This window comes from Hydrogenophaga borbori, assembly GCF_003417535.1.
GTDB classification, from domain to species: domain Bacteria; phylum Pseudomonadota; class Gammaproteobacteria; order Burkholderiales; family Burkholderiaceae_C; genus Hydrogenophaga; species Hydrogenophaga borbori.
On the sequence record NZ_QVLS01000005.1, the window covers coordinates 63,838 to 174,214 of the forward strand.

Consider the following 110,377-nt stretch of genomic DNA (forward strand, 5'->3'; position numbering starts at 1 on the left):
CTTCGAGATGGAGTCCTGCGGCCAGTGCACCCCCTGCCGCGCGGGCACCGGCCAGCTGGTGCGCCTGATGCAGGCGCCGCGCTGGGACGCCGAGCGCATGGACGAACTCTCGGCCGTGATGCGCGAGGCCAGCATCTGCGGCCTGGGCCAGGCCGCGCCCAACCCGGTGGACAGCGTGCGCCGGTTCTTCGCGAAGGAGGTGGGCCTGTGAGCACCCGCGATCTGCCGCCCGCCGCGGCGCCCATTGCCTTCACGCTCGACGGCCGCGCGGTGGAAGCCGCGCCCGGCGAGAGCCTGCTGGACGCCGCCGAGCGCGCCGGCGTGGTACTGCCCCGCCTGTGCGCCAGCGAGGGCCTGCGCCCGGCCGGCAACTGCCGCGCCTGCGTGGTCGAGATCGACGGCGAGCGCGTGCTGGCGCCCTCGTGCTGCCGCGCGCCCACGGCCGGCATGGTGGTCAGGAGCGACACGCCGCGCGCCGCCAACGCGCGCCGCACCGTGCTCGAGCTGCTGCAGGCCGACGCGCCGGCCACCACCGCGCTCAAGCACGACAGCGAACTCGCGCACTGGGCGCGCGAGAGCGGCGCGCGCGCCGGCCGCTTCGCGCCGCGCGAGGCCGTCGGCCAGGACCTCAGCCACCCGGCCATGGCGGTGAACCGCGACGCTTGCATCCAGTGCACGCGCTGCATCCGCGCCTGCCGCGAGACCCAGGGCAACGACGTGCTGGGCCTGGCCTTCCGCGGCGGCCACGCGCAAATCGTGTTCGACCAGAACGACCCCATGGGCGCCAGCACCTGCGTGGCATGCGGTGAGTGCGTGCAGGCCTGCCCCACGGGCGCCCTCGCGCCGGCCAACGGCGCCTTCGCCCAGCCCTCGCTCAAGCGGGTGGACTCGGTCTGTCCCTTCTGCGGCGTGGGTTGCCAGCTGCGCTACCACGTCGATGAGAACGATCGCATCGCGCACGTCGAAGGCATCGCGGGCCCGGCCAACGAGGGCCGCCTGTGCGTCAAGGGCCGCTTCGGCTTTGACTACGCGCACAGCCCCGAGCGCCTCACGCGCCCGCTGATCCGCCGCGCCGACGCGCCCAAGGACCCCACGGCCATCGAACGGCGCCAGACCGCGCAGGAGGTGCGCGAACTGTTCCGCGAAGCCAGCTGGGACGAGGCCCTGGATGCCGCGGCCGCGGGCTTTCGCGCCGCGCTGGGCGCCACCGCCGCGCGCGGCCGCGCCAGCCCGGTGGCCGGCTTCGGCTCGGCCAAGGGCACGAACGAAGAGGCTTACCTGTTCCAGAAACTGGTGCGCACGGCCTTCGGTACGCACAACGTCGACCACTGCACGCGCCTGTGCCACGCCTCCAGCGTGGCCGCGCTCATGGAAGGCCTGGGCTCGGGCGTGGTGAGCAACCCGCTGCGCGACGTCGAACACGCCGAGCTGGTGCTGCTGATCGGCGCCAACCCGGCGCAGAACCACCCGGTGGGCGCGACCTGGATCAAGAACGCCATCCGCCGCGGCACGCGGCTGGTGCTGGCCGATCCGCGGCGCACCGAGCTGGCGCGCCACGCCTGGCGCTACCTGGGCTTCTCGCCCGGCAGCGACGTGGCCCTGCTCAACGCCATGCTGCACGTGATCGTGGCCGAGGGCCTCACCGACCCCGCCTACATCGCCGCGCACACGCGCGACTTCGACGCCATCCAGGCCCACGTCGCGGCCTTCACGCCCGAGGCCATGGCGCCGGTCTGCGGTATCGCCCCCGAGGCGATCCGCGAGGTCGCGCGCGCCTTCGCCAGCGCCAAGAGCGCCATGATCCTCTGGGGCATGGGCGTGAGCCAGCACGCGCACGGCACCGAGAACGCGCGCGCGCTGATCGCGCTCTCGCTGATCACGGGCCAGATCGGCCGGCCCGGCACCGGCCTGCACCCCTTGCGCGGCCAGAACAACGTGCAGGGCGCGAGCGACGCCGGCCTCATTCCCATGGTGCTGCCCGACTACGCGCGCGTGAACGACGCCTCGGCGCGCGAGCGCGCCGAGGCCCTGTGGCGCCTGGCGCCCGGCACCCTGGGCGCCGAGCCCGGGCTCACGGTGGTCGAGATCATCGAGGCCGCCTACCGCGGCGACATCAGCGCCATGCTGGTCCAGGGCGAGAACCCGGCCATGAGCGACCCCGACGCCGCGCACGCGCGCGCAGCGCTCGCGGGGCTGAAGCACCTCGTGGTGCAGGACATCTTTCTGACCGAGACCGCCGCGCTGGCCGACGTGGTGCTGCCCGCCACCGCCTGGCCCGAGAAGACCGGCAGCGTGACCAACACCGATCGCTGCGTGCAGCTGGGCCGCAAGGCCGTGGCCTCGCCCGGCGAGGCGCGCGCCGACGCCTGGATCACCGAGCAGCTGGCCCGCCGCCTGGGCCTGGGCTGGGGCTATGGCATCGCGCCCGACGGCTCGGGCACCGGCGACGGCGCGCAAGGCATCGGCGCCGTGTACGAGGAGATGCGCGCGCTCATGCCCAGCATCGCCGGGCTGTCGTGGCCCCGCCTGTGGCGCGATGGCGCGGTGACCTACCCGGTGAGCGACGAGCAGGACCCGGGCCAGCCCGTGGTCTTCACAGAGGGCTTCCCCATGCCCGAAGGCCGCGCGCGCCTGGTGCCCGCCGCGCTGGTGCCGCCGGCCGAGCGGCCCGACGGCGAGTACCCGTTGGTGCTCATCACCGGCCGCCAGCTGGAGCACTGGCACACCGGCAGCATGACGCGGCGCAGCGCGGTGCTCGACGCGATCGAGCCCAGCCCGGTGGTGAGCCTGAACCCCGCCACCGCCGAGCGCTTGGGCCTGCGCGCGGGCGCGCTGGCGCGCGTGCGCTCGCGGCGCGGCGCCATCGCCCTGCCGGTGCGCGTGGACGAAGCGATGCCGCCCGACACGGCCTTCATCCCCTTCGCCTACGCCGAGGCGGCGGCCAACCTGCTGACCAATCCCGTGCTCGATCCGCTGGGCAAGATCGCCGAACTCAAGTACTGTGCGGTGGACGTGCGGCCCGAGACGCACGAGGCGGCGTCGGCCTGACCTGCCTCAAGCCCCGGGCCGCGACCCTGGCCCCTCATGGGCCATCGACCCGCGACCACAGGAGACCCGCATGTTCAAGAAGATCCTCGTTCCCACCGACGGCTCCGAGGTGGGGCACCAAGCCGCCGCCACGGCGGCCCAGATGGCCAGCGAGTCGGGTGGGCAGGTGGTGGGCGTCTACGTCATCGACCCCTTCCCCTACATTGGCATCGGCGACGCCTCGGCCGTGGGCCTGCAGGCCTACCTGAGCGATGCCAAGCGCGTGGCCGGCGACGCGCTGGACAGCGTGGCCAACGCCTGCCGCGCGAAGAACGTGCCGTTCGCGGGCGACACCATCGAGCGCAACCTGGTGTGGGAGGGCATCCTGGAAACCGCCAAGGCCGAGGGCTGCGACCTGATCGTGATGGGCTCGCACGGCCGCCAGGGGGTCAAGGCCCTGATCCTGGGCAGCGTCGCGCAGAAGGTCCTGACGCACGCGCACATCCCGGTGCTGATCGTCAAGGGCTGAGCCGCGGGGAGCGGCGCCCGGCTCAGCGCCGGAAGCGCCCGCTGCCGTCGATGATGGACAGGTCGGCGAAGTCCAGCCCGGCGCGGCGCAGGCCTTCCACCACCACCTTGGCGCCCGCGAAGCCTTCCATCATGGCGGGCGCCGCTTCGCACTGGTAGGTGGCGCGCACATTGAACACCCAGGGGTTGACCGGCCGGTGCAGCACCATGGCCCCGGTGCCGGGCGCCACCAGCGGCACCTTGTGTTCGGCCAGCAGCGGCAGCAGCGCCTCGGCGTGCGGTGTGCCCCGGTTGAGGAACAGGGCCAGCACGCCGCGCTGGCGGGTCAGCTCGCGCGCGAACTGCACCGTCACCTTGGGGTCGAACCTGTCGTCGACCGAGATCAGTTCGACCTTCTCGCCGTGTACCCCGCCGCGGGCGTTCACGGGGTCGAAGTACAACCATTTGTAATGGCGCGCGAGTCTGCGCAGAGGCTCCCCCGGAAGGACAGTGTGGAAATGACGTAGGGCGCGGCAGCGGTCGCGGGCGGTCCCTAGAATCTTCCGCTTCCCGCTCAGGAGCCCTGCATGTCCGACGATCGCCGCCCCGACCTCTCCACCCCGGCCGAACCCGATGAACGGGCGGCCGACGGGGGCGGCGCCGAGGGCCTGATCCGCATCCGCGGCGCGCGCCAGCACAACCTCAAGGGCCTGGACCTGGACATCCGCACCGGCGAACTGACGGTGGTGACCGGACCCAGTGGCTCGGGCAAATCCAGCCTGGTGTTCGACACCCTGTTCGCCGAGGGCCAGCGCCGCTACGTCGAGACCTTCAGCGCCTACGCGCGGCAGTTCCTGGACCGCATGGACAAGCCGGCGGTGGACCGCGTGGAGGGCGTGCCGCCCGCGATCGCCATCGACCAGACCAACCCGGTGCGGTCCTCGCGCTCGACCGTGGGCACCATGACCGAGCTCAACGACCACCTCAAGCTGCTGTTCGCGCGCGGCGCCGAGCTGTTCGACCGCGAGACCGCGCTGCCGGTGCGGCACGACTCGCCCGAGACCATCGCGGCCGAACTGCGGCGGCGCGCCGAAGCGCAGGGGGATCCCCGGCTGGTGCTGACCTTCCCGGTGGAATTGCCCGCCAACACCACGCCCGAGGAAATCGAACAGTGGCTCTCGGCCAGCGGCTACACCCGCGTGCAGGCCGAGCGCACGGTGCAGCGCGAGGCGAAGGAAGAGGCGCCCGCCGCCAAGGGGGCGAAGAAGGCCAAGCCGGTGATCGAGGCCGTGAAGCTGCTCGACGTGGTGGCCGACCGCTTCCGCGTGGCCAGCGCCGAGCCCGCGCGCGTGATGGAGGCCATCGAGACCGGCCTCAAGCGCGGCGGCGGCCGGCTCACGGTGTACGCCTTGAAGGAAGCGGGTGAGCCCGAGATCTGGAAGTTTTCGACCGGCCTGCACTGCCCCGAGAGCGACATCCGCTACAGCGAGCCCGCGCCGTCCATGTTCTCGTTCAACTCGCCGGTGGGCGCCTGCGACAGCTGCCGCGGCTTCGGCCGCGTGATCGGCGTCGACTACGGCCTGGTGATCCCGAACGACAGGCTCACGCTGCGCAACGGCGCCATCAAGGTGTTCCAGACGCCGGCCTGGAAGGAGTGCCAGGACGACCTGATGCGCCACGCCGAGGCGGCGGGCATCCCGCGCGACACGCCCTGGGCCAAGCTCACGCCCGAGCAGCAGGCCTGGGTGAAGAACGGCTCGCCGCAGTGGAACGGCAAGTGGAACCAGCAGTGGTACGGCGTGGGCCGCTTCTTCGAGTACCTGGAGAGCAAGGCCTACAAGATGCACATCCGCGTGCTCTTGTCCAAGTACCGCAGCTACACCGAGTGCCCGGTGTGCCGCGGCGCGCGCCTCAAGACCGACAGCCTGCTCTGGCGCGTGGGCACGGCGGCGCAGGCCGACGCGGTGCTGGCGCCGTCGCAGCGCTACCTGCCCGCGGGCGTGGCCTGGTCGCGCGCGCAGCTGGAGGCGCTGCCCGGCCTGTGCCTGCACGACCTGATGCTCATGCCGCTGACGGATTTGCGGCGCTTCTTCGATTCCATCGTGCCTGCGCAGGCGGGCAGCACCGGCGAGCAGCAGGCGCTCAAGCTGCTGCTGGAAGAAATCAACACCCGCATCCGCTACCTCTGCGAGGTCGGCATCGGCTACCTCACGCTGGACCGGCAAAGCCGCACGCTCAGCGGCGGCGAGGTGCAGCGCATCAACCTCACCACCGCGCTCGGCACCTCGCTGGTCAATACGCTGTTCGTGCTCGACGAGCCCAGCATCGGCCTGCACCCGCGCGACATGGCGCGCATCGTCGACGCCATGAAGCGCCTGCGCGACGCCGGCAACACCCTGGTGGTGGTGGAGCACGACCCGGCCGTCATGCTCGCGGCCGACCGCCTGATCGACATGGGCCCGGGCCCGGGTGAGCGCGGCGGGCGCATCGTGTTCGACGGCACGCCGGCGCAGATCCGCTCGGCCGATACGCTCACCGGCGCCTACCTGGGCGCGCGCAAGACCATCGGCATGGGTTTCAAGCGCGCCGTCACCGACAGCACGCCGCGCCTCATCCTGGAAGGCGCGAGCGAGCACAACCTGAAGAACGTGTCGGTGGAGTTCCCCCTGCAGCGCCTGGTGGTGATCACCGGTGTGTCGGGCTCGGGCAAGTCCACGCTGATCCAGGACGTGCTGGCGCCCGCGCTCATGCGCCATTTCGGCCAGAGCACCGAATCGCCCGGCGCGCACGACCGCCTGCTCGGCGCCGAGCAGCTGGCCGACGTGGTCTTCGTCGACCAGTCGCCCATCGGCAAGACCGCGCGCTCCAACCCGGTGAGCTACGTCGGCGCCTGGGACGCCATCCGCGCGCTGTTCGCCGACGCGCCGCTGGCGCGCCAGCGCAGCTACACGCCGGCCAAGTTCAGCTTCAACAGCGGCGACGGCCGCTGCCCCACCTGCGGCGGCTCGGGCTTCGAGCACGTGGAGATGCAGTTCCTCTCCGACGTCTACCTGCGCTGCCCCGATTGCGACGGCAAGCGCTACCGGCCCGAAATCCTGGAAGTGAAGATCGATCGGGGCGGCCGGATGCTGAGCGTGGCCGACACGCTGGAGCTCACGGTGAACGAAGCGGCCCAGCTGTTCGCGCACGACCGCGAGGTGATCCGCGCGCTGCAACCCATCGTGGACGTGGGCCTGGAGTACGTGAAGCTGGGACAGCCCGTTCCCACGCTCTCGGGCGGCGAGGCGCAGCGCCTCAAGCTCGCGGGCTTCCTGGCCGAGGCCGCCAAGTCCGCGAGCGCCAGCCGCCAGGCCGTGTCGCGCAAGGGCACGCTGTTCCTGTTCGACGAGCCCACCACCGGCCTGCACTTCGACGACATCGCCAAGCTCATGCGCTCGCTGCGCAAGCTGCTGGACGCCGGCCATTCGCTGGTGGTGATCGAGCACAACCTGGACGTGATCCGCGCCGCCGACTGGCTGGTCGACCTCGGCCCCGAGGGCGGCGCCGGCGGCGGTGCCGTGGTGGCCGAGGGCCCGCCCGAGCAGGTGCGCGAGCACCCCACGAGCCACACCGCGCGGGCGCTGCGCGAGTACGCGGCGGCCATGGACCAGGTGCACGCGGTGGGCGAGGCGCCGGCGCCCTACCGTGCGCGCGCCGCCGCGCGCCGCGCGCCGCGCGACGAAGCCATCCGCATCGTCAACGCCAAGGAGCACAACCTCAAGCAGCTCAGCGTGGACATCCCGCGCGGCAAGTTCAACGTCATCTCGGGCGTGAGCGGTTCGGGCAAGAGCACGCTGGCCTTCGACATCCTGTTCAACGAAGGCCAGCGCCGCTACCTGGAAAGCCTCAACGCCTACGCGCGCAGCATCGTGCAGCCGGCGGGCCGGCCCGAGGTGGACGCGGTCTACGGCATCCCGCCCACCGTGGCCATCGAGCAGCGCCTGTCGCGCGGCGGGCGCAAGAGCACGGTGGGCACCACCACCGAGGTCTGGCATTTCCTGCGCCTGCTCTACGTGAAGCTGGGCACCCAGCACTGCGTGCACGACGGCGCGGCCGTGAAACCGCAGAGCGCCGACAGCATCGCGGCCGCCATCCTGCGCAAGCACGCGGGTCGGCATGTGGGCCTGCTGGCGCCGCTGGTGGTCAACCGCAAGGGCGTGTACACCGAACTGGCCGACTGGGCGCGCCCGCGCGGCTTCAGCCACCTGCGCGTGGACGGCGACTTCCTGCCCACCACCGGCTTCCCGCGCATCGACCGCTTCAAGGAACACACCATCGAATTGCCGGTGGCGGATTTCGTGGTGAACCCGGCCGACGAGGCGCAGCTGCGCCGCGAACTGGCGAAGGCGCTGGAGCACGGCAAGGGCATCCTGCACCTGTTGCACCCGCTCGACGGACTGAAAGAAGCCATCGCCGAGGGCCGACCCACGCGCGACATCGGCGCCGTGGAGGTGTTCAGCACCGCGCGCGCCTGCCCGGTGTGCAGCACCAGCTACCCCGAGCTGGACCCGCGCCTGTTCTCCTACAACAGCAAGCACGGCTGGTGCCCGGACTGCGTGGGCACAGGGGTGAAGCTCTCGCGCGAGCAGCGCAAGGCGCTCGACGACTCGGTGCGCGACGCCGACGAAAAAGGCCGCGAGCAGAGCTTCGCCGAGCCCGAAGTGGAGGGCGTGGGCGACGAGGCCTGCCCCACGTGCGAAGGCTCGCGCCTCAATGCGCAGGCGCGCGCCGTGCGGTTCGGTGGTGTGGCCATCACCGACATCGCGCGCCTGTCGGTGAGCGAGGTCCGGTCCTGGGTGCGCCGTCTCATGGACGGCCAAGACCTCAGCGGCCGCGAAGCCGACATCGCGCGCGACCTGCTGCCCGAGATCGAGAGCCGCCTGGCCTTCCTCGAGCAGGTGGGTCTGAACTACCTCACCCTGGACCGTGGCGCGCCCACGCTCAGCGGCGGCGAGGCGCAGCGCATCCGCCTGGCGGCCCAGCTCGGCAGCCATTTGCAGGGCGTGTGCTACGTGCTCGACGAGCCCACCATCGGCCTGCACCCGCGCGACAACCAGATCCTGCTCGACGCGCTGCACCAGCTCGGCCACCAGGGCAACACCCTGGTGGTGGTGGAGCACGACGAAGACACCATCCGCCGAGCCGACCACGTCATCGACATCGGCCCCAGCGCCGGCAAGCGCGGCGGGCGGGTGGTGGCGCAGGGCTCGGTGGCGGACCTGTCGGCCAACCCCGAATCGGTGACGGGCCGTTACCTGCTGCACGCCATGAAGCACCCGCTGCAGGCGCGCCGCGCCATGCCGGCGGACATGGAGGCGCTCGACCTGCGCGGTGCCGCGCTGCACAACCTGCAGGCACTCGACGTGAAGGTGCCGCTCAAGCGCCTGGTGGTGGTCACCGGCGTGAGCGGTTCCGGCAAGAGCACGCTCGCGCGCGACGTGCTGCTCACCAACGTCGCGGCGGCGGTGTCCCTGCGCGCCACGGCGGCTGGCAAGAAGGCCTGGGACAAGGGCGAGCGGCCCGCCTGGTCGGGCTGCGAACGCCTGATCGGCAGCGAGGCGGTGGACCGCGTGCTCGAGGTGGACCAGACGCCCATCGGCAAGACGCCACGTTCCTGCCCGGCCACCTACATCGGTTTCTGGGACACGGTGCGCAAGCTCTTCGCCGACACCCTGGAGGCCAAGGCGCGCGGCTACGGCCCGGGCCGCTTCAGCTTCAACACCGGCGAAGGCCGCTGCCCCAGCTGCGAAGGTCAGGGCGTGCGCACCATCGAGATGAGCTTCCTGCCCGACGTGAAGGTGCCCTGCGAAACCTGCCACGGCGCGCGCTTCAACCCCGAGACGCTGACCGTCACCTGGAAAGGCAAGAGCATCGGCGACGTGCTGCAGATGGAGGTGGACGAGGCGGTCGAGTTCTTCGCCTCCATGCCCGCCATCGCCCACCCGCTGCAGCTGCTCAAGGACGTGGGCCTGGGCTACCTCACGCTGGGCCAGCCGTCGCCCACCCTGTCGGGCGGCGAGGCGCAGCGCATCAAGCTCGTCACCGAACTGAGCAAGGTGCGCGACGAAGTGGGCCGGCGCGGGCAGAAGGCGCCGCACACGCTCTACGTGCTGGACGAGCCCACGGTGGGCCTGCACATGGCCGACGTGGAGAAGCTGATCCGCGTGCTGCACCGCCTGGTGGACGGTGGCCACAGCGTGGTGGTGATCGAGCACGACCTGGACGTGATGGCCGAAGCGGACTGGATCATCGACCTGGGCCCCGAAGGGGGATCGGGCGGCGGCCGCGTGGTGGCCGCGGCAGCGCCCGAGGCGGTGGTGGCGGCGGGCACGCACACCGGGCGTGTGCTGGCGCCGGTGCTGGCGAGGAGCTGACCCGCGTCAGCGCTGCTCGCAGGTGGGCGCGCCGCAGGCGCTCTGGCAGGCCTGCCGAACCCGCTCGAAGCGCTCGACGGCGTTGCAGGCGTAGGTCTGGGCGAAGTCGATCATCGCGGCGCGGCATTGCGGCGTGCGGTAGCGCAGGGGCACGCTGCCTTGCACCCCCGACGGGCAGGTGAAGCGGTGGTTCTCGGTCTGGAATGCCGGGCCGGTGGGCGCCTGGGCCACGGCGCGTGGCGCCGTCTGTTGTTGCGCTTGCGCGATGCCGCCGGCGCGGCCATCGCTGAGGACATCGGCCACGCCACCGCCCACGATCCGGGCAAGCTGTCCCGGGTCGGCGCCCGAGCCGGCGGCGATGCCTCCCACGGTGGCCAGGCCGGCGATGGCCATGGCCCGGCCGAAGAAGCCGCTGTCCGATTCGCTGGACGCGGCGGTGCGTTGCGCCTGCCGCTGTTCCCGCTGGGCCAGCAGTTGGGCATATTCCTGTTGAGTGCGCTCGGATTGCCCGGTCATCTGCTGCGGCAGCTCGCCCGCGCTGTTGCGTGCCGTCGGGTCCGCACCGGCCTCGAGCAGGTAGTCGATCAGGGCCTGATTGACGGTGCCGTTCTGGCCCAGGTAGGCGTTGTGCAGCGGCGTGGTGTCGTGCCGCGCGAACTCGCGCCCCGCGCTGAGCACGCGCGTGGCGCGGGCGTTGACATCGGCGCCCGCGGCCACCAGCAGGCGTGCGCTGGCCACCGCCTGGGCGCCGTCGCGTTCGCGCGCGGGGTTGCCGGGCGAGGTGTCGCGCAGGCCCAGGATGTGCAGCATGGTGTAGTCGACCTGGTAGGCGTAGTAGGGCACGTCCTTGGTGCGGGACAGGCGCCAATCGGGGTCGGAACTGAAGCGCGCGTTCGGGTCCAGGCCGAGGCGCAGGGCGGCCTGGAGCATGGCAGGCTCGGCGAAGGCGGCGATCATGCGCGGCAGCGGTTCGGACAGGGGGCGTGGCCGCAGGCGGATGCGCGCGCCCATGGCCACCAGGCGGTCGGCCAGGGCCGGGTCCTGACCCACGATCAGCGCCGCGTACAGGGACTCGTCCAGTGCGTCCTGGTCCGCGAACTTCAAGCCATGCTCGAGCAGCAGGTTCAGCGCCGCGAGGTTGCGCGCGAACAGGTGGGTCGGGACCACCCGGCGCTGGCTGAGGTCTTCACGGAGCGTGGGAGGCGGCAGGAAGAGGGCGTCGGCCAGGCGCGTCGGGCTGGGACCGTCGCCGGCGGGCCGCAACTGGGCCAGTTGCTGGTAGGGCAGCACGCGGCGCGGACCGGCACCGGCCGCCAGCGCGGCGCGCGCGAGGTCGAGCCGCTGGTCCCACAGGCCGACGGCCAGGGCGTTGTCGCGCAAGTCGGCGCTGTCGCTGGTGCGAAGCCGTTCGATGACCTGCGCGTCGTTGGTGTTGGACCGGAGGGCGCGCAGGCTGTCGCGATTGACGGTGGGGGTGGTTTCGCAGCCGGCGAGCCAGGCGGTGGCGAGCAGGAGGGTGAAGGTCAGGAGCGGTCGCATCGGCCCATGATAGGAGTCGCCTGGCGAACGGAGCCATCGCGGATGGGACCAGCGGCCACAGCACGCGGCTCGGCGTGCCCGCGCGGGACAGGAAGCCAGCGACCGTTGCCCTGTGACGCACCCGACCATCCACGTCCCCGCCGCGGCGCCGGCCAGGCCCGCGCTGGGCCTTCGCCACGCCGCCAGCGCCTCAACCGCGCGGCAGCGGCAGCGCGGTCTTGTAGCGCACCTGCTTGAGCGCGAAGCCCGAGCGGATCTTTTCCACCTCGGGCATGGGCGAAAGGCGTTCGAGGATGAAGCGCTCCAGCGCGCCGATGTCGGGCACCACCACGCGCAGCAGGTAGTCGGAGTCGCCCGTCATCAGGTAGCACTCCATCACCTCGTCGAGGTCGGCGATGCGTTGCTCGAAACGCGCCAGGGCTTCCTTGCTTTGCGTGGTCAGGCTGATGCTGATGAACACGTTGAGCCCCAGGCCCAGGCGCGCGGCGTCGGCCAGGGCCACGTACTGGCGGATCACGCCCGACTGCTCCAGCGCCTTCACGCGCGCCAGACAAGGCGAGGGCGAGAGGCCCACGCGCTGGGCCAGGGCCACGTTGGACAGGGAGCCGTCGCGCTGCAGCTCGTCAAGGATCCGGCGATCAAGGGCGTCCATGGTGGTTTGTGCTGTCAATTTCTGAAATGACGGCATTGTCTGCTGCTCCGGTGGCTTCTGGCGAGCGTTTCGGCAGCACATGCCGGGGCCGCGGGGCTAGAGTGCCCCGCCATGAACCCCCACGACCTCATCTCCCAGGACCCGGACCCGCAGGAAACCGCCGAATGGCAGGAGGCCTTCCTGTCGCTGCTGCAGTCGCAGGGGCCCGCGCGCGCGCGCCAGATGCTCGATGGCCTGGTGGCGCTGGCGCGGCGCGAGCGCGTGGGCTGGCGGCCGCGGCTGAACACGCCCTACGTGAACACCATCGCGGCCGAGCAGCAGCCCCCGTTCCCGGGCGACCTCGCCATCGAGGAGCGCCTGGCTTCGCTCATGCGCTGGAACGCCCTGGCCATGGTGGTGCGCGCCAACCAGGCCCATGGCGAGCTGGGCGGGCACATCGCCAGCTACGCCAGCGCGGCCGACCTGTTCGAGACCGGCTTCAACCACTTCTTTCACGCGCGCAGCGAATCGCACGGCGGCGACCTGGTGTTCTTCCAGCCGCACAGCGCGCCCGGCGTGTACGCGCGCGCCTTTCTCGACGGGCGCCTGAGCGAGCGCGACCTGATGCACTACCGCCAGGAGATCGTCGCGCCCGGGCAGGGTGCGCGGGGCCTGTCCAGCTACCCGCACCCCTGGCTCATGCCCGACTTCTGGCAGTTCCCCACGGGCTCCATGGGCATCGGCCCCATCAGCTCGATCTACCAAGCGCGCTTCATGCGCTACCTCCAGCACCGAGGCCTGCTGGACACCGGCGGGCGCACCGTGTGGGGCGTGTTCGGCGACGGCGAGATGGACGAGCCCGAGAGCATGAGCGCGCTCACCCTGGCCGCGCGCGAGAAGCTCGACAACCTGGTGTGGGTGGTCAACTGCAACCTGCAGCGGCTCGATGGCCCGGTGCGCGGCAACGATCGCATCATCGACGAGCTGGAGCGCCTGTTCGCGGGCGCGGGCTGGAACGTCATCAAGCTGCTGTGGGGCAGCGACTGGGACGGTCTGTTCGCGCGCGATCCCGGCGGCGCGCTGGCGCAGGCCCTGGGCGACACGGTGGATGGCCAGATGCAGACCTTCGCCGCCAAGGACGGCCGCTTCAACCGCGAGAACTTCTTCGGGCAGAACCCGGCGCTGGCCGCGCTGGTGCAGGGCCTGAGCGACGAGCAGATCGATCGCCTCAAGCGCGGCGGGCACGACCTGGTGAAGATCCACGCCGCCTACGCCGCCGCCGTGGCGCACCGCGGACAGCCCACGGTGATCCTGGCGCACACCAAGAAGGGCTACGGCATGGGCGCCGCCGGCCAGGGCCGCATGACCACGCACAGCCAGAAGAAACTCGACGCCGACGACCTGCTGGCCTTTCGCGACCGCTTCGCGCTGCCGCTGAGCGACGAGCAGGCCACGGGCCTGGCCTTCTACAAGCCGGCCGAGGACAGCGCCGAGCTGCGCTACCTGCGCGAACGCCGCGCCGCCCTGGGCGGCGCCCTGCCGCGGCGCGAGACCGCGTGCGAGCCGGTGCCCGTGCCCGCCGCCGAGGCCTACGCGGGCTTCGCGCTGAACGCCGGCGGCAAGGAGATGAGCACCACCATGGCCTTCGTGCGCCTGCTGGGCAACCTGCTCAAGGACGGCGCGCTGGGTCCGCGCATCGTGCCCATCGTGGCCGACGAGGCGCGCACCTTCGGCATGGCCAACCTGTTCAAGCAGGTCGGCATCTACAGCAGCGTGGGCCAGCGCTACGCGCCGGAGGACATCGGCTCGGTGCTGAGCTACCGCGAGGCGCTGGACGGGCAGATCCTGGAGGAGGGCATCAGCGAGGCCGGCGCCATCGCCAGCTGGACGGCCGCGGCCACCAGCTACAGCGTGCACGGCCTGGCCATGCTGCCCTTCTACATCTACTACTCGATGTTCGGTTTTCAGCGCGTGGGCGACGCCATCTGGGCCGCGGCCGACCAGCGCGCGCGCGGCTTCCTGCTGGGCGCCACCTCGGGCCGCACCACGCTGGGCGGCGAGGGCCTGCAGCACCAGGACGGCAGCAGCCACCTGGTGGCCGCGACCATTCCCAACTGCAAGGCCTACGACCCGGCCTTCGCGGGCGAGCTGGCGCTCATCGTCGACGCCGGCCTGCGCGAGATGCTGGTGGAGCAGCGCGACGTTTTCTACTACCTCACGTTGATGAACCAGAACTATGCCCAGCCCGACCTGCCAGCCTCGGCGCGCGAAGGCGTGCTGAAGGGCGGCTACGTCTTCGGCCGCTTCGGGCCGGTGGACGGCGCGCCGCTCACGCTGCTGGGCTCGGGCGCCATCCTCACCGAGGTGCGCGGCGCGGCCGAGCGGCTGGCGCAGCAGGGGTTTTGCGTGCACGTGTGCAGCATCACGAGCTGGAGCGAACTCGCGCGCGAGGCGCAGGCCGCTGAAGCCGAGGGGCGCGACTCTTGGTTGGGCCAGGTGCTGGCCGGCACCGCCGGGCCGGTGCTGGCCGCGAGCGACTATGTGCGCGCCGTGCCCGAGGCGCTGCGCGCCTGGCTGCCGCCGGGCCGCGCCTACCGCACCCTGGGCACCGACGGCTTCGGCCGCAGCGACACGCGCGCGGCGCTGCGCGCGTTCTTCCAGGTGGACGCGGCCAGCATCGCCGAGGCGGCGCGGCGCGCAGGGCCGGCGCGCTGAGCGCCTTGGATCTTCACCGGACGGGCAGGCTGCTGCACAGCGCGTCGAGGCGCTGGCGGAGTTCCGCTGTCACGGTGATGGGCTTGTCGGCCTTGGTTTGCGTGTTGACATGCTGGATGAGGCCAAGCGCGGGCCACCAGGCGGGGTCCTTGTCGTCAACCTGGTGCTGGCGGGCCAAAAAATGCAGGGTGTCGGCGAAGTCGCGCTCCAGATCCCGGTTCAATGCGCGCTCCTCATCGGCGAGCGCATCGTCCGGGCGGCGGGCCCCCGCGTACACCCATGGATCGCTGGCGTCGTTGTTGCCGTACTGCAGGAGCACGCTGCCCACGGGCAGCCGGTTCACGTGGTCGCGCAGCGCCGACAGGGCGGTGCTCGCCAGCACGTGTTCCCCTTGCGGGTTCAGCCGGCCGATCCTGATCTCGGGCAGGGGTCGGGTCACGGGACCGCCGGGCGCTGAAGCGGCATTCAAGGCCGCGCAGAGCCTCAGGGAGGCCTGGCGCAGTGCGGCGGTATTGACCACGCCCTTCTTCTGTTGATCCAGAAGATTCAACACGTTCTTGGCGGCCTCGGCGACGTCGGGTCGTCCTTCGTCCCGGCTCAGGGTGGCATACATGGCAGCGACGCGCGCGCGTGTCTGCCGATGGGCCTGGGTGTAGCTGACCGGCTTGAACACGTCCCGCAGGGACTGGTACGCGGACCAGGCATTGGTGGCAAAGTACTCGAGGCCGCCCTTCTTGTGTCGGTGGATGTAGATGTAGTTGTTGCGGACCCCATGCTGGAGCACCGCGTTGAAGGACGTGGCGGCGGCGCCTGCGGCCCGCAGTTCGTTCTGGCTGGGCGCCAGGTTTTCTGGCGGGGGGGTGATGGGCTGGGCCGCGGTGCATTTGTGGTGCCAGCGGTCGGCAGAAGACATTCGGTGCATGGTCGGGACGGGCGTGGTGCCGGGCAGTCAGGAGGTGCGGACTGAGTGCGCGGCTCCGTGGCCGGGTTCCGGGCCTGGCCGAATGGCCGTTCGGCGCGGGTGGCCTGCCGGCCTTTCGGCGATCGCCCACGGTGGACAGCCCCGAACAGGCGCGATGATGCGGGGCCAGCGCCGCTGGCCGGCGTCCCCGCCCCCGCATGCCCCTGCAAACCATCCACATCCACCCCGCCGCGCCGGCCAAGCCCGCGCTGGGCGCGCCTTGCAATGGCTGCGGCGTGTGCTGCCTGGCCGAGCCCTGCCCCCTGGGTCGCGTGATATCGCGCCGTCGCCGGGGCGCTTGCGACGCCCTGCGCTGGGACGACGCGGCGGGTCTCTACCGCTGCGGCGCGATCAGCGACGCGCCAGGGGTGTTGGGTCCGCGCTGGGCCTGGGCGGCGCCGCTGCTGCGGCGCCTGGCGCGGCGCTGGATCGCCGCCGGCGTGGGCTGCGATGCGGCGATCGAGGTGGATCGGCCGGCGGCCAATGGGCCTGTGGCCTAGCGGTCACTTGAAGTACTTGCTCAGCTCATGGTCGAGGCGCTCGTCGGGGGAGACGGTGGTTCGGGCGCGTGTGGGGACCGGGGTGCGTGGGGGCTCGGGTTCGACCGTGGACGTGTCCGAATCGCTGGTGGTGCGGAGGTCGTTGTCGATCGTGAAAGCGGTATCGGTGCTTGGCTCGCCGGCCTCTTCCGCCAGGGCCTGTTTCAGTGCCTTCACGCATTGGCACAGTGCCGCGCTGTGTTGGAGCTTGTGGACGGCCCCGAGATGGGCCAGGTCGAAGAGGTTTCGGGCCGCTTGCTGAACCTGTGGTGAGTGCGGGGTGTGGAGGCCGTCCAAGCCCAAGGCATAGATGTAGCCGACGAAGTTTTGCCGCTGCTGTTTGCTTTTCCAGAGGGACCGAGTGGTCGATAGCCAATGCGTGCCTTGGCTGTTTTTCTTCAGATACAGCGTCTTGTTGGTGGGCAAGCCGTTTTTGCTTTGCGCGCCGAGGAAGGCGTCGAGCGCCGAGACCTTGGCCAGCGTGAGCGAGCCGCCCGCGCCGGGGTCCTGTATCGGGTGGTTCGCCACCGCGGCGTACTTGGGCTTGGCTGGGGCGTCGGCAGGCAGCTTGTGGTAAGGGGCGCGTGTGGTCTTGATCATGGCGGTTCGAAGGGTGGTGCGGGGGCGTCAGGCCACGGGCGTGCCTTGCGCTGCTGCAGCTTGTGGCTGTCTCTGCGTGGCGCGGCGCGAGGCCCGGGTTCCGCGATGGGCCGGATGGCGGAGGCCGCTGTCGCCGGCGCGGAACCGTGCCGCTGCGAGCGCTCACGGCATGGGTGAGCGTTCCCTTCGGTTTTTTCCAGCGGCCCAGGGGCCGAGGCGCGGGTGGGCCGCGCGCTTCAGCGCGCCAGCAGCACCGCCACGCCGATGGCCAGCAGCACCGCCGCTGCGATCAGCAACCGCGTGCGCACGCGCAGCAACTGCACCGCTTCCACCAGGCGCGCGTTCTGCTCGGCCAGCTCGCTGAGGGTCTGGGCCATCTGCTGCTGGGCGGTGGCCTGCTGGTCGATGAGCTGGCGCGCCTCGATGAGGTGCTGGCGCAGCTCGCCCAGGTTGGGTGTTTCGGCGGCCGGGTCCAGGGGCGTGCCCACGGGCGTGGGGGCGCTGGGCGCTTTCTGTTTGTCGAGCAGTTTGCGCGCGGCCGCGAGCACCTTGGGTGCGTGTTCGATCACGTCGCCCCAGGGGATGATTTTCAAGGCGGCGATCCAGGGGATGGGCATGGGGCTCCTTTCGGCCGGGCGGGCGTGGGGCCCGGCCGGCGGCCTCAAGGATCGCATGGGGGCTTGTCACCATGCGGCAAGCGGGCTCACTGCTCGTTGAACAGCGTCTCGGGCGGGTTGGTCGTGGGGGGCGACGCCGGATCCACCGGTGGCGCCGCTGGGGTGGCTGGCGGTGTGGGCGTCTGCCTGGACCGAAGGCTGGGCCGTGGCACGCGCTGCGGCTTCAACGGGCCTCGAGGGCTGGTCGGCGGAGGCTGGTCGGGCGGCGTGGGGCTGGTGGGCGTCGACTGGGACTTGCTGGTCCGCAGGCTTTCCTCCGGGATGGGTTCGACGTTGGACCTGGGCCGATCCGACTGGGCGCCTGGTGGGGCGGGTTCCTCGGACGGCTCCAGGGTCGATGGCCGGTCCCGGCCCACAGGCAAGAGTGGCAGTTGCAGGGTAGGGGCGCCAACTTGGGTATGGGGCGATGCGAGGGACTTTTCCGGGGGAAACATCAGGTCTTGAAGGTCAAGCAGCGCCTGCTCCCGCTTCTGCTTTTGCTTCAGCTTCTGTTGGTCCAGGTAGGTCTGTCTGATCGGGTTCAGATTCTGTCGGGCGACCTGCTTGACCGGCAGCCGGGCCACCCTGCTGGTTTTGACCTTTCTGGGCGTGCCGCCCGAGTTGGGGGGCGAGCTCTCCTCGCTCAGCGAGACCGTCGTTTGCGACGCGGTGCTGCTCTCGTCTTCATCCGTCGGCGGGTGCCGTGGCGATCTGTCCGTGTTCGACCGGGGCGTGTGCGCGCTCGGCTGCCGTGGCGTCGACGCCGTTGAGCGCGGCGCGACCTGGGCGCTTTCCATCCGCTTGAGTTGCTGCAGCAGTTCGGGGGTGCAGGGCAGGCCGAACACCTGGGTGCTGTCGCTCGCGCACAGCCTGCCGAGATCCTGGGCCGCTCGCTGGGCTTCGCGCGGCGCTGAAGGCAGCTTGAGCCAGGAGGTGGTCAGGCCCTTCAGCTGCGCGGTGGCGCCCTGGTGCTGGGTCTGCTTGAGCTTGCGCGGCTGCGTGGCGCGGGTCTGCGGGTCTTCGTGCCGAGAGTCGAACTTGGTGGTGATGTAAGGCTGCGCGGTCCGATCGGACGAGGGGGCGGTGGTCTTCAGGTAGAGCACCCGGGGCTGCTGGTCTTTCTCGGTCTTGTTCACCGCGGCCTCGACCACCTGGCGCAGGGGCGTCGCCTGGGCCTGGCCGGGCAGCGCGGCATCGAGCTTGTATTGTTTGGGGCTGGAGCGGGAGATCATGGAGAGGGCGCGCGTGGCGCTGCGGAGTGGAAAACCCCTCTCGGTGGCAGCCGCCGCGGCGCGAAATCCTCAAGGACGCCTATCCGAGAGCGGCACCGCCCGGCCGCTTCCTGCTATCGAAGCGCGAGCTCAGGCCGGCTGGCGCCGCAGCAGGAACACCCCCAGCAGCGCCACGCCGACCAGCAGCGCCGGGAAGCCCAGCGTGGGCGACCACTGCAGCGCCGCCGCGCCCAGCGCGGGCGCCAGCACGCCGCCGAGCGTGTAGCTCATCACCAGCACGGCGGTGCTGTTCACCAGGGTGATGCCTTGCTCGCGCGAGCCGATGTCGATCATCGCCAGCGTGTAGAGGCAGCCGCCCGCGCCGCCCCACACGAAGGCCACGGGCGCGGCCAGCCAGGGCGTGTTCGCGACGAAGGGGATCAGCAGCGTGCCGAGCAGCGTGATCCAGGCGCAGCCGCGCATGAGCAGCAGGCGCGCGGCGCGCTCGTCGCCCCAGCGCTGGCGCGGGTGGTGCGCCAGGCGGTCGGACAGCACGCCAGCGGGCAGCATCATCAGCGCACTGCCCAGCCCGCTGGCCGAGACCAGCAGGGCCGAGACCACCGCGCCCAGGCCCAGGGCCAGGCCATACAGCGGCAGGATGGACGTGAGCCCGCTTTCGAAGAAGCCACCGACGAAGCCCACCGTCATGATCAGCGGGTGCGCGGCCAGCGCGTGCCACACGCCGCCCAGGCCCACGCGGGCCTCGTGCGCGTCGGCCGCGGGCGGCACGCGGGGGATCAGCAGGCTCCAGGCCAGGCCGATGGCCATGCAGCCGAAGGCGAGCCAGATCGCGGTGTCGCTCTGCGGCCCCACCCAGGCCAGCATCAGCGGGCCGAGCACGAAGGTGACGCCGACCAGGGTTTCGAAGATGCCCACGTAGCGGCCGCGCTGGCCGGGCGGCGCGAACTCGGCCACGATGGCCTCGGCCAGCACCCAGCGCAGGCCCGAGGCCATGCCGGCGATGAGCTTGAGCCCGAACCACAGCGGCAGCCAGGACGAGAGCGCGAAGCCCATGGTGGCCAGCGTGGGGATGAGCGCCGACAGCCACAGCGTGGGCCGCCTTCCCAGCGCGCGCGTGACGGACGAGGCGAAAGGCACCATGAGGAAGATGCCGAACCAGCCGCTGGCCGCGAACACGCCGGCCAGGGCGGTGGACTCGCCGCCGTCCTTCAGGCGCAGCAGCAGCAGGGGCGTGAGCATGAAGTAGCCCACGAGCTCGAAGAAGGTGGCGCCAAAGATGGCGACCAGGCCCAGGCGGGCGTGGGCCGGCGGCGCGGCGGGCGCTCGGCCGCCGGCGGGCAGCGGGTGTTCGCTCATGCCTGGCCTCTGGCCGCCAGCACCGCCTCGGCCACGTCGGCGAAGCCCTGGCCCCGTTCGCGCGGGGCCACGTAGCGGGGGTGGTGCGCGAGCTGCGCCCAGAAGCGCGCGATGTTGGCCACGCCCACGCTGTGCGGGAAGCGCGCGAACATGGCGGCGTCGTTGGTGGAGTCGCCCACGTAGACCCAGTGATCGATCTCGGCGTCGAGGTCGCGCCCCAGGCGCTCGCGCAGGATCCAGCGCGCGCCGCTGAGCTTGTCGTGCGCGCCGATCCAGCCGTTGACGTGGATGGAACTCACGGTGGCGGTGAGGCCTTCGTCGCGCAGGATGCCGAGTGCGCGCGCGATGTCGGCCTCGCCCAGGTGGGCGTGCTCGCTGTGGTCGATGGCGATGTCGGTTTCGCGGCCCGCGCTGTCGGTGGCCAGGCGCGCCTGAGGCAGCTCGCGCAGTACACGCGCGGCGGCGGCCCGCAGGCGGGTGAGGTTCGCGGCGCGGGTGGCCGCGTCCTGCGCGTAGGCCTTGCGCAGGCGCCCGCCGTCGTTCCACAGCGCCACGGCGCCGTTCTCGGCCACGATGGCGTCGACCGGCCAGCTCAGCGCGAAGGGTTTGCTCCAGCCGGCCGGGCGGCCGGTGACGGCGAACACCGGCAGGCCGGCCGCGCGCAGGCGGAGCAGTGCCGCGCCCGCCTCGGGCGCCAGCGCCCCCTCGGCCGTGAGGGTGTCGTCGATGTCGGTGAGCACGCCATGGATGCGCGCGCGCTCGTGCGGGGGCCAGTCGGCCAGCGGGGTGGGTTGCATGGAGGGGCGGCAGTTTCTCACAGGGGCCGCACCGGCGTGGTGCCACTGGGAGGGGATATCCCCACGCCAGAAAGGAGGCCGAGTAGAATGCCGGCCCATCCGAGGAGCGTTGCAGCGCCCCACCCGCACCGAGCGGGCCGCGGGCGTGAGGCTCGGACCCTTCAACCGGCAACCACGCTCATCCACTGCACGTGCGATGGGTTCCCTCGTCTCCCTTCCCGCGCGGTGGCTTTCAACGTTTTGGAGCGCCACATGAATGCACGAATCAACCCCACCGCCGACTGCGTGATCGCCGACATCGGCCTGGCCGACTGGGGCCGCAAAGAGATCAAGATCGCCGAGACCGAGATGCCCGGCCTGATGGCCATCCGCGAAGAGTACGCGGCCAAGCAGCCGCTGAAAGGCGCGCGCATCACCGGTTCGCTGCACATGACCATCCAGACCGCGGTGCTCATCGAGACGCTGCAGGCCCTGGGCGCGCAGGTGCGCTGGGCCTCGTGCAACATCTTCTCCACCCAGGACCACGCGGCCGCCGCCATCGCCGCCGCCGGCACGCCGGTCTTCGCCGTCAAGGGCGAGACCCTGGTCGACTACTGGGACTACACGCACCGCATCTTCGACTTCGGCGCCAAGGGCACGGAAGGCGAAGGCCCCAACATGATCCTCGACGACGGCGGCGATGCCACGCTGCTCATGCACCTGGGCAAGCAGGCCGAGAAGGACCCCTCCGTGCTGGCCAAGCCCGGCAGCGAGGAAGAGCGCATCCTGTTCGCGGCCATCAAGGCAAAGCTGGCCGAGGACGCCACCTGGTACAGCCGCAAGAGCGCGCAGATCATTGGCGTGACCGAGGAGACCACCACCGGCGTGCACCGCCTGAAGGAAATGTCGGTCAAGGGCTCGCTGATGTTCCGCGCCATCAACGTCAACGACTCGGTCACCAAGAGCAAGTTCGACAACCTCTATGGCTGCCGCGAGTCGCTGGTCGACGGCATCAAGCGCGCGACCGATGTGATGATCGCCGGCAAGGTGGCCGTGGTGGCCGGCTACGGCGACGTGGGCAAGGGCTCGGCCCAGGCGCTGCGCGCGCTGAGCGCACAGGTGTGGGTGACCGAGATCGACCCCATCAACGCCCTGCAGGCCGCGATGGAAGGCTACCGCGTGGTGACCATGGAGTACGCCGCCGACAAGGCCGACATCTTCGTCACCACCACCGGCAACCGCGACGTCATCACCTTCGAGCACATGGCCGCCATGAAGGACCAGGCGATCGTCTGCAACATCGGCCACTTCGACAACGAGATCCAGGTTGCCAGGCTGGAAGAGAAGTGCCAGTGGGAAGAGATCAAGCCCCAGGTGGACCACGTGATCTTCCCGGACGGCAAGAAGATCATCCTGCTCGCCAAGGGCCGGCTGGTGAACCTGGGCTGCGGCACCGGTCACCCCAGCTTCGTGATGTCCTCCAGCTTCGCGAACCAGACCATCGCGCAGATCGAGCTGTTCACGCACCCCGAGGGCTACGACGTGGGCAAGGTTTACGTGCTGCCCAAGCACCTGGACGAAAAGGTGGCGCGCCTGCACCTGAAGAAGGTCGGTGCCCAGCTGACCGAGCTGAGCGACGAGCAGGCCGCCTACATCGGCGTGCCCAAGCAAGGCCCGTACAAGCCGGACACCTACCGCTACTGATCGCCGCCGTGCGCGCCGACCAGTTGCTCGTCGAGCGTGGTCTGGCGGCGTCGCGCTCGCAGGCCCAGCGGCTGATCGCGGCCGGCGTGCGCTGGCGCGCCGGTGGCGGCTGGCGGCCCGTGGCCAAGAACGGCGACGAGCTGCCCGCCGGCGCCGAGCTGGAGCTGCTGGACGCGGCCGAGGCGCGCTACGTCTCGCGCGGCGGCCTGAAGCTGGAGGGTGCGCTGGCGCACACCGGCGTCGATCCGCGCGGCCTGCACGCGCTCGACGTGGGCCAGAGCACCGGCGGCTTCACCGATTGCCTGCTGCAGCGCGGCGCGGCCCAGGTGGTGGGCGTGGACGTGGGCAGCGGCCAGCTCAACGCGCGCCTGCGCGGGGATGCGCGGGTGATCGTCATCGAGCATTGCAACGCGCGCGATTTGACGGCTCAGCGCCTGCGCGAGGCCGGGGCCGAGCCGCCTTTTGACCTGATCGTCGGCGACCTGTCCTTCATCTCGCAGACCCTGGTGTGGCCCGCGCTGGCGCCGCTGCTCAAGCCCGGCGGCCACGGCCTGGTGCTCGTCAAGCCGCAGTTCGAGCTGCAGCCCGAAGACATCGGCAAGGGTGGCCTGGTGAAGGACGCCGCCTCGTACGCGCGGGTGCGCGAGCGCATCACGACCGCGCTGCAAGGCCTGGGCCTTGAGCCGCTCGACTATTTCGACAGCCCCATCGCCGGTGGCGATGGCAACCGCGAGTTCTTCGTCTTCATTCGGAAACCGGCATGAACCTGCCCATCAGCTTCGAATTCTTCCCGCCCAAGACGCCCGAAGGCGCGCAGAAGCTGCGCGCCGTGCGCCAGCAGCTCTACGCGCGCGCGCCGCTGTTCTGCTCCGTCACCTACGGCGCCGGCGGCTCCACGCAGGAGGGCACCTTCGGCACCGTGCGCGAGATCCTCGCCGAGGGCGTGGACGCGGCCTCGCACTTCTCGTGCATCGGCGCCACGCGCGCCGGCGTGCGCGAGCAGCTGGCGCAGCTCAAGGCCATGGGCGTCAAGCGCCTGGTGGCGCTGCGCGGCGACCTGCCCAGCGGCTATGGCCTGGGCGGCGAGTTCCACTACGCGAGCGACCTCGTGGCCTTCATCCGCGCCGAGACCGGCGAGGACTTCCACCTGGAGGTGGCGGCCTATCCCGAGGTGCACCCGCAGGCCCGCTCGCCCGAGGCCGACCTCAAGGCGTATGTGACCAAGGTCCGGGCCGGCGCGCATTCGGCGATCACGCAGTACTTCTACAGCGCCGATGCCTACTTCCGCTTCGTCGACGAGGCGCGCGCCCTGGGCGCCGACATTCCGGTGGTGCCCGGCATCATGCCCATCACCAGTTCCACGCAGCTCATGCGCTTCTCCGATGCGTGCGGGGCCGAGATCCCGCGCTGGATCCGGCTGCGCCTGCAGGCCTACGGCGACGACACGGCCTCGATCAAGTCCTTCGGCCTCGACGTCGTCACGTCCTTGTGTGAGCAATTGCTTCGCGGCGGGGTGCCGGGCCTGCACTTCTATACGATGAACCAGAGCGCGGCGACGCTGGAGATCCTGCGCCGCCTCGACGCCCGCTGATGGCCCCCTGCCCCGCATGACGCCCACCCGCCTCGCCGCCCTGGCCGTGCTCGCCGTCGCCCTCGTGGGCTGCGCGAGCCGCGGCGGGCCGCCGGGCGAGGACTGGGGCGCGGACGGGCCGGCCGCGCACGAGGCGCGCGAGATCGGGCGCGGCAACGCCTCGTGGTACGGCGAGCCGCACCATGGCCGGCGCACCGCGAACGGCGAGGTCTTCGACATGAACGAACTCACCGCTGCGCACAAGACCCTGCCATTCGGCACGCGCGTGCGCGTGGAGAACCCGGCCACGGGGCAGGCGGTGGTGGTGCGCATCAACGACCGCGGGCCGTTCGCGCCGGGGCGCGTGATCGACCTCAGCCGCGCGGCGGCCGAGCGCATCGGCCTCATCCGCGCGGGCGTGGCGCCCGTGGTGCTCTACACCGATTGAGCGGGCCGCCGGTGGCCGCTCAGCGCTCGTCGTAGCTGACGACGACCCGGTCGGTGGTGGGGCGGGCCTGGCAGCTCAGCACGAAGCCCTGTTCGGTTTCCCAGGGCTCCAGCGTGAAGTTCTTCTCCATCTCCACCTGGCCTTCCATGACCTTGGCGCGGCAGGTGCAGCACACGCCGCCGCGGCAGGACCAGGGCAGGTCCAGGCCGGCCTCCAGCGCCACGTCGAGCACGCGCTGGTCGCGGCCCATGCGCAGTTCGTGCGGTTTGCCGTCGAGCACCACGGTCAGGGCCACCTCGCCCTCGGCCTGGGGCGCGCGGCCCAGCTGCACGCGCTCGCGCTCGCCGCGCGGCAGGGCCTCCAGCGTCGGCGAGGTGAAGCGCTCGGTGTGGATGCGCTCGGGCTTCACGCCGGCGCCCAGCAGGGCCTGCTCGGTGGCCTCGATCATGGCCTCGGGGCCGCAGACGAAGACCTCGTCCATGCTGGGCACGGGCAGCAGGGCGGCGATGAGGGCGCGCACCTTGTCGCCGTCGATGCGGCCTTCCAGCAGCGGCACCTCCTGCGCCTGGCGCGAGAGGATGTGGATCAGCGTGAGGCGGTCGCGGTAGCGGTCCTTCAGGTCTTGCAGGGCCTCGTTGAACATCACGCTGGCCATGCGCCGGTTGCCATAGACCAGGGTGAACTTGGCGGTGGGCGATTCCTCCAGTGTGCTGGTCATGATGGACAGGATGGGCGTGATGCCCGAGCCCGCCGCGAAACCCACCCGGTGCAGGGCGCGCGGGCGGTGCACGGTGAAGCGGCCGTCGGGCGGCATCGCCTGCAGCGTGTCGCCGGCCTTCAACCGCGTGGCGGCCCAGTTGCTGAACACGCCGCCGTCGACCGGGCGGATGCCCAGCGTGAGCTCGCCCTTGCTGGTGTACAGGCTGCGTGGGCTGCTGATGGAGTAGCTGCGCCGCACGTCCTGGCCGTCGATGAGCGCGCGCACCGTGAGGAACTGGCCGGGCTCGAAGGCGAAGGCGCCGCGCCGCTCAGCGGGCACGGCCAGGGTGACGGCCACCGAGCCCGCGGCCTCGGGGCTCACGCGTGCAATGGGCAGCTCGACGAATCCGCGGGGGCTGGTGCTCATGGTCAGTAGGGCTTGAAGAGGTCGAAGGGTTCGAGGCAGTCCAGGCAGCGGTAGAGCGCCTTGCACGCGGTCGAGCCGAAGGGCGAGGTTTGTGTGGTGTGGGTGGAGCCGCAGCGCGGACAGGGCACGGGCTGGCCGGCGGCGCGGCGCGCGAAGCCCACCACCTGGGCGCCGGCCTGCGCGGCGCGGCCATTGGGCGGCGCGATGCCGTAGGCGCGCAGCTTCTCGCGCGCGGCGGGCGCCATCCAGTCGGTGGTCCAGGCGGGCGAGAGCTGCGTCACCACGCGTGCGGCGATGCCGCTGTCGCGCAGCGCGGCGCGGATGTCGTCCTCGATTTGCCCCATGGCCGGGCAGCCGCTGTAGGTGGGCGTGATGACCACCTCGGCCACGCCGTCCCCGCCCCGGCGCACCTCGCGCAGGATGCCCAGCTCGGCCAGGCTCACCACGGGGATCTCGGGGTCGCTCAGGTGCGCGATGGCCGCGCGCACGGCGTCCAGCGAAGGGGGGTCGCGCAGCGCCGCGTCCATGGCCTCACCACACGGCCTGGGGGTGTTCGCGGGCCAGGCTCTGCATTTCGGCGAGCAGGAAGCCCATGTGTTCGGAGTGCAGGCCGCGCTTGCCCTGCGTCACGTAGCCGCCGTCGGCGGGGCGTCGCAGCGTGGCCTCGGCCAGCACCTCGTCCAGCAGCGCATCCCAGGCGGGCTTGAGTTCGGCGAGGGCCACGCCAGTGCCGTTGGCCACGGCGGCGGACTCGGCCTCGTCGCCGGTCCAGAACTCCTGGGTGTGCGGCATGAGGTGGTCCAGCGCGGCCTGCGCGCGGGCGCGGCTCTCATCGGTGCCGTCGCCCAGGCGCACCAGCCAGTCGCCGGCGTGGCTCAGGTGGTAGCGCACCTCTTTGAGCGACTTGGCCGCGATGGCGGCGAGCTGCGGATCGGCGCTGGCCTGCAGGCGCTCCCACCACAGGTTCATGAGCGCGGCGTAGAGCACGTTGCGCACGGTGGTGGTGGCGAAGTCGCGGTCGGCGCGCGCGGGGCCGGCGAGCGGGCCGTGGTGCGGCAACTCCAGCAGCGTGAAGTTGCGGAACTCGTGCGTGGCGCGGAAGTAGGCCAGGCTGTCTTCGGTCAGGGCGCCGTCGGCGCGCGCGCCTTGCAGGTGGGCGAAGCGCTGGGCCTGCGCGGGCTCGGCGTTGATGCACCGGGCCGCGTGCTGGTAGAGCAGGCGCGCCTGGCCCAGGTGGTCGAGCGCGTGGTTGGCCAGGGCCAGATCCTCTTCCAGGATGGGCCCGTGGCCGCACCACTCGGCGTTGCGCTGGCCGAGCACGAGGGCGTTGTCGGCCAGGTGCAGCAGGTAGTCGACGGGAGCGGAGTCGCCTGCCCCCACGCGGCCCACGTCGTGTGGTGCGCTGCCCCCCGAGGGGGTGCCGGCTGGCTTGGAGCGGTCCTGCGCGGCGCCCATCACATGTGCCCCACTTTGTCCGGGATGTCGTAGAAGGTCGGGTGGCGGTAGACCTTGTCGGCGGCGGGATCGAAGAAGGCGTCCTTCGAATCCGGTTCGCTCGCGGCGATGCTGGCCGAGGGCACGACCCAGATGCTCACGCCTTCCTGGCGGCGCGTGTACACGTCGCGCGCCATCTGCAGGGCGTGGCGCGCGTCGCTGGCGTGCAGGCTGCCGCAGTGCTTGTGCTCCAGGCCCTGCTTGCTGCGGACGAAAACCTCCCACAGAGGCCATTCCTTGAGGGCTTTGGCGTCGCTCATTGGTAGACCTCCGCGCGGCGCGCTGCGGTGCGAGCCCCTTCGGGCGGTCGTGCGGTGCTCATGCGGCCTCCTTCATGGTGCGTTGTGCTTGCTTGCGCGCGTGGGCCAGGGCGGCCTCGCGCACCCAGGCCCCGTCTTCCCAGGCCTTCACGCGGGTGGCCAGGCGCTCCTTGTTGCAGGGGCCGTTGCCATTCACCACCTGCCAGAACTCGTCCCAGTCGATGGCGCCGAAGTCGTGCTGGCCGCGCTCGGCGTTCCACTTCAGCTCGGGGTCGGGCAGGGTGACGCCCAGCACCTCGGCCTGCGGCACGGTGGCGTCGACGAATTTCTGGCGCAGCGCGTCGTTGCTGATGCGCTTGATGCCCCAGCGCATGCCCTGCACGCTGTTGGGGCTGTTGTCGTCGGGCGGGCCGAACATGGCCAGGCACTTCCACCACCAGCGGTTCACCGCGTCCTGCACCATGGCCTTCTGCTCGTCCGTGCCCTGCATCATGGTCAGGAGCGATTCGTAGCCTTGGCGCTGGTGGAAGCTCTCTTCCTTGCAGACGCGGATCATGGCGCGCGCATAGGGGCCGTAGCTGCAGCGGCACAGGGGAATCTGGTTCATGATCGCCGCGCCGTCGACCAGCCAGCCGATCACGCCCACGTCGGCCCAGGTGAGGGTGGGGTAGTTGAAGATGGAGCTGTACTTGGCGCGTCCGCTGTGCAGCGCCTCGACCATCTGGTCGCGGCTGGTGCCCAGGGTCTCGGCTGCGCTGTAGAGGTACAGGCCGTGACCGCCCTCGTCCTGCACCTTGGCCAGCAGGATGGCCTTGCGCTTGAGGCTGGGCGCGCGGCTGATCCAGTTGCCCTCGGGCAGCATGCCCACGATCTCGCTGTGCGCGTGCTGGCTGATCTGGCGCACCAGGGTCTTGCGGTAGGCCTCGGGCATCCAGTCGCGCGGCTCGATCTTGCCGTCGGCGTCGATCACGGCATCGAAGTGGGCCTGCAGGGCGGGGTCGGCGGCGGCCGGCACGGCCTGGGGGCCGGGGGCGGTGCCGTCGGGCACGTTGAAGGATTGCGTGTACATGCGCGGTCTCCTCGGCGGGTGGGGCTCTGGCTGCGCAGTGTACCAAGTTAGCCGACCGGCCGGTCGGTTAATTTTTTTGCCGCGATGGAGGGGCCTGTGGCCCGTCCGCGCCGGGCCGCGCGGCTCAGCCCGAGTGTTCCAGCGTGTGGCCCTGGCCGCGCCCGCGGCCCAGCGCTTCCACCAGCAGCGGCAGGGCCTCGGCCAGCCCGGCGTGCAGGGTGTGCGGCGGGTTGATCACGAACACGCCGCTGGCCGTCAGGCCCGGGCGCTCGTCCGGGCCCAGGGGCGGGTGGCCCACGGCCAGCGTGGCGTGCAGCCAGGGGCGGCCGGCGCGCTGGGCGTGGCCGCGCAGCTTGCGCGGCAGGTCGTGGGCCTCGGCGCGCGGGATCACCGGGTACCAGACCAGGTAGGTGCCGGTGGCGAAGCGCTTCAGCGAATCCTGTATGCAGGCGCTCACTTTGGCGTAATCGCTCTTGATCTCGTAGCTGGGATCGATCAGCACCATCGCCCGGCGCGAGCCCTTGGCGTCGGCGGGCGGGGGCAGCAGGGGCTTGAGGCCCTCGAAGCCGTCCTCGCGCTTGACCACCACCGCGCGGCCGGCGTCGAGCTGGGCGATGTTGGCCGACAGGGTTTTGCCGTCGGTCGGGTGCAGCTCGAACAGCTTGAGCCGGTCGCGCGATTCGGCGCGCATGAGGCGCTCAATCACGAAAGGCGAGCCGGGGTAGACCCGCAGCGAACCCGAGGGATTGAAGCCCGCCACGAGGTCGAGGTAGTCGTCGATCAGCGGGGTGGTCTGCACGGCCGGCGCGCCCGTGGCCGGCCGACAGGCGGCAAACAGCCGCACCACGCCGTTCACCGCCTCGCCCCCCTTGTCGGCGAAATCGCCGTCCAGCCGGTACAGGCCCGCGCCAGCGTGGGTGTCGATCAGGGTGATGGCCGGTTCCTTGAGCTGCAGGTGGCGCAGGGTGGCGATCAGCAGCAGGTGCTTGAGCACGTCGGCGTGGTTGCCGGCGTGGAAGGCGTGGCGGTAGGAGAACATGGGCCGGCGATGGTAGCGCCGGATTTGCCGCCCCGGCGCCGATTTCGTACAATGGCGGGCTTCGCAGCGTTTTCCTGTGGCCCCGCGGCGAAGTGCAAACCTCCACCTAAGAGGGTTCCACCAGAGAACCGCCGACCGTGGAAAAGGGCCGCCAAACCCTCGCTATCAGGTTCAACATGACCAAAACGTTCAGCGCCAAGCCCGCTGACGTGAAGCACGAGTGGTTTGTGATTGACGCGACCGACAAGGTCCTCGGACGAGTTGCCAGTGAAGTGGCTCTCCGACTGCGCGGCAAGCACAAGGCCATTTACACGCCTCACGTCGACACGGGTGACTACATCGTCATCATCAACGCAGCCAAGCTGCGCGTGACCGGCACCAAGTCCACCGACAAGATGTACTACCGCCACTCGGGCTTCCCGGGCGGTATCTACGCGACCAACTTCCGCGACATGCAGGCCAAGCACCCCGGCCGCGCGCTCGAGAAGGCCGTCAAGGGCATGCTGCCCAAGGGTCCTCTGGGCTACGCCATGATCAAGAAGCTCAAGGTCTACGGCGGCGCGGAGCACCCGCACACCGCTCAGCAGCCGCAAACGCTGGACATCTAAGGAGCCCTGAATGATTGGTGAATGGAACAACGGCACCGGCCGTCGCAAATCCAGCGTCGCCCGCGTGTTCCTCAAGAAGGGCAGCGGCAAGATCACGGTCAACGGCAAGGAGATCCAGCAGTTCTTCGGCCGCGAGACCTCGATCATGATCGCCAAGCAGCCGCTCGTGCTGACCGACAACGTCGAGACCTTCGACATCCAGGTCAACGTGCACGGCGGCGGTGAGTCGGGCCAGGCCGGCGCTGTGCGCCACGGCATCACCCGCGCGCTGATCGATTACGACGCGAGCCTCAAGCCCGCGCTGTCGCAAGCCGGCTTCGTGACCCGCGACGCCCGCGAGGTGGAACGCAAGAAGGTCGGCCTGCGCTCTGCGCGGCGCCGCAAGCAGTTCAGCAAGCGCTGATCGCCTTCGCGAAACGCCCCCCAGAAACCGCCTGCAAGTCCGCTTGGGGCGGTTTCTGCTTTCTGGGGGCTGTTTTCTTTTGCTTGCAGTTGAGAGGTTTGCATGCGATTGCGCTTCGGACGTAGACGCTGGTCGGCAGGCGCCCCGCGCATGTCGATCCGCAGTGCCCTGCCCTGGCCACTGCGCTGGCTTGGGGCTGCCGTCATGCTGGGCCTGTGTGCGGCGCTGGCGCTGTGGGCCTTCGAGTTCGGCAAGGACATCGCCGGCCTGGACCGCCACGCGCGCGACGAGCTGGAGCGCCTGCGCTCCGAGGTGGTGGGCCTGCGCGAAGAACTGGCGTCGCGCAGCGCGGTCGACCACACCGCCGAGAGCCGCCTGACCATCGAGCGCGCCCTGCAGGACCAGCTGCGCGTGCAGATCCGCCAGCTGGAGGCGGACAACCAGAGCCTGCGCAACGACCTCGGTTTCTTCGAGCGCCTCATCCCCGCGGGTGGCGACGCGCTCGCCATCCGCGGCCTGCAGGCCGAACGCCTGTCGGCCACACAGTGGCGTTGGCAGGTTCTGATGATCCAGGCCGCGCGCAAGGCGCCAGACTTCAAGGGTGCGCTCGAGATCGTCTTCACCGGCACGCTGGCCGGCAAGCCCTGGTCCGCGAAGCACGCCCCCGCACCGCAACCGGTGCTCGTCAAAGGCTACCTGCGGCAGGAAGGCGTTGTTGATCTGCCCGCGCAGGCCGTTGTAAAAACCGTGACCGCCAAGCTCCTCCAGGGCAGCGCGGTGCGGTCGGTTCAGACCTTCGATCCCTGATCGAGGGCCGTCGACAGGAGATCACGCATGTTCGCCAAACCCAAGCAGCCCCCGATCAAGAGCCTGATCGCGCAGGGCACCCGCATCCAGGGCGACCTGCTGTTCGCCGAAGGGCTTCGTATCGACGGCGAGGTCGTGGGCAACGTGCGGGCGGCGGTGGACGGCGCCAGCCTGCTGATCGTGAGCGAGGTGGCCTCGGTGCAGGGCTCGATCGAGGCCGACCACGTCATCATCAATGGCCACGTCAAGGGCCCGGTGCTGGCGCGCCAGCTGCTGGAGCTGCAGCCCAAGGCGCGCATCGAGGGGGATGTGTCCTACCGTGCGATCGAGATGCACCAGGGCGCCACCATCGAAGGCCAGCTGCGCCCCATGGCCGGCGACGGCGCCGAGGAAAAGCCCACACTGAAACTGGCGGCAAACCACCGCTGACGGGCCTACCCGAGCGGCGTACCGTACCATTCGTGGTATTCGCGGGTTCCCAGCCCGCCCCTTACGAGAGGAATCCCCATGAGTGCCGTGGCCGAGAACATCCAGACCGACATGCCCGCGCCGCTGGTCTTCACCGACAGCGCCGCCGCCAAGGTGGCCGAACTGGTGGCCGAAGAGGGCAATCCCGACCTCAAGCTGCGCGTTTTCGTGCAAGGCGGCGGCTGCTCGGGCTTCCAGTACGGCTTCACCTTCGACGAGGTCGTCAACGAAGACGACACCTCCATGAGCAAGAACGGTGTGACCCTGCTGATCGACGCCATGAGCTACCAGTACCTGGTGGGTGCCGAGATCGACTACAAGGAAGACCTGCAAGGTGCCCAGTTCGTGATCAAGAACCCCAACGCCACCACCACCTGCGGCTGTGGCTCGAGTTTCAGCGTCTGAGACCCGCTGTTTGCCGGCCATGAAAAAAGGGAGCCACTGGCTCCCTTTTGTTTTGGGCGGGGCCTTGCGGCTCCCGCGGGGCTCATCGGCCTGAGTCGGTGCTGGCCAGGGCCTGCTGCAGGCGGCCGGCGGCGGCGAGCTCCTGCTGCTGGGCCTGGGCGACCTGGTTGAAGGCGCTGCGCAGGTTCTCGGGCAGCTTGATGGCCTCGCTTTGGCGAGCGATCACCAGCGGGTCGCGGTGCTCGCCGTTGTCGCGGAACTCGAAGTGCAGGTGCGGTCCGGTGGACATGCCGGTGGTGCCGACGTTGCCGATGAACTCGCCCTGGCTCACGCGCTGGCCGGTGCGCACGCCGATGCGGCTCAGGTGCGCGAAGACCGTCACCTGGTTGTTGCGGTGGCGCACGTAGATGACGTTGCCGTAGCCGCGCTGCACCCCGGCGAACTCGATCACGCCGTCGGCCACCGTGCGCACCGGCGTGCCGGTGGGGGCGGCGTAGTCCACGCCCAGGTGGGCGCGCTGGCGGCCGAGCACCGGGTGGAAGCGCATGCCGTAGCCGCTGCTGACGCGCGAAAACTCCAGTGGCGAGGACAGGAAGTAGCGGCGCTTGCTGTCGCCGTTGAAGCCGTAGTAGCCGCCCTTGACGCCGGGCGCCTCGAACCACACCGCCTCGTGCGGGCGGCCGTCGTTGACGAACACCGCCGACAGGATGCGGCCGGTCTTCATCGGCTCGCCTTCGGCGCTCAGGGTTTCATAGACGACCTGGAAACGGTCGCCCTTGCGCAGGTCGCGGCGGAAGTCGATGTCGCTGGCGAACATCTCGGCGAGCTGCACGGCCACCGCGTCGGGGATGCCCGCGGCGTCGGTGGAGGCGAACAGGGAACTGCGGATTTCGCCGCTGGCCAGGCGCGAGGCGGCCTCCAGGGTGCCGGGTTCGAGCCGGGCGCTCAGGCCGTTGGCGCCCCGCTCGACCACCAGGCGCAGAAAGCCGCGATCGTTCTTCGGATCGGGCCAGCGGGCGGTGAGGCGCTGCAGCACCTGCTGCGGGGTGGCCTCGGCGTGCACCAGGCGGCTCTGGCGCGAGGCCAGCAGCTGGCGCGCCAAGGGGTTGCGGGCCAGAAAGGCCTGGGCCTCACCGTCGTTCACGCCCAGGCGCAACAGCAGCGACTGGGGGGTGTCGTCGTTGCGCGTGGTGTCGCTGCGGTACAGGGTCCAGGGCTGGGGGCTGGCGAGCACCGGACGGGCCTCGGGGGGCAGGTCGGCGCTGGCGGGAATGGCGGCGTACAGGGGAGTGGCGGTCACCGGCAGGGCTTCCACCACCTGGCGCACCGGCAGGTCGGCGGCGTCGGGCGCCAGCGGCGCGATACCGAAGGCGGTGACCCCGGTGCCGAGGAGGAGGACGCCGATGCCCCCCATGACGCGACGGGGGTGCTGGGCAATCGATTCAGCGATCTGTTGGCCCCATTGGGCCGCGGCGTTCAAGGTCTGGCGTATCAAGGTCGGTCATCCATGAAAGGGCCGGTGGGGGCACAGGGCCTCACACCGGCATCCAGGGAGTGAGCGGGCAGCGACGCGAGAAGTTCACGCCACGGGCCGGGCTTTACGTGGGTGCGGGAGCGTGTGCAAAAAGCACGCCAACTAAAATCCGGCGATAGCCGGCAAGTGTAGCGGGCTGGCGATCCGTCCCTATCGGAAAAAACACGTATGAATAACGGCTTATCTATTCCCACCTTGCCGGACAGCCCCACCAGCGGCGGCGAGGCCCTGACGGACGGCGTGCGACACGCCCTGGCGGTCACCCGCCGGGGCTGCGAAGAATTGATCCCCGAGGCGGACTGGGCGCAAAAATTGTCACGTGCCGAGCGCACCGGCACGCCGCTGCGCATCAAGCTCGGCCTGGACCCGACGGCGCCCGACATCCACATCGGCCACACCGTGGTGCTCAACAAGATGCGCCAGCTCCAGGACCTGGGGCATACAGTCATTTTTCTTATTGGCGACTTCACCAGCCTGATCGGCGATCCCTCGGGCCGCAACAGCACGCGCCCGCCGCTCACGCCCGAGCAGATCAAGGCCAACGCCGAGACCTACTACAAGCAGGCCAGCCTGGTGCTGGACCCGGCGAAGACCGAGATCCGCTACAACAGCGAATGGAGCCTGCCGCTGGGCTCCATGGGCATGATCCAGCTCGCGGCCAAGTACACCGTGGCGCGCATGATGGAGCGCAACGACTTCCACCAGCGCTTCACCGCCGGCACGCCGATCAGCGTGCACGAGTTCCTCTACCCGCTGATGCAGGGCTACGACTCGGTGGCGCTCAAGAGCGACCTCGAGCTCGGTGGCACCGACCAGAAGTTCAATCTGCTCATGGGCCGCCACCTGCAGGCCGAGTACGGCCAGGAGCCGCAGTGCATCCTGACCATGCCGCTGCTGGAGGGATTGGACGGCGTGGACAAGATGTCCAAGAGCAAGAACAACTACATCGGCATCACCGAGGACGCCAACACCATGTTCGCCAAGGTGCTGAGCATCTCCGACGAGCTGATGTGGCGCTGGTACACGCTGCTGTCCTTCCAGTCGATGGGGGCGATCGAGGCGCTCCAGCGCGAGGTGGCGGGCGGCCGCAACCCCAAGGACGCGAAGGTGATGCTGGCCAAGGAGATCACGGCGCGCTTCCACAGCGCGGCGGCGGCCGAGGCGGCCGAGCAGGACTTCATCAACCGCTCCAAGGGCGGCGTGCCGGTCGAGATTCCCGAGGTGTCGCTGACGGGCGCGCCGCTGGGCATCGCGGCCCTGCTCAAGTCGGCCGGCCTGGCGCCGTCGAGCAGCGAGGCCAACCGCCTCATCGATGGCGGCGGCGTGCGCGTGGACGGCTCGGTGCTGAGCGACAAGGGCCTGAAGCTCTCCGCCGGCACCTACGTGGTGCAGGTCGGCAAGCGCAAGTTCGCGCGCGTGACGCTGGGCTGAGCCGATCCGGCGCCGGGCCGCCCCAAGCCGGATCAGCGCCCTTGGGGCGGCGACCCGCGCCGCGGCGCAGCGTGGGGGGTGGACGTCAGCGAGCGCCGGCCTTTTCCAGCATCGCGACCATGGCCGCGTAGCCGCGTGAGCGGGCCAGCGCCAGCGGCGTGTGGCCGCTGCGGTCGGCCAGTTGCAGCTTGGCGCCTGCATCGATCAGGGCCTGCAGCGTGGCCTGGTGGCGCGGGCCGCCGTCGCCCAGCACGACGGATTCGATGGCGGCCGTCCAGTGCAGGTTGTTCACGTGGTCCAGCGGCGCACCGGCCGCGATGAGCTGGCGCACCACGCCTTCATGGCCCAGGTGCGCCGCCGCGATCAGCGCGGTGCCGTCGTAGCGGCTGGTCACCAGCTTCGCGCTCGCGCCGCCGGCCAGCAGCAGGCGCAAGGTGTCTTCGTCGTCGGCCACGGCGGCGATGGTGACGGCGTCGTAGCGCCCGTGCTCCAGGGCAGCGTGGTTGGCGCCGGCCTGCAGCAGCGCCCGCACCGCCTCGCGCTGGCGCGCGAAGGTGGCCACGTGCAGCGGCGTGCGGCCAGCCCCGTCGGTGGCGTCGATGGCCGCGCCAGACTTCAGCAGCCGCGCGATGGCGGCCACATCGCCGCGCTGCGCCGCGGCGTGCAGGCCCTGGTAGGCCGCGACCTCGCCGGGCGAGGGCGGCACCTGGGCCCGCGCGGCGCCCGCGGCCGCGGTGGCCAGCGCCAGCGACAGCAGCGCGCGCCGCTTCATTGCAGGGCCGCTTTCACCTGCTCCAGCGCGGCCATGGCGCACTGCTCGTCCAGGTGGCCGCCGGGCGCGCCGCCCACGCCCACGGCGCCGATCACGTCGTTGCCCGCGCGCACCGGCACGCCGCCGCCGAGCAGCAGGTAGCCGGGGATGTCCTTCAGGTTGGCCGCGGCGGGGTTCTTCTGCGAGGCCTCCATCATGGCCAGCGTGGTGTTGCGCGCGGAGGCCGAGGTGTAGGCCTTCAGGCGGCTGGCCTCCAGGGTGTGCGGGCCGGCGTTGTCGGCGCGCTGAACGGCGCGCACGTTGCCGGCGCGGTCCACCACGGTGGCGGTGACGGCATAGCCGCTGGCGCTGCAGGCGGCCACGGTGGCGCTGGCGATCTGGTTGGCCAGCGCCAGCGAGACGTTGCGCTCGCTGAGGACGGCGCCGCTCTGGGCCTGGGCGAGGGCGCTGGCACCGATCAGAGCGAGGGCCAGGGCGGTGCGGATGGGGGTGTTCATGAAGCGGGTCTCCGTGAAGGCGTTGCGGTTCGATCAACCGTGCCCGCACTGTAGGAAGCGCCCGCCGCGCGCACCATTCGCGCGGCTACGGGCGCGGCTGCGTAGAACTACGCAGCGCCCGTCTCGTTCACCAGGGCCGCGTAGCCGCGCACCAGCTGGGCGAGCGAGTCCACGCCCAGCTTCTCGAACACATGGGCGCGGTGCGTTTCCACCGTGCGCGGCGACAGGTCGAGCGCGCGCGCGATGGCCTTGTTGCTCAGGCCTTCGACGATGAGCGCGAGCACCTCGCGTTCGCGCGGCGAGAGCTGCTGCCAGCGCTCGCGCGCGGCGCGGTCGGTCTGCGCGCGCTGGCGCAGCTGAACGTGCTGGCGCACGGCCTGCTGCAGGGCCTCGATCAGGGCCTCGTCGTCCACCGGCTTTTCCAGGAACTCGGCCGCGCCGGCCTTGAAGGCGCGCCGGCACATGTCCACCGTGCCGTGGCCGGTGAGCATGATCACGGGTTGGTCCACGCCCTGGGCCACCAGCGTGTCGAGCACGCCCAGGCCGCTGATGCCGGGCATGCGCACATCGAGCACGATGGCGCCGATGCCGTCGCGCTCGAAGCCGGCGAGGAAGGCGCGCGGATCGGCCCAGGCCACCACGCGCAGGCCCACGGTGCCGATCAGCAGCGCGAGGCTGTCGCGCACCGCCTCGTCGTCGTCGATCAGGTGCACGGTGGGGGAGAGCGCGTCGCTGGCGGTGTTCATGGCGGGGTTTCGGTGTCGAGCGGCAGGTGCAGCGAGAACAGCGCGCCACCGCCGGGCGCGGCGCCCGCGCCCAGGCGGCCGCCCTGCGCCTGCGCGAGCGATTCGCTCAGCGTCAGGCCCAGGCCCAGGCCGCCCTCGCGGGTGCTGAAGAAGGGCTCGAACAGGCGCGGCAGCACCTCGGGCGGCAGGCCCGGGCCGGTGTCGGCCACGTCGAGCACGGCCTGCCCGCCCTCGCGCCGCACGGCCAGGCGCAGTTCGCGCGGGCCTTCGGCCTGGCGGTCCATGGCCTGCAGGGCGTTGGCGATCAGGTTGTGCACGATCTGATCGATGGCGATCGGATCGGCCCGCACCACCGCGGGGTCGCTGGCCAGCCAGCGCACGGCCACGCCGCGCCGGTCGATCTCGGGCTGCAGCAGGTGCAGGGCCTCGCGCACGCAGGCGCCCAGGTCCAGCGCGCGCTGTTCGGCCGCGCCAGCCGGCGGCTGCAGGCCGCGCCGCAGCCGGGCCAGCACCTCGGCCGCGCGGCGCGCCTGCGCGCCGGCGCGGCCCATGGCCTCGCGCGCGGTGTCCAGCGCGGGCGGTTCGTCGGCCAGCAGGCGCTGCGCGGCCTGCGTGCTGGCCAGCACGGCGGTCAGGGGCTGGTTCAGCTCGTGCGCCAGGCCGGCCGCGAATTCGCCCATGGCGTTGAGCCGGCCGAGCTGGCCCAGGCGCAGCAGGGCCTCGGCGCGCTGGCGGGCCTCGCGCAGGCGCAGCGCGTGCGCCAGGGCGGCCAGCCCCGCCAGCACGGTGAGCGCCCAGGCGCCCATGCCAAGCCAGGGCAGTTCGCCCCAGCCGACCCAGCGCGTGGCCACGGCGTGGAACGGCTGGCTCTCGGCCGCCACCACCTTGTCGAAGTCGAAGCGCCAGCCCTGGGTGAGCGGCAGGCCGGCCTGCAGGGTATGCGCCTGGCCGTTCCAGCGCAGCGCCACCCGGACCGGGCTGCGCGCGCGGTCCATGGGCCAGTCGGCCTCGGGCACCAGGCCGTCGAGCGCGATGACCAGCGCGTAGGCGCCACCGCCCGCGGCGCCCAGCACCAGCGTGTAGCGGCCCGTGCCCAGGTCGCCATCGGCCATGGCCCCGCGGCCGCCGGTGCGCGAGGCCGCCTCGGCGCGCGCCAGCGCCGGCTGCCGCCAGGCCTCGTCCGGCGCGCGCGCGATCACGCTCAGCAGGCGGGGGTAGATCGCGCTCAGGCGCGGCAAGGCCTCGGCCCGTTCGGGCTCCAGCAGGGCCAGGGTGGCGAGCACCGCGTCGTGCTGCACCACCTGCTGGCTCAGCAGCCGATGCACGATGCGCGCGTCGGTCTCGAAGGCGGCGCGCTGCGCCTCCAGGCCGCGCTGGGCGATGAACCACGCCCCCAGCAGCGACAGGGCCAGACCTGCCGCGATCCAGTTCAGCCGGGACATCCACGCGCGTCGCATGGCGGCGATTCTGCAACGTCCGCTGAACCAGGGTTCGGCGGGCCTGGGCCACAATGCCGCGCGTGATCACCCCGCTGCTCGACCGACTCACGCCGCGCCGCCTGCTGCAGGCCTCGATCGCCGTGGCCCTGCTCACCATCGCGCTGAAGACGGCGGCCTGGTGGCTCACCGGCTCGGTCGGCCTGCTGTCCGACGCGCTCGAGTCCCTGGTCAACCTGGCGGGCGCGAGCTTCGGCCTGCTCATGGTCACCATCGCCGCGCGCCCGGCCGACGCCGAGCATCCCTACGGCCACCACAAGGCCGAGTACTTTTCTTCCGGCTTCGAGGGGGTGCTCATCATCGCGGCGGCCGCCGGCATCGTCTGGGCCGCGGTGGGGCGCCTGCTGCAGCCGCAGCCGCTGGAGCAGCTGGGCCTGGGCCTGTGGCTGTCGGTCATCAGTTCGGTGTTCAACGGCGTGCTGGCCTGGGTGATGCTGCGCGCCTCGCGCGTGCACCGCTCGGTCGCGCTCGAAGGCGACGCGCGCCACCTGTTCACGGACGTCTGGACCTCGGTCGGCGTGGTGCTGGGCATCGGCCTGGTCGCCGTCACCGGCTGGCTCTGGCTCGACCCCGTGCTGGCCATCCTGGTGGCGCTCAACATCCTGCGCGAGGGCCTGCACCTCATCAAGGACGCCTCGCAGGGCCTCATGGACGAAGCGCTCGACCCCGAGCTGCAGTCCAGCATCGAGCGCGTGCTGGCGGGCTTTGCCCAGAAGCAACCACTGGTGCGCTTCGACCACGTCACCACGCGCAAGGCCGGCCAGCGCCGCTTCGCCGACCTGCACATGCACCTGCCCGCCGCCTGGCCGCTGGGCCGCGCGGCGGCGCTGCGCGGCGAGGTGGAGCAGGCGCTGATGCAGGCCGTGCCCGGCCTGCGCGCCAGCATCCAGCTGCTGCCCACCGGCGTGGAAGCGCTGGCCGTCAAGGAACCCGAGGAGACCCTCCAGTGATTGCCCTGCTGCAACGCGTGAGCCAGGCCCGTGTCGACATCGCCGGCCAGACCGTGGGCGCCATCGGGCCCGGCCTGCTGGCGCTGGTCTGCGCCGAGCCCGCCGATACGCCGGCCGTGGGCCTGAAGCTGCTCAACAAGGTGCTCAAGCTGCGCGTCTTTGCCGACGGCGCCGGCAAGATGAACCTCAGCCTGCAGGACGTGGGCGGCGGCCTGCTCATCGTCAGCCAGTTCACCCTGGCGGCCGACACCTCGGGTGGCAACCGCCCGGGCTTTACCCACGCCGCGCCGCCCGCGCTCGGCGAATCGCTCTACGATGCCTTCGTGGCCGCCGCGCGCGCCGCGCATCCCCAGGTGGCCACCGGCCGCTTCGGTGCCGACATGCAGGTGCACCTGGTGAACGACGGGCCGGTGACGATCCCGATGCGCCTGACGGCCTGAGCCCGCGCCGGTGCCCGGGCGCTTTCAGGAGGACCGCTTGCACACCCCCGCCGCCCCCGCATCCGAGGCCCGCGCCCACCTGCTGGTGGGGGCCTTGCAGGCCGCTCTGGCCTACGCCCTCTACGAGACCGCGCGCCGCGGCGCCTGGCCGGCCACCGAGGCCGTGGCCTTCATGCCGCTGTTCCTGCTGATGGCGCTGGCGCCGCTGGGCTTCTACCTCGCCAGCGCGGCCCCGCTGCAGCGCCGCGTGGCCATCGCACTCGGCGTGGGCGCGCTGGCCCTGGCCATCGGGGCCTACCACGGGCTGACCGTGGGCGGGCTGGCCGAGCGCGCGCGCGAGCAGGCGCCTTTCCGCGAGGAAGACTACCTGCGGCCCACCTTCGTGCTGGGCCTGGCGCTCATGGTCGCCGTGCCCGCCGCCGCCGTGGCGCGCGAGGGCCGCGTGCGCTACGAGTCCTGGTTCGACGCCTTGCTGCACAACACCCTGCTGCTGGCGCAGGGCGGGCTGGTCACCGGCCTGTTCTGGCTGGTGATGTTCAGCGCGGCGGCGCTGTTTCGCCTGGTGCGCCTGCCCTTCCTGGGCGAGCTCATCGAACGCGGCGCGTTCTGGATTCCCGCCACCACGCTGGTGTTTTCCTATGGCGTGTCGCTGGCGGTCACGCAGCGCACCGTGGCGCGCTTCCTGTTCGAGCGGCTCACGCAGCTGTGCGGCTGGATCTACCCGCTGGCGGGCGCATTGGGCGTGGCCTTCGTGGCGAGCTGGCTGGTGCAGGGTGTCGAGCCCTTGTTGCAGACGCGGCGCGCGGCCTTCCTGCTGCTGTGGTTCGCGGTGCTGTGCGTGCTGCTGGTCAACGCCAGTTCGCGCGGCGGGCTGGACGCGCCGCGCTACCCGCGCTGGCTGCGCCGCGCCCTGTCGACCGGCCTTCTGGTGCTGCTGCCCATGGTGGCGGTGGCGCTGTACGCGCTGGGCCTGCGCATCGGCCAGTACGGCTGGACGGTGGACCGTCTCTGGGGCCTGTTCGTGGCGGTCGTGGTGGCGGTGTTCGCGCTGGGCTACACGCTCAACGCCATGGCCGAGTGGCTGGGCCGTGCCGAACGCTGCCTGGTGCCCGCCACCAACGCCGTGGCCGCGGCGGTGGTGGTGCTGGGCATCCTGGCGTTGCTGGGCGGCGCCATCGACCCGCGCCGCGTGAGCGTGAACGACCAGCTGCAGCGCCTGGCGCGGGGCACCAGCGACGAGCAGGACCCGATCCGCTACCTCGCGCGCGAGGGCGGCGTGTTCGGCCGGCGCGCCCTGCAGGCCCTGGCCGCCGACGACCCGGTGTTCGGCGGCGTGCCTGCCGCGCGCCAGGCGCTGGCGCGCGACGCCCTGAGCGACCCGACGACGCGGCGCGAGCGCCTGGCCGAACGGTTGCGCGCCCTGCCGGTGTTCCCGCCGGGCGCCACGGCGCCGCCGGCGCTGCTGGAGGCCCTGGCGCGCGACGGCGGCCTGCCGGGCGCCTGCGAGGCCCAGACCTGCCTCATCTGGCGCCTGCCGCCCGAGGTGTTGGGCGATGGGGCCTATGCGCTGCTCGCGCGCCAGGCGCCGGGCGCGCGCGAGGCGGGCGGCGCGCGCATCTGGCGGGCCGACGGGCGCGGGCAGTGGGCCGTGCGCGGCCACCTGCCCGACCAGGGCCTGGACACGAACTGCGCGCCGCAGGCCGGCCACCAGGCCCTGTTCGACGCCGTGCGCGAGGGCCGGGTGGACCTGCTGGTGCCACCCGGGCGCGACCTGGGCGCCGGCGGCCTGCGCTTTCCGGTGCAGCGCTGGGACGGCGCGCGCGACTGCGGTTGAGCCACCGTCGCGCGCCCGTCGCGTGGGATCAGGGCTCGCGCACGTCCTTGCTGGGGCCGTTGGTCTTCACCGAGTCGATGCCGTTCTGGCGCGCGGCCTCGGAGGCGTACATCTGGCTGGTGCCGATGACCTGGCCGTTCGAGGCCTTCAGGTTGAAGTAGGGGCTGCCGTCGCTGGCCGTCTTGAGCTCGTAGCGCTCGCTCAGCGGCGAGTTTTTCTGCACCGACTCGATGCCGCCCTGGGCCGAGGGCTTGGCCTCGTACTGCTCGCTGCGCAGGATCACCTGCGCGTTGCCCGCCTTGAGCACGAAGGAATACTGACCTTTGCCGTTCTTCGTGAGTTCGTACCAGCCTGCCATGGACGCTCCTCGGTTGGGGTGGATGACCAGCCCATGCTAGCGAGCGGGCGGGGCGGCCGGCCGCCGTGCCCCGGCGTTTTGCTGGGGATTTACCCGGGCTTGCGGGGGCGGCGCGATCGGGCGTAGGGATCGGGCTGGCCCAGCGCGGCCAGCACCTCGGTCTCGCGCGCCTCCATGGCCTCGGCGTCGGCCTCGCTGGTTTCGTGGTCCCAGCCCTGGGCGTGTAGCGCGCCGTGCACCAGCAGGTGCGCGTAGTGCTCGGCCAGGGGCTTCTTCATCTGTTTCGCTTCGGCCGCCACCACCGGCGCGCACAGCACCAGGTCGGCCATCACCAGGGGCTCCTGGGCGTAGTCGAAGGTGAGCACGTTGGTGGCGTAGTCGCGGCCGCGGTAGTCGCGGTTGAGGGCCTGGCCCTCCTCAGCGTCGACGATGCGCACGGTGAGTTCGGCGTCGCCATCGAGCGCGCGGCGCAGGCAGCGCGCCACGAAGGCGCGCGGCAGCGCGGCGCGGTGTTCGGTCACGCCGTCGAAGCGCGCGAACTGCAGCGAAAGGGTGAGCGCGGGCAGGGCCATCAGCTGGCCGCCTTGCCGGCGTTGAGGGAGGGGATCGAGCGGCAGTTGGCCAGCAGCGTGCGCTCCTGTGCCGTGTGGTCGGCCGCCAGGAAGCTCAGGAAGCCTTCCTCGCCCTTGGTGTTCCAGCGCAGGCTGTGCTGTTCGTCCAGCGCGATGTAGCGCACACCCGAAGCGCTGGGCCGGCTCTTGAGCAGCGCCGTGCGGCCCTGGTGGTGCAGCGCCGCGAAGCTGTCGCCATGGCCGAACTCCAGGTAGGCCACCTCGATTTCGGCGCCGCCCTCGCAGCGGTAGCGCACGGTCTCGCTGCTGTAGCCCGGGCCCTGAATGCTGCCCTGGGTGGCGGGCGCCGACGGGTGCTGGTGCAGCGCGCAGCCGCCGGCCAGCAGGGCGGCGGCGAGCGGGGCGGCGAGGGTGAGCGGTCTGATCGGTGGCATGCGGGTCCTCCCTGGGGGTTGGCGCGGGTCAGCCGGCGCGTCGGCGGGCCGGTTCGGCCTCTTCGCGCGACGGGCTGCGGGCCTCGTAGGCGTCGACGATGCGCGCCACCAGCGGGTGGCGCACCACGTCGGCGCTGGTCAGGCGCGTGAAGCCGATGCCCGGCACGCGCTTGAGCACGCGCTCGGCGTCGATCAGGCCGCTGAGCTGGGTGCGCGGCAGGTCGATCTGGCTCACGTCGCCGGTGACCACGGCCTTGCTGCCGAAGCCGATGCGGGTGAGGAACATCTTCATCTGCTCGGGCGTGGTGTTCTGCGCCTCGTCCAGGATGACGAAGGCGTGGTTGAGCGTGCGACCGCGCATGAACGCCAGCGGCGCGATCTCGATCTGCTGGCGCTCGAAGGCCTTTTGCACGCGGTCGAAGCCCATCAGGTCGTACAGGGCGTCGTACAGCGGGCGCAGGTAGGGGTCCACCTTCTGGCCCAGGTCGCCGGGCAGGAAGCCCAGCTTCTCGCCCGCTTCCACGGCCGGGCGGGTGAGCACGATGCGCTGCACCGCGCTGCGCTCCAGCGCGTCCACCGCGCAGGCCACCGCCAGGTAGGTCTTGCCGGTGCCCGCGGGGCCGATGCCGAAGGTGATGTCGTGCGCGGCCATGTTCTCCAGGTAGCCCACCTGGTTGGGCGTGCGCCCGCGCACCTCGCCGCGGCGCGTCTGCATGCTCAGCGCGCCCTCGCCGGGGTGTTCCAGCGCGGTGTTGCCGTTGAGCATGAGCTGCACCTGCTCGGCCGGGATCGGGCCGCGCGCCATCTCGTACAGGGCCTGCAGCACTTCCATGGCGCGCTGCGCCTTGGCCTTGGGGCCTTCGACGCGGAACTGCTCGAAGCGGTGCGCCACCTTGACCTGCAGCGCGGACTCGATGGCGCGGATGTGGGCGTCGAGCGGCCCGCACAGGTGGGCCATGCGGGTGTTGTCCGGTGGGCTGAAGGTATGTCTGAGAATCAAGCCGATAATCCCGAAGAAAAAGAGGGCCCCCAACCCTGGCTTCGCCAGGCCCCTGCGAGGGGCGCGGTCGTTCCTGGGGCGACCCGGCGAACGACCAAAAGGACACCGATGATAGGCAAGTTGAGCGGCACGCTGCTGGAGAAGAACCCGCCCCAGATCCTGCTGGACTGCCATGGCGTGGGCTACGAGGTGGACGTGCCCATGAGCACCTTCTACCACCTGCCCGCCAGCGGCGAGCGGGTCTCGCTGCTGACGCACTTCGTGGTGCGCGAGGACGCGCAGATCCTCTACGGCTTCGCCACCGCGCCCGAGCGCGACGCCTTTCGCCAGCTCATCAAGATCAGTGGCGTGGGCCCGCGCACCGCGCTGGCGGTGCTCTCGGGCCTGTCGGTGAACGACCTGGCCCAGGCCGTGAGCACGCAGGAGACCGGGCGCATCGTCAAGGTGCCCGGCATCGGCAAGAAGACGGCCGAGCGGCTGCTGCTGGAGCTCAAGGGCAAGCTCGGCGTGGACCTGGGCCTTCCCGCGGGCGCTGCGCGCAGCGATGCCCAGGCCGATATCCAGCAGGCCCTCATGGCCCTGGGCTACAACGAGAAAGACGCCACCGCCGCGCTCAAGGCCCTGCCGGCCGAGGTGGGCGTGGCCGAGGGCATCAAGCTGGCGCTGAAGGCGCTGGCCAAATAAATGAGCATCCAGACCGACGACTTCGCCCCCGCGCCGCGCGTGATCTCGCCGCTGGCGGGTTCGCCCAAGGAAGAGGCGATCGAGCGCGCGCTGCGGCCCAAGCTGCTCGACGAGTACGTGGGCCAGATGAAGGTGCGCGAGCAGCTGGAGATCTTCATCGGCGCCGCCAAGAAGCGCGCCGAGGCGCTGGACCATGTGCTGCTGTTCGGCCCGCCCGGCCTGGGCAAGACCACGCTGTCGCACATCATTGCCCAGGAACTCGGCGTGAACCTGCGCCAGACCAGCGGCCCCGTGCTCGAAAAACCCAAGGACCTGGCGGCGCTGCTGACCAACCTCGAGCCCAACGACGTGCTCTTCATCGACGAGATCCACCGCCTCTCGCCGGTGGTGGAGGAGATCCTCTACCCCGCGCTGGAGGACTACCAGATCGACATCATGATCGGCGAGGGCCCGGCCGCGCGCAGCATCAAGCTCGACCTGCAGCCCTTCACGCTGGTGGGCGCCACCACGCGCGCGGGCATGCTCACCAACCCGCTGCGCGACCGCTTCGGCATCGTCGCGCGGCTGGAGTTCTACTCGGCCGAGGAACTCGCGCGCATCGTGCGGCGCAGCGCCGGGCTGCTCAACGCGCCCATCGATGAGGACGGTGCCTTCGAGATCGCGCGCCGCTCGCGCGGCACGCCGCGCATCGCCAACCGCCTGCTGCGCCGCGTGCGCGACTACGCCGACGTGAAGGGCAGCGGCCGCATCAGCAAGGACATCGCCGAGCGCGCCCTGGCCATGCTCGACGTCGACCCGCAGGGCTTCGACCTGATGGACCGCAAGCTGCTGGAGGCCGTGATCCACCGCTTCGACGGCGGGCCCGTGGGCCTGGACAACATCGCCGCCAGCATCGGCGAGGAGCGCGACACCATCGAGGACGTGATCGAGCCCTACCTGATCCAGCAAGGCTACCTGCAGCGCACGCCGCGCGGACGCACGGCCACACTGGCGGCCTACCGCCACCTGGGCGTGAACCCGCCGCGCACCGAGGGCGGCCTGTTCGGCGCCGCCGACTGAGCCGCCCAACCCGCCATGTCCAACGCGCCGACCCCCGCTCCCCCGGACACCGCGGCGCTGGCCAGCGCCACCGAGGCGCTGTACCGCGCGGCGCTGGGCCCGGGCCGCACGGCCGACTACCTGCCGGTGTTTGCGCGCTTCGACGAGCGCGGCCTGGCGGGCACGCACTGGAACCACGCGGCGGCCTGGCTGAACCTGAACTGGCTGCTGTACCGGCGGCTGTGGCGCCAGGCCCTGCTGTACGCCCTGGCCCTGGCCGCCGCGCTGGGGCTGTGTTGGTGGGCGCGGGGTTTCATGGCGGCCTGGCCGGCGGGCGTGCGCTGGGGCCTGCTGGCCTCGATCGGCGTGCTGGCGGTGGTGGTGCCCGGCTGGTGGGGCACGGCCTGGCTGCACGCCGACGTGCGCCAGCGCATGACCCAGGCCGTGCGCCGCGCGCGAACGGTGCAGGAGGCCTGCGGCCTGTTGCAGCGCGGCGGGCCGGGGCGCTGGGTCTGGGTGCTGGCGTTGCTGGCCCAGGTGGCGTTGCTGGGCACGCTGGGGCTGCGCACGGGTGGTGGCCCCGTGGCGGCCGCGCCCGAGCCGGTGCTGGCGCCGCAGGGGGTGGCCGGGGCGCCGGCGGCCTCCCCGCCCGTACCCGCGGCCGCGCCCGCGCCGCCGCCGTCCACCGAGGGCGTGATCGAGCCCGTGTCGCCGGTGTCCCCCGCTGTCCCCCCCGGTGGGGCGGTGGTGGTGGGCACGGTGACCTCGGCGGCGCCCACGCCGGCCCCGGCCCTGGCGACGCCCGCAGCGGCGGCGCCTGCTGCCGCGCCGCCGGCCCCCGGCGCGAGCGGCGACAGCGCCGGCCCCACCGACGCGCCGCGCCCCCGCTGGCACGGCCACGGCGTCAACGTGGGCATCTTTGGCGACCCGGCCAACGCCGAGCGCGCGGCCACGCGGCTGCGCCAGGCCGGCCTGCCGGTGCGCAGCGACCCGGTGGAGTCGGCGCGCGGCCCGCTCACGCGCGTGCGCGTCGGCCCGTTCGAGACGCGCGAGCAGGCCGAGACCGCGGCCGAGACCGTGCGCAACCTGGGCCTGGAGGCCCGCGTGTTCGGCCCCTGAGGGCGCGCCGGCCGCTCAGTCCAGCGCGCCGCGCGCGTCCACCCGCAGCACGCGCTCCACGCGGCCCGTGAGCAGGCCGCCGCGCACGCCGATCAGGTGGTCGTGCAGGTTCACGGTGGGGTCGCAGTGGCCCGGCACCAGCCAGACCGTTTCGCCCAGCGCGGGCAGGGCCGGGCCATGCAGCACGCCGTGCTCGTCGCCGCCGTTGGCGAACGCCAGGCCCTCGGGCAGCCAGACGCGCGGCAGGCCGCTGTCGATGGCATGGCTCTTGTGGCCGGCGTCGACCACGGCGCGTCCCTCGGGCCGGCTCATCACCTGCGCCTTGACGAACAGCGCGTGCTCGAAGCCTGGCGCGTTCTCATCGGCGGTGTTGGCGGCGTAGTCGGCGTCCATGAAGAGGTAGGAGCCGGCCTGCAGCTCGCCCCACTGGCCGCTGGCCGCCTCGTGCACGAAGGTGCCGGTGCCCGCGCCCGTGACCAGCGGCACCGCCAGGCCCGCGCCTTCGATGAGCGCGCGCGTGCGCGCCACGGCCTCGGCGGCGCGGGCCACGGTGGCGCGGCGCTGCTCGGGCGTGCGCTGGTGCTGTGCCGCGCCGTGGTAGGCCTGCAGGCCGGCGAAGCGCAGCGCGGCGTGCGAGGCGACGGCCCGCGCCAGCGCCACGGCCGGCTCGCCCGGCGCCGCGCCGCAGCGGCCATGGCCCACGTCGATTTCCACCAGCACGTCGATCGCGCCCGGCGCCCGCACGCCGGCTTCGGCCAGGGCGTGCGCGAGCCGCTCGATGCCGAGGGCGCTGTCCACCGCCAGGGCGAAGCGCGTGCCGCCCGCGCGCACGGCGCGCGCCAGGCGCGCCAGCTTGGTCGGGTCCACCACCTCGTTGGTGATGGTGATGTCGGTGACGCCGGCGGCGGCCAGCGCGAGCGCCTCGCCGGTCTTCTGCACGCACACGCCCACGGCGCCATGCGCCATCTGCAGCTTCGCCAGCTCGGCGCACTTGTGCATCTTGGCGTGCGGGCGCAGCCGCAGGCCGCGCGCCCGGCACCAGTCGGCCAGCCGATGCAGGTTGCGCTCCATGGCGTCCAGGTCGATCACCAGCGCGGGCGTGTCGATGGCGGCCACGCCCTGGCCGACCAGGCCGAGGAAACGCTCAGGCGCTGCGCTCATCCAGCACCCCCTGGTCGTCGCTCACCTGCAGGTGGCCCACATCGCCCCAGCCCACCAGGGCCAGGCCTTCGGGCGACCACAGCAGGCGGTTGATGGCGCAGTTGGCGAGCTGCCAGCTGCGCGGGGCCTGCAGCTCCAGCCGGGTGGCGGCGCGGTAGAGCACGTCCAGCACGCCGCCGTGCGCGACCAGCAGGATCTGCTCGCCCGGATGGCGCGCGGCCAGCTCCAGGGCCGCGCCCACCACGCGCTCGCGCAGCTCCAGCAGGGTTTCGCCACCGGGCGGCGCGAAGTCGGGCATGCGCTTGCGCCAGGCCAGGGTTTCGGTGGGGTAGCGCAGCTCCAGCTCGTCCCAGGTGTGGCCTTCGAAGCGTCCGAAGCCGCGCTCGCGCAGGCCGATGTGCGCGTGCACCGGCAAGGTGCGCGTCTCGGCCACCGCCTGGGCGGTGTCGCGCGCGCGCTTGAGGTCGCTGCTGTAGATGGCGGCGATGGGCTCGTCGCGCAGGGCCTCGGCCAGGCGACCGGCCTGCCAGCGGCCGTGGTCGTTGAGGTCGATGTCGGTGTGGCCCTGGATGCGCGTGTCGCGGTTCCAGGCGGTCTCACCGTGGCGCACGGCCAGGAGGCGGGTGACTTGCAAGGGGCGTCCGTGGGGTGGGTCGATCTGGATGAAATGTACCGGTCCTTGCGAGACAATGCCGCGCATGGCCACGCCCGATGGCGACTTCTCATCGCTGTTCAACTTCCTGCCGATCGGCGCCTACCGCAGCGCCCCCGACGGCCGGATGATCCGGGCCAACGAGGCCCTGGTGCGCTTCAACGGCCACGACAGCGAGACCGCGCTGATCGCCGGCGTCGGCGACATCGCCTCCGAGTGGTACGTGGACCCGCGCCGGCGCGACGAATTCCGCCACCTGCTCGAACGCGACGGCTTCGTGCGCGGCTTCGTGTCGGAGGTCTACCGCCACAAGACGCGCGAGCGCGCCTGGGTCAGCGAGAACGCGCACGCCGTGCGCGACGGGGCAGGCCAGGTGTTGCACTACGAAGGCACGGTGGAAGACATCACCGAGCGCGTGCAGCAGCAGCGCTTCCTCCGGGAACAGCAGGAGCGCATGCAGGCGCTGGCGGACCAGATTCCCGGCGTGGTGTTTTCCATCGTCGTGCGCCACGACGGCACGCGCCGCTACCGCTACGTGAGCTCGGGCGCACGCGAGTTGCTGGGCGTCGAGCCCGAGGCCCTGGTGGACGACCCCACGCTGATCTCGCGCCTTCTGCACCCGGACGAAGGCCTGCGCCTGGCGGCCGAAACGCAGGCGCTGCTGGATGGCAAGGCGGTGCTCTCGGGCGAGTTTCGCGTCGTCACTCCCGATGGCGTCCTCAAGTGGGTGCACAACCGCTCCTGCGAGGTCTACCGCGACGAGGAGGGCGTGCACCGCGTAGGCGTTCTGCTCGACATCACCGAACCCAAGCGCATGGAAGAGGCGCTGCACCGCAGCGAGGCGCTCTGGAAGATGGCGCTGGAGAGCGCGGGCGACGGCGTGTGGGACTGGAACCTGGTCACGGGCGAGGAATACCTGTCCGACAGCCTGCTGTCGATGTACGGCTATTCGCGCGAGGACTTTCGTGGCTTCGCCGCCGACCTGGACGAGCGCACGCACCCGGACGACCTGGCCGCCATGCTCGTCGCGCGCCAGGCGCATTTCGAGGGGCGCATAGCCGCCTACCGCAACGAGCACCGGGTTCGCACGCGCGATGGTCGTTGGATATGGGTGCTCACGCGCGGCGCCGCGGTGGAGCGCGACGCCCAGGGCCGCCCGACGCGCCTGGTCGGCACGCACACCGACATCACCGAGATCAAACAGGCGGAGGAGCAGCAGCGCCAGTTCGAGGCGCAGTTGCGCGAGCGCCAGAAGATGGAGGCCATTGGCACCCTGGCCGGCGGCGTGGCGCACGATTTCAACAACCTGCTGGCGGCCATCCTGGGCAACCTGGTGCTGGCCCGCGAGGACGTCGGACCCGAGCATCCCGCGCAGGAAAGCCTGGCCGAGATCAATCGTGCGGCCATCCGCGCCCGCCAGCTCGTGCAGCAGATCCTCACCTTCAGCCGCCGCCAGGCCCAGACCATGGAGCGGCAAGCCCTATTGCCCCTGGTGGACGAAGCGCTGCGCCTGATGCGCACGCTGCTGCCGGCGGGCGTGCGCCTGGACACGCGCTTGTCGCCGGCACCGCTGTATGTCATGGCCGACGGCACCCAGGTGCAGCAGGTGCTGATGAACCTGTGCAGCAACGCCTGGCAGGCTTTCTCGGGCCGTGCCGGCGAGATCACCGTGGCCCTGGGCCCCGAATCCGTGGACGCCGCGCGGGCGCTGCGCCTGGGCGGCATGGGCCCCGGTGACTATGCCTGCCTGAGCGTGGCCGACAACGGGCCCGGCATGGACGCCGATACGCGGCGGCGCGTGTTCGAACCCTTCTTTACCACCAAGCCGCCCGGCGAAGGCACGGGACTGGGGCTCGCGGTGGTGCACGGCATCGTGAAAGCGCACAAGGGCACCATCACCCTGGACAGCACCCCGGGGCAGGGCACCCGGTTCGATGTCTACCTGCCGCTGGCGGCGGGGGACGGCGCCCCGGTCGCGCCCTTGCCCGCAGCGCGCACCGACCCGGCGCCGCTGCACGCCCTGAGCGGACGGCATGTGCTGTACGTGGACGACTACGAGGCGCTGGTGGGGCTGGTGCAGCGCCTGCTCGGCCGCCACGGCGTGCGGGTGACGCCGTTCGCTTCGGGCGAGACGGCCCTCGACTGGCTCAAGGCCCACCCCGATGAGCCCGCGGATCTGCTGGTGACGGACCAGAACATGCCAGGCCTGTCGGGCCTGGACGTGGCGCGCGCCGTGCGGCTGCTGCGCCCGGCCTTGCGCGTCGCCATCGTGTCGGGGCAGGTGAACGAGTGGCTGGTGAGCGAGGCCGCCGCCGCCGGGGTGCACGAGGTGCTGTCCAAGCAGGACAGCATGGACGCGCTGGCGCTGGCGATCCGGGAACTGTTGGCCGCCGCGCCGGCCTGAGGCGCCTCAGCGTGGCACTTCGATGTTGACCTGCCGCAGGCCCGCGGGCGGCGCCGGGAAGCCCTGCAGCGCGGCGTCGAGCATGGCCGTCCACAGCGCGGGTGTGCTGTTCCAGCGACCATCGTGCGCGGCGCGCGTTTCGTACACCACGCGCCCGCTGGCGGCGTCGCGGATCACCAGCGACACCGCGCGCTGGTAGTAGGGGGTCTCGAAGCGCGGGGCCATCATGGGAAAGAAGACCACCTGGCCGGTGCCCGTGACCACGTAGTCGCGCCCGGGCATGGCGAAAGGCGATCCGAAGGGGCCCCAGCCCCAGGTGTCCCAGGGGTCTTCCCAGGGCGCGCGCGGTAGGCGCACGTTGCTGGCGCCCACCTGAACCGCCCAGGGGGCCGACACGTTGGCGGCGGCGCGCGTCCAGCCCAGCTTGGCCAGCGCGGCCTCGGCGTAGCGCTCCAGCTCGTCCTGGCCGCGCGCGGCGCGCTGGTCCTGTTGCTGCGAGGGCAGGCGCTCGAAGCGGTAGACCTGCGGCGGCGTGGGCACCGCCGCATGGGCCGCGCGGTCCTGCCAGCGCGGAAAGCTCTCCACCTGGTTGTCGACCAGGATGACGGACGCGCAGCCCGACAGCAGCAGCGCGGCCAGGGCAAGGACGAAAAGGCGGATCGAGGGCATGGACGTCTCCTGCGTTGAGGGGCCCTTCGTGGCTGGCGTGGTGCGGATGCGCCTCAGCTGGCTTCGGTGGCGATGGGTATGACCGCGCGCGGCGCGGCCGGGTTCCCCTGCGGCGCGGGCGCGGCGCAGGGCTGCGCGGCCGGCGCGGCCACGGGCTCGTCGTCGAAGGCCTTGTCGCCGCTGTCGTCCGGCACGCCGGTGGCGCGCAGCGTTTCAAACGGAAACAGCGCGCGGTCCATCAGGTGGCTGGGCACCACGTTCTGCAGCGCGCTGGCCATGTTCTCCACCCGGCCGGGGTACTTCTTCTCCCACTCGCGCAGCAGGTTGCCCACCTGCTTGCGCTGCAGGTTTTCCTGGCTGCCGCACAGGGTGCAGGGAATGATGGGGAACTGGCGCAGCTCGGCCCAGCGCACCAGGTCTTTCTCGGGCACGTAGGCCAGGGGCCGGATCACCACGTGCTTGCCGTCGTCGCTCACCAGCTTGGCCGGCATGCCCTTGAGCTTGGCGCCGAAGAACAGGTTGAGCAGCAGGGTCTGCAGGATGTCGTCGCGGTGGTGGCCGAGCGCGATCTTGGTGGCGCCGAGTTCGTCGGCCACGCGGTAGAGGATGCCGCGGCGCAGCCGGCTGCACAGGCTGCACAGGGTCTTGCCCTCGGGGATCACGCGCTTGACGATGGAATAGGTGTCCTGGTTCTCGATGTGGAACCTCACGCCCAGCTTCGTCAGGTACTCGGGCAGCACGTGCTCGGGGAAGCCGGGCTGCTTCTGGTCGAGGTTGACCGCGATCAGTTCGAACTTCACCGGCGCGCGCTGCTGCAGCTTCAGCAGGATGTCGAGCAGGCCATAGCTGTCCTTGCCGCCCGAGAGGCAGACCATGACGCGGTCGCCTTCCTCGATCATGTTGTAGTCGACGATGGCGCGCCCGACCTCGCGGCACAGCCGCTTCTCGAGCTTGTGGTTTTCCAGTTCAATGTTCATGGCCATTCCTTGGCGAGCGCCAGCCCGCATAACCCGGCGATGCCACGGAGCCGGCTTCGCCGGGCCGTCGGCATCGCCCCCCTGGAGGGGGGAGGCGCGCAGCGCCGCAGGGGGTGTCTCTGTTCACCACTGCCCGCTTTCCATGCGGATGGCGACCTCGCAGTCCTCGAAGATTTCCAGCTTGGCGATCTTCACGCGCACGCCGATCACGCCGGGCAACTGCATGAGCCGGCGCGTGAGCTTGCCGATCAGGCTCTCCAGCAGGTTCACGTGCTCGGCGGTGCACTCGTCGATGATGATCTGGCGCACCTTGCGGTAATCGAGCACGTGGGTGATGTCGTCGTCCTTGGGCAGCAGGGGCTGCGTGCCCTGGTTGAGCTCGGCGTCCACCTGTATGGGCTGCGGCGCGTGTTTTTCGCGGTCGAGGATGCCCAGGTTGGCGTCGAAGCGCAGGCCGGTGAGGGTGAGGATCTGGGTGGCGGCGGTCGTGGGGATCATGCGGTCCTCACATGAGGGAGAAGTCGCGCTCGAAGCGCATCAGGTGCTGGCCGCCGTCCACCAGCAGCGTGGTGCCGGTGATGGAGCCGTTGTCCAGCGCGAAGGCCACGGCGGCGGCCACGTCGGCCGCGGTGGAGGAGCGGCCCAGCGGCGACTGGCGGTGCAGCTGCTCGAAGCGCTCGTCGCTGAGCAGGTGGCTGGTGAGCGTGAGCCCGGGTGCCACGCCCACCACCCGCACGCGCGGGGCCAGGGCCAGGGCCAGCATGGTGTTGGCCGCCTCCAGCGCCGCCTTGGACAGGGTGTAGCTGAAGAAGTCGGGGTTCATGTTCCACAGTTTCTGGTCCAGCAGGTTGACCACCGCGCCGCGCGCGTCGCGCTCGGCCAGGTGGGCGTGCAGGGCCTGGGCCAGCAGCACGGGCGCGCCGGTGTTGGCGCGCAGGTGGGCTTCCATGGTGGCGAAGTCGAAACTGCCGGCGCTGTCGTGCTCGAAGGTGGAGGCGCTGTTGACCACCGCGTCCACGGCGCCGAAGCGCGCGGCCACGGCGGGCAGCAGGGCGCGCGCGCCGGCCTCGTCCGACAGGTCGGCGAAGAAGGTGTGGGCGCTGCCGGCGCGGCCGCTCGCGGCCTCGCAGTCGGCCGCCGTCTGGCGGGCCTCGTCGAGCGAGTGGCGGTGGTGCACGGCCACGTTCCAGCCGGCGCGCGCCAGGGTGAGGGCGATCTCCCGGCCCAGGCGCCGGCCGGCGCCGGTGACCAGCGCGGTGCGGGGCGGATGAGGGGAGGGCATGGGTGACAATCGGCGCGTGAACGCCCCATTCGTGAACCAGCCCGGGAGTGTAGCCAGCGCCCTGTCGGCGCGCATCGGCACGGCCATCGACGCGGCCGGTGGCCACATCCCCTTCGAGCGCTTCATGAGCATGGCGCTGTACGAGCCGGGCTTGGGCTACTACGCCACGGCCACGCCCAAATTCGGCCATTTCCCGGCCCAGGGCAGCGATTTCGTCACCGCACCCGAGCTCACGCCGCTGTTCGCCCGCGCGCTGGCCCGCCAGGTGGCGCAGGCCCTGCAGGCCACGGGCACGCGCGAGGTGTGGGAGTTCGGCGCCGGCAGCGGGGCGTTGGCGGCCGGGCTGATCGCGGCGCTGGACGCGGCGGGCGAGCGCCTGGAGCGCTACACCATCGTCGACCTGCCGGGCGAGCTGCGCCAGCGCCAGCGCGAGCGCCTCGCGGCCTTCGGCGACTGCGTGCGCTGGGTCGAGGTGCTGCCCGAGCGCTTCGAGGGCGTGCTGGTGGGCAACGAAATCCTCGACGCCATTCCCGTGACGCCGCTGGCGCGCCTCGGCGGGGTCTGGCACGAGCGGGTGGTCGTGCGCGCCGGCGAGGGCTTTGCCTGGGCGGACCGGCCCACCGCCCTGCGCCCGCCGCTGGCGGTGCCCGGCGAGCACGACTACACCACCGAGGTGCACCCGCAGGTCGAGGCCTTCGTGCGCACCATCGCCGACCGGCTCGCGCGCGGCGCGGCCCTGTTCATCGACTACGGCTTCCCCGAGGCCGAGTACTACCACCCGCAGCGCCACATGGGCACGCTGGTGGCGCACCGCGCCCACCGCAGCGACGACGCCGTGCTCGATCACCCGGGCGAGAAGGACATCACCGCGCACGTGAACTTCACCGGCGTGGCGCTGGCGGCGCAGGACGCGGGGCTGGACGTCATCGGCTACACCAGCCAGGGGCGCTTCCTCATCAACCTGGGCCTGGTCGAACTCGCCCAGGGCGCCGACCCGCGCGAGCGCTCGCGCATGCAGATGCTGGTGCTTGAGCACGAGATGGGCGAGCTGTTCAAGGTCATCGCGCTGGCGCCGCCCGCCAGCGCCGGGGGCTGGACGCCGATCGGCTTCGCGCAGGGCGACCGCACCCACCGGCTCTGAGCATGATCCGCTGGATGATCGTCATCTTCCTGGCGCTGCTGCTCATCAGCTGGGCCACGCCGCTGCTGCGCCGCCTGGGCCTGGGTCGGCTGCCGGGCGATCTGCGTTTCCGCGCCTTTGGCCGCGACTGGTTCCTGCCTTTCGCCAGCACCGTGCTGCTGAGCTTCATCGCCAGCCTCATCGGCTACCTGGTCTGAGCCCGCGGGCTTGCAATCGGCGCGCCGGCCTTCATCTGGGGGCCATGAACGCCCCCGCCGCCCCCCTGCACCTCGTCTGCCCGCACTGTGGCACCACCAACCGGCTCGCGCCCGACGCGCTGGACCGCGCGCCGGATTGCGGCCGCTGCCACGCCCCGCTGTTCACGGGCGCGCCGGTGGCGCTGGACGAGGCCGGCCTGCGCAAGACCATCGAACGCTCCAGCCTGCCGGTGCTGGTGGACTTCTGGGCGCCCTGGTGCGGCCCCTGCCGTGCGATGGCCCCGCAGTTCGAGGCGGCGGCGCGCGAACTCGAGCCGCGCGTGCGGCTGGTGAAGCTCAACACCGAAGAGGCGCCCGGGCTGTCGGCGGCCATGAACATCCGCAGCATTCCCACGCTGGCGCTGTTCTCGGGCGGCCGCGAGATCGCGCGCCAGCCCGGCGCCATGGGCGCGGCCGACATCGTGCGTTGGGTGCGCGCCCACCTGCCCCGCTGAGTGGGCGCGGCCTATCATCGGCCGCCATGAGCCAGCGCATCCCCAGCCCCGGTGGCCGGCTGCTCGCCGACATCGGCGGCACGAACGCCCGTTTCGCCTTCCAGTCCGCGCCCGGTGAGCCCTTGAGCGATGTGCGCGTGCTGCCCGTGGCCCGCTACCCGGGTGTGCAGGACGCCCTGCGCGAGTACCTGGGTGGGCTGGGCCCGCGCCGCGTGCGCGCCGCGGCCATCGCCATCGCCAACCCGGTCACGGGCGACGCGGTGCGCATGACCAACCACGACTGGGCCTTCTCGCAGCGCGCGCTGCGGGCCGAGATGGGCTGGGAGCGGCTGCGCGTGCTCAACGACTTCACCGCCCTGGCCCTGGCGCTGCCGGTGCTGCCGGCGAGCGATCTGCGCCAACTGGGCGGCGGCGATGCCGTGCCGCGCGCCGCGCGCGCTCTGCTGGGCCCTGGCACGGGGCTGGGCGTGTCGGGTCTGCTGCCCTGCGGCGCCGACGGCTGGGTGCCGCTGGAGGGCGAGGGCGGCCACGTCACGCTGCCGGCCGCCACGCCGCGCGAGCGCTTGCTGATGGACGCGCTGGCGGCGCGCCACGGCCGGGCCTCGGCCGAGCGCGTGTGCTCGGGCGCGGGCCTGCTCGACAGCTTCCGGGTGCTCTGCGAAGCCGACGGCGTGGCCGTGCGGGGCGTGCAGCGCGCGGCCGACGTGACCGAGGCCGCGCTCCAGCACGGCCAGCCGCAGGCGCTGGAGGCGCTGAACCTGTTCTGCGCGCTGCTGGGTTCGGTGGCCGGCAACCTCGCGCTCACGCTGGGCGCGCGCGGCGGGGTGTACCTGGGTGGCGGCATCGTGCCGCGCCTGGGCGCCTGGTTCGACACCTCGCCCTTTCGCGCGCGCTTCGAGGACAAGGGCCGCTTCAACGGCTACCTGCGCGCCATTCCGGTGTGGGTGATCACCGCGCGCGAATCGCCCGCGCTGCTGGGCGCGGCGCGCGGCCTGGACGGCTTGGACTGAGCCGCGCCTTGCGCTAACCTGGGCCCTCGCCCGCCGCGCCACCAGGAGACCCCATGACCACCCCGCTCAGAACCGTGCTCGTCTTCACCCCCGAGGACCAGGCCTGGCTGCGGCGCATGCAGCTGGTGGTGCCCGACTACTGGCGCGGCCACGGCGCCGCGCCCATACCGGGCGACGTGTTCCGCGTCGGCGGCCGCCAGTTCACCATCCAGGGCCGCCTGTGGGAGCACGACCTGCAGGGCCCGATGCTGCGTGTCTTCGTGGGCTCGGCCCACGCGGAGAGCGATTCGGTGTTCGCGGGCATGTGAAGGCGGCGGCGGAGGCGCGCGACGGCGCGCGCTAGCTATCGTCCACGTCCCACTCGAACGCGCAGCGCTTGCAGCACACCGGCACCAGGCGCGCCGCGCCGTCCTCGCCGCCGCGCACCGGCCGCTCCGACAGGCTCAGCTGCCCGTAGGCGTGGCAGCGCGGGCAGTTGGCTTGGTTGGCCACTTCCTCGGCGTGCATCAGCAGGTAGGTGTAGCGCTGCAGCGCCCACAGCGTGATGCCGGCGGTGAGCACCACGAAGGCGGTGTTCATCAGCTTCTCGCCCGCGCTGGCGCCATCGAAGGCCTCGAAGCTCGCCAGCATGGCCACGGCGGCCAGCACCGCCAGGGCCATGTGCGCGTGGCTGGAGAGCAGCTCGCGCTCGTACCACTTGCGAAACCCCAGGCGCCGGATGCCTTCGGCGAGTGGTGGGTTGAGCGGGTTGCTTGAGGGCATGGCGGCCTCCGGCGGTAGGAGGAGCCATGGTGGCACCGGGTCGCCCGCGGGGCCAAGGCCGTCCGGAAATCCTGCCTGCCGCGCTCGGGCAATCGCACCACGGCGGGGCGCCGGCCCGGGGCCTCAGCGCGCGGCCGCCGCGGCGGCGGCCTCGCGCAGGCTGGCGGCGTTGGCGGCCTCGGCGTCGGCGTGCACCGTGAGGTTGGGGTAGGGCAGGCGGATGCCGCGCGCGACGAACGCGCCTTTGAGCCGGCGCAGGAACTCGCGGCGGATGCCCCACTGCTCGATGGGCAGGGTGCGGAAGCGGCAGCGGATCACCACCGAGGCGTTGTCCCAGCGCTCCACGCCCGCCACTTCCAGGTCGGCCAGGATGCGTTCGCCGAAGGCCTCGTCGGCCCGCAGCCCGGCGGCGACCTCGCGGATGACCCGGACCACGGCGTCCACGTCCTCGTGCACCGAGACGGCGATGTCGCAGACCGCCTGGCTGAAGCCGCGCGTCATGTTGATGACCGTGGTGATGGTGCCGTTGGGCACGTAGTGCACATTGCCGTCGTAGTCGCGCAGCTGCACGTAGCGCAGCGTGACCTCCTCGACCACGCCGGAGTGGCTGCCCAGCTGCACCACGTCGCCCTGGCGGATCTGGTTCTCCAGCAGCAGGAAGAAGCCGGTGAAGTAGTCTTTCACCAGGCTCTGCGCGCCAAAACCCACGGCCAGGCCGACCACGCCCGCGGCGCCGAGGATGGGCGCCACCGATACGCCCAGCTCGCCCAGCACCAGCATGCCCGCGATCAGGCTGACCACCACCACCACCAGGTAGCGGAACACGCGGCTGAGCGTCTCCGCGCGCTTGATCGCCTCGCGGTCGTCGTCGAGCCGGCCGGCCACGCGGTTGCGCAGCAGGCGGATGGCGCGCTGGGCGACGCCGACCACGACCCAGGCCAGGATCAGGATGAGCACGATGCGCAGCCCGCTGGTGGCCAGGCTGCCCAGTCCCTGCCACCAGCCGGTGGCGACGTCGATGAGGTTCTCGTTCATGGTTCTTTCTCCGGTTCTTGTGTGTCGCGCAAGGCGCGCAGGAAGTTTTCGCGCCACCAGTGCACGTCCTGCGCGCGGATGCGTTGCAGCAGCGCCGCGTGGCGCTGCTGGCGCTCGGCCAGCGGCATCTGCAGCGCGCGCTGAATGGTTTCGGCCGTGCGCGCCGTGTCGTAGGGGTTGACCTGCAGGGCCTCGCTCAATTGTTCGGCCGCGCCCGCGAAGCGCGAGAGCACGAGCACGCCGGGGTCGGCCGGGTCCTGCGCGGCCACGAATTCCTTGGCCACCAGGTTCATGCCGTCGCGCAGCGGCGTGACCAGGGCCACGGCGGCCGCGCGGTACAGGCCGGGCAGGCGCTTGCGTGCCACGTTGCGGTGGATGTAGCGCAGCGGCATCCAGTCGAGTTCGCCGTGCTCGCCGTTGATGGCGCCCGACAGGCTCTCCAGTTCGGCGCGCAGCGCGGCGTAGGCGTCCACCGATTCGCGGCTGGGCGAGGCGATTTGGATCAGCGTGGCGCTGCCCTGGTTCTCGGGGTAGTTCTGCAGCAGGGTGCGAAAGGCCTTGAGGCGCTGCGGCAGGCCCTTGGAGTAGTCCATGCGCTCCACGCCCACCAGCAGGCGGCGGCGCGCGTAGTCGCTGCGCAATTGCTCGAACATCTCGCGCGCGTCCTTGCCTTCGCCCAGGGCCTGGAACTCGTCCACGTCGATGCCGATGGGGAAGGCGCGCACCTGAAGGGTCTTGCCGAAGGCGTGCCAGCCGTGCTGGCCCACCCACTGCGCGCGCAGTTCGTCGCTGGCGTAGCGCTCGAAGTGCGTCACGTCGGTCTGGCTCTGGAAACCCACGAGGTCGTAGGCGAAGAGCGAGCGCATCAGCCAGTCGTGTTCGGGCAGCGCGGCCAGCATCAGCGGTGGCGGCAAGGGCACGTGCAGGAAGAAGCCGATGCGCTGCTCGCAGCCCATGGCGCGCAGCTCGGCCGCCAGCGGGATCAGGTGGTAGTCGTGCACCCAGATGATGTCGTCGGGCCGCAGCAGGGCCTTGAGTTTCTGCGCGAAGAGCTGGTTCACGCGCCGGTAGCCCGCGATGCCGCCGCTGTCGAAGTCGGCCAGATCGAGGCGGTAGTGCAGCACCGGCCACAGCACGCCACTGCTGTAGTTCAGGTAGTAGCTGTCGTGGTCCTCGCGGCTGAGGTCCAGGGTGACGAGCTGCACCGCGCCGGCCTGCTGGCGGTTGACCTCGCCCTGGCCGGGCGCGCCGTTCTCGGCGATGCGCCCGCTCCAGCCGAACCACAGGCCGCCGCTGGCCTCCAGTGCCTGGCCCAGGGCCACGGCCAGGCCGCCGGCCGCGGTCTTGCGCGGATCGGCGATGCGGTTGGAGACGACGACGAGGCGGCTCATACCACCGAATCCCAGTGCGCCGACAGGCGAACGGCGGCGTTGATCAGTCCCACCATCGAATAGGTCTGCGGGAAGTTGCCCCACATTTCGCCGGTGGTGGCGTGCGTGTCCTCGGACAGCAGGCCCAGCGGGTTGCGCACCGCGAGCATGGCCTCGAAGACCTCGCGCGCCTCGCGCACGCGCCCGGTGCGCGCCAGCGCGTCGATGCGCCAGAAGGTGCAGATGTTGAAGGCCACTTCGGGCTTGCCGAAGTCGTCGGCGGCCTCGTAGCGGCGCATGTAGGGGCCGTCGCACAGGTGGGCTTCCAGCGCGTGCAGCGTGGAAAGGAAGCGCGGGTCCTTGGGGTCGATGAAGCCGACCTCGGCCATCAACAGCACGCTGGCGTCCAGGTCGTGGTCGCCGAAGGCCGCGGCGAAGGCCTGGCGCTGCTCGCTCCAGGACTCGGCCAGGATGCGCTCGCGCATGGCCTGCGCGTGGCCAGCCCAATAGGCGGCGCGATCGGGCAGGTGCAGGGTGCGCGCGATCTTGGCCAGCCGGTCGCAGGCGGCCCAGTTCATCAGCGCCGAGGAGGTGTGCACGCGCGCGCGGGTGCGCAGCTCCCACATGCCGGCGTCGGGCTGGTCGAAGACGCGCCGCGCATGCTCGCCCACGGCCTCCAGCCGCTCGAACTCGGCGCGCCCCGGCGGGTGCAGCAGCCGGCGGTCGTGGAAGGCCTGCGAGGACGCGAGAACGATGTTGCCGTACACGTCGTGCTGGAAGTGTTCGTGCGCCTGGTTGCCCGCGCGCACCGGGCCCATGCCGCGGTAGCCCGGCAGGGTGTCGACGACGCGCTCCGGCAAATGGCGCTCCAGCCCCACGCCGAAGAGCGGCTGCACATGGCCGCCGCTGTCCAGGCGCGCGCTGCCCACCACCACGTCGGACAGCCAGCGCAGGTAGTCCTCCATGGTGCCGATCTCGGACAGGCTGTTGAGCGCGCGCACCACGAAGAAGGCGTCGCGCAGCCAGCAGTAGCGGTAGTCCCAGTTGCGCTGGCTGTTCGGCGCCTCGGGGATGCTGGTGGTCATGGCCGCGACGATGGCGCCGGTGTCTTCGAACAGCGAGAGCTTGAGCGTGATGGCCGCGCGGATCACCGCCTCCTGCCACTCCAGCGGCAGCGCCAGGCGCTGGCTCCAGGTGCGCCAGTAGGCGCGCGTTTCCTGTTCGAAGTGGCGCGCCACGTCGCTCACGCTGCCGGCCACGGTTTCGTCGGGGCCGAGCAGGAAGTTGTGCTCATGCACCAGCAGGAAGGGCTCGCTGGAGAGCACGTGGCTGATGGGTGCGTCGGTGTAGAGGCGCAGGGTGAGGTCCTCGCCCACGTAGCGCACGTGGTTGCTGCCCGAGGTGATGCGCGGCGCCTGAGAGCCCCAATGGAAGCGCGGCGCCAGACGCACGCGGATGCGCGGCGTGCCCTTGAGCGCGCGCACGCGCCGCACGATCTGCATGGGCCGGAAGAAGCGCCCGCGCGCGGCAAAGCGCGGCGCGAAATCGACCACCTGCAGGCCCTGGCCGTGCCGGTCCCACAGCTCGGTCACGAGCACGGCGGTGTTGGGTTCGTAGCGCTGGCGCGTCTCGGCCAGGTCCTCGATCTCGATGGCCCAGGAGCCGGACTCGCCGTCGGAGCCGCCCAGCAGCGAGCAGAACACGGGGTCGCCGTCGAAGCGTGGCAGGCAGCTCCAGACGATGCGCGCGCGCGAGTCGACCAGCGCACCGATGGTGCAATTGCCGATCACGCCCAGGTGCAGCGAGGCGGCTTCTGGCGAGGCAAATCCACTCGCTGGGGTCATGGCGAAACCTCGTACGTTTGTTGTCGCAACCAGTCGCGCAGGGCCTGGGGGCTGTCGCAGCGCAGGCGCGCCGCGCTCGGCCCCTGGCCCACCTTGATGCCGTCGCCGCCGTGCGACTGGACCACCGCGAAGCCGTCCTCGTCCGTCACGTCGTCGCCCGCGAACACCGGCCGGCGGCCGGCAAAGGGCGGCTCGCGCAGGAAGCCGGCGATGGCGGCGCCCTTGCTGGTGTGCGCGGCCTTCACCTCCACCACGGCCTTGCCCTGCAGCAGGCGCAGATCGGGGTGGTTGGCGATGGCCTGGAACAGCGCCTCCACGCAGGCCGGCCCCAGTTCGGGCGCGGCGCGGTAGTGCAGGGCCAGGGCGGTCTGCTTCACCTCCAGCAGCAGTGCCGGGTGGCGGGCGGCGAAGGCCTGCGCCGCCACCACCACGGGGCCCAGCTCGGGCGTCACGGCCAGTCGGTCGACGCCATCGGCGCCCACGCGCAGCGCGCCGTGTTCGAAGGCGCCGGGCCAGCGCTGCACCGGCAGCCAGCGCTGCAGGTCGATGCGGGCGCGGCCGGTGACCAGCGCGAGCGCGCCCCCCAGCCGCTCGTGCAGGGCATCGAGCAGGCTCGGCAAATCGGGAGGGATCCGCACCGCATCGGGTCGGCTGGCCAGTTCGGCCAGGGTGCCGTCGAAGTCCAGAAACAGTGCCGACCCATGGGTCGACAGCGTGGGCAGCGTCGTCATCAGCCCGCCACCGTACCGTGGCCCCGCCCCTGGGGCAAGCCGCGGCGGCTTTGTCCGAGCCCTTGGGTGAGAGACTGCGCCGGCGCTTGACGCGCGCGGCTTCAGTCGTTCCAGATGCCGCGTTGCAGCAAATATTGGAGGCGAGCGGTGTGTAGGCGCTCACCTATCTGCTCCCCCGTGGCGCCATCGGCCTGGGCCTGGCGCACGGCGGCGGCGCTGTCGAAGCTCAGCAGGGCCTGCAGCGCCCGGTCCAGGCGGCGGATGCTGCGCCGCACCGTGTCGCCACCGTCGGGATCCGCCAGGGCCAGGCCCTCGATCACCCGCAGCAGTTCGCGGCAGCGCTCGGGTTTGCGCAGGGCGTCGCAGCGCAGCAGGCGCCGCAGCGCCTCGGTGGCGTCCAGGGCCTCGGGCGCGGGCCAGTCGGCGCGCTCGCGCTGCGCCATCTGCGCCAGCGCCTGCAGGGCATTGGGCACGCGCCAGTGCGCGCCCAGGGCCTGCTGGGCGGCCGCGTCGAGCGGCGCCACCAGCCAGGCCCAGCGAACGGCCAGCGACGCGCCGGTGAACAGCGGGTGGCCGTCGGCCTCGCCGGGCAGCGCCGTGGGCAGCCGGCCCGCCTGCGCTCGCGCGGCCGGCGGCAACAGCCGGGGCAGGGCGCCGCAGTCGCGCAGGGTGTCGAGCAGCCGGCCGGGCCGGGCCTCCATCAGGCCGCGCGACACCTCCTGCCACACGCGCTCGGCCACCAGGTGGTCGGCCTCGCCGCGCTCGACCATGGCGCGCATCAGCGCGGCGGTTTCGGGCGCGGCGTCGAAGCCGGGCCAGCGCGCCCGAAAACGCGCCAGCCGCAGGATGCGTACCGGGTCCTCGGCGAAGGCCTCGGTGACGTGGCGCAGCGTGCGCGCGCGCAGGTCGGCCAGGCCGCCCCAGGGGTCGATCAGCGGGGCGCTGTCGGGGTGCTCGGCGTCCTGCGCCGCCACGGCCATGGCGTTGATGGTGAGGTCGCGGCGCGCCAGGTCTTGTTCGAGCGTGACGTCGGGCTCGGCGTGGAAGGCGAAGCCGTGGTAGCCGGGGGCCGTCTTGCGCTCGGTGCGCGCGAGCGCGTATTCCTCGTGGGTGCGGGGGTGCAGGAAGACGGGAAAGTCGCGCCCCACGGGCTCGTAGCCCTCGGCCACCATGGCCTGGGGCGTGGCGCCGACGACGACCCAGTCGCGGTCGGCCTGCGCGGGTGCCGGCAGCCCGAGTTCGCGCGCCATGAGCGCGTCGCGCACCGCGCCGCCCACCAGATAGATCTGCATGGGCGCGAGTGTAGGTGGCCGGTTCGGGCCGGTCCCGCGCGGGGCCCGGCCGTGGGTGTCAGCGGGCGGCCGGGCGCAGGCGGTAGGGCTCGTCGAAATCGATGAAGTCGCGCTCTTTCAGGGCGCCGTCCACCCAGGACCTTACGCCGGGCAGGGCGAGCGCGCGGTCGACGTAGGCACGTACCCCATCCGACACCGGCAGGGCGTAGGTGCGGATGCGCGTGCACACGGGCGCGAAGAAGGCGTCGGCGATGCTGAAGGCGCCGAACAGCAGGCCGTCGTCGGGCTGGGCGGCGAGCAGCTCGCCCCACATCGCCTCCAGGCGCGCGACGTCGGCGCGCAGGCCGGCCTGGTCGCGCCAGAGCAGGGCGCCGGTCTCGGGCAGCGAGGCCTCGATGTTCATGGGGCAGTGGTTGCGCAGGGCCGAGAAGCCGCTGTGCATCTCCGCGCAGACGCTGCGCGCGCGGGCGCGCTGGCGGGCGTCGGTGGGCCAGAGCGACTTGTCGGGGAAGCGTTCGGCCAGGTACTCGGCGATGGCCAGCGAGTCCCAGATGGCGAAGCCGTCGTCGACCAGTGCCGGCACCTTGCCGAGCGGGTTGACGGCCTTCACGCGCTGTTTGAAGACGGAGTCGGCTTCGAAGGAGTCGAAGCGGATGAGGACTTCCTCGAACGGGATGCCGGCCTGGCGCATGAGCACCCAGGGACGCATGGACCAGGACGAGTAATTCTTGTTGCCGATGAACAGTTGCAGGGGCATGGACGGGCTCCGTGAGAACCCCGCATGCTAGGCGCCCCCGGCGGCCGAATCGATGCGAAAAACGGGCCCGATGGATGCGGGCCCGTCATGAATGCCCGGGTGCGCTGCGCTCAGGCGTATTTTTCGAGGATGCGCGTGGAGCGCTCCACGTCGCGCATGGCCGATCCTTCACCCGCGGACTCGGAGACGGCGGTCATCAGGGAGCAGGCCATCATGCGGTAGAAGGCCTTGTCCATGGCCTTGCGCGCCGCCGACATCTGCTGGGCCACCTCTTCGCAGGAGCGCTCGGTCTGCACCATGTCGATGAGACCGCGGATCTGCCCCTCGATGCGCTTGAGCCGGTTGACCACATCGCGCTGGTTTTCGCTGCGCGGTGGGCTGGCGTGGCGGGAAGGGGGCGAAAAACCGTCGTACTGGGTCATGGTCCACCTATCAGTGAAAGGTACTCATTTGCGGAGGCGCGAGTGTGCCCCGAAACACCACCCCCGTACCGTTCGACGGACGCGATAGCGATGATGAAGCGATCAACGTCGCGCCTGCTGCCGCAAATGCAGTAGCTGGCTGCGCGGGTTGCGCTCGCCCAGGTAGGTGGGCGCGATGGCGTGCACGCTGGCGGGCGCGATGCCCAGGCTGTCCAGGCCCGGCAGCGCGCCGCTGGCGACGTTGGGCACCGACAGCGAGGCCACGTTGTCGCGGCTCATGAGCGGCTCGCCGGGCAGCAGTTCCAGCAGAGCGGCTTGCCAGCGGCCAACGGCCAGCGGCAAGGGGACCACGGGACGCGGGGTACTGCCCAGCCGGCCGGCGAGCCGCACCAGCTCGCGCAGCTCCAGCACCTCCGGCCCCGCGCACTCGATGGTGCGGCCGATGCTGGCGCGCCCCCGCTCGTCGTCGTCCAGGCAGGCCGCGACCGCCTCGGCCACGTCTTCCACCCACACCGGCTGCAGGCGCGTGTCGGCGCCGGCCAGCGGCAGCAGCGGGGAGAAGCGCTGCAGCCGCGCGAACAGGTTGAGGAAGCGGTCGCCGCGCCCGAAGATGACGCTGGGGCGCAGCAGGGTGAGGGCCAGGCCCGAGGCGCGCAGCACCTCTTCGCCGCGCGCCTTGCTGCGCTGGTACATGGAGGGGCCGTCGAGCGAGGCGCCGAGGGCGCTGAGGTGCACCAGGCGGCAGGCCGCGTCGGCCAGACAGGCCTCGGCGATGGCCAGTGGCAGCTCCACGTGCACGCGTTCGAAGGCGGCCTCGTCGCCGTGCAGGATGGCCACCAGATTGACCACCGCGTGCTGCCCCTCCATGAGGCGCAGCAGCTGGCGCGTGTCGTGCACGTCGGCCTCGACCACCGTCACGCGCGGCAGGGGAAGCACGGCGGTGGCCTTGGCCGGCTGGCGCGTGGGCACCGTGATGTGCCAGCCGCGCCGCTGCAGCTTCTCGCAGACGTGGCGGCCGACAAAGCCGGTGCCGCCGAGCACGAGGACCTTCTTCATGACGCACCTCCTGGGGCGATGGCTCCTTATGGCAACTCGGTGTTCTCCGCCGGTGCCGCCACGCTGCGCGGCCCGACGGTGCCCAGCCGCTGGCGCAGCGACTGTGGCGCGCCGCTCATGAGCGCGGCGTAGTTGACGGTGTTGGTGAGCACGCGCTGCACGTAGTCGCGCGTTTCCTCGAAGGGGATGTTCTCGGCCCAGATCTCGCCGGGCAGCACGGGGCCGTTGCGCCAGGCGCGCGCGCGGCCGGGGCCGGCGTTGTAGGCGGCCGCGGCCAGCGGCATCGAGCCCTCGAAGTCGTCGAGCGCGAACTTGAGGTAGGCGGTGCCGATCTGGATGTTGGTGTCGCGCTCGCCGATCTGCTGCGGCTGGAAGTTGGACAGGCCGATCTTGCGGGCCGTCCAGCGCGCGGTGGCCGGCATCACCTGCATCAGGCCCGAGGCACCCACCTGCGAGCGCGCCTCCACCACGAAGCGGCTCTCCTGGCGAATCAGGCCATACACGTAGGCCGGGTCCAGGCCGATGTCGCGCGTGCGGGCCACCACCTGCTCGCGGTGCGGCGTGGGAAAGCGCTGCTGCATGTCGATGGCCTCGCGGGTGCGCTGGCTGGTGTTGATGCAGCGGTCCCACAGCTGTTCTCGGCAGGCCAGGTCGGCGGCGGCGAGCAGCTCGCGGTCGCCCATGCCGCCGGGTGCGTGCAGCGCGACCTGGTAATTCCACTCGCGCACGCCTTCGCCGCGCAGGCCCAGGCGGATGGCGGTGAGCGCGCGGCGCAGGCCGGGGTTCTGTTCGGCGGCGCGGCGCTCCTCGGCCGTCAGGGGCTCGGGTGGCGTGGGTGCCACGATGGGCAGGCCCAGCGACTCCATGGCCAGCATGCCGTGGAAGTCGCGCGGCGAGGCGATGGTCTCGTAGATCTCGCGCGCCTGGGCGCGCGCCACGCTGGCGTCGGGGTCCTGCAGGGCTTCGATGGTGCGCGCGCGCCAATAGGTCCAGCCGGTTTCGCCGCGCTGCGCGGGACTCATGGCGTAGATGGCGTCGCGCACCGCGTCCCAGCGGCCCAGGCGCAGGCCGGCGCGCGCCATCCAGGCCAGGTGGTCGTCGGTCATGAAGCGCAGCTCGCCGCGCGCGAAGTAGCCCAGCGCCTCGGCCTGCAGGCGCTGCGCGCTGCGTTTGCCGATCACGCCCCAGAGCCAGCCGCGCTCCTCGGCCGTGAGCTGGGCGCGCCACTTCAGGCTGTCGAGTTCGCTGGCCGCGGCCGCCGGGTCCTGCGAAGCCAGGCGGATGATGGCCAGCGTGACCAGCTCCTTGGTGCGCGGGCGGATCGCGGTGATCTTGTCGTCGAGGTACTTCGCCGGGTTGGCCGCGACGGCGTCCACCGTGGGCACCGCCTCGGGCTGCACCAGGCCCACGGCCTGGCTGGCCGCGCGGCCGCGGCCGACTTCCATCATGAGCCGCGCGCGCTGCCAGGCCACGGCGGGTCGCAGGTGGCCGCTGGCCAGCAGGGCCTGCGCGGCGGTGGCGCAGCCGTCCTCGGCGTCGCGCTGCGCCAGCCAGAGCTCGCGCACGCGCTCGGCCGCCACCTCGGGCGGCAGCCGGCTGCCGGCGGCGTCCAGCATGACCGTGTAGCACGTGACCTGGCGGTCGTCGTTCATGCGGAACAGCGGGCGCTCGGTCTCGAAGCGCGCCCAGTCGCGCGCCTTGCCCAGCTGCAGCAGCCAGTCGTTGCGCAGCCGGTCCTCCCAGTAGGTGCCGGCCATGGCGTCGAGTGCGGCGCGGATCTCAGGCGCGGGCGCGCTGTCCAGCCGCAGGCGCATTTCCCAGTAGCGCGCCAGCGGCTCCAGCACATGGCCGCGCGCGCCGGGCAGCAGGCGCGTGAGTTCGCCGGACTGGCCGCGGCGGTAGGCTTCGCTCATGGCGAGCAGGGTCTGGTCGGACGCGGCGTTCTGCGCCCACGCCATGGAAGGCAGCAGCAGCGCCGCCATAATGAGCCGCGCCCCCTGAATGGGACGGGCCGCGAAACGCGCCATCCAGCGCTTGCGAAATCCCTGCATATCGACCTTCGTGACCACCAGCCGATTATGGACAGCAACGACGGCCAGAGTTCCCCACCGCCCGTGAACAAGACGGCCGGCGGCACGCCCGGCGAGCAGAAGGCTCAGTGGCGCAAGGCGCTGGTGGACAAGCGCCGGCGCCTCGGCGACCGCCTGTGGCGAAACGACCAGTTGCAGCGGGTGATGCGCGTGTGGCTGGTGAACCGGCCCGACAGCGTCATCGGCGCCTACTGGCCCATCAAGGGCGAGTTCGATCCGCTGCCCGCGCTGTTTCGCTGGCAGGAAGCGGGGCTCGAAGAAGACGCGCAGGGCCAGCAGCGGCACCGCCGCATCGCCCTGCCGGTGGTGAACAAGATCGACAAGACGCTGACCTTCTACACCTGGTACCCCGGCTGCCCCATGGAGGAGGACGCCTACGGCATCCCCAAGCCCAAGGACACCGAGATCGTCCATCCCACGCTGATCTTCGTGCCCTGCGTCGGGTACGGACCGGGCGGCTACCGCCTGGGCTACGGCGGCGGCTTCTACGACCGCACGCTGGCCACCTTGCGACCCCGGCCGTTCACGGTGGGGCTGGGCTACGACTTCGCCTTCCTGCCCATGCTGCGGCCCGAGCCGCATGACGTGCCGCTGGACGCCGTGCTGTGCGACACCGGCGTGGCCTGGCCGGTGAACTGAGTGGTCTCAGGGGTGCTCGGCCGTGGCGTGCGCCTCGGTGATGCGGCGCTCGTGGCGGACCAGGTAGATCCCGCTGCCCACCACGATGGCGGCACCCAGCCAGGTGTGCGCGCCCGGCAGCGTCTGCCAGATCAGCCAGTCCAGCCCCAGCCCCCAGGCGAGCGCGCTGTATTCGAAGGGCGCCACGATGGAGGCCTGGCCGTGGCGGAAGGCCTCGGTGATGGCGAGCTGGCCGCAAAACCCCGTGATGGCGAGCGCCAGCAGCAGCGGCAGGTCGGCGCGCGCGATCGGCAGCCAGTTCGGCAGCGCGAGCAGCCCCGCGCCCACGGCCATGGACAGCATCATGGTGAGGATCAGCGATTCGCTGCTGTCGCTGCGGCTGGCCAGGCGGCCCGCCACGGCGGCCACGGCGTAGCACAGCGCCGCGCCCAGGATGGCCAGCCCGCCCGCGGTGGCCAGGCCGGCCTGCAGGTCGCTGCCGCTGGGCCGCAGGGCGATGAGCACGCCACCGAAGCCCACCGCGATGGCCCACCAGTGCGCGGGCGGCACGCGCTCCTTGAGGACCGGCACCGACAGCGCGGTGATCAGCAGCGGGGCGATGAAGAACAGGGTGTAGGCGGCCGACAGCGGCAGCGTGCGCACGCCCAGCGTGAACAGCGTGAGCATGACGATGCCCAGCACGCCGCGCAGCGCGTGCAGCGGCCAGCGCGCGCGCAGCACCGTGTGCCAGGTGCCGCGCCAGGCGATGTAGGCCAGCACCAGCGGCAGCGCGGTCAGGCCGCGCAGCGCGGCGATCTGCAGCGCCGGGTAGCGCGCCGACAGGGTCTTGAGCACCGCGTCCATGAGCGCGAAGAAGCCCACGGCGATGAGCATGGCGACGATGCTGCGGAGGTTGCCGCTGTGACGAGACGCGTTCATGGTCAATCGATGTTGTCGACGGTGTCGGGGTCCGGTACGTCGCCAATGGCGCTGCGCGTGGCGGCGGCCTGGCCGAGCAGCCAGTCGGCGAAGGCCTTCACCTCGGGCCGCTGCTCGCTGCGCGGCGCCAGCACCAGCCAGTACACCAGCGGTGAGTCGATGCGCGTGTGCGGCAGCGGCTCCACCAGCGCGCCGCTGGCCAGGCTCTCGGCCACCAGCGGCAGGCGCGCCAGCGCCACCCCCTGGCCGATGATGGCCGCCTGCACGATCTGCTGCGCGTAGTTGAAGTACAGCCAGCGCTGCGGGTTCAGGCGCGGCTTGCTGCTGGCCCCCTTGCGCCCGCGCGGCGCGGGCTCGGGGCCGGCGAAGTGGTCCAGCCAGCGCTGCCAGGTGAGCCATTCCAGGTGGCGCGTGCGGTGCGCGTCGCCGGCCTCGATGAGTGAACAGCCGGCCAGGTCCTCGATGCGCTGGATGGGGTGGCTTTGCAGCAGCCAGGGGCTGGCCACGGGCGTGAGTTTTTCGCCGAACAGGCGCACCGCGCCCGGTGGCACCGCCTGCGGCACGGCGTAGCGCAGCGCCATGTCGACGTCCGCGGTGGCCAGGTCCACCGCGGAATCGGTGGCGTCGATGCGGATATCGATGTCGGGGTGGTCGCGCTGGAAGGCTTCCAGGCGCGGGATCAGCCACATCGAGGCGAACGAGGCCCAGGTGGTGATGGCCACGCTCTTGCGCCCGGCGTTCTGGCGGATGTGGCGCACGGTGTGGTCCACGCGCTCGAGCGCGCTGGAGGCGGCGCGCAGCAGCATGCCGCCCGCGCTGGTGAGCTCCACCGCGCGCGTGTGGCGCAGGAACAGCGAGGTGCCCACCTCGTCCTCCAGCGACTGGATCTGCCGGCTCACCGCGCTTTGCGTGAGCGACAGCTCTTCCGCCGCGGCGCGGAAGTTCAGGTGCCGCGCGACCGCCTCGAAGGCGCGCAGGTGCCCCATGCCAATGGGGCGGGTGCGGGGGTGGCGGGGCGTCAGGCTCATGAGCGATTGATGCGGTGGACGAATCAATAGCTTAGCCGGCTTTCATTGGACGTGTTGCGCTCCAAGCCCGAGGATCACATCCGCGCCAATACCCCCTGGCGCATGGAGAAACCCCATGGAAACCCGTTCCGAATCGGCATCAACCTCGCAGCGCCCCGGCTTCGCTGTGGGCGCCCACCGGGCCATCAGCCTGCGTCCCGCCGAAGACAGCCGCCTGCTCATCACCGCCGGGCGCGCCTGGGTCACGCTGAACCTGCCGCACCAGGCCGACGGCCTCGGCGACCACCGCGTCTGCGCCGGCGAATCGCTGCTCGTGCCGGCCGGCGCCCATCTGGTGATGGAGCCCTGGAGCCGCGGCGACGCCCTGCGCTTCGACTGGAGCGTGCTGCCGCAGGCCGAGGCCCGTCCGCAGCGCTTCTCGCGTGACGTGGTCAAGCCCTCGCGCGAACTCGCGCTCGCGCTGGGCCAGGCCGCGCTGGCCTTTGGCCGGCTGCTGCGCGGCGTGCTGGGCTACACCGAGTTCCTCGTCGCCGGCCGCGGCCGCGTGCTCTCGCGCTTCGAGTCAAACCCGCCTTGATCGCGCAGCGGCCTTCTTGCGCGGCGCGCGCGCAGCCACCGCGGCTTGCAGCGCCAGTCGCGCCCAGGGCTGCATGAGGGCGGGCGATTCCATCGCCTCCTCGGGCGCCGTGAAGTAGTTCAGCCGCATGGGCTTGCCTTTGGCCTCGTAGACGAAGGGCTGGCAGCCCGCCGCCAGCCAGCGCGGCTCGGTCTCGGCATTGCCCTTCAGGTACAGCGTGTTCCAGGCCACCAGGCCCACGTTCATGCCGTCCACCGACAGGCCCCAGCCCCCGAACATGCGCCGGGCCACCACGGGGCCCAGTGGCGACAGCAGTTCACAGACGTGTTCGACGAAGGGGTCGGGGGCGGCGGGCATGGGCGAATGAAAAGGCGGGAGGCAGAATCCTGACATGGCTCGCCCCAAGTCCGCTACCCATGACCTCAAACGCGACGAAATCCTCGACGTCGCCGCCCAGTGCTTCGCGCGCCAGAGCTTCCCGGCCGCCAGCATGAACGACATCGCCAAGGCCTGTGGCACCAGCAAGGCGCGGCTGTACCACTATTACGAGAGCAAGGAAGCGATCCTGTTCGACCTGCTGGACCGCTACACCCAGCGCCTGCTGGCCCTCATCGGCGAGGCCGAGGGCCGCGCCCAGCGCAAGAACCTGTCCGAGCGCGACGCGCTGAGCGAGCTGGTGCGCGCCTTCCTGGCCGAGTACGAAACCAGCGCCACGCGCCACGCGGCCCTGGTGTCCGACACCAAGTTCCTCGGGCCGGCGCAGCGCGAACTGGTGGTGAACCGCCAGCGCGACGTGGTGGCGGCCTTCACGCGCTTCATCCGCCGCGCCTACCCCGAGCGCGTGACCCCCACCAACCAGACCGCCCTCACCATGATGCTGTTCGGCATGATCAACTGGACCTTCATCTGGCTGCGCCCGGGCGGTCCCATGAGTTACGCGGGCTTCGCCGAGGAGGTGGTGGCGGTGCTGGAAAACGGGCTGGCCGGGCGCCGGCCCGACTGAATCCGAGGGGATTTTGGCGTTTACTTATATGAAATGAATTTCGTTTAGTTAAAATTGAAGCTTCCCCCACCGGAGACAGACCCCATGAGCAAAGCCTTCGCTTCCCAAGCCGACCTGCAGGACAAGAAGATCACCTTCGAGCAGCTCAGCCCGCACTGCTGGGCCTACACCGCCGAAGGCGACCCGAACTCGGGCGTGATCATTGGCGAGAAGTTCATCATGGTCAGCGACGCCACGGCCACGCCCGCCATGGCGCAGGACCTGATTCAGCGCATCCGCCAGGTCAGCGACAAGCCCATCAAGTACGTGCTGCTGACCCACTACCACGCGGTGCGCGTGCTGGGCGCCAGTGCCTACCTGGCCGAAGGCGCCACCGAAATCATCGCCAGCCGCGGCACCTACGAGCTCATCGTCGAGCGCGGCGCCGAGGACATGCAAAGCGAGATGGAGCGCTTCCCGCGCCTGTTCCGCGGCGCCGACAGCGTGCCCGGCCTGACCTGGCCCACCATGGTCATCGGTGATGGCCAACCCGGCCGCCAGGGCTCGCTCACGGTGGACCTGGGCGGTGTGAAGGTCGAGATCTGGCACCCGGGCCAGGGCCACACGCGCGGCGACACCATCGCCTGGGTGGAAGAAGAAAAAGTGCTGTTCAGCGGCGACCTGGTCGAGTACGAGGCTGGCGTGTACACCGGCGACGCCCAGCTCGAGGAATGGCCCGCCACGCTGGAGGCCCTGCGCGCGCTCAAGGCCGAGGCCATCGTGCCGGGCCGTGGCGAAGCCATGAAGGGCAATGCCGACGTGAACAAGGCGCTGGACTACACCAAGCGCTGGGTCACCACCCTGTTCCAGGCCGGCAAGGAAGCCGCGGCCGCGGGCATGGACCTCAAGGCCGCCATGGCCCACACCCGCAAGAGCATGGACCCGGTGTTCGGCCACGTCTTCATCTACGAACACTGCCTGCCCTTCGACGTCAGCCGCGCCTTCGACGAAGCCAAGGGCATCAAGAACCCCCGCATCTGGACGGCCGAGCGCGACAAGGAGATGTGGTCGGCCTTGCAGGCCTGAGCGCGCAGCGGGCGGGCCTACAAGTCCCCACGGCCTTGCAGGCCTGAACGCGCAGCGGGCGGGCCTACAAGTCCCCACGGCCTTGCAGGCCTGAGCGCGCAGCGGGCGGGCCTGCAAGCCAACAGAGCCGCCCGTCCTCGGGTCGCACCCTTCGAGAAGCCGCCTTCGGGCGGCTTTTTGCTGTCCGCCGCTACGATGCGCGCTCCATGCCCTCCAACGACCCCCTGCTGAACGCCGCCACCGACTGGGCCGTCATCGCCATCTTTGGCGTGGTCTACCTCGGCATGTTCCTCGGCGGCCTGCCGCGCCTGCGGCTCGACCGTTCGGGCGTGGCCTTGCTCGGCGCCATCGCCGTGATCGCGGTCTCGGGCATGGGCGTGGTCGAGGCGGCCCAGGCCATCGACCTGCCCACCATCCTGCTGCTGTTCGCCTTCATGGTCATCTCGGCGCAAATGCGCCTGGGCGGCTTCTACGCCACCCTCACGCAGCGCGTGGGCGCGCTGCCGCTGTCGGACAACGCCCTGCTGGCCGCCCTGATCGCCGTGGCGGCCGCGCTGTCGGCCGTGTTTTCCAACGACGTGGTCTGCCTGGCCATGACGCCCATCGTGGCGCGCCTGTGCCTGCGGCGCGGCGCCAACCCGCTGCCCTTTCTCATCGGCCTGGCCTGCGCGGCCAACATCGGATCGGCCGCCACGCTCATCGGCAACCCGCAGAACATGCTGATCGGCTCGGTGCTGCGGCTCGACTTCGCGGGTTACGCGCGCGCGGCCGGGGTGCCGGTGCTCATCAGCCTGGTGCTGCTGTGGGGCTGGCTGGTGTGCGTGCCGCACGTGCGCGTCGAGCCCTTGCCGGCCACCGACCGGCGCTCCAGCGACCCGCCGCTGGACATGTGGCAAACCACCAAGGGCCTGGTGGTGGCGGGGGCGCTGATGGGCCTGTTCCTCTTTCGCGACGGCCCGCACGAAGTGATGGCCCTGGTGGGCGCGGCCCTGCTGCTGCTCAGCCGCCGGCTGGCCTCGGCCGAGTTCCTGAGGCTGGTGGACTGGCCGCTGCTGATCCTGTTCATGGGCCTGTTCGTGGTGAACCACGCCTTCGAACGCACGGGCCTGTCGGCCCAGGCCGTGGCCTGGCTGGCGGGGCAGGGCGTGCGCCTCACCGATCCCGGCCCGCTGATGGTGGTGGGCGTGGTTCTGTCCAACCTGGTGTCCAACGTGCCGGCGGTGATGCTGCTGCTGCCGCACCTGTCGGGCGAGCCTGGCGCGGGGGTGCTGCTGGCGCTGGCGACCACCTTCGCGGGCAACCTGCTGCTGGTGGGCTCCATCGCCAACCTCATCGTGGTCGACCTGGCTCGCGCCCAGGGCATCGTCATCGACTGGCGGCGCCACGCCGTGGTGGGCACGCCGGTGACGCTGCTGTCGCTGGGGGTGATCTGGATCTGGCTGCGCTGGGGGGCCTGAGCCCGGCGGCCACGCGGCTCAGCGCTGGGCGCTGAGCACTTCCATGTCGCGTTCGTACGACTGCAGTTCGCGCACGGCTTTGCGCCGCTGCTCGGGGGTGGTGCTGTTGTGCAGTGCGGCGAATTGCGCGCAGCCGTGGCGCACGCCGGCGTCGCTGTAGGCCTGGTAGCCCGGCGTGGGCGAGTGTTGCAGGCGCTGCAGGTGCGCCTGCAGCGCCTGCTGTGCCTGGGCGGGCTCGGCCTGGATGCGGCGAAGCGTCTGCAACAGATCGGCCTGGCGGCGCTGGCGCTCGGCCTGGGCGCGCTCAGGGTCCCAGGGCGACTCGGCGAGCCAGCGGCGCAGCAGCTCACGCTGCGCCGCGCTGAGCGGGCCGTAGAACGTCTCGCTGCGCGAGACCGCCTGGTCCAGCCGGCGCTGCAGGCGCTGCTCGGGCGAACCGCGCAGGAAGTCGCGCGCGAACTCCTCGTCGCTGCGCGCCTGGCGGCGCTGCAGCTGCTGCAGCTGCGCGGCGCTCAACTGGGGGACCAGGCGGGCGAAAGGGGGAATCAGCCGCTCGCCCGCGCCGACGAGGCGGGCGCGCACGGTCTCGAACTGCGTGCACACCTCGTGCGCCGTGAGTTCGCGTGCGGCCATGGCCTGCCACTGGCGCAGCAGTCCCGCCGCGGCGGGCAACTCCTCGCGCCGGTGCCAGGCGAAGAAGGCGTCGATGTCGCCGCGCACCTGCTCGGCCTGCGCGTCGTCGAAATCGAAATGGCTGTCCAGCCACCAGTAGCTGAAGTGGGGCGCCTGGTTGTAGGCGAAGCGCGCGGTGGTGCAGGCGGCCAGCAGGGCGGCCACGGCCAGGACCAGCAGGGCGCGGGCGATAATCCGCCGCGTTCCGGCGCCGCCCCCCTGGCCGCGTCCGGCGTACGCGAAAGAGGTCTTCATGTCGTTACCGGTGGATGTGGTGGTGATGGCCGCGGGCAAGGGCACCCGCATGAAAAGCCAACGGCCCAAAGTGTTGCACCGACTGGGCGGCCGCGCGCTGGCCCAGCATGTGATCGACTGCGCCGCGGGGTTGTCGGCGCGCTCGGTGGTGGTGATCACGGGCCATGGCGCCGAGCGGGTGGAGGCCGGCCTGACGGCGCCCGCCGCCACGGCCCTGCGCTTCGTGCGCCAGGAGCCGCAACTGGGCACCGGGCATGCGGTGCAGCAGGCGGTGCCGGTGCTGGCCGACGACGGCGTCGTGCTGGTGCTCAATGGCGACGTGCCCCTGATCGAGCCGGACACGCTGCGCGAGCTGATCGCGGCCTGCGCCGGGCAGCACCTGGCGCTGCTCAGCGTGGACACCGGCGAAGACGCCAGCGGCTACGGCCGCATCGTGCGCGCCGCGGACGCCGGGCGCTCGGTGCGGGCCATCGTGGAGCACAAGGACGCGAACGCCGAGCAGCGCCGCCTGACCGAGTGGTACAGCGGCGTGATGGCCGCCCCCGCGGCCCTGCTCAAGCCCTTGCTGGCCCGGCTGACGAACGACAACAGCCAGGGCGAGTACTACCTCACCGACGTGGTGAAGCACGCCGTGGCCGAGGGCCGCGAGGTGCGCGCCATCGTCACCGGCGACGCCGTTCAGGTGGCCGGTGTGAACAGCCCGCAGCAGCTGGCCGAGCTGGAGCGCGCCTACCAGCGGCGCCTGGCGAACCGCTTCATGGCCGATGGCGTTCGCCTGGCCGACCCGGCGCGCTTCGACGTGCGCGGCGAGCTGGTCTGCGGGCAGGACGTGGAAATCGACGTCAACACCGTGTTCGAGGGCCGCGTCGAACTCGGGGACGGCGTGCGCATCGGCGCGAACTGCGTGATCGCCAACGCGCGCATCGGTGCCGGCGCGGTGATCCATCCCTTCACCCACATCGACGGCGAAGCGGCCGGCGTGCGCGTGGGCCCGGGCGCGCTGGTCGGCCCCTTCGCGCGCCTGCGCCCCGGGGCGGACCTGGGCGCCGAGGTGCACATCGGCAACTTCGTCGAGGTGAAGAACAGCACCCTGGCCGCGGGTGCCAAGGCCAACCACCTGGCCTACCTGGGCGATGCCACCGTGGGCGAGCGCGTCAACTACGGTGCGGGCAGCATCACCGCCAACTACGACGGCGCCAACAAGCACCGCACCGTGATCGAGGCCGACGTGCACGTGGGCAGCAACTGCGTGCTGGTGGCGCCGGTCACCATCGGCGCGGGCGGCACGGTGGGCGCGGGCTCGACCATCACCAAGAGCACCGAGCCCGGGGCGCTGGCCGTGGCGCGTGGCCGCCAGGCCAGCATCGCGGGCTGGGCTCGGCCGAAGAAGGCCCCGAAGGCCTCTTGACTCAGCGCCCGCCGCGCACGTCGAACGAACTGCCGTCGTAGCGGCTGTCGCCGCCGCCAGCGCCGCCGCGGCGGCGCTGCTCGCGCGGTTTGAGTTCGTCTTCCAGGTCCATCAGGCCGCTCAGGCCCAGCACCTCGGAGTCGCGGTAGCCCGAGCGGCCATAGCGGTCGTCGAAGCCGGACATCTGCGTTTCCAGCTGCTGCATCACGCTGTCGCGCTCATCGGCCGGCTTGGGCGCAGGCGCCTTGGGCTTGGGCAGTTCCACCAGGTTGAGCTGCTCGCGGAACTCGGCCGGCGAGGGCATGCGGTGGATGCCATTCTTGAGAAAGACGAAGCGCACGCCAGCGGTCTTGAGGATGCGGTTCTTCACCTTCGTGCGCTGGCTCTTGGCCTCGGCGTTGCTCAGGTGGTACTGCTCGATGTCGAAGGCGAAGGTGGGGCGGCCGTCGGTGGCGCACACCACGAAGTCCACGCGGTGCTCGCGCAGGCGCTCCTTCGCGGCCTTCTTGCTCGCGGCGCGGCGCACCGACAGCATCTGTCCGAGGTTGATGTTGGGCAGCACCACCTGGCCGGGGAAGGTGTCCTGCAGGTAGTCGAGCATGGCCACCTGCTCGGCCGACAGGATGCGCTCCGGCCCATAGCGGTCGTCGCGGCCGTCGTCCTGGGCCCGCATGAAGCGCAGGTAGAGCCAGACGCACAGCGCCAGCACCACCGCCGCGATCACCGAACCCGTCACCATCATGTCCATGAAACCTCCTGGAGAGATGCCGCTTTTTTGAGCAAGCTTGAGATTGTATGAGGTTGTAACAGCCGATCGGGGCCGTCAATCCCGTCTCTCCCCACGACTGAGGAAGTGTGCGTTTTGCAATGCCCCCAAGGCGCTGTTTAAGCCGTTCGGTCAGAGGGGGCGGCTGAGCGGCAGGCTGGGTTGGAACTTGGCGCAACGCGTGCTGAAGAAGCCTTTGACATTTCGCACGTTCGCGTCGCCCGTGAACAGGCGTTGCGTGAGGGACAGGTAGTCGGGCATGTCCGCACAGCGCACGATCAGCACGAAGTCGGGCCCGGGGCTCACGCGGTAGCACTGCTGCACGCGCGGCTCGGCCACGGCACGGGCCTCGAAGGCGTCCAGCGCCTCGGCGCTCTGGCGCTCCAGGCTCAGCTCCACCACCACGGTGAGGCCATGGCCCAGCAGCGGGGCGAGGCGGTCGGCGTCGAGCAGGGCCACCTCGCGCGCGATCAGCCCGCGCTCGCGCAGGCGTTTGACGCGGCGCAGGCAGGTGGGTGGGCTGAGGTGGGCGCGCTCGGCCAGGGCCTGGTTGCTCAGGGACGCGTCTTCCTGCAGCAGCTCCAGCAGCCGCAGGTCGATGGCATCTATGTCCAAAAATTCCATGGTCACATTATTCATGGAATAAATCGACTTTCCATCCATTTGGTGAGAAAAATGGTCATTATTCTGTGAATTTTGACCATTCATTTCAGCAAAGGCTCACTAGCATTCGCCCACTTTCTTGTTCAGGAGCGATCACATGTGCGGCATCGTGGCGGGGGTTTCGGGGCGCGACATCGTGCCGGTGCTGGTGCAGGGCCTGCAGCGGCTGGAGTACCGGGGTTATGACTCCTGCGGCGTGGCCGTGCACAACGACGGCCTCAGGCGCGCGCGCAGCACCGCCCGCGTGGCCGAACTTGCGCAGCAGGTGCAGAGCGAGCGCATCGCCAGCGGCACCGGCATCGCCCACACGCGCTGGGCCACGCACGGCGCGCCGGCGGTGCACAACGCGCACCCGCACTTCAGCCATGGCCCGGGGGCCCCCAGCGGCGCGAACGGCGGCGCGGCCGGGCGCGTGGCCCTGGTGCACAACGGCATCATCGAAAACCACGACGAGCTGCGCGCCGCGCTGCAGGCCAAGGGCTACGTGTTCGAGAGCCAGACCGACACCGAGGTCATCGCCCACCTGATCGACTCGCTCTACGACGGCGACGTGTTCGCCGCGCTGGCCTCGGCCGTGGCGCAGCTGCACGGCGCCTACGCGCTGGCCGTGTTCCACAAGGACGAGCCGCACCGCGTGGTGGGCGCGCGCGCGGGCTCTCCGCTGGTGCTGGGCGTGGGCGCGGGCGGCGGCGAGCACTTCCTGGCCAGCGACGCCATGGCGCTCGCCGGCGTGACGGACCAGATCGTCTACCTGGAAGAGGGCGACCTGGTGGACCTGCAGATGGGCCGCTACTGGATCACCGACGCCGGCGGCCGCTCGCTCGACGCCACGCAGCGCCCCGTGCGCACCGTGCAGGCGCACAGCGGCGCGGCCGAGCTGGGCCCGTACCGCCACTACATGCAGAAAGAGATCTTCGAGCAGCCGCGCGCCATCGCCGACACGCTGGAAGGCGTGGCCGGCGTCACGCCCGAGCTGTTCGGCGACGGCGCGCACCGCGTGTTCAAGAACGTGGACCGCGTGCTCATCCTGGCCTGCGGCACCAGCTACTACAGCGGTTGCGCCGCCAAGTACTGGCTGGAGTCGATCGCCAGGATCCCCACGCAGGTGGAGGTGGCCAGCGAGTACCGCTACCGCACCAGCGTGCCCGATCCGCGCACCCTGGTCGTCACCATCAGCCAGAGTGGCGAGACCGCCGACACCCTGGCGGCGCTGCGCCACGCGCAAGGCCTGGGCATGCAGGAGACGCTGACCATCTGCAACGTGTCCACCAGCGCCATGGTGCGCGAGTGCAAGCTGGCCTACATCACGCGCGCGGGCGTGGAGATCGGTGTGGCCTCCACCAAGGCCTTCACCACCCAGCTCGCCGGCCTTTTCCTGCTGACGCTGGCGTTGGCCCAGGTGCGCGGCCACCTGAGCGAAGACGAAGAGGCCGAGCACCTCAAGCGCATGCGCCACCTGCCCGTGGCCCTGCAGGCCGTGCTGGCGCTGGAGCCGCAGGTCATCAGCTGGGCGGAGGACTTCGCGCGCATGGACAACGCGCTGTTCCTGGGCCGCGGCCTGCACTACCCCATCGCGCTGGAGGGGGCGCTCAAGCTCAAGGAGATCAGCTACATCCACGCCGAGGCCTACCCGGCCGGCGAGCTCAAGCACGGCCCGCTGGCCCTGGTGACGGCCGCCATGCCCGTGGTGACGGTGGCGCCCAACGACACCCTGCTGGAAAAACTCAAGAGCAACATGCAGGAGGTGCGCGCGCGCGGTGGCGTGCTCTACGTGCTGGCCGACGCCGACACGCGCATCGCCAGCAGCGAGGGCATCCACGTCATCCGCATGCCCGAGCACTATGGCGCGCTGTCGCCCATCCTGCACGTGGTGCCGCTGCAGCTGCTGGCGTACCACACGGCGCTGGCCAAGGGCACGGACGTCGACAAGCCGAGGAACCTGGCGAAGAGCGTGACGGTGGAGTGAGGCGCCGCGGATCGCTGATCGATTGTTTCTGACAAATAAAGTCGAAAACAGCGAAATAGAGTCGAAAACAAAACAATAAAGTCGAAAACTACGGCAGCGACGCTGACATGGCCATCAACCTGAGTTCAGTCATTGACAGTTCTTCAGTTGGGGAGCTGTGCAGCGACTGCCGCTAGGCGCGTCTACACGTTGAACTCACGGTCTTGGCGTAAGAGCTGTCGTCCAAATGCTAGCCAATGGCAGCATACTGCTGAGAGCTTGCGCTATAGGGGTCGGGCATGCATTTAGGAATTGAGCAACACACAGGACTGGTCTTTGAAGGCACGGGGAACCCCGACATTCCCGCCATGCCGATGCCAACGGTGACGCATGCGAAGTTCATCGATACTGCAGACGATTGGAAGGCGCTCCCGAGTCCTTCGGAGGCTTTTGGTCTCGTGTTCCGAGAGGATTCGTATGACCCGGTAAGCCGAACGCGCAGAGGCCGCCTCTATCAGCAAACCAGCGGTGCTCAGCCTTCGAGGCTTATCGTTTCCGCCCACCCCCATGACCGCGGCTTGATTCCAGGCTACGACAAAGCAACCTACAAGTCGCTGTTCGTCTATACGTCTTGCTTCGAAATCCTACAGCGGCCGAACCAGGGCCAAGGTTCGGTTTTGGCGCTAGGGTCGTCGCGCGCAGCGTCAGCGTGGCGCGTCGTGCAAACGGAGGCGCTATACAGCGGCGCCGTGATGGTGACGCTTAAAGCGTTGTCAGCATTCAGCATCCTGCCTGAGCTCGACCTCAACAAGATCGACGAGCAGCTCCGACCTGCGGTCGCTCAGGCAATCGCGCGCGTCCTCGACTCCGCCTTCAAGGAGTCACCTGGCTCTGTCGTTGACAACTGCCGCGATGCCATGCAGGCGATTCTCTCCTCATGGCTTGCTCAGAGTGGCTCGCCCGACACGATCATTGGCAGGGAGCTTGCGCAAGTCTCTGCGACTATAGAGGGTGCACCCTATGAGCGAATCTGCGTGGGTCACCTGGGCAAGGTGTGCGCGAAGCTGCACAGCCGGAACAAGAGCAATGCGCAGCGCCAAAATGGTTATCGACCCATCATGGAAGAGGACGCCGAGCTCGCCATTCATGCTGTTGGCTTCGCAATCCGAGACCTTGAATGGGCGAAAGCCTAAAGCGGCCTGCAATTTCAACCTGCCCGCGCCTTGCGGCCTATTCAGTTCGAAGTCACTCCAGCCACCCGAGAGGCCGTGCAATCCTGGATCAAATTGGCCGGGTTGAAACAGAAGGCGCTCTCTTGCCCTGCTGCATGAACGAATCGCCGCACTTGGGGACTCGCCAGTATGAACAGATCCTCGGGCGGCAGGTCGACAACCTGGGGCTGGACCGCGCGGATTAGTCTTCGGCTTCGCAGCGGGTGTCGCCGGTCACATTCGGCCCGCGTACTCACGCTGTTGGCGCGAAGCCACCATTGGACGCGGCAACCGGTGCTGACCCGTCTGGCCGTGTTAAGGCGGTTAGCCTCGCCTCCCCTATTCCTTGAGCCACGACTTTTTGATCCCCTCGAAGTTGAGTTGCTTCCACTCTTCCTTCCAGAGCTGGTAGTACGGAATATCTGTCGACGAGGGTGGAGGATCGCAGCGCTGCACCTGGACCAACGATGGCATCACCACCGACTCACCGATCAGAAGCGCCTCGCCTGCACCCAGGGTCGGCAACTTGTCGCACAGGTTACCGAGGGTGTCAGGCAACAGGCGGGCGACGTAACTCTGGTCGCTCGGGTTGGTCAAGCGCATCGCCAGGAAATTGCTGCACTGGGAGAAGATCGTCTCGGAGATTTCTGACGGCCGCTGACTCGACAGAAGCAGCGTGACGCCGTACTTGCGCCCTTCCTTTGCAATGCGCTCGATCGAGAGCTTGGAAGCGCGAAAACGTACCAGGTCGCTGTTGGGCACGTACTTGTGAGCCTCCTCATAAACGAGCAGGAGCGGCGCGTCGGTATTGAACTGCTCTTTCGCCGCCGTGCGCATCACTTTGTAGTGATATCCATATTCGAAAAGGATCCGCGAGATCAGTGACACGGTGATGCTCAGGACCTCAAACGGAACGCCGCTCAAGTCGACGATCGTGACGTTGGACTTCGTATCGCCGTAGCCGATCAGGCTCATCAGAGTACCTTCCAGCGTGGCTGTATCCGCAGCCGGACCGAAGAGGAACTGCAGGCGGTCCTGCTCGACCTTGCCCTCGAACCGCGTGAAGAACTTGTCCAGTGTCTTGTCAGCGTAGCTCCCGCCCGTGATGCTTTGCGACTTGGTCGGATGAAAATCGAGTCGCTTAGAAAAGTAAAGATCCAAGCGCTGATCCGCCGTGAGCAGCAGCCCATGGCCACTATCAGTCTTGCCCTCAGTCAGCAACGCGTAGCTGCCGTCGTTCACCATGTACCGCGCCTCGTTCTTCGAGTTCACGGTTTCGTTCTTGATGTTGTACAGCGCGTTCAGCACTTCATGGATGTCGAACTTGAGAGGACTGTCGTAGAAGACGTTCTTCGCGCACTTGTTGTGGCGCTTCTTGTTCTCCGTGACCAAATGGCGAAACACTGCCGATTGGTTGTAGTTGTCGCGCTCGCCCGTATCCAGAAGCACCTCCTCCAGTTCTTCGCTGTTGAGCAGCCAGTAAGGCAAGGTCAGTGTGCTGGCATCCAGGAAGTTCGCGTCGGGGAATGCCGTCCGGTACTCGGAGTGGATGTCGAAGATGACGACGTGGGAGTTGTTCAGCGAGTAATCGCCGTCTTTCGCGCGCACTGCGGTCTGGATGATCTTGGCGATGGTGTGCGACTTGCCCGCGCCAGTGGAACCCACGACGGCAAGATGCTTGTTGAAGAACCGGTCCCCGTCGACGGGGACGGAGATCTTCTCGTTGGACACCAGCGCGCTGAATGCGAACTTCTTTGCCGGCTCAATCGAATCCTCGAAGATTTTCTTGATGTCTTCGTCCGTCGCCGGCGCCACGCCAGTGGGAGGGATGGTCAGCGTATCGCCGCCACGAATGAACTTGCCGTCAGCGATGATTCCCAGCGGCAAGGCCTCGATGAGGTGACGACGCTCGCCGCTGGCAGTTACTTCGATGCAGAAGTTCTCGATGATCGCGATGAGCGCGCATTCTTCGATATCGGTGATGCGCAGATATGAGCCCACCTTGAGGCTCTTATCGTTTGCGAATGCCGAGATGTTGCCAACCGAGATCTTCACCTTGTCCGGGAAGACAGCAATCACTTCGGCCTTGATGTCATTGGAATCGTTCATGCCTGCATGACCTCCTGAAGCAGATAGGCACTGTCACTCTTGATCGAATGGAGCCCTGTGCCCTTGGGCAGGAGGGCTGAGTCCAACGGCGAGCCTTGGTGAAAGTCGTAGACCTCGACGAGCGAGCCTTTGCAGGCAGCCATGGTCGGCGCTAGCTCGTGCTCATCGGGGACGAATTTGAGCGTCCAGAGTCTTTCTTTGGTGGGGCGCTCCGCCAGCATCTCGGGTGAGAAAGCCGAACCGTGGAAGGGATAGCCGTCAATGAAGGCCACGCCCTGCCTCCAAAGGCTCTCCTTGAGCTCAACCAACTGTTCGGGCGTCAGGCCTCGCAGCAGCACGTAGGGGCAAAACCGATCGGTAGCAGGCGTCCGCATATGCTCCGTGTGCGAGAACTTCCGCCCAAGCCCGGCGAGCATGCGACTGGCCTTGGCCACTTCGAACTCTTCGCCCATCTCGATCACGAAGAATCTCGAAGCCTGGGGCAGCTTAGTCGTGCGATGAGAGAAGTACTTTCGACGGACCATCCTCGCGAAGTACTCGCGCCCCATGTAATCCCTCAGCCAGGCGTTGAAGACCACCTCCTTGCGGTTGATTGCCTTCAAGAACTGCGCCTTGGTTACCTTTCGCTGCGCCACGTCCGCTTCGATTGCGAGTCCCTGAACGACGTTGATCGCCATCGGATAGAAGAAGATCCGCGCATCATCGCTGTTGCACCCGGAGATCTCGCGCACCATCAGTTTGATCAACGTCTCCTTCTGAGCGTCATAGGACGGCGCGCTCACGTTGATGTCCAGCAGCGCGAGAAAGTCGGCCAGCTGTTCGTCGGTGAGCACCAGTTCTTCGTGCACTTTGTGGACCTTCTTTTCCTTCGTGAAGGTAAGAAAGTGTTCCTTCACGAAGTCGCCCGTCAGGGGAAGCGTGAGCTTGTGCTGCCCGCTTTGGTAATAGCCGTGAAGCCGGTACCGGAACATTTGGTCTCTGGAGCAGCCCGCGGCATGGAAATGCCGCAGCATGTGCACGACCGCGTCCTTAATCACCGAGTGGTTGTACTCCGTGCCTTCGTAGTACTTGCACTGCACGAAGGCGCTCTCACCCGGATCATCCAGGTCTATGTCCTCCACGCCTTCGACCGTCACGCTGCCATGAGGGGACGCCTCGAGCAGACTCACGATCGTCTGGTCGAACTGGTAGAAGTAGCCTTTGATCGTCGCGATCGCGCTGCGGTCTTTCACTGTCTATCCTCGGGTGATGCTCAACGGCGGTCGGCCTCACGGCGTAGAGGGTTCGCCGCCGCCGTAGCCAGGCGCATGAGATAGCTCGCGTGCGGCAACGCCAAGGTCCTGCCAGGCGTGCGGGTGGCAGCTAAACACCAGGATCTGATGTCTTTGAGCGGCGTCGTAGAGCACCCGCTTCATCTGGCCCAGTCGATCTTTGTCGGTGTGAACCAGGGCGTCGTCTAGGATGAGCAACGTGGGCTTGCCAGCCTCTTGCAGAAGGTCCGCGTAGGCCAGCCGCGCGACGACACCCATCTGCTCCCGTGCCCCGACGCTGAGTTCCTCGAAATCACCGGTCTCCGCGCCGTTGGTGCCGACTCGGGTGATGCGTCCCGGTGATAGGTCATCACTCACCTCGATGCCCGCGCCCGGGAACAGGATCTGTAGGTAGTGGTTCAGGTGTCGCTGAAGTGGCGCGCGCAGGCGTCGTGCCAGCGCGGCGCGCTTCTCTGTGAGCAGCTTGAGAAGATGGCTCAGCGCCTTGGCCCGGCGTTCGAGCTCGGTGCACCGTCTCTCCATGTGGTCGAGCTCGCGCTGTTTGTCCGCGGCGGCCTCTTCCAGCCCCAAGGCGCCCTTGGCCTCCAGGTCCGCCTCCAACCGGATGATGTCGCTCCCGCGTTGGGCGTACGCGCTCTCAAGCTGCTTGGCGCTCCGCTCAAACCGCTCGACGTCCTGCTGCAGAAGTGCAACGTTGAGCGTGCGCAGTTGCTCGGCGAGTGCTTCCACACCTGCCCGCGCCGTGGTCTCGTTCGCAAGGGCATCGGTCAGGGCATGGCTGGCGTCCGCTTTCCTTTTGGCGCGAAGTGGGTCGGCCAGTGTCGCCTGGGCCGCTGCCAGCTCTTCGCTCGCGACGCTGAGCAGGGCCATCGCTTCGCTCACCGCGAGCTTGGAGTCGTTCAGCTGGGACGTCGCATCTTCCAGTATGACCTTCGCCGTGGATTCATCCGATTCCGCTTGCGACACGGATACGCCGGCAGTTTCAGCCCCGACAGGTTCCGTCAAGTTCTGCAGTGCTTGCTTCGCCTCCGTCAGCTTGGTCGACAGCGCCGCTATGTCCACCGCCAAGGCGGCCACCCCCTTCGGAGCGTGGGCCTCCAAGACGGATTTCGCCGCCTTGGCCTCCGCCGCGCGCTGCACGTGCTGGCGCTCACGCTCTTCCGCAGCCGCCAAGTTCGCCACACCCAGGCGCTGGAGCAGCTCCGCCAGGACTTTGCGCTGTTGATCACGATCCGCAATCAGGCTTTGAAGGCCCTCACCGCCCGGCAGCACCGTGATGCGCCCCACCCCCTCAATGTCGATGCCCGTGCGCTCCACCACGGTGAGGCGGTCGGTGGCATTCACCTGGACACCGGCGACCTGCACCTTCGCGCTGGGCTGGAGGCGGAACTCCAGCGCGGTTGATACCGCATCCAACCGAGCCTGCGCGGTGCGCAGGCTCTCCGTGACTTCGCGCAGGCGCTTGAGCTCCGCGCCGGGCATGGCGAGCGACAGCGTCTCGGCCTGCAAGCTTGTTAGCTCTTCCTGCTTGAGCTGCGCTTGGCGGTGACTCCGGCTCAGGGCTTGTACTTGGGCCGCGAGCTCGGTCACCGCCTTCTCCTGGGCCTGCCAGGTCGCCACTTGGCGCGCCGCTGCCAGTCGGTCGCGCGCCCTCATGCTCGCGTGTTCAGCCTGCGCATGGCGCGGCTCCCAGGCCTGGAGCTGACCGTTGGCCTGCGCCAGCTTGTCCTGCGCCGCCTCCAGCTTCTCCTCGCGCAGCTTCACCGCGTCGTCGTCGCGTGCCATGAGCTGCAGTTGTTGGCGCTGGGCGTCAACCTGCGCCGAAGCCTGCTTGAGCAGCAACTCTTGCGCGGTCCTCCGCTGGGCAAGCCCCAACGCGTCGGCCAGCTTGACCTGCGCTTGCTCAAGTTGCGCGCGCAGGGTCAGCCAGGGCCGAGCCTCGCCGTCTTGCCCATGATCAAGACGCAATGCCGCCAGCCGGTCCACGGCGATTCGGTACGCGTTAATCTCCACGCGCAATAACTGCAGCTCTTCGAGCAGCGCTGTGCGGCGCTTGATCGCTTCCCCGTATGCACCGCGCGGTGCCTCGGTGGACGGCGTCAGCAGCTGATTGCGCTCGGTCTCAACCGCCTTGATGACCTCATCGCCGCTTGTGGCCGCGAGTTCGCCAAGGGAGTCCCCCATCGCGTTGCGCAGATGATCGCTTGCGAACCCGACGACCTTGGCAATTTCATGCGACGTGCCCTGCTTAATCCAGAGCAACCCGGGGATACCCATGTGCTCGGGCGAGCTGGCGCCCTTTCCGGCGAAGCTGAAGCCCAGCAGCTCTCCCAGGTGATCCTCGGCCTCTGCTCCTTCCAGCGTCTTGCCATCGATGATGAGCTGGCATCGCTTCTTGCCCAGAAACGCCTTGCTCAGCCGAGCGGGTTTCCCGCCGAGTGCGAAAGCGATCTCCACAGACGGCGTGGCGGAGCTGTCGCTCCACGGACGCAAGCCACTGATCGCGCTCGACTTGTGCCGCTCGAAAAACGCGGCCCGGATGGCTTCGGCTACGGTGGACTTCCCCGACTCGTTCGGGGCGACGAACAGGTTCAGTCCGTCAGCGAAGTCGCACAACTCCAGCGGGGCCCGAAAGCGCTTGAAATTCTCGATTCGCACCCGCTTGAGCTTCATGCGCAGGCTCCTTTCGCTGGTGCTTGGTCGTCCAGGATCCGCGCCAGCGCTAGCAGCGCGTCACGCGCCAGTTCGGGCTCTGCGCTGGCTTGCTGCTCGCGCAGCTCCTGCAGGGCCTCGCCCACAAAGCCGTCGGCACGCAGCGTTTGAATATCTTCCTCGGTTGGCTCGAGCCTGAGCGCCTCAGCGTTCCACAGGATGGCCCGCGCCTTGGCGCGCGCCGCCCCGAGCGCGGCCGTCAGCTTGCGGTGTCCCGCCAGATTGCAGGTGCCGGACAGGCGCAAGTGAAGGACATCATTGCCACTCACTCCGTCTAACGCTTGCACCACTTCGTCGACGTCTGAATCGACGGCCATATGCTGCTCGAGCTGACGCCAGTTGAATTTTCCGGTGGGTACCGCTGTGACAATAGGCTCGAGTGACGTCGACTCTATGGCCACGAGCAGTGCCTGACCCGACTCGTTGGCTTTAAAGCGGTCCGATTCCGGCGTGCCGGCGTACCAGGTCTTGCTATCCACCTGCTTGGTGCCGTGCCAGTCTCCTAGCCCCAGGTAAGCCAGTCCCGCGCTCTGCGCCCGGCCCGCCGCGATCGGATTGGTCGAGTCCACGTCTGCGGGTAGGATGCCCTGCACACTGCCGTGCGCCAGACCGACTCGCGGCAGGTCGTCCGATGGAACGTGCGTCGCGAACCATTCGGTGAGGTCGGCATAGGTATGGCGCTGGGTCAGCGGTGCCGGCAGCAATGTGAACTTGCCTGCCACCACAAAGGGCCTTGGCTCTAGGCACACGATGACGTTGTCGGGGATTGCCCCCAAGCGATGTGCCCGGTTCCACACCGACTCCGCCAGCGCAGCATCGTGATTACCCGGGATCAGGACCCAGGTCCCGGTAAAGCCTTGCATGGCGTTGAACAGCCGCCGAATAGTCTTCTCGGCCACCGTCTGGGCGTCAAACACGTCGCCAGCGACCAGCACTGCGTCCACGCCTCTATCGGCCGCGATACTGGCCAGGCGCTCCACGGCAGCGAATCGTGCCTCAAATAGAGCGGCCGCGTCGTCGGTCTCAAACTGCGCGAACACTCGACCGATCTGCCAGTCGGCCGTATGCAAAAATGAGATCAAGTCATCCCCCTGATCGCTTGATTTGATGGAATTCCCTTGCAGCGGCGACTTGATGCGCCGTTCACCACCAGTCTAACGTTTTGAAACACTGCACGGCAGTGCACTGCTCGGACGAATCGCGAGAGGTTTCTCCGTTCGTTCGAGCACGAAATCAGGGGTTGTTTCGCGGCGTTGTGACCAATTTTTCAGCGGTCTGTTTGGTGTTACTGACGACCCGTTTTGGTCAACTACGGCCTTTCGGCCTCGAAGCGCAGGTGGCTGCACCCAGTCTCGAGCGGCCGATGCTCAACAACTCGCGCTGCGACCTCCTTGATATGGGATGAGATCCATAGGAACATAGGGCGCGCGCATGGCTCTTGCTCCCATGCCCCTCCCTGGCGACGGATCGTCGACCTGAGCTGCTATGGCCATGGAGCTTCTGCCATTCAATTCTGCGGTTCTTCCTTGGTTGACGGGCGAGACCCTGTTCAGCCTCTGCAGTCGGCATCATCGCCTCTGGGGATTTTCGAACTCATCCCAGTCTACGGAGATTCTTTTCGGTTCACCGAGGCGAGGGACGCAACATGACTTTCCCTGCGCGTTGGATGTGTTCGCGGATCGAACGCAAGGGCTTCTTGGTTCGGCGAACGAGATTGCCAGACAGCGTACTGTGCTGAAGTTCTACGCTCCGTTTCGAGGCGCGGGTGAAGTGCAGGATGCAGTTGTCATGATGCGAAGCGCCTCCGTGGCACATCTGAAGTATCGATTGGGGCTTCTGACGAGTCGGTTTCGTGCGCATCACCCGCTCAAGTCTTGCCCTCAGTGCAGGCATCGTGATCTCGTGGAGTGTGGTTGGGTCTATTGGCGAGGCCATCTTCAATACCCCGGGGTCTGGATGTGCCCGGAGCACAAGATTCCTGTGCAGGAGTCGGCGCTGAAAGCGACCGGGGTGGCTCGTTTCCAGTGGCATCTTCCTGCTGAGGAAGATCAACACAGTCTTGAGGCTTTGAGAACGGACTGGATGCAAGCAAGTGCACTCAAGCTCGCAACCATGACCGTCGATCTGGTGGAGTCCATAACGGAGGATGGCTGGTTGAGCCGGCATCGCTTCCAGGCCGCGGTGAGATCCCGCATGCTGGCCAATGGCTGGCTTCTTACATCGGGCAGGCTGCGGCTCGAAGATGCCGCAAGCTCCTTCCTTCAGCATGTACGACCACTTCGACGTATTCCGGAACTAGCAGCTCTGCCGAGCTCCGTTGAAGAGGCGAAATCACAATTGGGTCGACTTCTGCGGCCGATGAGAAGTGGAACGCATCCGCTTCGATGGATGGTCGTCGCGAGCTGGCTGTTTGACGACGTGGATGATCTTCGAGCGGAACTCGCGCATCCCAGCGAAAGGGACTGTTGGCCGGAGGTGAACAAGGAACTCAGTCAGGGGGCAACTGATAAGGAGGACGTGCGCGTTCGACTGGTGGCGTTCATGAGCGAAGGGGCGTCTGCCACATCAGCAGCGCGTGAGTACGGAGTGGACGTCAAGACCGCCATGGCATGGGCAGCATCTTCTGGGATTTCCACGAAGCGTAGGTCGAAGAAGCTGACGGCGGAAAGCCTGCTTTCAATCTTGCAGGCGCTTCAATTTGGCGACGACAGAAATGAACTCGCTCAGCGGTATAGCATTTCGAGTGGGACCATCACTCGCATCCTCATGACCGAGGTGGGGCTGCACGCCCAATGGGTCGCTGCTAGGAAAGCGAGATCCCGAGAGCGCGCACGTTCGACGTGGCTATCCCTTCTGGCAAGTGGCGAACATCAGGGCTTGAAGTGGATGAGAAAACTGGAGCCAGCCGCTTATGCGTGGCTGTATCGCAACGACACCGCCTGGCTTCGGGCCAACCTTCCGCCTGCTCCGAAAGAAAGTGCCCGCAGGGCGAGCCCAGCGGTTCGTTGGGATGTCCGTGATTTGGAGCTCAGTGCACGTGTCTTTCAGACTGCGCTGTCGCTGTCGAAGAACGGGGCAACAACGTTGCGACTCTGGCAGTTGTACCAGGTCCTTCCAGAGCTGAAGGCGAAACTAGGTCAACTACAACGGCTGCCCTTGACGCAGCGAGCGCTCGAGACCGTCCTTACAAGACGCGCAACTTCCACTTCCCCGAGCGAGCTACTCTGATTGCGCAGCCCGGCCGCTTTCCTGTCTTTGTGCATGATGGTTGACATGCAAATATGCGCTAGATTATGCTTTATGCATGCTCGAAACAGCGTCGCTCGCCAGGTTGCTCAACGCTAGGGAGGCGTGCAGACAGCGCGGCATTTCCCAGGCGCAAATTGCGTCTGCCGTTGGTGCCAGTCAGTCGCAGGTAAGCCGGATCTTGAACGGGCGAGGGCTGCGTAGATCTCGCTTGCTTGAAGATGTGTGCCTCTACGTCGAGCGCTTCGAAGTCGGCGTGACGGCCGATGCGGTGAGGGGCAACGAAGAGCTTGTCGACGCGTTGCGTTCTGCGTGGGACGGATCGGCCGGGCACGCAAAGGCATTGTCAACCGTCATTCGGTCCCTCTCTGCATTGCGACCTACGCCGATCAGTCGGTTGTAGGCTAGAAGGGCCCCCAGATTGCTCGTCGTACCTGCCCCCAAGCCTGGCGAGCTTGCCATCGGCTATTGGGGGGCCGTCCTCCGGTGGAACGGATTGAGTCGGAACGTCGCGGATGGACGTCAAGCGTTACGCCTATTCACAGGGCAATCGGTCAACTTCTGTGACGTACCTCGCGTCGAACTCTTGGCGAAGATCGCAGCAATGGACCTTGAGTCATATGTTCGGCATCACACAATGTTTCCTCTTCGTCGTGCAGTGACAAAAGACGTCTCCGGAGGGATGCTGGGGCAAGGAAAGTACCGTGCTTCCATGATCAGCGGGGGCACGTTGCGAGTGCCAAGACCGCAAGCTTATCTTTGCCAAGAATGCGTGCGCGAGGATCTTGGCTTTCACGGCTATGCCTACTGGCGTCGAGAACACCAACTGCCTGGGCAATGGAGATGTGACAAACATGGCGCCACACTGTCTCGCGTTGGCATAAGCCAGGCGGAGGCGTTCTACGCCTCGCCGGCCCAGATGCTGCCGCAGGCCAAGGTTGAGAGTGACTTGATGTTCGAGAAGGATGCGACGGATTGCGCGACGTACCGGTTCTTCGATATCTGTTCGCACCTGCTAGGCGGCGTTGTTGTCCTCCCCCTCGATGCCGTCTTTTCTGCAGCCAAGTATCGAGCCGAAGATCTTGGGATCAATACTGAAGCCTGCACCCTTGTCCGTCACCTGCTAAAACTAGAAGAAGTCCAGGCCTGCTATGACCGGCGATGGCTCGATGCCTTGAGTCAAGAAGGACTCACGAGACATGTGTTCAGCGATGACGTCTCAGGGAGTGCGATGTTCTCTACGCTGTCGGCCGCCCTTGTATTCGCGGCCTTGTACGAGACGAGTGAAGAAGCGATTTCAGGGATGGTTCTCTCAACAAGAGAGTGCACGAAAAGTCATTGACTCAGATTCGCATAGTTGCTGATAGGTAAACCGGAAAGCAATGGACGGGGCACTGGGGGGACTGCAACAGTGGTAGCGCCTTCCCAAGACAAGTGAGACTCACGAGAACCGACTCCAAAACTCCGACCAGAATGGCGTGTCGCGCAGCACGAGGTCTTCATACATGGCCATCTTGGATGGGCTTCCTTCCCGAATCGCCGCGACGGCTGGTGCGAGCGGCTCGAGCCAGGTTTGAGCTGCCGTGATGAAGTCTTCGAGCCGCAAGCTGTCATCCGCGCGTTCGAAGGCAACGCGGTGAGCAGCGATCCACAGTGCGATGATGACTCGTTGAATGCCTGCGGTCAGATCAATGATCAGCTTGGCAAGGTTGTCGTCGATCGGGAGCTTCTTCTGAACATACTGATACCGCGCAAGCACGTCCAGAAACTGGGACCTAAATCTTGGCGCAGTGTGATCGGAGAACTGTTCGAACCGATGGTAACCGGCAGTATTCAGTCGCTGCAAGGTACTCAAGCGCGAGGTCAGAGCACCGATTCCATCCGGCGTACCGGACACAAGCACTGGTATCTGGCCTGTGTTGACGAGATTGAGGAACCAGCGCACGACGCGATCTTCTACGATGCTGATTTCCGGCCGTTCTGCGGTGCCAGCGCGGTTGACTCGTTGCTTCAGGGACGAGATCTTGAAGAGATTCTGAATTTCATCGAGATGAAGAATCCCAAGGAAGCCAGACACGGCGACTTGCCGCCATTCGTCCAAAGCTCGCATTCCATCTGGAATTCGTTCCTTCGCCAGCCAGTTGTCGAATCGCCGACCGCCAGTGGCCTCGTCCCACGCAAGCATCAGCGCACGCGCAAGGTCCGATGAGCGCCCAGAGGGTGGAGCCTCTACGGACAGCCACAGGACTTGGGTCAACCCCCCGATGACCTTTGGGAATCGTTCATGACGAATGACCTGAGGGCCAAAGGCATGTAGGCATCGAAGGCAGGCCTGTGTTTTGCCGACACCAGACAGCCCCTCTACTGCTGCCGCGGTTGCTTGTGGAATTCGAATGCCGGCGCGAGTCGCATCTCCACTAACTGAGGCCCAGGTAGACGCTTGTCTGGGGTCTCTGTAGCTGTATCCCTGGCGTACCATCAGATCGATTGAATGAAACAGGCGTCGCTCGACCAACGTCGGGACATGCAAATCACGAACAGACATCAAGTCATGCAGACGAACATGCTTCGGAGTCGAGCCCAGATCTGTGGGTTCCGGTGGCAGATAGAGCAGGGAACTGAGAGTGGCGTCCGACGATTGAATGCCTGGCAAACACTCCGTGAGGAGGTTGCCCGCGTATGGGTTTGAAGGGTCCTCTGCCTTCATCTACCTGTCTCGGTTTGCGCGTTCGAGCAGTGTGGACATCATCGCGTCGTGGGCGATCTCCGCTTCATACCGAGGTACTTCCAAAGGGCAAGACTCCGCCATAGGATGCGCAAGTGATGCAGCTTCCTCCAAGTGGCGAGCCTCTGTCATTGTGGGCATCGGCCCGTCGAACTTGTCGATCGCTTCTTGAGTCAAGCGATTTGCATTGTCCCGGATCTCTTGAAGGCGCCTTCGTGACTGAATGGAGGCCGCAAGCCGTGCATGTTCTTCAGCGGGCCTGTCCATGACCTCTTTTGCGAGTACGTCTGCCCACTCATCCATACTGTAGTGAGGCGATGCCCTCGACTCGCCGGTCAAGGTCATCTCAAACATCTGGTGGTCCTTGGGCGACGGCGTCCAAATCGTTTCCATGCCACCAGGGTGATGATGAACGGGTACGTTCCAGCCGCCGAAGTTCCGCGCGCGGGTGGTCCATTCAAGCTCATGAATATGATTGGAGGTGTACATGCAACCAGCATGCCAAACCCCATCTGATTTGACACGCGCCGTAGCCGCGGGGAGCAGCTCAGCGACGAGGTCATGCTCAAACACTTGACGCTGATACGCAGCCCCGACAGAGTGACCCCAGCGCCAAAGGCCTGCCGGAGATGGGAACACGCCGGCAGCTCTCATCTCGCCCGTCATTCGATCGCTACGGTTTGCAGTGAAGTTGTAATCCGCAAACGCAATCGATAAGTAGTCCGCGTAGTCTTTCAACGTAAAGGTGCACTTTCGCGGATCGACCTTGCGCAGCTCGAGTTCATGTCGACGAGCGTCCATTGCGCCTGGAATGAACCAGAATTGCTCGTCCTTGATGATGCGAAACTGCACCTCGACCGTACCCTTCAGATCCCCGCGGTAGGGAGGTGTGTAGGCGACGTCGTAGTCGAGCTTGAGTGCTGTGTGCTTGTGTCCGGCCGAGAGATACTCGCCGCGGTCACACAGGAGGCGGTAGCAGAGAGTTGGGGCTGGAACCAACTGCGTTGCCAGCGCGAACTGAGGAATTCGTGTGGAAAGTGAATGCGACATGCACGCGTTGAAGATGGCGACCTTTGCGGTCGACCAGCTGGGACCCGTGAGGCAAATGTAGAAGCCCATGATGGCCGTCGACCAGATGTCGACAATGATGTACACAATGGGACGACCGATAATCCAGGCTCGTTTCACCGATGATCGAAGATAGATGTCTCCTATCGTTGAATCGATCGCCCAGGTGTGCGCCGGACCGGGTACACCCTTCCAGCTTCGTGCAGTCAGACCTCTCAACTGGCTGTTGAAATGATGTTTTGTAGTTTGCTCCGCTAGACGCTCGAGCTGACTCGAATCCCACATGAGCACGCGTCGAATCTGCTGGGCGTTCGGATACGATCCCTGCGGGCCTAGTTCGTACTTCACTTCACCATCAACATCCTTGGCCGTTGCAACAAAGGATGAGCCCAAGATCAGCTTTATCCGCGCTGGCATCGGCGGCTTAGGCCTGGGGATCTGTTTGTCTGCAGCAAGAATCCGCAAGCGCCAGTCCGTGCTCATGCCAGGCTGAATCGAAGCAATGGGAACTCCAGTGGCGCGTGCGATTCTTTGTGCGGTAGATTTCCGCCCCGCCTTGCCTCGAGTGGGCGCCTCGTTCTTGGGCGGGTCGCACGGCCTCGCTTCCCCTGGGGCGCCACAGCGATGACGCAAGGGGTACAGGCTCGACTCGTGCATGCCCCATCTGCACAAAGACGACCAATGCTTGTAGATGTAGGCGCGACTGACCCGCTTGGTTTGCATCGTTTCACTCACAAGTGGAGCAATGCTCTTGTGAACGATGATGCACTCTTGGAGTTTTACCAAGTCCAGAAAGAGCGCCATCTTGGCGATCCGGTCCTCGTGATCGATTCTTGCCAGCTCTCTATTTCCTCCGCGACCCTTTGACGATGGATCGGATCCATTCGGTACAAAACGACGCTCAACAGAAACTGGCAAAAGGAGCTTCGCCGAGTGAAGCTCCTGGAGTTGCGTGCGGTCGAGCCACAGGAGATTGCCGACCAGCCGCGCGGGTGGCTTCTTTCGAGGTCGCCGGAGGCGCTCTATCGTTACACGTGCTCTCCCTCCCTTGGACTTCGTCGGAGAACTTGCCTCAGAGTAGAGGAGGACCGCGCATGTCACATCCAACTCAGGGGCGTCGAGTATCACCCGGTAGATGCCTGGAAGTATGTTGCTTCGACTTCGCGAGCGATTGACCACACGGAACGTCGAGTCGGCGATCATTTCCACGAGGTCCTCCGCATCTCGATAGGGTTGTAGGCCAGAAAGGCCTCGCGTTCTATCAAGCGGAAGGGAACATGAAACTTGATAGGTCGACGGAGATCGACGGACAGAGGGCCGTGTACGACGGATTGCCACAGAGCCTTCTGCGCTTGCGGCTCCGAGCCGAGATGCTTGGTGAGGAGATGAATCAACTCAGTAATGGATCTGAACTGATTGAGCTCGACGAGCTTTGATGCGAACGTCCTCTCCTGCTCGGTGGTATCACGGTGGCGCGTCCAACATGCGACAGTTTTTAAGTTGTCCGCGACGGCGGGGTGAAAGACCTCGGGAGTGATGAGGAGCCAGTCGATGCCTCTGCATTCCCAGTACGCCCTCTCGACCTCAAGTAGATTCATCTTGCGTTTTGGTAATCGGGCATCTTGCTTGCAGGCCACCGCTGTTGCGTTGAAGCGCCCATCTCCTCCACGCCTAACCACGAAGAAGTCGGTGGACATGCGCCACAGAGCTGTGGCGCCATCGCCGCTGGTTCTCGGGTGTTTGACACCCAGCTGCAGACAAAGTCCGACCGTCCCTGGAAATAGCCTAAGTGGGTTGCCTTGGTCGTAGTCGAGCAGCGGATGATTGGATGGTTCGATGGATAGCCGATACTGCTCAAGGCAGTCCGTCACATCGGTCAGCATCCGGATGAAGTACAGGCCAACGAGTTCTTGATCGCTCAACAAGTGCCGTTGTCGGCCGTTCCAGATATGGAGGTGGCTTCTTCCAACGGAAGCCGGATCACCGCGCCCGACTTGGTGCCAAGGGACATAGAGGTCGTAGGTGCCTGATCCCCTGCCTTGGCGTTCGAAGCGTTCCAGCACCTTGGGCGTAAAGCGTTTCGTCGTTCTCATGCAATCCCCGAGAAAAAGGAGAAACGAAAGGGGATTGACGAGACCGCTTGACGACTCGTACACTGAAGCAGTCCTGCAAAGACTTCTTCGGAATCCCCGGAGAACCGGCGGCGACCCGTTACAGCGGGTCGCCGTTTTTCTTTGTCTACATGTTCAGCCTCCTACGATGGTCGTGTGCGATCACGCACCCAGTGCGAACTGGGACCGTCCTTTCCTGCGTGATGAGTTGCGCGAACGAAGAACTCGTGAGCGAGAGTGAGGTGATAGCCGGCGGAACCCCGTGGGCCTGACACGGTCGTTGTTGCGGCTTGCCAGAGAGTTTCGCTACGGGGCGAACTTGCCTTGACCCGGTGCTTGGATTGAGTACCCTTGGCGTGCCAGTGCTGAGGGGACTTCTCCGAGGCTTCAGGTAGACAGGTCCCCAGAGCGGGATCTGTCTGCTTGATTTCACATGGTTTCCTCCTGCAAAAGGGACATCACACGATCCAGGACATCATCCGGTAGCTGGTTGGATCTTGATCTAAGGGTGAGAATGCAGGCGCTCACTCTCGGAGGAAGGGGATTTCCGGAGTACATGTCCTGAATGGCTAGGCTAACCAGCATCTGCCGATCGTCGTCGCTTAATTCCAGGTACGAGGCAATGCTTGTGACGCGACTTGGGGTGGCCAATCGCTTTGAGTTTTCGAGCTCACTGTAGTAGCTCGTGGAGAGACCAAGCAGAGAAGCCATACTCGCTTGGCTAAAACGTCTAGTGGTACGCAGCCGGTACAGCATTTCGCCAAAGCTGCTAGGTGGCTGAGACACCTTTCCGGTCCGGTTACTGGCTCCGCCGCGAACTGGCGGATGGTCCGGCGACGGACATCCGAGATGGTTCGGCTCAAGAGCCATTCTCATGTGTGGGACCTCGCGCCTTGATCGGAACTTCTGTGTTTGACGGCTCGGAAAGTATGTGACCAGGTCGCTGGTTGAGATCAAGAAGTTGACATGGCAATAGGTGAACTCCTTCTTCTCACCTTTCACCAGCGGTGAGAACAATGAACGAGTTCTTCTCACCGTTCACCAAAGGTGAGAACAACGAACGAGTTCTTCTCACCATACTGAACTGTCAGATTGATCGAGGACGTCGTACCACCATGGTTGGGATTGAAGGAGATGCCAAGCACTGGCCGCAAGAGTGGTTGCGGCAGCTTCCGTTGCGTATGGAGGCCATGCAGCATGCAGGCGTACGTCGAAGTGAATTCCATTTTGCCGCGTACGTTCTACTCTGAAGACAGCATCTCAGTGCGTTCAGCCGCCATTCGACGCCTCTGAATATGCCGTTCACGGTTGGGCACTAGGTCTAGGATGGCGAAGTCGGCGCTTCAATGCAGCCTCTCTGGCCGCCGATGCTCCTGTCCCCACTCATACAGAAACCGCGTAACCATGCGCCGAACCTCCCTGGCATTGAGCCTCGCATTCGAATAGACCGAGCTTGGTGGTATAGGAAGTACGCCTGCTGGGAGACCCCATTCAATTCTGATGTCTTCCACCACACCTCGCGCCAGAACGGGCATGTGCTCCCGCCGAGGCTCAGGCATGTACACGATGATGAACCTCGAAAGCAGTGGTCGCGGAATGTTGCCAAGCCCGTTCGCCGTGGCCCAGAAACTCAGCCGAGTCATGTCGCAGGTCGTCTGAAGGAACGTGTCGTGCCAGCGCTTGGCTGACTCCGATTCGAGGAGACCCAAAAGCACAGACGTGATGGGCGCGCTATTGCTCGTACGACTTGTCACTTTGTCCAGTTCATCGAGCAACACAAGGCCGCTCGCGCTCTGGTGCCGCAACATCAGATTCAAGAGTGGCGACGGTTCGCCAGAGGCCCAACCCCTCGGCGTTCCGGTAATCGGTTTGCTGTCATGCATGCCACCAATTCCCAGCGGCAAGAACGGCAGCTTGAGTAGTTCCGCGATGCGACGTACAAATCGTGTCTTGCCGGACCCCGGGAACCCAACCACGAGCACAGGAGGTAGCTGCAGTTGTTGCACGCCGAACAAGCAACGGGATTGCAGCAAGACCCCCAGTTCGTCGATAGCCGCGTCCGCCCAGGGGAACTCGGCCCTCATGGCGATCAGGATCTCTTCGACGTGATGTAGTGGCGGCATGTGCGCCACTGGCAGGTAACCCAGCAATGGCTCGTACTGCTTGATGACCTCCCTGTCTTCCTTGCAGTTGCCGGGATTGATCGGTCCGTGAACCACCCGAAGCACATGCGCTGTTTGCGTGGCGTCGGCGCTTCCATCGATGGTCGAAAACGCGCCTTGCGCTGTGGAGGCCATTGCAGCGATTTGGTCACCTCCAAAGACGTTCAGCGCGACGATCTGCTGCAGTCGACCATTCCATAAAGTCGCACATTCCATGGCATCCCGTCGTTGGCGCAGGTGCTTGGTCAACGCAATCCAAAGCCCCATGCCCACACTCTCGAAGAACTGCTTGCGAGCCGCTTCTGCGCGCAACGGAAAGTGCTGCGTGTCGTTGACCGATAGGACCGCAATGGCACGGATGACCGCCAAACAGTCTCGCGTGGACCAAGTCGAAAGCTTTGCGTCCCGCTCAGCCTCCATCGCCAAGTCGATGCACTTGAGGAGTGTTTCAGCTACCGATGCGGGAACCAGAAGTTTGGGCGGCGCACTCGCCGAAGCCGTCTCTGCGAGCACAAGCCTGGGCAGCCCATAGTTGCCCAGCGACGTCGGCGCCACTTGCCATGCACCATGAGCGAGCGCCAGATCACTCATGGCCAACTGGACCATGGCGAACGCCTCAAGCAGATAGGCGTTTCGCGTGTTTCGGCCCATCTCGTGCAGCCACTCGTTGCGAAAATTCCGAACGCTGTCATCATCGAGCTCAAGGGCCTCGAGCTCTTCGAGGACCCTGATGGCAAGTTCTGAACGCCTGGGGCTCTCCACAGGGGATGAGAGCGCTCGTCTGATCAGGCGTCGAAACGCGCCGAATCGCCGAGGTGCGTTGTTCGTGTCCGTTGCGATGAGCAGCAACGGGTGGCGGAAGCCTCGTCCGCCAATGAGTGAAGAAGTGGGTCGAGCGTCGGTGCGCTCCTTGGCATCTGCAACCATGTTCGCCTCCAAAAAGGTGGAACGGTTGCGGTGCAGGTCCTGCGGTGTTGCAGGACGTTCGGAGAGCAACCCCCGAGTCGTGGGACAAAGCGCCCACGAAGTCAGGCTACGTCACGTTGCATCGCGAAGCAAGCTTCGAGTTCGAAGTGGCCGACGAACGCGAGCGGACGACGAATTTGCGCTATCGGATACTCCGTACACGACTTCGGATATGCCGCAAATTCTTAGAGCGCGAGACACTTGTTGTCGCTCCGTTCTTTTGCCCACCTCAGACGAGGCTGCGGGCGAATTCATCGACCGTCATCACCTCGGTGCCTGCCGCGCGCGCCCGGTCGAACAGGTCGTCGGCGAGTGATTCGAATCCGGGCACCGGGCTCATGCAGTCGCGAAGCAGGACCACCCGGGGCGTGGCCGCGGGCGTCCTCCTGCCCAGGAACCGCATGAACTGGTCGTAGCTGGCCGCCACGCAGTGGCTCGAGGCCTGGCCCGCGATCGCGATCACCTCGGCACCGTCGGCCAGTGCGGTGGCCAGCGTGGTGTTGAACTGCGTGGCCGGCACCGAGGCCACGGGCGCGTCGGCCTCGAACACACCGAAGTGCTCGCTCAGTGGGTATTCACCCTTGAGCACCTTGGTGACGGCGCGCTGGTGCGCCATTTCCCAGGCCGCGAGGCTGCGCGCCAGATCGCCCTGGATGTTGTGGCCCCAGGTGCCGGTGACGCAGTGCACCGGCCAGACCACCATGCCCGCCTTGCCGGCCGCGGCCAGTTGCTCGAGCATGCCGATCACCTGTTCGGTCAGGCGGGCGTCGCGCGGCCGGTAGGAGCCGGCTCGCACATCGTCCGCGGTGATGAAGCTGAACGGCGCCACGGGCTGTCCGTCCGGGCCGAGCCAGAAGGTGGTGCGCTCGACCGCCACGCTGGCGTGCGAGTCCAGCGTGACCGTGATGCCGCCGATGCGGCTTGCGTTCGAGTCAATGAGGCCGGCCAGGCGCTTGAGGTCTTCGTTGGCGCCGGCCACCGGCAGGGCGGCGCCCTCGATGTCGCAGAAGTCGTTCTGGGGATCGATGATGAGCAGTTGGGTGCGCATGGCAGTCACTCCTTGCTGGCAGGCGATTCGACCGATCGGAAGGTGCGCGGAAAGACCGCGGCGCGCTCGCGGTCGAGGATGCGATAGCCCATGGCCGCACGCCCCGCGTCGCCCGCGATCGAACCCGCCTCGAGCAGGAACTGCGCATCGAGCATGCGCTTGCGAAACGCGCTCTTGTCCATGGGGCGGCCGAGCACGATCTCGTAGGTGCGCTGCAACTGCGGCAGCGTGAAGGGCTCCTCCAGCAGGAAGGCCGGCAGCGAGGTGTACTCCACCTTGCCGCGCAGGCGCTCCACCGCCGCGGCCAGGATCTCCGCGTGGTCGAAGGCCAGGCGCTTGCGCAGGGCCGCGTTGACCTCGATCCACTCCGACGCCGCCGACGCCATCTCCTCGCTGTCGGCGGGCGGTGGGACCAGGGCGAAGTAGACATGGGTGGTGCACCACCCGCGGGGGTCGCGCGTCGCACTGCCCCAACTGCCCAGTTGTTCCAGGTAGGGCGCGCTGAACCCGGTCTTCTCGCCCAGCTTGCGCAGCGCACAGTCGGCCAGGCTGGCGTCCAGGTCCACGTTGACGAATCCGCCCGGCAGGGCCAGGCGGCCCGGGAATGGATCGGTGGCTGCCTCCGGGCGGCGCACCAGCAGCACCTTCAACTGCTCGTCGAGCACCGTGAAGATCACGACGTCGACGGTGACCAGCGGTCGCTCGAAGTCGGGTGCCGCAACGCGAGAAGGGGATCGTTGGCTGGCCATGCTTGACATCTCCGGTTTGAGTTGTACTATACAACCCATAAGAGTTGTACAGTACAACTCAATAAGGAGCCCCAAATGCTTGGCATCCGCTTCATCAAGTCGCAGCCCACCACCCACCTCATGCAGTTCCGCGGCGGCAAGCTCGTGCGCGAAGGGGCCGGGCTGTCCTTCTTCTACTACGCACCCACCACTTCCCTGGTCGCGGTGCCGATCGCCAGCCGCGACGCCGGCTTCATGCTGGACCTGGTGACCAGCGACTTCCAGGGCGTGACGGTGCAGGGCGAGCTCACCTACCGGGTGGGCGACCCGGGCCGCATCTACAAGTTGATGGACTTCTCGCTCGAGCCCGACGGCACCACCTACGCCTCGGAGGACCCGGAGCGCCTGCAGGACCGGGTGGTGATGCAGGTGCGCGCCATCGTGCAACAGGTGATCCAGGGCCTGTCGCTGCGCAACGCGCTCAAGGCCACGGCCGAGGTCGCGCGCGCCGTTCAGGAGCAACTGGGCCGCCAGCCCGAGGTGCAGGCGCTGGGGCTGGAGATCCTGGGGGTGGCGGTGGTGGCGATCAAGCCCACGCCCGACATCGCCCGCGCGCTGGAGGCCGAGGCGCGGGAGGCCAATCTCAAGGCGGCCGACGACGCCATCTCGCAGCGGCGCATGGCCGGCGTGCAGAACGAGCGGGCCATCCGCCAGAACGAGCTGGACACCGAGATCGCGGTGGAGGTGAAGAAGCGCGAGATCCAGGAGACACAGATGGAGGCCCGGGCCGCGGCCATGCGGCGCCAGAACGAGTTGCGCGCCGAGCAGATGGGCGCCGACATCGAGCTGGAGAACCAGCGCAAGGCCTTCGTGGCCAGCGAAGCCGAGAACACGCGCCAGGCGGCCGAGGCCCAGGCGCACAAGGTGCGCGCCGTGATGGACGCGCTGGAGAAGGCCGACCCCCGGGTGGTGCAGGCGCTGGCGGCCGTGGGCATGCAGCCGGGCCAGCTCATCGCCCAGGCCTTCGGCGGCATCGCCGAGCGGGCCGAGCGAATCGGGCAGCTCAACCTGTCGCCCGAGTTGCTCAACTCCCTGTTGGGCGCGGGCGGTGGGGCCGCGGCGTCGGCGGTCACGCGGAGGTCGGCGTGACCACCGCCGCCAGCGATCGGCGGGTGGTGCTGGTGACGCGGCGCACGCGGCTCGATACCCTCATCGCGCGCCACAACACGCTCGGGCAGGCGAGGTTCTATGTGGAGCACCTGGGGGCCGACTTCTCGGACTACCTCAAGGAGAACGAGGCCTACGCGGCCAGCCTGCGGGTGACGGTGCAGGCCCTGCAGGCCTGGGGGCGCTACCAGATCGTCGACCGTTCGCTGCTGGCCAACTTCGTCTTCGCGCCGAGCGACATCGTGGTGGCCCTGGGCCAGGACGGCCTGGTGGCCAACACCATGAAGTACCTCGAGGGCCAGCCGCTGGTGGGGCTCAACCCCGAGCCCTCGCGCTGGGACGGCGTGCTGCTGCCGTTCCAGCCGGCCGATCTCGCCGCCATCCTGCCGGGCGTGGCGGCGGACCGGCGCGACACCCGCACGGTGACCATGGCCGAGGCACGACTGAGCGACGGCCAGGTGCTGCGCGCGGTGAACGACCTGTTCGTCGGTCCGCGCAGCCACACCTCGGCGCTGTACGAGCTGTCGCACGGGTCGACCACCGAGTTCCAGTCCTCCTCGGGGTTGATCGTCTCCACCGGCCTGGGCTCCACCGCCTGGCTCAAAAGCATCGTCACCGGGTCGCTCGCGATCGCGCGCAGCCTGGGCGCCAGCACCGACGACGAGGACTACCAGCCCATGCCCTGGGAGGAGCGGGCCCTGGTGTTCGCGGTGCGCGAGCCGTTCCCCACGCGCACCTCTCAGGCCACGCTGGTGCACGGGCGGGTGCTGGCGGGCGCGCCGCTGCGGGTGCGCTCGCGCATGCCGGACAACGGGGTCATCTTCTCGGACGGCATGGAGGCCGACCACTTGCAATTCACTGCGGGGATGGAGGCGAGGATTGAGCCCTCGAGGACGACCGGCAAACTGGTGCTTTGAGCAGTGTTTGGGTATCGGTGTTGAGCAAATGAGGGTCTTGTCTAGTGGGGCAGAGATGGGCCCTCATCGGGGGAATCGAGGCGCATTGCCGTGCGGCTGCCTCAAGCCAAGCCGCATCATCGTGGCCTAGAAGTGACGCTGCAGATACCGAGCTTTGCAGCACCCAGGTATTCGGACTCGGCGAGATTTGTTGGCGCTTGTCAGTGGGCGCGCGCGCCAACGCCCGGCGCGCCGCTGATCTACTTCATTGCGCCTCGTGCCTTCACCCTCGAGGCCGGTAACCTGTTTCTGGACTCCAATGGCATCAATGTCGTCTCCGGCGCCTTGCTCGCGCCTTCGCGGCTGAGCTGTGCCACACGCCGGCGCAGTTGCTGGTGCAGACGCACTGGACGCAGGACCGCATCGCCAGCCGCAGCGGTTTCCGTTCGGTGGACGCGCTGCAGCGCGCGTTCGCGCGCCAGCACGCCGTCACGCCGCAGGCCTATCGCGACGGCGCGCGGCGCCACTGAGGCTGACACGCGCTGCTTCCATTACAGTAGCGCTGGCACCTGTCCGCGCTGACTGACCTTAGGGAGGCAAGAGCTGTCATGACAAGGAAGACAAACGATGCCGTGTGCCACCCGGTGCGGGGGCAGCGTCGCGATGGATCCTTGCGCCACCGGCGCTCGCGCCTGTCGACGGCGGTGCTGGCCCTGGTCTGCGCGACCCTGGGCGCCCCATGGCGCAATCGATCACGGCCATCGGTGACGTGAATCCGGCCCCTGTCTCGACGCCGACCTGGGACGTGCCGGGTGGCGAGATCTATGTCGGCGACACCGGCGGCGTGGGCACCTTGACCATCCAGGGCGGCGCCACGGCGAGCAGCGCGACCGGCGCGCTCGGCTACACCGGGGGCGACGGCACTGTCACCGTCACGGGCAGCGATGCCAGCGGCAGCGTGTCGAGTTGGACCATGCCGGGCGATCTGGCCGTCGGCGCGGGCGGCACGGCGTCCCTCTCCATCCTGAATGGCGGCCTGGTGAGCAACGCGTTCGGCAACATCGCCTCGGGCGGCGGCACGGCATCGGCCACCGTCTCGGGCGTTGACGTCCATGGCAACCGCTCGACCTGGATCAATGCCGTTACCCTCACCGTGGGCAATGCCGGCGCGGGCTCGCTGCTCATCGAGAACGGAGGCCTGGTGCGCAGTGTCCAGGGCGCCATCGGCGGCACCACCGGCGTGGGCCCGGGCGTTTCCAGCGGTACGGTCACGGTCAGGGGCAGCGACGGCAATGGCCGCGTCTCGACCTGGGAACTCGGCAACAACCTGTATGTGGGTTTTCTGGACCCTGGTGACTTGTTCGTTGAAGACGGCGGTGCGATCACGGGCCACACCGCCTACATCGGTTACCAGGTGGGCGGCAACGGCACGGCCACGGTGTCGGGGCAAGACGCCGTCAGTGGGCGCGCGTCGAGCTTCGATTTCTCCGCGCAACTGAACGTCGGCTACGAGGGCACCGGCGAACTGACCATCGAAGACAGCGGCACGGTGCGAACGTCACTGGCCCGCATCGCCGTTCAGGCCGGCTCCACCGGCACGCTGCACCTCAACGGCAATGCGCTCGCGCGCGGCGTACTTGAAACCGACGTGGTGATCCGGGGCGACGGCGCCGCCACGCTCGACCTCAACGGCGGCATCCTGCGGGTGACCTGGGACGAGTCGGACTTTCTGCGCGGCTTCACCACACTGGCCGGGGGCGCTGAGGGCGTGTGGCTCGACACGAACAACCATGCGGTGGGCATCGGCACCGCCTTCACCGGCGCGGCCAGCTTCAACAAGCTCGGCCTGGGGGCGCTGACGATGTCCGGTCTCAGCACCTACGCGGGCGCCACCACCATCACCGCCGGCACCTTGCGCGCCGGCGTGGCCAACGCCTTCAGCGCGGCCTCCGCGCACACGGTGGCGGCCGGCGCCACGCTCGACACGGCGGGCCTGGACCAGACCGTGGCCAGCCTGGACAACGCGGGCACCGTCGCGCTGCTGGGCGCCGCGCCGGGCAGCCGGCTGACGGTGAGCGGCGCCTACGTGGGCCACAACGCGCTGCTGAGGATCGGCACCGCCTTGGGCGACAGCAGCAGCGTCAGCGACCGGCTGGTGCTCGATGGCGCCGGTGCCAGCGCCAGCGGCACCACCACCGTGCAGGTCACCAACCTCGGCGGCCTGGGCGCGTTGACCACGGGCGACGGCATCGAGGTCATCAGCGCCATCAACGGCGCCACCACCACGGCCCAGACCACCCGAGACGCCTTCCGGCTCGCGGGTGATCACGTCGACGCAGGCGCCTACGAGTACCGCCTGTACGCGGCGGACGCCAACGGCGCGGGGGAGAACTGGTTCCTGCGCTCCAGCGCGCTGGCGGCCGATGCCGCCACGCCCGCCTACCGCGTGGAGGTGCCGCTGTTCGCCGCGCTGCCCGAGCAACTGCGCCTGGGGAACGCCGTGATGCTGGGCAACTGGCACCAGCGCATCGGCGATGGCATCGCCCGCGGCGCCGAGCGTCAGACCTGGGCGCGCATCATCAGCGCGGAGCGCACCATCAGCCCCAGTTCGTGGTCAAGGTGGCGCAGCAATTTTGGGGGCACGACCCGCACACTGTTCAAGGACCGGCCGCTCATGAGCGCGAAGCCGATCTGCAGTGCCAAGCCCAGCTTGAGGCTGCCGCTGCGCCATCGCGCCAGCAACTAGTGCTCGGTGCACTGCAGCTGAAAAACGCCTGCAACTCGAACTCGCTGAGTTCGCACGCGATGTCGCGCAGGCACAGGTAAGACGTTTGCAAGCCTTGCATGGCCGCGCTCCTCGACGATTTGGGGGCCGAAAACGATTCGCTGCGGCGAAGTGAACAGCAATGTTCGAACAATCAATGACTTACCGACCACCCCCCCGCGTCAGTACTGGAGAGTTATACGTCACTTTTTGCACTGAAATCAAAAGGACCCCTTGATCGGAACCTTCGCATCTGCCGACCGGCCTCGCGCGGTGGCTGCCCAGATTCAGCCAATCGAACAGACCTATCGTCCGTGCGAAATCCTCGCCATGCTGCCCGGAGCGATGTGGCGCATGGAGTATCGAAGTCGCGCACTCGTTGACATCATGATTGCTAGCCTGAGATTGGAGAGTAGCGCGACCTTCACGACTTCAGTGCATACCATGCGACGCCGTCTCCACTCACGGCGCATTCCACGGCGCTTTCCGCGATGAGGTAGTTCATGCAAGCCACGGCCTCGCCCGTGGCGAGACTCAGTTGCTGTCCATCCTGCGCCCCTATGGCGCGGTGAAAGAGGGCGGGGAACACGTCCACGATCCGTTGCGGCCCGTTGCATAGCGATTGGCGCAGCCGCTCCAGCGCCTGGTCCTGGCTGGCCCTGAGCGAGTCCAGGCGTTGGTGCAGCCCGTAGAAGGGCTCGTTGTGGGAGGGCAACACCAGCACATCGGCGGGCACCTCCCGCGCCAGCTTGTCCAGCGACTCGTACCACTCCTTGAGCGGATTGGCCTGAGGTTCGGTGGCGAACACCGATACGTTCGACGAGATTCGCGGCAGCACTTGGTCGCCCGCGATCAGCAAATTCAGGTTGTGGCAGTACAGGCAGGCATGCTCCGGCGAATGGCCGCCGGTGGTGATGACCCGCCAGTCGTGCGGGCCCAATGGCACCAGATCGCAATCCTGCAGGCGCCGGAAGCTCTCGGGTAGCGCGTGGATGTGCTTGCCGAAGCTGCCAAAGCGGCTGCGGTAGCCTTCGATGGCCGCTTCCGACCAGCCGGCGCGGCGGTGGAACAGCACGCCGTCGGGCGGCGCCTCGCGATTCGTGTCGGCATGCATCACGCGGCAACTCAGGTATTCCAGCCGGCTCATGTGCAATGGTATGCCTGCACGGCGCGTGAACCAGCCGGCCAATCCGATGTGGTCGGGGTGCATGTGCGTGGCGTACACCCCCTGCAGGGGGCGCGCCAGCGGACCCTGCGCCATGAGGGCCAACCAGTCGGCCACGGTGGCGGGATCGTTCAGGCCGGTGTCCACCAGCACCCAGCCATCGCGCGTGTCGATGGTCCAGACGTTGATGTGGTCGAGCCGGAATGGCATCGACAGGCGGATCCAGCGCACGCCGGGGGCGAGTTCGACCGTGTGGCGCGGCGCGGGCGGCTCGAACGGGTAGGTCAGCGCAGCAGTGTCGGGCTTCGTCATGGTGCAAGGTCAGATGCCGGTGAGCCCGCCCGTGCACAGCAGGGTCTGGCCGCTCACGTAGTCAGACTCAGGAATGCAGAACAGGTAGGCCGCGCCGGCGGCCTCCTCGGGCGTGCCGGCCCGGCCCAGCGGGATGCTGCGCTCAAGCATGGCCATCAGGTCCGGGTTCACGCCCACCTTGATCGCGCGTCCATCGACCTGGATGGCGGCGCCGGCATCGGTGGTGGCCTCGGTCATGCGGGTCCCGATGAGGCCGTAGGCCACGCAGTTGACCGTGGTGTTCAGGCGACCCCACTCCTTGGCCAGCGTCATGGTCAGGCCCACGATGCCGGCCTTGGCGGCAGAGTAGTTGACCTGCCCCACGTTGCCGAAGACACCCGCGACCGAGGAGATGTTGACCACCTTGCGCACCACGCGGCGGCCGGCCTCGGCGTCGGTCCGGCTCAGCGCCCGGATCACCGGCTGCGCCGCCCGCAGAATGCGGAACGGCGCGGTCAGGTGCACGTCGATCATCGCATGCCATTGCTCGTCGGTCATCTTCTGGATGACGTTGTCCCAGGTGTAGCCTGCGTTGTTCACAAGAATGTCCAGCCCGCCGAACGCGCTGGTGGCCGTGCCGATCAGCCGGTCCGCGAAATCTGCGTCCGCCACGCTGCCGCAGCAGGCCACCGCCTCGCCGCCCAGCGCGATGATTTCCTCGCGCACGGCCATGGCGGGCTCGTTGTCGAGGTCGTTGAGGACGAGCCGGGCGCCTTCGCTCGCGAGCTTGAGGGCCATCGCCCGGCCGATGCCCCGGCCCGATCCGGTGACCACGGCCACCTTGCCCCGCAATTTTTCCGACATGGTGTGCTTCTGTGTTTACCGGGCGGTTGCCGCCTCGGCGTCGTAGGCGTCAACGCTGCCTTGCTGGCGCAGGACGGCGCGCTGGATCTTTCCGGTCGCCGTCTTCGGCAAGCTGTCCATCTGGCGCAAGTAACGCGGCTTGGCAAAGCGCGGCAGCTGAGCGCTGGCCTGGCGGACGATGTCCGCCATGTCCAGCACCGCGCCTTCGCGGGGCACCAGGGCCAGCATCACCTCATCCTCCCCGCCCGCGCCCTGCGCCGGAACGGCGTAGGCCGCCACTTCGTGGATACCCGGCAACTGGCCCACCACGGCCTCGACTTCTGTGGCCGAGATGTTCTCGCCACGTCGGCGAATGCAGTCCTTGATGCGGTCCACGAAGGTAATGAGCCCCTGCGCGTCCCGCGTGCCGGCGTCGCCCGTGTGAAACCAGAGGTTGCGCCATGCCTCGACCGTTTTCGCCGGGACGTTCAAGTAGCCCGCCATGAAGCCGAAGGGCACCTTGGGCCGCACCAGGATTTCGCCCACCTGCCCGACCGGCACGGGTACGTCGGTCTCTGGGTCGGCGATGCAGATCTCGAATCGGTCCTCGTGCGCCCAGCCGGCCGCGTTCGGCGCCGGCTGCCCGATGCGTCCCCAGATGGGAATGCCGACCTCGGTCATGCCGAACCCGGACAGGACGTCCTTCACGCCGAAGCGCTCGCGGAACACGGCTTCGTGCTGGGCGGGGTTGGGTGCGCTCAGGCTGGCGCGCAAGCGGTGGTTGCGGTCCTGCTCCGTGGGCGGCTGATTGATGACGAACATGGCTGTGGTGCCGAGGTGGTTGGTCAGCGTGGCACCGGATTCCCGGATGTCGGCCAGCCAAGTGCTGGCGCT

The 110,377-nt window shown here is 68.9% G+C and carries 104 protein-coding genes and 1 riboswitch (2 of these 105 running past the window's edge); of the genes, 44 read left to right on the forward strand and 60 right to left on the reverse strand.

Features of this window, described 5'->3' with window-relative positions; translation table 11 throughout:
- The 3 genes from DY262_RS09240 to DY262_RS09250 form a co-directional block, all read left to right on the forward strand.
- Positions 1-211, forward strand: the 3' portion of a protein-coding gene (locus DY262_RS09240) for an NADH-ubiquinone oxidoreductase-F iron-sulfur binding region domain-containing protein (RefSeq protein WP_116958636.1). 1,514 nt of this gene lie to the left of the window's left edge; only the last 211 of its 1,725 coding nucleotides appear in the window; its start codon lies off the left edge, out of view; it ends in the stop codon at positions 209-211.
- A complete protein-coding gene (locus DY262_RS09245) occupies positions 208-3,048 on the forward strand; it encodes a molybdopterin-dependent oxidoreductase (protein ID WP_116958637.1) in 2,841 nt (946 codons plus the stop codon). Before DY262_RS09240 ends, DY262_RS09245 begins: the two co-directional genes overlap by 4 nt.
- A gap of 70 nt (positions 3,049-3,118) precedes the next feature.
- On the forward strand, positions 3,119-3,556 hold the full coding sequence (locus DY262_RS09250; RefSeq protein ID WP_070400405.1) for a universal stress protein: 438 nt from the start codon (positions 3,119-3,121) through the stop codon (positions 3,554-3,556).
- Positions 3,557-3,578: 22 nt separating this feature from the next.
- Here the strand turns inward: DY262_RS09250 and DY262_RS22205 are convergent, their stop codons facing one another.
- Positions 3,579-4,232 (reverse strand): ABC transporter substrate-binding protein, encoded by a 654-nt coding sequence (locus DY262_RS22205; RefSeq protein ID WP_425459289.1) that lies wholly within the window; start codon positions 4,230-4,232, stop codon positions 3,579-3,581.
- On the opposite strand from DY262_RS22205, the gene uvrA reads away from it, so the two are divergent.
- On the forward strand, positions 4,122-9,947 hold the full coding sequence (gene uvrA, locus DY262_RS09260; RefSeq protein WP_245980908.1) for an excinuclease ABC subunit UvrA: 5,826 nt from the start codon (positions 4,122-4,124) through the stop codon (positions 9,945-9,947). The two genes, DY262_RS22205 and uvrA, sit on opposite strands and share 111 nt — an antisense overlap.
- Before the next feature lie 6 nt (positions 9,948-9,953).
- Here the strand turns inward: uvrA and DY262_RS09265 are convergent, their stop codons facing one another.
- Both DY262_RS09265 and DY262_RS09270 read right to left on the reverse strand, forming a co-directional pair.
- Positions 9,954-11,486, reverse strand: coding sequence for an ankyrin repeat domain-containing protein (locus DY262_RS09265; RefSeq protein ID WP_116958638.1), 1,533 nt, complete (start codon positions 11,484-11,486; stop codon positions 9,954-9,956).
- Between the two features lie 190 nt (positions 11,487-11,676).
- On the reverse strand, positions 11,677-12,138 hold the full coding sequence (locus tag DY262_RS09270; protein ID WP_116958639.1) for an Lrp/AsnC family transcriptional regulator: 462 nt from the start codon (positions 12,136-12,138) through the stop codon (positions 11,677-11,679).
- Between the two features lie 111 nt (positions 12,139-12,249).
- On the opposite strand from DY262_RS09270, the gene mdeB reads away from it, so the two are divergent.
- Positions 12,250-14,832, forward strand: a complete 2,583-nt coding sequence (gene mdeB / locus DY262_RS09275; protein WP_116958640.1) for an alpha-ketoglutarate dehydrogenase — start codon at positions 12,250-12,252, stop codon at positions 14,830-14,832.
- A gap of 13 nt (positions 14,833-14,845) precedes the next feature.
- Here the strand turns inward: mdeB and DY262_RS09280 are convergent, their stop codons facing one another.
- Positions 14,846-15,745, reverse strand: a complete 900-nt coding sequence (locus tag DY262_RS09280; protein WP_116958641.1) for a hypothetical protein — start codon at positions 15,743-15,745, stop codon at positions 14,846-14,848.
- A gap of 206 nt (positions 15,746-15,951) precedes the next feature.
- Here DY262_RS09280 and DY262_RS09285 point away from each other — a divergent pair, with 206 nt between their 5' ends.
- Positions 15,952-16,293 carry a hypothetical protein gene (locus DY262_RS09285; RefSeq protein WP_116958642.1) on the forward strand — a complete coding sequence of 114 codons (342 nt, stop codon included), beginning with the start codon at positions 15,952-15,954 and terminating at the stop codon, positions 16,291-16,293.
- A gap of 3 nt (positions 16,294-16,296) precedes the next feature.
- Here the strand turns inward: DY262_RS09285 and DY262_RS09290 are convergent, their stop codons facing one another.
- The 5 genes from DY262_RS09290 to DY262_RS09305 form a co-directional block, all read right to left on the reverse strand.
- Entirely contained in the window at positions 16,297-16,932 is a 636-nt protein-coding gene (locus tag DY262_RS09290) for a hypothetical protein (RefSeq protein WP_116958643.1), read from the reverse strand.
- A gap of 236 nt (positions 16,933-17,168) precedes the next feature.
- The gene (locus DY262_RS09295; RefSeq protein ID WP_116958644.1) at positions 17,169-17,549 is read right to left on the reverse strand and encodes a hypothetical protein; all 381 of its coding nucleotides are present in this window, start codon (positions 17,547-17,549) and stop codon (positions 17,169-17,171) included.
- A gap of 86 nt (positions 17,550-17,635) precedes the next feature.
- Positions 17,636-18,820 (reverse strand): hypothetical protein, encoded by a 1,185-nt coding sequence (locus tag DY262_RS21585; protein WP_147326199.1) that lies wholly within the window; start codon positions 18,818-18,820, stop codon positions 17,636-17,638.
- A 129-nt stretch (positions 18,821-18,949) separates the two neighbouring features.
- Positions 18,950-20,176, reverse strand: coding sequence for an MFS transporter (locus DY262_RS09300; RefSeq protein ID WP_116958645.1), 1,227 nt, complete (start codon positions 20,174-20,176; stop codon positions 18,950-18,952).
- Positions 20,173-20,973, reverse strand: a complete 801-nt coding sequence (locus tag DY262_RS09305) for an HAD-IIB family hydrolase (RefSeq protein ID WP_116958646.1) — start codon at positions 20,971-20,973, stop codon at positions 20,173-20,175. The genes DY262_RS09300 and DY262_RS09305 overlap by 4 nt, the downstream gene beginning before the upstream one ends.
- Before the next feature lie 95 nt (positions 20,974-21,068).
- Positions 21,069-21,160: riboswitch (S-adenosyl-L-homocysteine riboswitch) on the forward strand.
- A gap of 65 nt (positions 21,161-21,225) precedes the next feature.
- Here DY262_RS09305 and ahcY point away from each other — a divergent pair.
- From ahcY to DY262_RS09325, 4 genes are read left to right on the forward strand one after another with little or no spacing between them, the layout of a single operon-like run.
- Positions 21,226-22,656 carry an adenosylhomocysteinase gene (gene ahcY, locus DY262_RS09310; RefSeq protein ID WP_116958647.1) on the forward strand — a complete coding sequence of 477 codons (1,431 nt, stop codon included), beginning with the start codon at positions 21,226-21,228 and terminating at the stop codon, positions 22,654-22,656.
- An 8-nt stretch (positions 22,657-22,664) separates the two neighbouring features.
- Positions 22,665-23,420 carry a TlyA family RNA methyltransferase gene (locus DY262_RS09315; protein ID WP_116958648.1) on the forward strand — a complete coding sequence of 252 codons (756 nt, stop codon included), beginning with the start codon at positions 22,665-22,667 and terminating at the stop codon, positions 23,418-23,420.
- Positions 23,417-24,247, forward strand: a complete 831-nt coding sequence (gene metF, locus DY262_RS09320; protein WP_116958649.1) for a methylenetetrahydrofolate reductase [NAD(P)H] — start codon at positions 23,417-23,419, stop codon at positions 24,245-24,247. Before DY262_RS09315 ends, metF begins: the two co-directional genes overlap by 4 nt.
- Before the next feature lie 16 nt (positions 24,248-24,263).
- A complete protein-coding gene (locus tag DY262_RS09325; RefSeq protein WP_116958650.1) occupies positions 24,264-24,674 on the forward strand; it encodes a septal ring lytic transglycosylase RlpA family protein in 411 nt (136 codons plus the stop codon).
- Positions 24,675-24,693: 19 nt separating this feature from the next.
- Here DY262_RS09325 and DY262_RS09330 read toward each other — a convergent pair whose 3' ends face one another.
- The 6 genes from DY262_RS09330 to DY262_RS09355 all read right to left on the reverse strand — a co-directional run bounded on the left by DY262_RS09330 (position 24,694) and on the right by DY262_RS09355 (position 29,662).
- A complete protein-coding gene (locus DY262_RS09330; protein ID WP_116958651.1) occupies positions 24,694-25,800 on the reverse strand; it encodes a 2Fe-2S iron-sulfur cluster-binding protein in 1,107 nt (368 codons plus the stop codon).
- Positions 25,801-25,802: 2 nt separating this feature from the next.
- On the reverse strand, positions 25,803-26,327 hold the full coding sequence (gene paaD / locus DY262_RS09335; RefSeq protein ID WP_116958652.1) for a 1,2-phenylacetyl-CoA epoxidase subunit PaaD: 525 nt from the start codon (positions 26,325-26,327) through the stop codon (positions 25,803-25,805).
- A 4-nt stretch (positions 26,328-26,331) separates the two neighbouring features.
- Positions 26,332-27,255 carry a 1,2-phenylacetyl-CoA epoxidase subunit PaaC gene (paaC, locus tag DY262_RS09340; RefSeq protein ID WP_245980910.1) on the reverse strand — a complete coding sequence of 308 codons (924 nt, stop codon included), beginning with the start codon at positions 27,253-27,255 and terminating at the stop codon, positions 26,332-26,334.
- A complete protein-coding gene (paaB, locus tag DY262_RS09345; protein ID WP_116958653.1) occupies positions 27,255-27,554 on the reverse strand; it encodes a 1,2-phenylacetyl-CoA epoxidase subunit PaaB in 300 nt (99 codons plus the stop codon). The genes paaC and paaB overlap by 1 nt, the downstream gene beginning before the upstream one ends.
- Before the next feature lie 58 nt (positions 27,555-27,612).
- Positions 27,613-28,623, reverse strand: coding sequence for a 1,2-phenylacetyl-CoA epoxidase subunit PaaA (gene paaA / locus DY262_RS09350; RefSeq protein WP_116958654.1), 1,011 nt, complete (start codon positions 28,621-28,623; stop codon positions 27,613-27,615).
- A gap of 124 nt (positions 28,624-28,747) precedes the next feature.
- Positions 28,748-29,662 carry a 23S rRNA (adenine(2030)-N(6))-methyltransferase RlmJ gene (locus DY262_RS09355; protein ID WP_116958655.1) on the reverse strand — a complete coding sequence of 305 codons (915 nt, stop codon included), beginning with the start codon at positions 29,660-29,662 and terminating at the stop codon, positions 28,748-28,750.
- Between the two features lie 176 nt (positions 29,663-29,838).
- Between DY262_RS09355 and rplM the strand changes: the two genes are divergently transcribed.
- The 5 genes from rplM to erpA all read left to right on the forward strand — a co-directional run bounded on the left by rplM (position 29,839) and on the right by erpA (position 32,353).
- On the forward strand, positions 29,839-30,270 hold the full coding sequence (gene rplM / locus DY262_RS09360; RefSeq protein WP_070400385.1) for a 50S ribosomal protein L13: 432 nt from the start codon (positions 29,839-29,841) through the stop codon (positions 30,268-30,270).
- 10 nt (positions 30,271-30,280) lie between these two features.
- Positions 30,281-30,673 carry a 30S ribosomal protein S9 gene (rpsI, locus tag DY262_RS09365; protein WP_070400384.1) on the forward strand — a complete coding sequence of 131 codons (393 nt, stop codon included), beginning with the start codon at positions 30,281-30,283 and terminating at the stop codon, positions 30,671-30,673.
- Positions 30,674-30,775: 102 nt separating this feature from the next.
- Entirely contained in the window at positions 30,776-31,480 is a 705-nt protein-coding gene (locus tag DY262_RS09370) for a DUF6776 family protein (protein ID WP_116958656.1), read from the forward strand.
- Between the two features lie 27 nt (positions 31,481-31,507).
- Entirely contained in the window at positions 31,508-31,909 is a 402-nt protein-coding gene (locus DY262_RS09375) for a bactofilin family protein (RefSeq protein WP_116958657.1), read from the forward strand.
- Positions 31,910-31,987: 78 nt separating this feature from the next.
- Entirely contained in the window at positions 31,988-32,353 is a 366-nt protein-coding gene (gene erpA / locus DY262_RS09380; protein ID WP_116958658.1) for an iron-sulfur cluster insertion protein ErpA, read from the forward strand.
- 82 nt (positions 32,354-32,435) lie between these two features.
- On the opposite strand, the gene DY262_RS09385 is transcribed toward erpA, so the two are convergent.
- Positions 32,436-33,833: a M23 family metallopeptidase gene (locus DY262_RS09385; RefSeq protein WP_245980912.1), complete on the reverse strand. Its 1,398-nt coding sequence runs from the start codon at positions 33,831-33,833 to the stop codon at positions 32,436-32,438.
- 222 nt (positions 33,834-34,055) lie between these two features.
- Between DY262_RS09385 and tyrS the strand changes: the two genes are divergently transcribed.
- Positions 34,056-35,318 (forward strand): tyrosine--tRNA ligase, encoded by a 1,263-nt coding sequence (tyrS, locus tag DY262_RS09390; protein WP_116958660.1) that lies wholly within the window; start codon positions 34,056-34,058, stop codon positions 35,316-35,318.
- Between the two features lie 85 nt (positions 35,319-35,403).
- Here the strand turns inward: tyrS and DY262_RS09395 are convergent, their stop codons facing one another.
- From DY262_RS09395 to DY262_RS09410, 4 genes are all read right to left on the reverse strand, one after another.
- Positions 35,404-36,090 carry an ankyrin repeat domain-containing protein gene (locus DY262_RS09395; RefSeq protein ID WP_116958661.1) on the reverse strand — a complete coding sequence of 229 codons (687 nt, stop codon included), beginning with the start codon at positions 36,088-36,090 and terminating at the stop codon, positions 35,404-35,406.
- Positions 36,087-36,587: a GlcG/HbpS family heme-binding protein gene (locus DY262_RS09400; protein ID WP_116958662.1), complete on the reverse strand. Its 501-nt coding sequence runs from the start codon at positions 36,585-36,587 to the stop codon at positions 36,087-36,089. Before DY262_RS09400 ends, DY262_RS09395 begins: the two co-directional genes overlap by 4 nt.
- Before the next feature lie 107 nt (positions 36,588-36,694).
- A complete protein-coding gene (locus DY262_RS09405; protein WP_116958663.1) occupies positions 36,695-37,333 on the reverse strand; it encodes a response regulator transcription factor in 639 nt (212 codons plus the stop codon).
- Entirely contained in the window at positions 37,330-38,790 is a 1,461-nt protein-coding gene (locus DY262_RS09410; protein WP_116958664.1) for a sensor histidine kinase, read from the reverse strand. The genes DY262_RS09405 and DY262_RS09410 overlap by 4 nt, the downstream gene beginning before the upstream one ends.
- A gap of 53 nt (positions 38,791-38,843) precedes the next feature.
- Between DY262_RS09410 and DY262_RS09415 the strand changes: the two genes are divergently transcribed.
- The 3 genes from DY262_RS09415 to DY262_RS09425 are packed head-to-tail and all read left to right on the forward strand — an operon-like array spanning position 38,844 to position 42,053.
- Entirely contained in the window at positions 38,844-39,779 is a 936-nt protein-coding gene (locus DY262_RS09415) for a cation diffusion facilitator family transporter (RefSeq protein WP_116958665.1), read from the forward strand.
- A complete protein-coding gene (dtd, locus tag DY262_RS09420; RefSeq protein WP_116958666.1) occupies positions 39,776-40,219 on the forward strand; it encodes a D-aminoacyl-tRNA deacylase in 444 nt (147 codons plus the stop codon). The genes DY262_RS09415 and dtd overlap by 4 nt, the downstream gene beginning before the upstream one ends.
- Before the next feature lie 37 nt (positions 40,220-40,256).
- Positions 40,257-42,053: a DUF4153 domain-containing protein gene (locus DY262_RS09425; RefSeq protein ID WP_116958667.1), complete on the forward strand. Its 1,797-nt coding sequence runs from the start codon at positions 40,257-40,259 to the stop codon at positions 42,051-42,053.
- 28 nt (positions 42,054-42,081) lie between these two features.
- On the opposite strand, the gene DY262_RS09430 is transcribed toward DY262_RS09425, so the two are convergent.
- The 4 genes from DY262_RS09430 to DY262_RS09445 all read right to left on the reverse strand — a co-directional run bounded on the left by DY262_RS09430 (position 42,082) and on the right by DY262_RS09445 (position 44,417).
- Positions 42,082-42,411: a YegP family protein gene (locus tag DY262_RS09430; protein WP_116958668.1), complete on the reverse strand. Its 330-nt coding sequence runs from the start codon at positions 42,409-42,411 to the stop codon at positions 42,082-42,084.
- Positions 42,412-42,500: 89 nt separating this feature from the next.
- Positions 42,501-42,983, reverse strand: coding sequence for an rRNA maturation RNase YbeY (gene ybeY / locus DY262_RS09435; RefSeq protein WP_116958669.1), 483 nt, complete (start codon positions 42,981-42,983; stop codon positions 42,501-42,503).
- Positions 42,983-43,417 (reverse strand): MliC family protein, encoded by a 435-nt coding sequence (locus tag DY262_RS09440; RefSeq protein WP_245980913.1) that lies wholly within the window; start codon positions 43,415-43,417, stop codon positions 42,983-42,985. Before DY262_RS09440 ends, ybeY begins: the two co-directional genes overlap by 1 nt.
- Positions 43,418-43,445: 28 nt before the next feature.
- Positions 43,446-44,417: a PhoH family protein gene (locus DY262_RS09445; protein WP_116958824.1), complete on the reverse strand. Its 972-nt coding sequence runs from the start codon at positions 44,415-44,417 to the stop codon at positions 43,446-43,448.
- Between the two features lie 108 nt (positions 44,418-44,525).
- Between DY262_RS09445 and ruvA the strand changes: the two genes are divergently transcribed.
- The 3 genes from ruvA to DY262_RS09460 are packed head-to-tail and all read left to right on the forward strand — an operon-like array spanning position 44,526 to position 47,258.
- Positions 44,526-45,101 carry a Holliday junction branch migration protein RuvA gene (gene ruvA, locus DY262_RS09450; RefSeq protein WP_116958670.1) on the forward strand — a complete coding sequence of 192 codons (576 nt, stop codon included), beginning with the start codon at positions 44,526-44,528 and terminating at the stop codon, positions 45,099-45,101.
- Positions 45,102-46,160, forward strand: a complete 1,059-nt coding sequence (gene ruvB / locus DY262_RS09455) for a Holliday junction branch migration DNA helicase RuvB (protein WP_116958671.1) — start codon at positions 45,102-45,104, stop codon at positions 46,158-46,160.
- 15 nt (positions 46,161-46,175) lie between these two features.
- A complete protein-coding gene (locus DY262_RS09460; RefSeq protein ID WP_116958672.1) occupies positions 46,176-47,258 on the forward strand; it encodes an SPOR domain-containing protein in 1,083 nt (360 codons plus the stop codon).
- A gap of 15 nt (positions 47,259-47,273) precedes the next feature.
- Here the strand turns inward: DY262_RS09460 and DY262_RS09465 are convergent, their stop codons facing one another.
- Complete coding sequence (locus DY262_RS09465; RefSeq protein ID WP_116958673.1) at positions 47,274-48,419, reverse strand: DSD1 family PLP-dependent enzyme; 1,146 nt, start codon at positions 48,417-48,419, stop codon at positions 47,274-47,276.
- Positions 48,403-49,053: a histidine phosphatase family protein gene (locus DY262_RS09470; protein ID WP_116958825.1), complete on the reverse strand. Its 651-nt coding sequence runs from the start codon at positions 49,051-49,053 to the stop codon at positions 48,403-48,405. Before DY262_RS09470 ends, DY262_RS09465 begins: the two co-directional genes overlap by 17 nt.
- Before the next feature lie 64 nt (positions 49,054-49,117).
- On the opposite strand from DY262_RS09470, the gene DY262_RS09475 reads away from it, so the two are divergent.
- Positions 49,118-51,475 carry a PAS domain-containing sensor histidine kinase gene (locus tag DY262_RS09475; protein WP_181936461.1) on the forward strand — a complete coding sequence of 786 codons (2,358 nt, stop codon included), beginning with the start codon at positions 49,118-49,120 and terminating at the stop codon, positions 51,473-51,475.
- A gap of 6 nt (positions 51,476-51,481) precedes the next feature.
- Here the strand turns inward: DY262_RS09475 and DY262_RS09480 are convergent, their stop codons facing one another.
- From DY262_RS09480 to DY262_RS09495, 4 genes are all read right to left on the reverse strand, one after another.
- The gene (locus DY262_RS09480) at positions 51,482-52,144 is read right to left on the reverse strand and encodes a DUF4136 domain-containing protein (RefSeq protein WP_116958675.1); all 663 of its coding nucleotides are present in this window, start codon (positions 52,142-52,144) and stop codon (positions 51,482-51,484) included.
- A gap of 53 nt (positions 52,145-52,197) precedes the next feature.
- Positions 52,198-53,121 (reverse strand): tRNA 2-thiocytidine(32) synthetase TtcA, encoded by a 924-nt coding sequence (gene ttcA / locus DY262_RS09485; protein ID WP_116958676.1) that lies wholly within the window; start codon positions 53,119-53,121, stop codon positions 52,198-52,200.
- Between the two features lie 123 nt (positions 53,122-53,244).
- Positions 53,245-53,619 (reverse strand): dihydroneopterin aldolase, encoded by a 375-nt coding sequence (locus DY262_RS09490; RefSeq protein ID WP_070400359.1) that lies wholly within the window; start codon positions 53,617-53,619, stop codon positions 53,245-53,247.
- 7 nt (positions 53,620-53,626) lie between these two features.
- A complete protein-coding gene (locus tag DY262_RS09495) occupies positions 53,627-54,403 on the reverse strand; it encodes an SDR family oxidoreductase (protein WP_116958677.1) in 777 nt (258 codons plus the stop codon).
- On the opposite strand from DY262_RS09495, the gene DY262_RS09500 reads away from it, so the two are divergent.
- The 5 genes from DY262_RS09500 to DY262_RS09520 are packed head-to-tail and all read left to right on the forward strand — an operon-like array spanning position 54,402 to position 57,553.
- Positions 54,402-55,544, forward strand: a complete 1,143-nt coding sequence (locus tag DY262_RS09500; protein WP_116958678.1) for a class I SAM-dependent methyltransferase — start codon at positions 54,402-54,404, stop codon at positions 55,542-55,544. The genes DY262_RS09495 and DY262_RS09500 overlap by 2 nt on opposite strands.
- A gap of 2 nt (positions 55,545-55,546) precedes the next feature.
- The gene (locus DY262_RS09505; RefSeq protein WP_070400356.1) at positions 55,547-55,741 is read left to right on the forward strand and encodes a DUF2905 family protein; all 195 of its coding nucleotides are present in this window, start codon (positions 55,547-55,549) and stop codon (positions 55,739-55,741) included.
- Positions 55,742-55,785: 44 nt separating this feature from the next.
- Positions 55,786-56,235, forward strand: a complete 450-nt coding sequence (gene trxC / locus DY262_RS09510) for a thioredoxin TrxC (RefSeq protein WP_116958679.1) — start codon at positions 55,786-55,788, stop codon at positions 56,233-56,235.
- Between the two features lie 26 nt (positions 56,236-56,261).
- Positions 56,262-57,245: a glucokinase gene (glk, locus tag DY262_RS09515; protein ID WP_116958680.1), complete on the forward strand. Its 984-nt coding sequence runs from the start codon at positions 56,262-56,264 to the stop codon at positions 57,243-57,245.
- A 53-nt stretch (positions 57,246-57,298) separates the two neighbouring features.
- Complete coding sequence (locus DY262_RS09520; RefSeq protein WP_116958681.1) at positions 57,299-57,553, forward strand: hypothetical protein; 255 nt, start codon at positions 57,299-57,301, stop codon at positions 57,551-57,553.
- A gap of 31 nt (positions 57,554-57,584) precedes the next feature.
- Here DY262_RS09520 and DY262_RS09525 read toward each other — a convergent pair whose 3' ends face one another.
- The 10 genes from DY262_RS09525 to DY262_RS09570 all read right to left on the reverse strand — a co-directional run bounded on the left by DY262_RS09525 (position 57,585) and on the right by DY262_RS09570 (position 68,565).
- A complete protein-coding gene (locus DY262_RS09525; protein WP_116958682.1) occupies positions 57,585-58,007 on the reverse strand; it encodes a hypothetical protein in 423 nt (140 codons plus the stop codon).
- 123 nt (positions 58,008-58,130) lie between these two features.
- The gene (locus DY262_RS09530) at positions 58,131-59,042 is read right to left on the reverse strand and encodes a mechanosensitive ion channel family protein (protein ID WP_116958683.1); all 912 of its coding nucleotides are present in this window, start codon (positions 59,040-59,042) and stop codon (positions 58,131-58,133) included.
- Positions 59,039-60,433, reverse strand: a complete 1,395-nt coding sequence (locus DY262_RS09535) for an alpha,alpha-trehalose-phosphate synthase (UDP-forming) (protein WP_116958684.1) — start codon at positions 60,431-60,433, stop codon at positions 59,039-59,041. Before DY262_RS09535 ends, DY262_RS09530 begins: the two co-directional genes overlap by 4 nt.
- A complete protein-coding gene (locus DY262_RS09540; RefSeq protein ID WP_116958685.1) occupies positions 60,430-62,256 on the reverse strand; it encodes a glycoside hydrolase family 15 protein in 1,827 nt (608 codons plus the stop codon). Before DY262_RS09540 ends, DY262_RS09535 begins: the two co-directional genes overlap by 4 nt.
- Positions 62,253-62,987, reverse strand: coding sequence for a trehalose-phosphatase (gene otsB / locus DY262_RS09545; RefSeq protein WP_116958686.1), 735 nt, complete (start codon positions 62,985-62,987; stop codon positions 62,253-62,255). The genes DY262_RS09540 and otsB overlap by 4 nt, the downstream gene beginning before the upstream one ends.
- A 101-nt stretch (positions 62,988-63,088) precedes the next feature.
- Positions 63,089-64,279: a tRNA nucleotidyltransferase/poly(A) polymerase-related protein gene (locus DY262_RS09550; RefSeq protein ID WP_116958687.1), complete on the reverse strand. Its 1,191-nt coding sequence runs from the start codon at positions 64,277-64,279 to the stop codon at positions 63,089-63,091.
- A 58-nt stretch (positions 64,280-64,337) separates the two neighbouring features.
- The gene (locus DY262_RS09555) at positions 64,338-65,036 is read right to left on the reverse strand and encodes a glutathione S-transferase family protein (protein WP_116958688.1); all 699 of its coding nucleotides are present in this window, start codon (positions 65,034-65,036) and stop codon (positions 64,338-64,340) included.
- Positions 65,037-65,146: 110 nt separating this feature from the next.
- Entirely contained in the window at positions 65,147-65,458 is a 312-nt protein-coding gene (locus tag DY262_RS09560) for a metal-sensitive transcriptional regulator (RefSeq protein WP_116958689.1), read from the reverse strand.
- A 102-nt stretch (positions 65,459-65,560) separates the two neighbouring features.
- A complete protein-coding gene (locus DY262_RS09565; RefSeq protein WP_116958690.1) occupies positions 65,561-66,514 on the reverse strand; it encodes a complex I NDUFA9 subunit family protein in 954 nt (317 codons plus the stop codon).
- Positions 66,515-66,540: 26 nt separating this feature from the next.
- Complete coding sequence (locus DY262_RS09570) at positions 66,541-68,565, reverse strand: lytic transglycosylase domain-containing protein (RefSeq protein ID WP_181936462.1); 2,025 nt, start codon at positions 68,563-68,565, stop codon at positions 66,541-66,543.
- Positions 68,566-68,592: 27 nt separating this feature from the next.
- Between DY262_RS09570 and DY262_RS09575 the strand changes: the two genes are divergently transcribed.
- Entirely contained in the window at positions 68,593-69,243 is a 651-nt protein-coding gene (locus tag DY262_RS09575) for a 5-formyltetrahydrofolate cyclo-ligase (RefSeq protein WP_245980917.1), read from the forward strand.
- Between the two features lie 6 nt (positions 69,244-69,249).
- Here DY262_RS09575 and DY262_RS09580 read toward each other — a convergent pair whose 3' ends face one another.
- Positions 69,250-70,161 carry a DMT family transporter gene (locus DY262_RS09580; protein ID WP_116958691.1) on the reverse strand — a complete coding sequence of 304 codons (912 nt, stop codon included), beginning with the start codon at positions 70,159-70,161 and terminating at the stop codon, positions 69,250-69,252.
- Positions 70,162-70,163: 2 nt separating this feature from the next.
- Positions 70,164-71,189 carry a LysR substrate-binding domain-containing protein gene (locus tag DY262_RS09585; RefSeq protein WP_116958692.1) on the reverse strand — a complete coding sequence of 342 codons (1,026 nt, stop codon included), beginning with the start codon at positions 71,187-71,189 and terminating at the stop codon, positions 70,164-70,166.
- Positions 71,190-71,304: 115 nt separating this feature from the next.
- Between DY262_RS09585 and DY262_RS09590 the strand changes: the two genes are divergently transcribed.
- On the forward strand, positions 71,305-71,766 hold the full coding sequence (locus tag DY262_RS09590; protein WP_116958693.1) for a DUF2917 domain-containing protein: 462 nt from the start codon (positions 71,305-71,307) through the stop codon (positions 71,764-71,766).
- Here DY262_RS09590 and DY262_RS09595 read toward each other — a convergent pair.
- Positions 71,752-72,123: a TfoX/Sxy family protein gene (locus tag DY262_RS09595; RefSeq protein ID WP_116958694.1), complete on the reverse strand. Its 372-nt coding sequence runs from the start codon at positions 72,121-72,123 to the stop codon at positions 71,752-71,754. The genes DY262_RS09590 and DY262_RS09595 overlap by 15 nt on opposite strands.
- A 34-nt stretch (positions 72,124-72,157) precedes the next feature.
- Here DY262_RS09595 and DY262_RS09600 point away from each other — a divergent pair, with 34 nt between their 5' ends.
- The 3 genes from DY262_RS09600 (at position 72,158) to DY262_RS09610 (ending at position 75,291) form a co-directional block, all read left to right on the forward strand.
- The gene (locus DY262_RS09600) at positions 72,158-72,769 is read left to right on the forward strand and encodes a TetR/AcrR family transcriptional regulator (protein WP_070400340.1); all 612 of its coding nucleotides are present in this window, start codon (positions 72,158-72,160) and stop codon (positions 72,767-72,769) included.
- Positions 72,770-72,853: 84 nt separating this feature from the next.
- Complete coding sequence (locus DY262_RS09605; RefSeq protein ID WP_116958695.1) at positions 72,854-73,834, forward strand: MBL fold metallo-hydrolase; 981 nt, start codon at positions 72,854-72,856, stop codon at positions 73,832-73,834.
- A 206-nt stretch (positions 73,835-74,040) separates the two neighbouring features.
- Positions 74,041-75,291, forward strand: a complete 1,251-nt coding sequence (locus tag DY262_RS09610; RefSeq protein ID WP_116958696.1) for an SLC13 family permease — start codon at positions 74,041-74,043, stop codon at positions 75,289-75,291.
- Between the two features lie 18 nt (positions 75,292-75,309).
- On the opposite strand, the gene DY262_RS09615 is transcribed toward DY262_RS09610, so the two are convergent.
- Positions 75,310-76,218, reverse strand: coding sequence for a DUF6279 family lipoprotein (locus tag DY262_RS09615; RefSeq protein WP_116958697.1), 909 nt, complete (start codon positions 76,216-76,218; stop codon positions 75,310-75,312).
- Between DY262_RS09615 and glmU the strand changes: the two genes are divergently transcribed.
- Positions 76,217-77,626 carry a bifunctional UDP-N-acetylglucosamine diphosphorylase/glucosamine-1-phosphate N-acetyltransferase GlmU gene (glmU, locus tag DY262_RS09620; protein WP_116958698.1) on the forward strand — a complete coding sequence of 470 codons (1,410 nt, stop codon included), beginning with the start codon at positions 76,217-76,219 and terminating at the stop codon, positions 77,624-77,626. The genes DY262_RS09615 and glmU overlap by 2 nt on opposite strands.
- Before the next feature lies 1 nt (position 77,627).
- On the opposite strand, the gene DY262_RS09625 is transcribed toward glmU, so the two are convergent.
- Positions 77,628-78,374, reverse strand: a complete 747-nt coding sequence (locus DY262_RS09625) for a DUF2726 domain-containing protein (protein WP_070400336.1) — start codon at positions 78,372-78,374, stop codon at positions 77,628-77,630.
- Between the two features lie 150 nt (positions 78,375-78,524).
- Complete coding sequence (locus DY262_RS09630; protein ID WP_116958699.1) at positions 78,525-79,016, reverse strand: Lrp/AsnC family transcriptional regulator; 492 nt, start codon at positions 79,014-79,016, stop codon at positions 78,525-78,527.
- Positions 79,017-79,152: 136 nt separating this feature from the next.
- Between DY262_RS09630 and glmS the strand changes: the two genes are divergently transcribed.
- Both glmS and DY262_RS21590 read left to right on the forward strand, forming a co-directional pair.
- Entirely contained in the window at positions 79,153-81,021 is a 1,869-nt protein-coding gene (gene glmS / locus DY262_RS09635; protein ID WP_116958700.1) for a glutamine--fructose-6-phosphate transaminase (isomerizing), read from the forward strand.
- Between the two features lie 278 nt (positions 81,022-81,299).
- A complete protein-coding gene (locus DY262_RS21590; protein ID WP_147326200.1) occupies positions 81,300-82,193 on the forward strand; it encodes a hypothetical protein in 894 nt (297 codons plus the stop codon).
- 357 nt (positions 82,194-82,550) lie between these two features.
- Here DY262_RS21590 and herA read toward each other — a convergent pair whose 3' ends face one another.
- Genes herA through DY262_RS09660 form a run of 4 tightly spaced genes read right to left on the reverse strand, consistent with a single transcriptional unit; the run spans position 82,551 to position 89,385 of the window.
- Positions 82,551-84,320, reverse strand: coding sequence for an anti-phage-associated helicase HerA (gene herA, locus DY262_RS09645; RefSeq protein ID WP_070401328.1), 1,770 nt, complete (start codon positions 84,318-84,320; stop codon positions 82,551-82,553).
- Positions 84,317-85,552: a DUF4297 family anti-phage-associated protein gene (locus tag DY262_RS09650; RefSeq protein ID WP_070401327.1), complete on the reverse strand. Its 1,236-nt coding sequence runs from the start codon at positions 85,550-85,552 to the stop codon at positions 84,317-84,319. Before DY262_RS09650 ends, herA begins: the two co-directional genes overlap by 4 nt.
- Positions 85,553-85,588: 36 nt before the next feature.
- A complete protein-coding gene (locus DY262_RS09655) occupies positions 85,589-88,264 on the reverse strand; it encodes an AAA family ATPase (protein ID WP_070401326.1) in 2,676 nt (891 codons plus the stop codon).
- Complete coding sequence (locus tag DY262_RS09660; protein WP_070401325.1) at positions 88,261-89,385, reverse strand: metallophosphoesterase family protein; 1,125 nt, start codon at positions 89,383-89,385, stop codon at positions 88,261-88,263. The genes DY262_RS09655 and DY262_RS09660 overlap by 4 nt, the downstream gene beginning before the upstream one ends.
- 409 nt (positions 89,386-89,794) lie before the next feature.
- Between DY262_RS09660 and DY262_RS09665 the strand changes: the two genes are divergently transcribed.
- From DY262_RS09665 to DY262_RS09675, 3 genes are all read left to right on the forward strand, one after another.
- Complete coding sequence (locus DY262_RS09665; protein WP_175442909.1) at positions 89,795-91,531, forward strand: TnsD family Tn7-like transposition protein; 1,737 nt, start codon at positions 89,795-89,797, stop codon at positions 91,529-91,531.
- A 76-nt stretch (positions 91,532-91,607) separates the two neighbouring features.
- A complete protein-coding gene (locus DY262_RS09670; RefSeq protein WP_083293391.1) occupies positions 91,608-91,952 on the forward strand; it encodes a helix-turn-helix domain-containing protein in 345 nt (114 codons plus the stop codon).
- Between the two features lie 18 nt (positions 91,953-91,970).
- Entirely contained in the window at positions 91,971-92,891 is a 921-nt protein-coding gene (locus DY262_RS09675; protein WP_083293390.1) for a TniQ family protein, read from the forward strand.
- Between the two features lie 99 nt (positions 92,892-92,990).
- Here DY262_RS09675 and DY262_RS09680 read toward each other — a convergent pair whose 3' ends face one another.
- The 4 genes from DY262_RS09680 to DY262_RS22210 all read right to left on the reverse strand — a co-directional run bounded on the left by DY262_RS09680 (position 92,991) and on the right by DY262_RS22210 (position 98,329).
- Entirely contained in the window at positions 92,991-94,256 is a 1,266-nt protein-coding gene (locus DY262_RS09680; RefSeq protein WP_116958701.1) for an AAA family ATPase, read from the reverse strand.
- The gene (locus tag DY262_RS21595) at positions 94,257-96,551 is read right to left on the reverse strand and encodes a transposase (RefSeq protein WP_147326201.1); all 2,295 of its coding nucleotides are present in this window, start codon (positions 96,549-96,551) and stop codon (positions 94,257-94,259) included.
- On the reverse strand, positions 96,542-97,435 hold the full coding sequence (locus DY262_RS09685) for a TnsA endonuclease N-terminal domain-containing protein (RefSeq protein ID WP_147326202.1): 894 nt from the start codon (positions 97,433-97,435) through the stop codon (positions 96,542-96,544). Before DY262_RS09685 ends, DY262_RS21595 begins: the two co-directional genes overlap by 10 nt.
- A 447-nt stretch (positions 97,436-97,882) precedes the next feature.
- Positions 97,883-98,329 carry a helix-turn-helix domain-containing protein gene (locus tag DY262_RS22210; protein WP_116958703.1) on the reverse strand — a complete coding sequence of 149 codons (447 nt, stop codon included), beginning with the start codon at positions 98,327-98,329 and terminating at the stop codon, positions 97,883-97,885.
- A 140-nt stretch (positions 98,330-98,469) separates the two neighbouring features.
- Between DY262_RS22210 and DY262_RS21600 the strand changes: the two genes are divergently transcribed.
- Positions 98,470-98,703, forward strand: coding sequence for a hypothetical protein (locus DY262_RS21600; protein ID WP_147326204.1), 234 nt, complete (start codon positions 98,470-98,472; stop codon positions 98,701-98,703).
- 93 nt (positions 98,704-98,796) lie between these two features.
- On the opposite strand, the gene DY262_RS09695 is transcribed toward DY262_RS21600, so the two are convergent.
- The 3 genes from DY262_RS09695 to DY262_RS09705 form a co-directional block, all read right to left on the reverse strand.
- On the reverse strand, positions 98,797-100,542 hold the full coding sequence (locus DY262_RS09695) for an AAA family ATPase (RefSeq protein WP_116958704.1): 1,746 nt from the start codon (positions 100,540-100,542) through the stop codon (positions 98,797-98,799).
- 268 nt (positions 100,543-100,810) lie between these two features.
- Entirely contained in the window at positions 100,811-101,629 is an 819-nt protein-coding gene (locus DY262_RS09700) for a cysteine hydrolase family protein (protein WP_070400754.1), read from the reverse strand.
- Between the two features lie 5 nt (positions 101,630-101,634).
- Positions 101,635-102,378 carry an NUDIX hydrolase gene (locus tag DY262_RS09705; protein ID WP_070400755.1) on the reverse strand — a complete coding sequence of 248 codons (744 nt, stop codon included), beginning with the start codon at positions 102,376-102,378 and terminating at the stop codon, positions 101,635-101,637.
- 75 nt (positions 102,379-102,453) lie between these two features.
- Between DY262_RS09705 and DY262_RS09710 the strand changes: the two genes are divergently transcribed.
- The 4 genes from DY262_RS09710 (at position 102,454) to DY262_RS09725 (ending at position 107,166) form a co-directional block, all read left to right on the forward strand.
- Positions 102,454-103,506, forward strand: a complete 1,053-nt coding sequence (locus tag DY262_RS09710; protein ID WP_070400756.1) for an SPFH domain-containing protein — start codon at positions 102,454-102,456, stop codon at positions 103,504-103,506.
- Positions 103,503-104,441 (forward strand): diacylglycerol kinase catalytic domain-containing protein, encoded by a 939-nt coding sequence (locus DY262_RS09715; RefSeq protein ID WP_070400757.1) that lies wholly within the window; start codon positions 103,503-103,505, stop codon positions 104,439-104,441. The genes DY262_RS09710 and DY262_RS09715 overlap by 4 nt, the downstream gene beginning before the upstream one ends.
- Before the next feature lie 374 nt (positions 104,442-104,815).
- Positions 104,816-104,950, forward strand: a complete 135-nt coding sequence (locus tag DY262_RS09720; RefSeq protein WP_416186991.1) for a hypothetical protein — start codon at positions 104,816-104,818, stop codon at positions 104,948-104,950.
- A 209-nt stretch (positions 104,951-105,159) separates the two neighbouring features.
- Positions 105,160-107,166: an autotransporter-associated beta strand repeat-containing protein gene (locus tag DY262_RS09725; protein ID WP_070400758.1), complete on the forward strand. Its 2,007-nt coding sequence runs from the start codon at positions 105,160-105,162 to the stop codon at positions 107,164-107,166.
- A 442-nt stretch (positions 107,167-107,608) separates the two neighbouring features.
- Here the strand turns inward: DY262_RS09725 and DY262_RS09730 are convergent, their stop codons facing one another.
- The 3 genes in view from DY262_RS09730 to DY262_RS09740 are tightly spaced (at most 15 nt apart) and all read right to left on the reverse strand, a layout consistent with a single transcriptional unit that may run on beyond the window.
- Positions 107,609-108,661, reverse strand: coding sequence for an MBL fold metallo-hydrolase (locus DY262_RS09730; RefSeq protein ID WP_070400759.1), 1,053 nt, complete (start codon positions 108,659-108,661; stop codon positions 107,609-107,611).
- Between the two features lie 9 nt (positions 108,662-108,670).
- The gene (locus DY262_RS09735; RefSeq protein WP_070400760.1) at positions 108,671-109,504 is read right to left on the reverse strand and encodes an SDR family NAD(P)-dependent oxidoreductase; all 834 of its coding nucleotides are present in this window, start codon (positions 109,502-109,504) and stop codon (positions 108,671-108,673) included.
- Between the two features lie 15 nt (positions 109,505-109,519).
- Positions 109,520-110,377, reverse strand: the 3' portion of a protein-coding gene (locus tag DY262_RS09740) for an AMP-binding protein (protein ID WP_070400761.1). The gene runs 744 nt beyond the window's last position; 858 of the gene's 1,602 nt are visible here — the last part of the coding sequence; its start codon lies beyond the right edge, outside the window; its stop codon occupies positions 109,520-109,522.

Excerpts from the sequence above, each read along its gene's own strand:
- DY262_RS09300 (WP_116958645.1), bottom strand. The coding sequence starts at position 20,176 with ATGAGCGAACACCCGCTGCCCGCCGGCGGCCGAGCGCCCGCCGCGCCG.
- paaC (WP_245980910.1), bottom strand. The coding sequence starts at position 27,255 with ATGGGCGCCGCGCAGGACCGCTCCAAGCCAGCCGGCACCCCCTCGGGG.
- DY262_RS09370 (WP_116958656.1), top strand. The coding sequence starts at position 30,776 with ATGCGATTGCGCTTCGGACGTAGACGCTGGTCGGCAGGCGCCCCGCGC.
- DY262_RS09305 (WP_116958646.1), bottom strand. The coding sequence starts at position 20,973 with ATGCAACCCACCCCGCTGGCCGACTGGCCCCCGCACGAGCGCGCGCGC.
- DY262_RS09405 (WP_116958663.1), bottom strand. The coding sequence starts at position 37,333 with ATGAACACCGCCAGCGACGCGCTCTCCCCCACCGTGCACCTGATCGAC.
- rplM (WP_070400385.1), top strand. The coding sequence starts at position 29,839 with ATGACCAAAACGTTCAGCGCCAAGCCCGCTGACGTGAAGCACGAGTGG.
- DY262_RS09725 (WP_070400758.1), top strand. The coding sequence starts at position 105,160 with ATGGCGCAATCGATCACGGCCATCGGTGACGTGAATCCGGCCCCTGTC.
- DY262_RS09465 (WP_116958673.1), bottom strand. The coding sequence starts at position 48,419 with ATGAGCGCAGCGCCTGAGCGTTTCCTCGGCCTGGTCGGCCAGGGCGTG.
- DY262_RS09670 (WP_083293391.1), top strand. The coding sequence starts at position 91,608 with ATGCTCGAAACAGCGTCGCTCGCCAGGTTGCTCAACGCTAGGGAGGCG.
- tyrS (WP_116958660.1), top strand. The coding sequence starts at position 34,056 with ATGAATAACGGCTTATCTATTCCCACCTTGCCGGACAGCCCCACCAGC.
- paaD (WP_116958652.1), bottom strand. The coding sequence starts at position 26,327 with ATGGACGCGGCGCTGCGCGACCCCCCTTCGCTGGACGCCGTGCGCGCG.
- DY262_RS09475 (WP_181936461.1), top strand. The coding sequence starts at position 49,118 with ATGGCCACGCCCGATGGCGACTTCTCATCGCTGTTCAACTTCCTGCCG.
- DY262_RS09400 (WP_116958662.1), bottom strand. The coding sequence starts at position 36,587 with ATGAACACCCCCATCCGCACCGCCCTGGCCCTCGCTCTGATCGGTGCC.
- DY262_RS09630 (WP_116958699.1), bottom strand. The coding sequence starts at position 79,016 with ATGGAATTTTTGGACATAGATGCCATCGACCTGCGGCTGCTGGAGCTG.
- DY262_RS09555 (WP_116958688.1), bottom strand. The coding sequence starts at position 65,036 with ATGCCCCTGCAACTGTTCATCGGCAACAAGAATTACTCGTCCTGGTCC.
- DY262_RS21600 (WP_147326204.1), top strand. The coding sequence starts at position 98,470 with ATGAACGAGTTCTTCTCACCGTTCACCAAAGGTGAGAACAACGAACGA.
- DY262_RS09595 (WP_116958694.1), bottom strand. The coding sequence starts at position 72,123 with ATGCCCGCCGCCCCCGACCCCTTCGTCGAACACGTCTGTGAACTGCTG.
- DY262_RS21590 (WP_147326200.1), top strand. The coding sequence starts at position 81,300 with ATGCATTTAGGAATTGAGCAACACACAGGACTGGTCTTTGAAGGCACG.
- DY262_RS21585 (WP_147326199.1), bottom strand. The coding sequence starts at position 18,820 with ATGATCTCCCGCTCCAGCCCCAAACAATACAAGCTCGATGCCGCGCTG.
- DY262_RS09655 (WP_070401326.1), bottom strand. The coding sequence starts at position 88,264 with ATGAAGCTCAAGCGGGTGCGAATCGAGAATTTCAAGCGCTTTCGGGCC.
- DY262_RS09355 (WP_116958655.1), bottom strand. The coding sequence starts at position 29,662 with ATGTTCTCCTACCGCCACGCCTTCCACGCCGGCAACCACGCCGACGTG.
- DY262_RS09605 (WP_116958695.1), top strand. The coding sequence starts at position 72,854 with ATGAGCAAAGCCTTCGCTTCCCAAGCCGACCTGCAGGACAAGAAGATC.
- otsB (WP_116958686.1), bottom strand. The coding sequence starts at position 62,987 with ATGACGACGCTGCCCACGCTGTCGACCCATGGGTCGGCACTGTTTCTG.
- DY262_RS09625 (WP_070400336.1), bottom strand. The coding sequence starts at position 78,374 with ATGGACATGATGGTGACGGGTTCGGTGATCGCGGCGGTGGTGCTGGCG.
- trxC (WP_116958679.1), top strand. The coding sequence starts at position 55,786 with ATGAACGCCCCCGCCGCCCCCCTGCACCTCGTCTGCCCGCACTGTGGC.
- DY262_RS09265 (WP_116958638.1), bottom strand. The coding sequence starts at position 11,486 with ATGCGACCGCTCCTGACCTTCACCCTCCTGCTCGCCACCGCCTGGCTC.
- DY262_RS09520 (WP_116958681.1), top strand. The coding sequence starts at position 57,299 with ATGACCACCCCGCTCAGAACCGTGCTCGTCTTCACCCCCGAGGACCAG.
- DY262_RS09590 (WP_116958693.1), top strand. The coding sequence starts at position 71,305 with ATGGAAACCCGTTCCGAATCGGCATCAACCTCGCAGCGCCCCGGCTTC.
- DY262_RS09535 (WP_116958684.1), bottom strand. The coding sequence starts at position 60,433 with ATGAGCCGCCTCGTCGTCGTCTCCAACCGCATCGCCGATCCGCGCAAG.
- DY262_RS09490 (WP_070400359.1), bottom strand. The coding sequence starts at position 53,619 with ATGATCCCCACGACCGCCGCCACCCAGATCCTCACCCTCACCGGCCTG.
- DY262_RS09410 (WP_116958664.1), bottom strand. The coding sequence starts at position 38,790 with ATGCGACGCGCGTGGATGTCCCGGCTGAACTGGATCGCGGCAGGTCTG.
- DY262_RS09525 (WP_116958682.1), bottom strand. The coding sequence starts at position 58,007 with ATGCCCTCAAGCAACCCGCTCAACCCACCACTCGCCGAAGGCATCCGG.
- DY262_RS09570 (WP_181936462.1), bottom strand. The coding sequence starts at position 68,565 with ATGCAGGGATTTCGCAAGCGCTGGATGGCGCGTTTCGCGGCCCGTCCC.
- rpsI (WP_070400384.1), top strand. The coding sequence starts at position 30,281 with ATGATTGGTGAATGGAACAACGGCACCGGCCGTCGCAAATCCAGCGTC.
- DY262_RS09530 (WP_116958683.1), bottom strand. The coding sequence starts at position 59,042 with ATGAACGAGAACCTCATCGACGTCGCCACCGGCTGGTGGCAGGGACTG.
- DY262_RS09735 (WP_070400760.1), bottom strand. The coding sequence starts at position 109,504 with ATGTCGGAAAAATTGCGGGGCAAGGTGGCCGTGGTCACCGGATCGGGC.
- DY262_RS09575 (WP_245980917.1), top strand. The coding sequence starts at position 68,593 with ATGGACAGCAACGACGGCCAGAGTTCCCCACCGCCCGTGAACAAGACG.
- DY262_RS09375 (WP_116958657.1), top strand. The coding sequence starts at position 31,508 with ATGTTCGCCAAACCCAAGCAGCCCCCGATCAAGAGCCTGATCGCGCAG.
- ruvB (WP_116958671.1), top strand. The coding sequence starts at position 45,102 with ATGAGCATCCAGACCGACGACTTCGCCCCCGCGCCGCGCGTGATCTCG.
- DY262_RS09565 (WP_116958690.1), bottom strand. The coding sequence starts at position 66,514 with ATGAAGAAGGTCCTCGTGCTCGGCGGCACCGGCTTTGTCGGCCGCCAC.
- DY262_RS09585 (WP_116958692.1), bottom strand. The coding sequence starts at position 71,189 with ATGAGCCTGACGCCCCGCCACCCCCGCACCCGCCCCATTGGCATGGGG.
- ybeY (WP_116958669.1), bottom strand. The coding sequence starts at position 42,983 with ATGGCCCTGCCCGCGCTCACCCTTTCGCTGCAGTTCGCGCGCTTCGAC.
- DY262_RS09480 (WP_116958675.1), bottom strand. The coding sequence starts at position 52,144 with ATGCCCTCGATCCGCCTTTTCGTCCTTGCCCTGGCCGCGCTGCTGCTG.
- DY262_RS09730 (WP_070400759.1), bottom strand. The coding sequence starts at position 108,661 with ATGACGAAGCCCGACACTGCTGCGCTGACCTACCCGTTCGAGCCGCCC.
- DY262_RS09610 (WP_116958696.1), top strand. The coding sequence starts at position 74,041 with ATGCCCTCCAACGACCCCCTGCTGAACGCCGCCACCGACTGGGCCGTC.
- glmS (WP_116958700.1), top strand. The coding sequence starts at position 79,153 with ATGTGCGGCATCGTGGCGGGGGTTTCGGGGCGCGACATCGTGCCGGTG.
- glk (WP_116958680.1), top strand. The coding sequence starts at position 56,262 with ATGAGCCAGCGCATCCCCAGCCCCGGTGGCCGGCTGCTCGCCGACATC.
- erpA (WP_116958658.1), top strand. The coding sequence starts at position 31,988 with ATGAGTGCCGTGGCCGAGAACATCCAGACCGACATGCCCGCGCCGCTG.
- ruvA (WP_116958670.1), top strand. The coding sequence starts at position 44,526 with ATGATAGGCAAGTTGAGCGGCACGCTGCTGGAGAAGAACCCGCCCCAG.
- uvrA (WP_245980908.1), top strand. The coding sequence starts at position 4,122 with ATGTCCGACGATCGCCGCCCCGACCTCTCCACCCCGGCCGAACCCGAT.
- DY262_RS09550 (WP_116958687.1), bottom strand. The coding sequence starts at position 64,279 with ATGCAGATCTATCTGGTGGGCGGCGCGGTGCGCGACGCGCTCATGGCG.
- ttcA (WP_116958676.1), bottom strand. The coding sequence starts at position 53,121 with ATGAACATTGAACTGGAAAACCACAAGCTCGAGAAGCGGCTGTGCCGC.
- glmU (WP_116958698.1), top strand. The coding sequence starts at position 76,217 with ATGTCGTTACCGGTGGATGTGGTGGTGATGGCCGCGGGCAAGGGCACC.
- DY262_RS09500 (WP_116958678.1), top strand. The coding sequence starts at position 54,402 with ATGGGTGACAATCGGCGCGTGAACGCCCCATTCGTGAACCAGCCCGGG.
- DY262_RS22210 (WP_116958703.1), bottom strand. The coding sequence starts at position 98,329 with ATGAGAATGGCTCTTGAGCCGAACCATCTCGGATGTCCGTCGCCGGAC.
- DY262_RS09505 (WP_070400356.1), top strand. The coding sequence starts at position 55,547 with ATGATCCGCTGGATGATCGTCATCTTCCTGGCGCTGCTGCTCATCAGC.
- DY262_RS09495 (WP_116958677.1), bottom strand. The coding sequence starts at position 54,403 with ATGCCCTCCCCTCATCCGCCCCGCACCGCGCTGGTCACCGGCGCCGGC.
- DY262_RS09665 (WP_175442909.1), top strand. The coding sequence starts at position 89,795 with ATGGAGCTTCTGCCATTCAATTCTGCGGTTCTTCCTTGGTTGACGGGC.
- DY262_RS09430 (WP_116958668.1), bottom strand. The coding sequence starts at position 42,411 with ATGGCAGGCTGGTACGAACTCACGAAGAACGGCAAAGGTCAGTATTCC.
- DY262_RS09270 (WP_116958639.1), bottom strand. The coding sequence starts at position 12,138 with ATGGACGCCCTTGATCGCCGGATCCTTGACGAGCTGCAGCGCGACGGC.
- mdeB (WP_116958640.1), top strand. The coding sequence starts at position 12,250 with ATGAACCCCCACGACCTCATCTCCCAGGACCCGGACCCGCAGGAAACC.
- DY262_RS09615 (WP_116958697.1), bottom strand. The coding sequence starts at position 76,218 with ATGAAGACCTCTTTCGCGTACGCCGGACGCGGCCAGGGGGGCGGCGCC.
- DY262_RS09580 (WP_116958691.1), bottom strand. The coding sequence starts at position 70,161 with ATGAACGCGTCTCGTCACAGCGGCAACCTCCGCAGCATCGTCGCCATG.
- DY262_RS09440 (WP_245980913.1), bottom strand. The coding sequence starts at position 43,417 with ATGCCACCGATCAGACCGCTCACCCTCGCCGCCCCGCTCGCCGCCGCC.
- paaB (WP_116958653.1), bottom strand. The coding sequence starts at position 27,554 with ATGAGCGACGCCAAAGCCCTCAAGGAATGGCCTCTGTGGGAGGTTTTC.
- DY262_RS09695 (WP_116958704.1), bottom strand. The coding sequence starts at position 100,542 with ATGGTTGCAGATGCCAAGGAGCGCACCGACGCTCGACCCACTTCTTCA.
- DY262_RS09600 (WP_070400340.1), top strand. The coding sequence starts at position 72,158 with ATGGCTCGCCCCAAGTCCGCTACCCATGACCTCAAACGCGACGAAATC.
- DY262_RS09560 (WP_116958689.1), bottom strand. The coding sequence starts at position 65,458 with ATGACCCAGTACGACGGTTTTTCGCCCCCTTCCCGCCACGCCAGCCCA.
- DY262_RS09330 (WP_116958651.1), bottom strand. The coding sequence starts at position 25,800 with ATGAGCACCAGCCCCCGCGGATTCGTCGAGCTGCCCATTGCACGCGTG.
- DY262_RS09710 (WP_070400756.1), top strand. The coding sequence starts at position 102,454 with ATGCTTGGCATCCGCTTCATCAAGTCGCAGCCCACCACCCACCTCATG.
- DY262_RS09290 (WP_116958643.1), bottom strand. The coding sequence starts at position 16,932 with ATGATCAAGACCACACGCGCCCCTTACCACAAGCTGCCTGCCGACGCC.
- DY262_RS09250 (WP_070400405.1), top strand. The coding sequence starts at position 3,119 with ATGTTCAAGAAGATCCTCGTTCCCACCGACGGCTCCGAGGTGGGGCAC.
- DY262_RS09700 (WP_070400754.1), bottom strand. The coding sequence starts at position 101,629 with ATGCGCACCCAACTGCTCATCATCGATCCCCAGAACGACTTCTGCGAC.
- DY262_RS09460 (WP_116958672.1), top strand. The coding sequence starts at position 46,176 with ATGTCCAACGCGCCGACCCCCGCTCCCCCGGACACCGCGGCGCTGGCC.
- DY262_RS09280 (WP_116958641.1), bottom strand. The coding sequence starts at position 15,745 with ATGTCTTCTGCCGACCGCTGGCACCACAAATGCACCGCGGCCCAGCCC.
- DY262_RS09705 (WP_070400755.1), bottom strand. The coding sequence starts at position 102,378 with ATGGCCAGCCAACGATCCCCTTCTCGCGTTGCGGCACCCGACTTCGAG.
- metF (WP_116958649.1), top strand. The coding sequence starts at position 23,417 with ATGAACCTGCCCATCAGCTTCGAATTCTTCCCGCCCAAGACGCCCGAA.
- paaA (WP_116958654.1), bottom strand. The coding sequence starts at position 28,623 with ATGTACACGCAATCCTTCAACGTGCCCGACGGCACCGCCCCCGGCCCC.
- herA (WP_070401328.1), bottom strand. The coding sequence starts at position 84,320 with ATGAACGATTCCAATGACATCAAGGCCGAAGTGATTGCTGTCTTCCCG.
- DY262_RS09395 (WP_116958661.1), bottom strand. The coding sequence starts at position 36,090 with ATGAAGCGGCGCGCGCTGCTGTCGCTGGCGCTGGCCACCGCGGCCGCG.
- DY262_RS09295 (WP_116958644.1), bottom strand. The coding sequence starts at position 17,549 with ATGCCCATCCCCTGGATCGCCGCCTTGAAAATCATCCCCTGGGGCGAC.
- DY262_RS09285 (WP_116958642.1), top strand. The coding sequence starts at position 15,952 with ATGCCCCTGCAAACCATCCACATCCACCCCGCCGCGCCGGCCAAGCCC.
- ahcY (WP_116958647.1), top strand. The coding sequence starts at position 21,226 with ATGAATGCACGAATCAACCCCACCGCCGACTGCGTGATCGCCGACATC.
- DY262_RS09685 (WP_147326202.1), bottom strand. The coding sequence starts at position 97,435 with ATGAGAACGACGAAACGCTTTACGCCCAAGGTGCTGGAACGCTTCGAA.
- DY262_RS09540 (WP_116958685.1), bottom strand. The coding sequence starts at position 62,256 with ATGACCCCAGCGAGTGGATTTGCCTCGCCAGAAGCCGCCTCGCTGCAC.
- DY262_RS09680 (WP_116958701.1), bottom strand. The coding sequence starts at position 94,256 with ATGAAGGCAGAGGACCCTTCAAACCCATACGCGGGCAACCTCCTCACG.
- DY262_RS09325 (WP_116958650.1), top strand. The coding sequence starts at position 24,264 with ATGACGCCCACCCGCCTCGCCGCCCTGGCCGTGCTCGCCGTCGCCCTC.
- DY262_RS09415 (WP_116958665.1), top strand. The coding sequence starts at position 38,844 with ATGCCGCGCGTGATCACCCCGCTGCTCGACCGACTCACGCCGCGCCGC.